Source organism: Colwellia sp. BRX10-9 (genome assembly GCF_014077405.1).
Classification (GTDB): Bacteria; Pseudomonadota; Gammaproteobacteria; order Enterobacterales; family Alteromonadaceae; genus Colwellia_A.
Genome location: NZ_JACGVV010000003.1, coordinates 57672 through 173014, shown reverse-complemented (window position 1 = coordinate 173014; position 115343 = coordinate 57672). Strand labels below are relative to the sequence as shown.

General features: G+C 37.5%; 107 protein-coding genes (2 of these 107 cut by a window edge). 59 read left to right on the top strand and 48 right to left on the bottom strand.

Annotated features, from left to right (window positions below; genetic code table 11):
• From H4J69_RS03360 to H4J69_RS03330, 7 genes are all read left to right on the top strand, one after another.
• A protein-coding gene (locus tag H4J69_RS03360) for a CBS domain-containing protein (RefSeq protein WP_182213838.1) crosses the window boundary here: on the top strand, positions 1 to 378 show its 3' portion. It extends 45 nt beyond the left edge of the window; 378 of the gene's 423 nt are visible here — the last part of the coding sequence; its start codon lies beyond the left edge, outside the window; its stop codon occupies positions 376 to 378.
• 323 nt (positions 379 to 701) lie between these two features.
• On the top strand, positions 702 to 2882 hold the full coding sequence (locus H4J69_RS03355; protein WP_182244024.1) for a TonB-dependent receptor: 2181 nt from the start codon (positions 702 to 704) through the stop codon (positions 2880 to 2882).
• A gap of 327 nt (positions 2883 to 3209) precedes the next feature.
• Positions 3210 to 3434 carry a FeoA family protein gene (locus H4J69_RS03350; protein ID WP_070375663.1) on the top strand — a complete coding sequence of 75 codons (225 nt, stop codon included), beginning with the start codon at positions 3210 to 3212 and terminating at the stop codon, positions 3432 to 3434.
• Positions 3434 to 5650 (top strand): ferrous iron transport protein B, encoded by a 2217-nt coding sequence (gene feoB, locus H4J69_RS03345; RefSeq protein ID WP_182213833.1) that lies wholly within the window; start codon positions 3434 to 3436, stop codon positions 5648 to 5650. The genes H4J69_RS03350 and feoB overlap by 1 nt, the downstream gene beginning before the upstream one ends.
• A 178-nt stretch (positions 5651 to 5828) precedes the next feature.
• The gene (locus H4J69_RS03340) at positions 5829 to 6224 is read left to right on the top strand and encodes an MmcQ/YjbR family DNA-binding protein (RefSeq protein WP_182213896.1); all 396 of its coding nucleotides are present in this window, start codon (positions 5829 to 5831) and stop codon (positions 6222 to 6224) included.
• Between the two features lie 410 nt (positions 6225 to 6634).
• The gene (locus H4J69_RS03335; RefSeq protein WP_259367701.1) at positions 6635 to 6916 is read left to right on the top strand and encodes a DUF6482 family protein; all 282 of its coding nucleotides are present in this window, start codon (positions 6635 to 6637) and stop codon (positions 6914 to 6916) included.
• Positions 6917 to 6919: 3 nt separating this feature from the next.
• A complete protein-coding gene (locus H4J69_RS03330) occupies positions 6920 to 7177 on the top strand; it encodes a DUF3081 family protein (RefSeq protein ID WP_182213831.1) in 258 nt (85 codons plus the stop codon).
• A 128-nt stretch (positions 7178 to 7305) separates the two neighbouring features.
• Here H4J69_RS03330 and H4J69_RS03325 read toward each other — a convergent pair whose 3' ends face one another.
• Genes H4J69_RS03325 through H4J69_RS03310 form a run of 4 tightly spaced genes read right to left on the bottom strand, consistent with a single transcriptional unit; the run spans position 7306 to position 9597 of the window.
• On the bottom strand, positions 7306 to 8052 hold the full coding sequence (locus tag H4J69_RS03325) for an SDR family NAD(P)-dependent oxidoreductase (RefSeq protein WP_182244025.1): 747 nt from the start codon (positions 8050 to 8052) through the stop codon (positions 7306 to 7308).
• The gene (locus tag H4J69_RS03320; RefSeq protein ID WP_182213827.1) at positions 8015 to 8440 is read right to left on the bottom strand and encodes a thiol-disulfide oxidoreductase DCC family protein; all 426 of its coding nucleotides are present in this window, start codon (positions 8438 to 8440) and stop codon (positions 8015 to 8017) included. Before H4J69_RS03320 ends, H4J69_RS03325 begins: the two co-directional genes overlap by 38 nt.
• A gap of 15 nt (positions 8441 to 8455) precedes the next feature.
• The gene (locus H4J69_RS03315; RefSeq protein ID WP_182244026.1) at positions 8456 to 8893 is read right to left on the bottom strand and encodes a DUF3429 domain-containing protein; all 438 of its coding nucleotides are present in this window, start codon (positions 8891 to 8893) and stop codon (positions 8456 to 8458) included.
• A gap of 29 nt (positions 8894 to 8922) precedes the next feature.
• Positions 8923 to 9597 (bottom strand): flavin reductase family protein, encoded by a 675-nt coding sequence (locus H4J69_RS03310; protein WP_182244027.1) that lies wholly within the window; start codon positions 9595 to 9597, stop codon positions 8923 to 8925.
• 300 nt (positions 9598 to 9897) lie between these two features.
• Here H4J69_RS03310 and H4J69_RS03305 point away from each other — a divergent pair, with 300 nt between their 5' ends.
• Complete coding sequence (locus H4J69_RS03305) at positions 9898 to 10671, top strand: MipA/OmpV family protein (RefSeq protein WP_182244028.1); 774 nt, start codon at positions 9898 to 9900, stop codon at positions 10669 to 10671.
• Between the two features lie 13 nt (positions 10672 to 10684).
• Here the strand turns inward: H4J69_RS03305 and H4J69_RS03300 are convergent, their stop codons facing one another.
• The 6 genes from H4J69_RS03300 to H4J69_RS03275 form a co-directional block, all read right to left on the bottom strand.
• Positions 10685 to 11119, bottom strand: coding sequence for a hypothetical protein (locus H4J69_RS03300; RefSeq protein ID WP_182222452.1), 435 nt, complete (start codon positions 11117 to 11119; stop codon positions 10685 to 10687).
• Between the two features lie 86 nt (positions 11120 to 11205).
• Positions 11206 to 12975, bottom strand: a complete 1770-nt coding sequence (locus H4J69_RS03295) for an alpha-amylase family glycosyl hydrolase (protein WP_182230224.1) — start codon at positions 12973 to 12975, stop codon at positions 11206 to 11208.
• A gap of 13 nt (positions 12976 to 12988) precedes the next feature.
• A complete protein-coding gene (locus H4J69_RS03290; protein WP_182242276.1) occupies positions 12989 to 14218 on the bottom strand; it encodes a glycosyl transferase in 1230 nt (409 codons plus the stop codon).
• A gap of 10 nt (positions 14219 to 14228) precedes the next feature.
• On the bottom strand, positions 14229 to 15077 hold the full coding sequence (locus H4J69_RS03285) for a mannosyl-3-phosphoglycerate phosphatase (protein WP_182244029.1): 849 nt from the start codon (positions 15075 to 15077) through the stop codon (positions 14229 to 14231).
• Complete coding sequence (locus H4J69_RS03280; RefSeq protein ID WP_182242278.1) at positions 15074 to 15955, bottom strand: kinase; 882 nt, start codon at positions 15953 to 15955, stop codon at positions 15074 to 15076. Before H4J69_RS03280 ends, H4J69_RS03285 begins: the two co-directional genes overlap by 4 nt.
• Before the next feature lie 386 nt (positions 15956 to 16341).
• On the bottom strand, positions 16342 to 16869 hold the full coding sequence (locus H4J69_RS03275; RefSeq protein WP_182213811.1) for a hypothetical protein: 528 nt from the start codon (positions 16867 to 16869) through the stop codon (positions 16342 to 16344).
• A gap of 151 nt (positions 16870 to 17020) precedes the next feature.
• On the opposite strand from H4J69_RS03275, the gene H4J69_RS03270 reads away from it, so the two are divergent.
• Positions 17021 to 17608, top strand: coding sequence for a CIA30 family protein (locus tag H4J69_RS03270; protein WP_259364801.1), 588 nt, complete (start codon positions 17021 to 17023; stop codon positions 17606 to 17608).
• Positions 17609 to 17627: 19 nt separating this feature from the next.
• Positions 17628 to 17843: a TIGR02450 family Trp-rich protein gene (locus tag H4J69_RS03265; protein ID WP_182213809.1), complete on the top strand. Its 216-nt coding sequence runs from the start codon at positions 17628 to 17630 to the stop codon at positions 17841 to 17843.
• Positions 17844 to 17929: 86 nt separating this feature from the next.
• Here H4J69_RS03265 and H4J69_RS03260 read toward each other — a convergent pair whose 3' ends face one another.
• Positions 17930 to 18802: a LysR family transcriptional regulator gene (locus H4J69_RS03260; protein ID WP_182242280.1), complete on the bottom strand. Its 873-nt coding sequence runs from the start codon at positions 18800 to 18802 to the stop codon at positions 17930 to 17932.
• A gap of 94 nt (positions 18803 to 18896) precedes the next feature.
• Between H4J69_RS03260 and H4J69_RS03255 the strand changes: the two genes are divergently transcribed.
• Both H4J69_RS03255 and H4J69_RS03250 read left to right on the top strand, forming a co-directional pair.
• Entirely contained in the window at positions 18897 to 19397 is a 501-nt protein-coding gene (locus tag H4J69_RS03255) for a lactoylglutathione lyase family protein (protein WP_070375692.1), read from the top strand.
• Positions 19398 to 19635: 238 nt separating this feature from the next.
• Positions 19636 to 20943 carry a GGDEF domain-containing protein gene (locus tag H4J69_RS03250; RefSeq protein WP_310733582.1) on the top strand — a complete coding sequence of 436 codons (1308 nt, stop codon included), beginning with the start codon at positions 19636 to 19638 and terminating at the stop codon, positions 20941 to 20943.
• Between the two features lie 32 nt (positions 20944 to 20975).
• Here the strand turns inward: H4J69_RS03250 and H4J69_RS03245 are convergent, their stop codons facing one another.
• Positions 20976 to 21329 (bottom strand): DUF3802 family protein, encoded by a 354-nt coding sequence (locus H4J69_RS03245; RefSeq protein WP_182213806.1) that lies wholly within the window; start codon positions 21327 to 21329, stop codon positions 20976 to 20978.
• Between the two features lie 370 nt (positions 21330 to 21699).
• On the opposite strand from H4J69_RS03245, the gene H4J69_RS03240 reads away from it, so the two are divergent.
• Positions 21700 to 24687 (top strand): TonB-dependent receptor, encoded by a 2988-nt coding sequence (locus H4J69_RS03240; protein ID WP_182213804.1) that lies wholly within the window; start codon positions 21700 to 21702, stop codon positions 24685 to 24687.
• A gap of 192 nt (positions 24688 to 24879) precedes the next feature.
• Here the strand turns inward: H4J69_RS03240 and H4J69_RS03235 are convergent, their stop codons facing one another.
• The gene (locus H4J69_RS03235) at positions 24880 to 25023 is read right to left on the bottom strand and encodes a hypothetical protein (protein ID WP_182230223.1); all 144 of its coding nucleotides are present in this window, start codon (positions 25021 to 25023) and stop codon (positions 24880 to 24882) included.
• Positions 25024 to 25391: 368 nt separating this feature from the next.
• Here H4J69_RS03235 and H4J69_RS03230 point away from each other — a divergent pair, with 368 nt between their 5' ends.
• Positions 25392 to 28358, top strand: a complete 2967-nt coding sequence (locus tag H4J69_RS03230; RefSeq protein WP_182213801.1) for a TonB-dependent receptor — start codon at positions 25392 to 25394, stop codon at positions 28356 to 28358.
• Positions 28359 to 28853: 495 nt separating this feature from the next.
• On the opposite strand, the gene H4J69_RS03225 is transcribed toward H4J69_RS03230, so the two are convergent.
• The 8 genes from H4J69_RS03225 to H4J69_RS20310 all read right to left on the bottom strand — a co-directional run bounded on the left by H4J69_RS03225 (position 28854) and on the right by H4J69_RS20310 (position 39099).
• A complete protein-coding gene (locus H4J69_RS03225; protein WP_182230222.1) occupies positions 28854 to 29675 on the bottom strand; it encodes a DUF1338 domain-containing protein in 822 nt (273 codons plus the stop codon).
• Between the two features lie 204 nt (positions 29676 to 29879).
• The gene (gene astD / locus H4J69_RS03220; RefSeq protein WP_182230221.1) at positions 29880 to 31349 is read right to left on the bottom strand and encodes a succinylglutamate-semialdehyde dehydrogenase; all 1470 of its coding nucleotides are present in this window, start codon (positions 31347 to 31349) and stop codon (positions 29880 to 29882) included.
• A gap of 124 nt (positions 31350 to 31473) precedes the next feature.
• Entirely contained in the window at positions 31474 to 32490 is a 1017-nt protein-coding gene (gene astA, locus H4J69_RS03215; protein ID WP_182213797.1) for an arginine N-succinyltransferase, read from the bottom strand.
• A 105-nt stretch (positions 32491 to 32595) separates the two neighbouring features.
• Positions 32596 to 33810 (bottom strand): aspartate aminotransferase family protein, encoded by a 1215-nt coding sequence (locus H4J69_RS03210; protein WP_070375700.1) that lies wholly within the window; start codon positions 33808 to 33810, stop codon positions 32596 to 32598.
• Between the two features lie 335 nt (positions 33811 to 34145).
• A complete protein-coding gene (locus H4J69_RS03205) occupies positions 34146 to 35291 on the bottom strand; it encodes an HDOD domain-containing protein (protein ID WP_182169190.1) in 1146 nt (381 codons plus the stop codon).
• A 115-nt stretch (positions 35292 to 35406) separates the two neighbouring features.
• Positions 35407 to 35991, bottom strand: coding sequence for an aminodeoxychorismate/anthranilate synthase component II (locus tag H4J69_RS03200; RefSeq protein ID WP_070375702.1), 585 nt, complete (start codon positions 35989 to 35991; stop codon positions 35407 to 35409).
• A 195-nt stretch (positions 35992 to 36186) separates the two neighbouring features.
• On the bottom strand, positions 36187 to 37422 hold the full coding sequence (locus H4J69_RS03195; protein ID WP_182213795.1) for an alginate export family protein: 1236 nt from the start codon (positions 37420 to 37422) through the stop codon (positions 36187 to 36189).
• A 498-nt stretch (positions 37423 to 37920) separates the two neighbouring features.
• Positions 37921 to 39099, bottom strand: a complete 1179-nt coding sequence (locus H4J69_RS20310) for an MOSC N-terminal beta barrel domain-containing protein (protein ID WP_182213793.1) — start codon at positions 39097 to 39099, stop codon at positions 37921 to 37923.
• 167 nt (positions 39100 to 39266) lie between these two features.
• On the opposite strand from H4J69_RS20310, the gene mpl reads away from it, so the two are divergent.
• Both mpl and H4J69_RS03180 read left to right on the top strand, forming a co-directional pair.
• Positions 39267 to 40658, top strand: coding sequence for a UDP-N-acetylmuramate:L-alanyl-gamma-D-glutamyl-meso-diaminopimelate ligase (gene mpl, locus H4J69_RS03185; RefSeq protein ID WP_182230220.1), 1392 nt, complete (start codon positions 39267 to 39269; stop codon positions 40656 to 40658).
• A gap of 2 nt (positions 40659 to 40660) precedes the next feature.
• A complete protein-coding gene (locus tag H4J69_RS03180) occupies positions 40661 to 41278 on the top strand; it encodes a flavin prenyltransferase UbiX (protein ID WP_182213789.1) in 618 nt (205 codons plus the stop codon).
• Here the strand turns inward: H4J69_RS03180 and H4J69_RS03175 are convergent.
• Positions 41250 to 41459: a hypothetical protein gene (locus tag H4J69_RS03175; RefSeq protein ID WP_182213787.1), complete on the bottom strand. Its 210-nt coding sequence runs from the start codon at positions 41457 to 41459 to the stop codon at positions 41250 to 41252. The genes H4J69_RS03180 and H4J69_RS03175 overlap by 29 nt on opposite strands.
• Positions 41460 to 41496: 37 nt before the next feature.
• Entirely contained in the window at positions 41497 to 41934 is a 438-nt protein-coding gene (locus tag H4J69_RS03170) for a hypothetical protein (protein WP_182169200.1), read from the bottom strand.
• Positions 41935 to 42153: 219 nt separating this feature from the next.
• On the opposite strand from H4J69_RS03170, the gene H4J69_RS20435 reads away from it, so the two are divergent.
• From H4J69_RS20435 to H4J69_RS03150, 4 genes are all read left to right on the top strand, one after another.
• Positions 42154 to 42642 carry a hypothetical protein gene (locus H4J69_RS20435; RefSeq protein WP_182230219.1) on the top strand — a complete coding sequence of 163 codons (489 nt, stop codon included), beginning with the start codon at positions 42154 to 42156 and terminating at the stop codon, positions 42640 to 42642.
• Between the two features lie 144 nt (positions 42643 to 42786).
• On the top strand, positions 42787 to 42996 hold the full coding sequence (locus H4J69_RS20430; RefSeq protein WP_182230218.1) for a hypothetical protein: 210 nt from the start codon (positions 42787 to 42789) through the stop codon (positions 42994 to 42996).
• Positions 42997 to 43063: 67 nt separating this feature from the next.
• A complete protein-coding gene (locus H4J69_RS03155) occupies positions 43064 to 44152 on the top strand; it encodes a hypothetical protein (protein ID WP_182169204.1) in 1089 nt (362 codons plus the stop codon).
• Between the two features lie 37 nt (positions 44153 to 44189).
• Positions 44190 to 45599: a hypothetical protein gene (locus tag H4J69_RS03150; protein ID WP_182244031.1), complete on the top strand. Its 1410-nt coding sequence runs from the start codon at positions 44190 to 44192 to the stop codon at positions 45597 to 45599.
• 227 nt (positions 45600 to 45826) lie between these two features.
• Here H4J69_RS03150 and H4J69_RS03145 read toward each other — a convergent pair whose 3' ends face one another.
• Positions 45827 to 46369, bottom strand: coding sequence for a DUF2780 domain-containing protein (locus H4J69_RS03145; RefSeq protein WP_182213778.1), 543 nt, complete (start codon positions 46367 to 46369; stop codon positions 45827 to 45829).
• Between the two features lie 541 nt (positions 46370 to 46910).
• Complete coding sequence (locus H4J69_RS03140) at positions 46911 to 50000, bottom strand: hypothetical protein (RefSeq protein ID WP_182231313.1); 3090 nt, start codon at positions 49998 to 50000, stop codon at positions 46911 to 46913.
• Between the two features lie 882 nt (positions 50001 to 50882).
• Between H4J69_RS03140 and hemE the strand changes: the two genes are divergently transcribed.
• The 6 genes from hemE (at position 50883) to H4J69_RS03110 (ending at position 60183) form a co-directional block, all read left to right on the top strand.
• A complete protein-coding gene (hemE, locus tag H4J69_RS03135) occupies positions 50883 to 51950 on the top strand; it encodes a uroporphyrinogen decarboxylase (RefSeq protein WP_182222449.1) in 1068 nt (355 codons plus the stop codon).
• Between the two features lie 159 nt (positions 51951 to 52109).
• Positions 52110 to 54677 (top strand): EAL domain-containing protein, encoded by a 2568-nt coding sequence (locus tag H4J69_RS03130; RefSeq protein ID WP_182230216.1) that lies wholly within the window; start codon positions 52110 to 52112, stop codon positions 54675 to 54677.
• Between the two features lie 195 nt (positions 54678 to 54872).
• On the top strand, positions 54873 to 56531 hold the full coding sequence (locus H4J69_RS03125) for a M28 family peptidase (protein WP_182230215.1): 1659 nt from the start codon (positions 54873 to 54875) through the stop codon (positions 56529 to 56531).
• Positions 56532 to 56651: 120 nt separating this feature from the next.
• Positions 56652 to 57494, top strand: a complete 843-nt coding sequence (locus tag H4J69_RS03120; protein ID WP_083278183.1) for an HDOD domain-containing protein — start codon at positions 56652 to 56654, stop codon at positions 57492 to 57494.
• A gap of 239 nt (positions 57495 to 57733) precedes the next feature.
• Complete coding sequence (locus H4J69_RS03115) at positions 57734 to 59158, top strand: sodium-dependent transporter (RefSeq protein ID WP_070375723.1); 1425 nt, start codon at positions 57734 to 57736, stop codon at positions 59156 to 59158.
• A 95-nt stretch (positions 59159 to 59253) separates the two neighbouring features.
• The gene (locus H4J69_RS03110) at positions 59254 to 60183 is read left to right on the top strand and encodes a class I SAM-dependent methyltransferase (RefSeq protein ID WP_182230214.1); all 930 of its coding nucleotides are present in this window, start codon (positions 59254 to 59256) and stop codon (positions 60181 to 60183) included.
• A gap of 10 nt (positions 60184 to 60193) precedes the next feature.
• On the opposite strand, the gene H4J69_RS03105 is transcribed toward H4J69_RS03110, so the two are convergent.
• Positions 60194 to 60808, bottom strand: a complete 615-nt coding sequence (locus H4J69_RS03105) for a LysE family translocator (RefSeq protein WP_182230213.1) — start codon at positions 60806 to 60808, stop codon at positions 60194 to 60196.
• Positions 60809 to 60856: 48 nt separating this feature from the next.
• A complete protein-coding gene (locus H4J69_RS03100; RefSeq protein WP_182213768.1) occupies positions 60857 to 61735 on the bottom strand; it encodes a DNA ligase in 879 nt (292 codons plus the stop codon).
• A 135-nt stretch (positions 61736 to 61870) separates the two neighbouring features.
• Here H4J69_RS03100 and H4J69_RS03095 point away from each other — a divergent pair, with 135 nt between their 5' ends.
• The gene (locus H4J69_RS03095; protein WP_182230212.1) at positions 61871 to 62398 is read left to right on the top strand and encodes a hypothetical protein; all 528 of its coding nucleotides are present in this window, start codon (positions 61871 to 61873) and stop codon (positions 62396 to 62398) included.
• A 22-nt stretch (positions 62399 to 62420) separates the two neighbouring features.
• On the opposite strand, the gene H4J69_RS03090 is transcribed toward H4J69_RS03095, so the two are convergent.
• Both H4J69_RS03090 and H4J69_RS03085 read right to left on the bottom strand, forming a co-directional pair.
• On the bottom strand, positions 62421 to 63128 hold the full coding sequence (locus H4J69_RS03090) for a DUF3581 family protein (protein WP_182230211.1): 708 nt from the start codon (positions 63126 to 63128) through the stop codon (positions 62421 to 62423).
• 111 nt (positions 63129 to 63239) lie between these two features.
• Positions 63240 to 63533: a GIY-YIG nuclease family protein gene (locus H4J69_RS03085; protein WP_182213763.1), complete on the bottom strand. Its 294-nt coding sequence runs from the start codon at positions 63531 to 63533 to the stop codon at positions 63240 to 63242.
• A gap of 146 nt (positions 63534 to 63679) precedes the next feature.
• Between H4J69_RS03085 and H4J69_RS03080 the strand changes: the two genes are divergently transcribed.
• From H4J69_RS03080 to H4J69_RS03060, 5 genes are all read left to right on the top strand, one after another.
• A complete protein-coding gene (locus tag H4J69_RS03080) occupies positions 63680 to 64516 on the top strand; it encodes a DUF2797 domain-containing protein (RefSeq protein ID WP_070375728.1) in 837 nt (278 codons plus the stop codon).
• Between the two features lie 192 nt (positions 64517 to 64708).
• The gene (locus tag H4J69_RS03075) at positions 64709 to 65554 is read left to right on the top strand and encodes an HDOD domain-containing protein (protein WP_070375729.1); all 846 of its coding nucleotides are present in this window, start codon (positions 64709 to 64711) and stop codon (positions 65552 to 65554) included.
• Between the two features lie 431 nt (positions 65555 to 65985).
• Positions 65986 to 66324, top strand: a complete 339-nt coding sequence (locus H4J69_RS03070; protein WP_070375731.1) for a P-II family nitrogen regulator — start codon at positions 65986 to 65988, stop codon at positions 66322 to 66324.
• A gap of 10 nt (positions 66325 to 66334) precedes the next feature.
• Positions 66335 to 67594 carry an ammonium transporter gene (locus H4J69_RS03065; RefSeq protein WP_182213761.1) on the top strand — a complete coding sequence of 420 codons (1260 nt, stop codon included), beginning with the start codon at positions 66335 to 66337 and terminating at the stop codon, positions 67592 to 67594.
• 262 nt (positions 67595 to 67856) lie between these two features.
• The gene (locus H4J69_RS03060; protein ID WP_182213759.1) at positions 67857 to 68780 is read left to right on the top strand and encodes a Dyp-type peroxidase; all 924 of its coding nucleotides are present in this window, start codon (positions 67857 to 67859) and stop codon (positions 68778 to 68780) included.
• Between the two features lie 51 nt (positions 68781 to 68831).
• Here the strand turns inward: H4J69_RS03060 and argR (H4J69_RS03055) are convergent, their stop codons facing one another.
• Positions 68832 to 69305, bottom strand: a complete 474-nt coding sequence (argR, locus tag H4J69_RS03055; protein WP_070375733.1) for a transcriptional regulator ArgR — start codon at positions 69303 to 69305, stop codon at positions 68832 to 68834.
• Positions 69306 to 69530: 225 nt separating this feature from the next.
• Between argR (H4J69_RS03055) and mdh the strand changes: the two genes are divergently transcribed.
• Complete coding sequence (gene mdh / locus H4J69_RS03050; RefSeq protein ID WP_182213758.1) at positions 69531 to 70466, top strand: malate dehydrogenase; 936 nt, start codon at positions 69531 to 69533, stop codon at positions 70464 to 70466.
• Between the two features lie 165 nt (positions 70467 to 70631).
• On the opposite strand, the gene H4J69_RS03045 is transcribed toward mdh, so the two are convergent.
• Both H4J69_RS03045 and ispB read right to left on the bottom strand, forming a co-directional pair.
• Positions 70632 to 71204, bottom strand: coding sequence for a paraquat-inducible protein A (locus H4J69_RS03045; protein ID WP_182221734.1), 573 nt, complete (start codon positions 71202 to 71204; stop codon positions 70632 to 70634).
• A 2-nt stretch (positions 71205 to 71206) separates the two neighbouring features.
• The gene (gene ispB, locus H4J69_RS03040) at positions 71207 to 72178 is read right to left on the bottom strand and encodes an octaprenyl diphosphate synthase (protein WP_182221735.1); all 972 of its coding nucleotides are present in this window, start codon (positions 72176 to 72178) and stop codon (positions 71207 to 71209) included.
• 227 nt (positions 72179 to 72405) lie between these two features.
• On the opposite strand from ispB, the gene rplU reads away from it, so the two are divergent.
• From rplU to folA, 4 genes are all read left to right on the top strand, one after another.
• Positions 72406 to 72717 (top strand): 50S ribosomal protein L21, encoded by a 312-nt coding sequence (gene rplU / locus H4J69_RS03035; protein WP_070375737.1) that lies wholly within the window; start codon positions 72406 to 72408, stop codon positions 72715 to 72717.
• Positions 72718 to 72733: 16 nt separating this feature from the next.
• Positions 72734 to 72988, top strand: coding sequence for a 50S ribosomal protein L27 (rpmA, locus tag H4J69_RS03030; protein WP_070375738.1), 255 nt, complete (start codon positions 72734 to 72736; stop codon positions 72986 to 72988).
• Between the two features lie 326 nt (positions 72989 to 73314).
• Entirely contained in the window at positions 73315 to 74472 is a 1158-nt protein-coding gene (gene cgtA / locus H4J69_RS03025; RefSeq protein ID WP_070375739.1) for an Obg family GTPase CgtA, read from the top strand.
• A gap of 182 nt (positions 74473 to 74654) precedes the next feature.
• Complete coding sequence (gene folA / locus H4J69_RS03020; protein ID WP_182221736.1) at positions 74655 to 75146, top strand: type 3 dihydrofolate reductase; 492 nt, start codon at positions 74655 to 74657, stop codon at positions 75144 to 75146.
• Positions 75147 to 75246: 100 nt separating this feature from the next.
• On the opposite strand, the gene djlA is transcribed toward folA, so the two are convergent.
• Genes djlA through H4J69_RS03005 form a run of 3 tightly spaced genes read right to left on the bottom strand, consistent with a single transcriptional unit; the run spans position 75247 to position 77778 of the window.
• Positions 75247 to 76038: a co-chaperone DjlA gene (gene djlA, locus H4J69_RS03015; protein WP_070375740.1), complete on the bottom strand. Its 792-nt coding sequence runs from the start codon at positions 76036 to 76038 to the stop codon at positions 75247 to 75249.
• Between the two features lie 37 nt (positions 76039 to 76075).
• On the bottom strand, positions 76076 to 76765 hold the full coding sequence (gene murU / locus H4J69_RS03010) for an N-acetylmuramate alpha-1-phosphate uridylyltransferase MurU (RefSeq protein ID WP_182221737.1): 690 nt from the start codon (positions 76763 to 76765) through the stop codon (positions 76076 to 76078).
• Positions 76762 to 77778, bottom strand: a complete 1017-nt coding sequence (locus H4J69_RS03005; protein WP_182221738.1) for an aminoglycoside phosphotransferase family protein — start codon at positions 77776 to 77778, stop codon at positions 76762 to 76764. The genes murU and H4J69_RS03005 overlap by 4 nt, the downstream gene beginning before the upstream one ends.
• Positions 77779 to 77970: 192 nt before the next feature.
• Here H4J69_RS03005 and H4J69_RS03000 point away from each other — a divergent pair, with 192 nt between their 5' ends.
• The 7 genes from H4J69_RS03000 to H4J69_RS02970 all read left to right on the top strand — a co-directional run bounded on the left by H4J69_RS03000 (position 77971) and on the right by H4J69_RS02970 (position 86834).
• Positions 77971 to 80229, top strand: coding sequence for an LPS-assembly protein LptD (locus H4J69_RS03000; RefSeq protein ID WP_182221739.1), 2259 nt, complete (start codon positions 77971 to 77973; stop codon positions 80227 to 80229).
• A 20-nt stretch (positions 80230 to 80249) separates the two neighbouring features.
• Entirely contained in the window at positions 80250 to 81551 is a 1302-nt protein-coding gene (gene surA / locus H4J69_RS02995) for a peptidylprolyl isomerase SurA (protein WP_182213745.1), read from the top strand.
• The gene (pdxA, locus tag H4J69_RS02990) at positions 81551 to 82534 is read left to right on the top strand and encodes a 4-hydroxythreonine-4-phosphate dehydrogenase PdxA (RefSeq protein ID WP_220465259.1); all 984 of its coding nucleotides are present in this window, start codon (positions 81551 to 81553) and stop codon (positions 82532 to 82534) included. The genes surA and pdxA overlap by 1 nt, the downstream gene beginning before the upstream one ends.
• On the top strand, positions 82531 to 83343 hold the full coding sequence (gene rsmA, locus H4J69_RS02985; protein ID WP_070375746.1) for a 16S rRNA (adenine(1518)-N(6)/adenine(1519)-N(6))-dimethyltransferase RsmA: 813 nt from the start codon (positions 82531 to 82533) through the stop codon (positions 83341 to 83343). The genes pdxA and rsmA overlap by 4 nt, the downstream gene beginning before the upstream one ends.
• Complete coding sequence (gene apaG / locus H4J69_RS02980) at positions 83340 to 83753, top strand: Co2+/Mg2+ efflux protein ApaG (protein ID WP_259364818.1); 414 nt, start codon at positions 83340 to 83342, stop codon at positions 83751 to 83753. The genes rsmA and apaG overlap by 4 nt, the downstream gene beginning before the upstream one ends.
• Before the next feature lie 16 nt (positions 83754 to 83769).
• Positions 83770 to 84591: a symmetrical bis(5'-nucleosyl)-tetraphosphatase gene (locus tag H4J69_RS02975; RefSeq protein WP_182213743.1), complete on the top strand. Its 822-nt coding sequence runs from the start codon at positions 83770 to 83772 to the stop codon at positions 84589 to 84591.
• 224 nt (positions 84592 to 84815) lie between these two features.
• Entirely contained in the window at positions 84816 to 86834 is a 2019-nt protein-coding gene (locus tag H4J69_RS02970) for a methyl-accepting chemotaxis protein (RefSeq protein WP_182230210.1), read from the top strand.
• 157 nt (positions 86835 to 86991) lie between these two features.
• Here the strand turns inward: H4J69_RS02970 and H4J69_RS02965 are convergent, their stop codons facing one another.
• The 3 genes from H4J69_RS02965 to rapA all read right to left on the bottom strand — a co-directional run bounded on the left by H4J69_RS02965 (position 86992) and on the right by rapA (position 91716).
• A complete protein-coding gene (locus H4J69_RS02965) occupies positions 86992 to 87939 on the bottom strand; it encodes a DUF3530 family protein (RefSeq protein ID WP_182213740.1) in 948 nt (315 codons plus the stop codon).
• Between the two features lie 106 nt (positions 87940 to 88045).
• Positions 88046 to 88729 carry a pseudouridine synthase gene (locus tag H4J69_RS02960; protein ID WP_182230235.1) on the bottom strand — a complete coding sequence of 228 codons (684 nt, stop codon included), beginning with the start codon at positions 88727 to 88729 and terminating at the stop codon, positions 88046 to 88048.
• A gap of 59 nt (positions 88730 to 88788) precedes the next feature.
• A complete protein-coding gene (rapA, locus tag H4J69_RS02955) occupies positions 88789 to 91716 on the bottom strand; it encodes an RNA polymerase-associated protein RapA (protein ID WP_182230209.1) in 2928 nt (975 codons plus the stop codon).
• A gap of 355 nt (positions 91717 to 92071) precedes the next feature.
• Here rapA and H4J69_RS02950 point away from each other — a divergent pair, with 355 nt between their 5' ends.
• Both H4J69_RS02950 and H4J69_RS20305 read left to right on the top strand, forming a co-directional pair.
• A complete protein-coding gene (locus H4J69_RS02950) occupies positions 92072 to 93451 on the top strand; it encodes a PhoH family protein (protein ID WP_182221744.1) in 1380 nt (459 codons plus the stop codon).
• Positions 93452 to 93613: 162 nt separating this feature from the next.
• Positions 93614 to 96898, top strand: a complete 3285-nt coding sequence (locus H4J69_RS20305) for an ATP-binding protein (RefSeq protein WP_182230208.1) — start codon at positions 93614 to 93616, stop codon at positions 96896 to 96898.
• Positions 96899 to 96940: 42 nt separating this feature from the next.
• On the opposite strand, the gene H4J69_RS02940 is transcribed toward H4J69_RS20305, so the two are convergent.
• Positions 96941 to 97909, bottom strand: coding sequence for a hypothetical protein (locus tag H4J69_RS02940; RefSeq protein ID WP_182230234.1), 969 nt, complete (start codon positions 97907 to 97909; stop codon positions 96941 to 96943).
• Positions 97910 to 98177: 268 nt separating this feature from the next.
• Here H4J69_RS02940 and H4J69_RS02935 point away from each other — a divergent pair, with 268 nt between their 5' ends.
• Positions 98178 to 99959: an acyl-CoA dehydrogenase C-terminal domain-containing protein gene (locus H4J69_RS02935; protein ID WP_182213733.1), complete on the top strand. Its 1782-nt coding sequence runs from the start codon at positions 98178 to 98180 to the stop codon at positions 99957 to 99959.
• A gap of 194 nt (positions 99960 to 100153) precedes the next feature.
• Here the strand turns inward: H4J69_RS02935 and H4J69_RS02930 are convergent, their stop codons facing one another.
• The gene (locus tag H4J69_RS02930; protein ID WP_182221746.1) at positions 100154 to 100816 is read right to left on the bottom strand and encodes a hypothetical protein; all 663 of its coding nucleotides are present in this window, start codon (positions 100814 to 100816) and stop codon (positions 100154 to 100156) included.
• Positions 100817 to 101055: 239 nt separating this feature from the next.
• On the opposite strand from H4J69_RS02930, the gene H4J69_RS02925 reads away from it, so the two are divergent.
• The 5 genes from H4J69_RS02925 (at position 101056) to H4J69_RS02905 (ending at position 103097) form a co-directional block, all read left to right on the top strand.
• Positions 101056 to 101229 carry a hypothetical protein gene (locus tag H4J69_RS02925; protein ID WP_182221747.1) on the top strand — a complete coding sequence of 58 codons (174 nt, stop codon included), beginning with the start codon at positions 101056 to 101058 and terminating at the stop codon, positions 101227 to 101229.
• Between the two features lie 20 nt (positions 101230 to 101249).
• Entirely contained in the window at positions 101250 to 101636 is a 387-nt protein-coding gene (locus H4J69_RS02920; protein ID WP_220465260.1) for an MlaA family lipoprotein, read from the top strand.
• A 158-nt stretch (positions 101637 to 101794) separates the two neighbouring features.
• The gene (locus H4J69_RS02915) at positions 101795 to 102535 is read left to right on the top strand and encodes a 1-acylglycerol-3-phosphate O-acyltransferase (protein ID WP_182213730.1); all 741 of its coding nucleotides are present in this window, start codon (positions 101795 to 101797) and stop codon (positions 102533 to 102535) included.
• Positions 102536 to 102546: 11 nt separating this feature from the next.
• On the top strand, positions 102547 to 102900 hold the full coding sequence (rraB, locus tag H4J69_RS02910; RefSeq protein WP_259364676.1) for a ribonuclease E inhibitor RraB: 354 nt from the start codon (positions 102547 to 102549) through the stop codon (positions 102898 to 102900).
• Between the two features lie 38 nt (positions 102901 to 102938).
• Positions 102939 to 103097, top strand: a complete 159-nt coding sequence (locus H4J69_RS02905) for a hypothetical protein (RefSeq protein ID WP_182213728.1) — start codon at positions 102939 to 102941, stop codon at positions 103095 to 103097.
• A gap of 124 nt (positions 103098 to 103221) precedes the next feature.
• Here the strand turns inward: H4J69_RS02905 and H4J69_RS02900 are convergent, their stop codons facing one another.
• From H4J69_RS02900 to H4J69_RS02875, 6 genes are all read right to left on the bottom strand, one after another.
• Positions 103222 to 104073 (bottom strand): FecR family protein, encoded by an 852-nt coding sequence (locus tag H4J69_RS02900; RefSeq protein ID WP_182230207.1) that lies wholly within the window; start codon positions 104071 to 104073, stop codon positions 103222 to 103224.
• A gap of 245 nt (positions 104074 to 104318) precedes the next feature.
• On the bottom strand, positions 104319 to 105419 hold the full coding sequence (locus tag H4J69_RS02895) for a phosphotransferase enzyme family protein (protein ID WP_182221750.1): 1101 nt from the start codon (positions 105417 to 105419) through the stop codon (positions 104319 to 104321).
• A 310-nt stretch (positions 105420 to 105729) separates the two neighbouring features.
• Positions 105730 to 107040 (bottom strand): ATP-binding protein, encoded by a 1311-nt coding sequence (locus H4J69_RS02890; RefSeq protein ID WP_182221751.1) that lies wholly within the window; start codon positions 107038 to 107040, stop codon positions 105730 to 105732.
• A 3-nt stretch (positions 107041 to 107043) separates the two neighbouring features.
• Positions 107044 to 107739: a response regulator transcription factor gene (locus H4J69_RS02885; RefSeq protein ID WP_182169277.1), complete on the bottom strand. Its 696-nt coding sequence runs from the start codon at positions 107737 to 107739 to the stop codon at positions 107044 to 107046.
• Positions 107740 to 107770: 31 nt separating this feature from the next.
• Positions 107771 to 108241 carry a DUF3019 domain-containing protein gene (locus H4J69_RS02880; protein ID WP_182213721.1) on the bottom strand — a complete coding sequence of 157 codons (471 nt, stop codon included), beginning with the start codon at positions 108239 to 108241 and terminating at the stop codon, positions 107771 to 107773.
• Positions 108231 to 109094, bottom strand: a complete 864-nt coding sequence (locus H4J69_RS02875) for a MipA/OmpV family protein (protein WP_182213719.1) — start codon at positions 109092 to 109094, stop codon at positions 108231 to 108233. Before H4J69_RS02875 ends, H4J69_RS02880 begins: the two co-directional genes overlap by 11 nt.
• Positions 109095 to 109586: 492 nt before the next feature.
• On the opposite strand from H4J69_RS02875, the gene argR (H4J69_RS02870) reads away from it, so the two are divergent.
• The 3 genes from argR (H4J69_RS02870) (at position 109587) to H4J69_RS02860 (ending at position 111066) form a co-directional block, all read left to right on the top strand.
• A complete protein-coding gene (argR, locus tag H4J69_RS02870) occupies positions 109587 to 110057 on the top strand; it encodes a transcriptional regulator ArgR (RefSeq protein WP_070375764.1) in 471 nt (156 codons plus the stop codon).
• A gap of 207 nt (positions 110058 to 110264) precedes the next feature.
• Positions 110265 to 110750, top strand: a complete 486-nt coding sequence (locus H4J69_RS02865; RefSeq protein WP_182213717.1) for a hypothetical protein — start codon at positions 110265 to 110267, stop codon at positions 110748 to 110750.
• Position 110751: 1 nt separating this feature from the next.
• Positions 110752 to 111066 (top strand): helix-turn-helix domain-containing protein, encoded by a 315-nt coding sequence (locus tag H4J69_RS02860; protein WP_182213715.1) that lies wholly within the window; start codon positions 110752 to 110754, stop codon positions 111064 to 111066.
• 51 nt (positions 111067 to 111117) lie between these two features.
• Here H4J69_RS02860 and H4J69_RS02855 read toward each other — a convergent pair whose 3' ends face one another.
• Both H4J69_RS02855 and H4J69_RS02850 read right to left on the bottom strand, forming a co-directional pair.
• Positions 111118 to 112221 (bottom strand): aldose epimerase family protein, encoded by a 1104-nt coding sequence (locus H4J69_RS02855; protein ID WP_182213713.1) that lies wholly within the window; start codon positions 112219 to 112221, stop codon positions 111118 to 111120.
• Positions 112222 to 112473: 252 nt separating this feature from the next.
• Positions 112474 to 113295 (bottom strand): AraC family transcriptional regulator, encoded by an 822-nt coding sequence (locus tag H4J69_RS02850; protein WP_182221754.1) that lies wholly within the window; start codon positions 113293 to 113295, stop codon positions 112474 to 112476.
• 163 nt (positions 113296 to 113458) lie between these two features.
• Between H4J69_RS02850 and H4J69_RS02845 the strand changes: the two genes are divergently transcribed.
• The 4 genes from H4J69_RS02845 to H4J69_RS02830 all read left to right on the top strand — a co-directional run.
• Complete coding sequence (locus tag H4J69_RS02845; protein WP_070375769.1) at positions 113459 to 113944, top strand: YHS domain-containing (seleno)protein; 486 nt, start codon at positions 113459 to 113461, stop codon at positions 113942 to 113944.
• A gap of 65 nt (positions 113945 to 114009) precedes the next feature.
• Positions 114010 to 114285, top strand: coding sequence for a co-chaperone YbbN (locus H4J69_RS02840; RefSeq protein ID WP_182244044.1), 276 nt, complete (start codon positions 114010 to 114012; stop codon positions 114283 to 114285).
• A 30-nt stretch (positions 114286 to 114315) separates the two neighbouring features.
• Positions 114316 to 114600 carry a DUF2282 domain-containing protein gene (locus tag H4J69_RS02835; RefSeq protein WP_070375771.1) on the top strand — a complete coding sequence of 95 codons (285 nt, stop codon included), beginning with the start codon at positions 114316 to 114318 and terminating at the stop codon, positions 114598 to 114600.
• 3 nt (positions 114601 to 114603) lie between these two features.
• Positions 114604 to 115343 carry the 5' portion of a DUF692 domain-containing protein gene (locus H4J69_RS02830; protein WP_259364678.1) on the top strand. It continues 139 nt past the right edge of the window, so the window shows 740 of its 879 coding nt (coding positions 1–740); the start codon lies at positions 114604 to 114606; its stop codon lies off the right edge, out of view.

The following is a 115343-nucleotide window of genomic DNA, read 5'->3' as shown; positions in this document are numbered from 1 at the left end:
TTGGACGATACGTTATTGACGATAAAAAATATTTTTGAACATGCTAATTTTCATCATTTACTGGTCGTTGATAATAAACAATTATCAGGGGTTATTTCAGACAGAGATCTTCTCAAAGCACTGAGTCCTAATATCGGCACTGCCGCAGAGCTCCCAAGAGATACAGCAACCTTAAACAAGAAAGCGCATCAAATACTGAATCGCAAATTGGTCACCTTAACGCCTAACGCTAATGTTTTTGATGCCATTGATATTTTCAATCAGACTAAAACGTCATGTATTCCTATTGTTGATGAAAATAGCATTCCCGTTGGCATATTAACTTGGCGAGATATCATGAAAACTTTAGGAGATAAAAATGCAGAGCGCCGTAATTAAGACAATAAGTTATTAACTATTGTCTAGGTTTAAAGCAATTATGTTGCTTAAAGTAACTGCCGTTAATAGGTTAAATTAGTCTGCTTTGAAAATAAGCTAGTTGTGCATTTTTTGCTTTTAACGTTAATCAGCTCTGTAGCTAAGGTTTTTAGTTAAATAACGATTACTCTTCTAAAATGTCTTGTTTGACTTAGGTCAAGTAAGTCATTTTTTATTGCGACATTATGTCGCAGTTCACTGTTTTTACTTTGTTTTTATTGATTATAGCTAACACAATAGTATTAATTCTATTTGGTATACTCAAACAAGTAAGTGAAACAACTATGACGTTTTCAATTAAACCCATTGCTTTAGCAATAAGCTCTTCATTAGTTTTTAGCAGTCTTTTGTCTATTAGTGCTTTTGCTAATAATACGTTTGATTCAACGGCTAACCTCGATGAGATTGAAGTGATCACTATCACTCATCAACGTCACCATATCGGCATTGAAAATAATGAAAGTTATGCCCAAGGGAAGACTACGGAGCCCGATTTAGCGAGTTGGTTAAAGTCGGTCCCTGGTGCAAATGTCAACAGTAATGGCCCGGTAACGGGTATTGCACAATATCGTGGCCTATATGGCGACCGAATTTCAACCACACTTGATGGACAAGCTGTCATTGGCGCTGGTCCTAATGCTATGGACACACCCTTAAGTTATTCTACGCCATTAATTGTTGAGTCTATGACTGTCTATCGTGGTATCGCCCCGGTTTCTGCCGGCATAAATACCTTGGGTGGTGCTATTGATGTAAAAATGCGTAAAGCAGAAGCCAATAATAGCGAGAAACTCGCGATAAATGGTGATTTACAAGCAGGTGTTCGAAGCAATAATGAAGCGCAAACATTATCATCGGTGGTTAATCTTACCAAAGGTGATATTGCTGGGCTTTTTTATGGCAATGTTCAAGAAGGTGAGAATATGGAAAGTGGCGATAGTAAAATTATATCGCCAACTGATTTTGCTAAACGACAATTTGGCACTGATTTACGTTATTTTGGCGAGAGTAGTGAAACAGGTTTTAGCTACCATTATACAGATACCCAAGATTCGGGTACGCCAGCATTACCTATGGATATAGAATATATTTATAGTCACCGAGCAAGTTTAGACGGTAACTTTACCTGGGCCGATTGGCAAGCAGACTGGTTATTAGGCTACACCGATGCCGATCATGGTATGACTAACTTTGAAAAGCGATTGAATAATAATCCAGAAAAACATCGTCGTAATAATGCTACGGGTATAACAACTAATTTTAATTTTTCGCTGGGTAAATCTTTTACTTTTGGTGAGTTAGAATTTGGCTTCGATGGTTATTTAGCCAAGCATGACTCTGTGATCACCAATCCAAATAACTCAAAGTTTGCCGTGGTAAACTTTAATGATATCAAAGATGATCGCTTTGGGCTATTTGCACAATGGCAGCAAACCTTTAACAATACCAAAGTTCAGTTAGGCGTCCGTTTAAAAAGAGCCGAATTAGATGCAGGTCAAGTGGCAACATCTATGGCAATGATGATTATGCCGATGGGCTCTGCAATGATGGATAATATGAATTCAGCTATGCCAACGATGGCTGATTTAGCCATAGACTTACGGGATAACTTTAATAACAGTGATCACAGTGTTAATGATACCAATATAGATATCGCATTAAGCACGGAAACTCAATTATCGAAAGATTTATCATTATATATAGGCGTAGGTTTAAAAAATAGAGCGCCTTCATATCAAGAGCTTTATCTCTGGACCCCGATGGAATCAACGGGTGGGCTGGCCGACGGTAACACTTATGTGGGTAATATGGATCTTAACAGTGAGACAGCTTATCAAGCGGATTTCGGTTTTACCTACCAAACTGAAAAAGTTATGATCACACCTCATTTCTTCTATCAAAATATTGATGACTATATTCAAGGTACTCCTTTAGGTATGTTGGATATGTCAGCAAAAATGATGGCCCAAATGATGGCGGGTGATGATAACCCTCTAAAGTTTACTAATGTAGATGCTAAGCTTTATGGTGCTGATGTAAATGGCTATTACACTATAAATGATCAAATACAATTATCAGCCGTGGTCAGTTACGTACGTGGCGAACGTCGTGATATTAATGATAACTTGTATCGTATTGCGCCATTGAATGGTCAGTTAAGTGCCAATTACTTTAGTGAGAATTGGTCTGTAAATATGGCTTTAGTGATGGCCGCCGCACAAAAAGATATTTCATTAACGAATCAGGAACAAACAAGTGCTGGTTATGGTGTGATGAATGTAGACGCTCAATATTACGTCAATAATCAATTAACGCTTCGTTTTGGCGTTGATAATCTACTCAATAAAGAATATCAAAATCACTTAGGTGGCTATAACCGAGTCAAAGGCAGTGATGTAACGTTTATGGACCGTTTACCTGAAGAAGGTACCAGTGCATGGGCAGAAATGACATATAGCTTTTAATCTATAAATCATACCGTCATTAAAATAGTAAATCGCTGACAAGCTATTTGGATTTGTCAGCGATGTTTCATTAGGTAATATTTAATTTTCATAATAACAATACCTCTCTTACCTTTTCGCTATTTTTACGTAAGCTGCGCAGATAAATCCAGTTATATTTTTAATATGATTATATTGAACGCTTGCTAAACTATTAAATTTTAAATCAAATTTATTAGTAGATTAATTTAAGCTGATTTAGATCAATTACGCTGTTATATACGCTTGCTGAAAAGTTAATAGTAAAGTAGAATCAAATGATAATCATTATTATTTGAGTTGTTGTTTATGACCCTTTCACAATTGACGCGTACCCAACGAGCGGTGATCCGCACGTTGCCAACAAATTTCGATTTGACTTCAAAGTTAATCGAGCAGGGTTTTGCGTTAAAAACTGAGATATCATTAGCCCATAAAGCACCATTTAATGGGCCACTTGCCTTTCATCTCCATGGTACTAAAATTTGCTTAGCACCGAGTATTGCTCAACAAATAGGTATAGAAATCGTCTAATGTCACAAGCTTTACATTTGGCTCTAGTTGGCTTTGCCAATTCAGGAAAAAGCACGTTTTTTAATGCTCTAACGGGCGCGAAACAACAAACAGGAAACTGGACTGGCGTCACTGTAGCGACAAAACAGCAGCGCTTCTCATTTAATAATGAGCAAGTTTTACTTTCAGACTTACCTGGCATTAGTTCTCTCGCCACTCGAACTGAACAAAGTAAAGACCTGACTATTACCCAAGATTTTCTTAAAAATAACGACATTGATTGTTTAATTAATGTCGTCGATGCGACGCAATTAAAGCGTCAGTTGTATTTAACGACTCAGCTACTTGAACTCGGTTTACCGGTATTATTGGTTATCAATAAATCTGATCGAAAAGAAGCGCAAACCGTTGATATAAATATTTTAGCCAAAGAACTTGGCTGTAAAGTTATCATTGCCAACAGCTTAGCTAAAGATACCTTAAAACAAGTTGAACAGGCTTTACTTGAATTACCTAAAGCAAGTGAACGTCCAAAGAAATTAATGTTATCAGCAGATATTGTCAATAAACTCGCGGACAAAAACTCAACTGAGGTGTTAATTGATCTTGAATGTGGCGCTTGTAATGATCAAGGTGGCTGTCAGCAAACCAATACCGATGCTATTAGTATTATGCAGGCGCGTTACGAGTTTATTCAGCAGTTATTGATCGATGTTAAAAAGGGTCTACCGGCTTCCAAAAAAGCACCGGCAATAAGTTTAAGTGACCGCCTTGACCATTTTATCCTTCATCCTTGGTTAGGTGTGCCCGTTTTTCTTAGCATGATGTACTTATTGTTTATGTTTGCAATCAATGTTGGTAGCGCTTTTATCGACTTTTTTGATATTTTAGCCGGCGCTATTTTTGTCGATTACCCGCAAAGATTCTTATCAAGTTATGATTTACCTCAGTGGTTGCTAACCTTAATTGAAGGAGCTGGCTTAGGTATTCAAACGGTCGCTACTTTTATTCCAATCATCGCTTGTTTATTTATTGGTTTATCGATTTTAGAAAGCAGTGGCTACTTAGCGCGTGCAGCGTTTGTGGTTGACAGTGCTATGCAAAAAATTGGTTTACCCGGCAAAGCTTTTGTCCCTTTAATTGTTGGTTTTGGTTGTACGGTTCCTGCTGTAATGTCGGCACGAATTCTTGATAGTGAGCGTGAACGTATCACCACCATAATGATGTCACCGTTTATGTCGTGTGGGGCACGTTTACCGGTATATGCTTTATTTGCTGCGGCATTTTTCCCGGATTCTGGGCAAAACTTAGTTTTCTTATTGTACTTAATCGGTATAGCGGCAGCACTATTCACTGGATTTTTATTAAAGCACACGGTATTAATGGGCAAAAATTCTGTCAATATTATGGAATTACCGCTTTATGAAATACCTAAGCTTTCTTATCTAGTGCATCGTGTTTGGCAACGTACTCGGTCTTTTATTTTGGGGGCAGGTAAAACGATTGTCTTAGTGGTTTGTGTACTCAACTTCTTTAACTCATTAGGTACTGATGGTCAGTTTGGTCATCAAGACTCTCAAGAGTCGGTATTAAGTAAAAGTGCTCAGGTTGTTACCCCTTTACTTGCACCTATGGGTATTAAGGAAGATAACTGGCAAGCAAGTGTTGGCATTATTACCGGCTTGTTTGCGAAAGAGGCTTTAGTGGCTACATTTAATAGTCTCTATACCGATGTGAATGCAGAGCCAGAAGCATTAAAGTCAATGGCTGAGTTGTGGACTGACGCGACGGATTCAATAAAAGAAAACTTATTAGGTATTCAAGCTGATGATCCTTTAGGGACTGATATCGGAGATGTTACCAACTTACATACCGCCGCAGAAGAACAAGGCGTTAATGAAGGAACATTCACCGTTATGCAGGCTGCATTTGCCGGTAAAATTGGCGCATTTAGTTACTTGTTATTTATTTTGCTTTATACACCTTGTGCAGCAGCTATGGGCGCAATAAAGAGTGAAGTTGGCAGTCGTTGGGCTGGATTTGCGGCTTTATGGAGCTTTTCATTGGCTTATTTAGCGGCGACATTTACTTATCAAGTGGCAACCTTTGCTACTAATCCGTTGTCAGCGGGAATTAGCATCATCATTGTCATTGCCATTTTTGCGGCGATATATTATTGGTTAAAGCGTTTTGGTAAAAGTATTTTAACAATCCCAACACAAGTTTCTTATTATTAATTTAAGCTCAGCTCAGTTTTGCTAAAAAATACCGATAGATTGTTTGTCGGTATTTTTTAGGTTGAAACTTCTGCCCATCTTGCTCATTAACCCAAAGTCACTCTTTACTGCTATGCTTAAATTCATTAGACCGTAAATTTAAGCTTTTAATGTATAGAGATAAACGTCAATGAAATCTATGAACCAACAAATGGCTGAGCACTATTTATTAGCTAAACCAGCAAGCTCACTTTATTATCCATTTGGCGATGACGTTAGCGTTTTCAAGGTCAAAAACAAACTGTTTGCAACGATTTCTCATGGTTCAAACGCTAAAAGTGCCAAGGTTGCAGAAGACGCTAAAGGCCACTTTTGGATGAACCTAAAATGTGACCCAGATGAGGCAGAGATATTACGTGATATTTTTCCAGGCATCATTCCCGGCTATCATATGAATAAATCTAATTGGAATACTATTATCTTAGATGGCTCAATTCCTCAGGGCGAGCTAGAGAGAATGATGGATAATTCTTATTTACTAGTGGTCAGTAAAATGACCAAGAAAGATCAGCAGTCAATTCTAATCCAGCTTTAGCCGCTATGGCAATATTGATCATAAACCTAGCAATTCGCTTAAAAGCGTTATCTGTTAATTTAACTGTTTGAACTAATCAATTTACTATGTGCAACCCTTAGCGGTGTGGTTACGCCATTTTGTATATACATACTCTGGGCTTTTTTGATATGAGCAAGGCTACCAGAGGATACACATCTCCACTCATCCATTACATGGAGATGGAGATACCAGACAGTTTTACTCTTCATAGATGTTCCTTAATGGCTGTAGCTGAATACTAGCTAAAGGATAATAGAGAGAAGCATCTTTTGACAAACGAGATATTTTAAGGTGATAGGTTAGTAAAATTCAACTATGAATTTTACTGAAGTTGATCTTTAATCTTCGTATCACCGTAATGATAGCTATACTCAAGTTGGAGAATTATTATGATGAATACATTAACTAACAGTAATCAAGCAAATATACCCACTATTATTGGTGTCGCTGAATCGACTCATTATTTGGTTGGCGCGGTTGATTCTCTCAATAACTTTATTGGTCTAACCCAATCTAGAGATGTTGCTGTGATGGGATCTTTAGTTGAAGCTAAAAATTATCTTCGAGATAATAATATATTTAACGCTGCACTAGAGTATCAAACAGCTTATGATGAAATGTGCGGCACCAGCAGTAGCAGTGGTCGATGCAGCCAAATGATTAAGTTTTAACTGATGAAGGATAGACAATTAACGCTAAGAGATTTTCTAGAAATCTATGACCATATCACCAAAGAGGGTACTAAACTCGATGGTGTTTATCAGTATTCTGGTATTAAAGCTTGGCATGACTTTGATGGATATACATGTTGGTTAGGTTATAAAGACTTAACAATAACCTTATTATTCCATGGCAGATTTTCGATTGAATATGATAATAAAGTGACGCTTGAATCTTTTCATAAAATAGCTGACGGTTTTACTAAAAAATAATCACCTTTAATGAATAGTCCCAATAAAAACTGCAAATCTCATTGCAGTTTTTTTTATTGTTTTTAACTTCAACAGTTAAATCAAAAAGTAACCTGGAATAGTTAACTTTTAACGGCCATTACTGTCAGCTACCAATGAATAGACTTGCCCTGCCAATCAAGATAACTCAAGGTATGATCAATAGGAGTATCAGCAACAATAGTTAGCAATTGTTTGGCAACAAATTCACTGGTAAAAAGTTTATCTGCAGGGACATTCTTTTGAAAAGGTTTAGACAACGGCGTATCTGTAGTGCCGGGATGAAAAGAAATTAGCTTTATATTCTTTGCTCTTCTTGCCAACTCAATAGATGCAGTTTTAAGCATCATATTTAATGCTGCTTTCGATGCCCTATAGCTATACCACCCGCCTAATTTGTTATCATTTATACTGCCGACCCGGGCACTAAAAACAATAAATTTACAGGGTGACTTCCTTGTCAGTATTGGTGTCAACTTCTGAACCCATAACATTGGGGTTAATGTATTTGCGCTAATAACTTGCTCAAATGCTTGTGCACCGAAGTCTTCTAGACGTTTTTCTGGTTGAAATTTATCACTATGCAGTATGCCGTTACAGACAAAGACTTGGCTTATGGGTAACTCACTATGTGCAACTAATTCTGCTATAGCATTGTCTATTGATTGCGGTTGGTAATCTTTAACCGTAATTTTTTTAGTTTTAAGGCTGTTTTGCTCCTCAACAGTGTCTTTCTCGTCAATGGCTTGTCGACTAATAAGAATAAGGCCAGTATCAGCCAAAGAAGCTACTTGGGTGGCAATTGCTTTGCCAATGTCGCTATTTGCGCCAATGATCAGTGTTAGTTGATTTATCATAACAAGTTCCTGAATTACAGTTTGCTGTTTTTATGCCAAAAACCTTGGCGAGAAGTGCTGAAATTTGATGACGGTATTTAGCCAGTCCTAAGTAAACCCAGTGGCTTAGTGTTTTAAATACTGGCCAATTAAGTGGAGCTACCCAAAAGCCTTTACCAACAAGTGTCCAAGCCCTATGTGTGACTTCTAAACCGAGCAGAACTTTACCATTATAAGTCGCGTGTAATATTTTCATAGCGGCTGAAAAATCAATTGCAGGGTATAGACTTGAAAAATTTTCTTGATGTATATCGACCAAAAGTATGATGTTGTCTTGATCATGCCTTTTTAGGTGGATCATTTCAGTTGCACACATTGGACAGTTGCCATCATAGAATATAGTTAGCATGAATTTTCCTAAAAGTTATTGGGTGGCTACATAAATGAACCACAAATAATAAGCACTGGTATGCAGTGAGAGAACAATAAAAGTTAGCCAAAAACGCATTCTCATGTAAGCCACATCAACATCGTTTATTTGTTCTACCATCGCTAATTTTTTTTCATATAAAAATAAAAACATAAAGCTGAACGACAATACTATCAAGGCCAAATCATCGGGCATCAGTAAAGTGGTAAAAGCGATCAAGCTTAATAAATTACTAATAATTTGCTGTGTTAGCCGAGTATTGTCTTCGGCTTTACGCCACAATGTGCCAGCAATAAAACTGACTATAATAGCGCTATAGGCTATAAAAGCTTGTTGTGCCCACACAGAAGAGTCTTCTAGCACAACACTTAAATATAAAAAACCTGCAAAAGGTAATAGACCAAGATAGCCAAGTAACTGCCAACTTTTCATTTTTGTCCCTAGAGTTCAGTGAAGCTTATTTAGATTTCAAATGAATTACCGTCAAGCGTATGGCCATCAAGTGAAATTTCTCCAGGTTGAGTTTCTGGCTTAGCATAACTCAATCGTGATAAGCGTTGACTGTTGTGGTAGCTATCTAGTCCTGATATGGCAACCGTACCCAATGATTCGATATCAATATAGCCATCGGCTTTAATAGCAACTTCATCACAAAGAATATCAGTGATTTCACCTATTACTAATTGGGTACCATTAAGTTCGATTGGCACTATCTCACGCAGTTTCAAGGCGTACTTTAAGTGACTTTCTTTAACAAAAGGGGCATTGATACCATCAACGTTATAAGGCGTTAAACCAGTTTGCTCAAATTCTGATTGGTCGGCATTATAACGTGCGGATGTTTGATGGGCCGCTTGCCAAAAACTTTCATTAACTTGATTTATGGTGAATTGTTTAGTCTGCAGAATGTTTTCTAAAGTATGACGTTCTACAATGTCTGGGCGAGTAATAAAACCAACTAGAGCAGGCGAAGCACCTAAATGGACAACAGAGCTAAATATCGCTAAATTGTTATGGTTTTGCTTGTTGCGTGTACCTATGAGGTTAGCACTTTTAAATCCGGATAAACTATTGATCAGTTGAGCCCGGTAGCGTGCATCCATCTTTAACAATTGGTCATGGCTCAAGTGTTTCATTTTAGGTTTACCCGATAATATAATTGATGCTTAACTATACGTAGTTTAGGCCAAGGTCGATCACCTCGCTGAGATATTTTAATTATTGTACCTAGCTAACAATAAAGACAAGGCTGCACTTTACTCTTTGTTATAATTAATATTATTTTTAATAACCGTATTATTAAATTAACACTGAATAAATAGAGTTATGATAAATGTATAACAAGCTGTTACTCGGTTAATTTCATCGGAGGTTTAAACTTCATTGCACTTTTAAACGTATACTCGGTATGATAAAAATCCAGTGAGAATCACCCAATGATACAAAGCATTTATAAAGCCTTAATATTAATTTTAGTTTTTCCAGCTTTTTACGTCTTTTCAGAGCAGGGGACAGTCGTATCTGTTGAGCGAAAAAAAACCGAAGGTTTTTTATACGGCGTAGGTATCAGTGTTAATAAAGAGATATATAAGGGATATAACACCCGAGTAATGCCTTTACCTTTATTGGGATATCAAGGAGAAAACTTATCGGTATTTGGACCATTTATTAATTATAAGTTAATAAATTCGAATCGATTAACTCTCTCCGCAAAATTATCCCCAAGATTCCAAGGGTTTGATGAATCTGATAGTGCTATTTTCGAAGGGATGAGAAAAAGAAAAAGTTCATTTGATGTCGGCTTTGGTGTTGATTATCAACAAAATGATTGGAAAATCGGCTTTTCTTCGATGTTTGATGCACTAAATCGCTCAAATGGTTTTGAGATAAAATCAACGATTGGTCATGTTTTTAGGTATGGGCCAATATTTTTCGAACCCTCAATTTCACTCAGTTTCTTAGATAAACATCATGTTGATTACTATTATGGTGTTTCTAAAGACGAAGTGAATCAAAATAGGGGGGCTTACCTTGGTCATAGTGGCGTTAATAAAAATCTTGGATTTTCAATCGCGACCCCTGTTTTTTTTGGCGGATATACCCGCTTAAATCTTGAATACACTTGGTTTGATAAAAGTATTACTGACAGTCCTCTAGTTGAAGATAAAAGCAGTTTACAGTTGCTTTTAGTGTTTACGAAAAACTTCTAGCAGCACCATCAAGCTATACTAACTCGTAAGCTTTTAATCCTTTTGTTGTAGTAAAACCATATTCACTGAGCCAGCTAATCGCTTTATCTTGATCAGAAAATATTCGCCTCTCAAAGTTACTGCGTGTTTCAATTGCCATTTTATCGAGGTACATTTTTTTCATCATTGATTCATTGGCGACTTGCGCTGATTTTTCTAAACCATTTAAAATACAAAAAGCGGCTAACTCATCAACAACAGGGACAATTTCAGGAACACTTATTTGCCAGTCATCTAAGAAGACTAAATGCGCCCATTTTTGTATTTTTAACAATTTCACTTGCGCTATAAATGCTTGTGAAAAATTTTCCGCACACTCTTTATTCCAGGATCCCGTTAAGCGCGCGATAATTATATTATTGCTCACGTGTAATTTGAATTCACCATGAGGTGCAAAATAATCATGCATTGATAATCCCCCCTGCTATTCCAAAGCTAATCTGCAGTTAATACCAAAATTATTTTTAGTATAGCGTTTATTTTTAACTTTTCACTTTATATATTTGATATCCATACTGTTTGATAAGGTGACAAAGTAAGCTCTTGGTTTAACTCTGTTATTTTTACTGCGGTAATAAGTTCAAACCATGATTCGGTAATAATTAAGTTCAGCTCACTCAAGGGTAATACTACCGGTTGATCAGAAATATTACTCACACAAAACATGCTTTGTTTTCGGTCTTTACTTTGTCGCCAAAAGCCAAACAATTGCAAACCTAAATGCAGGGTAAATTGCGTTGCGTTAGGATGAAAGGCGGGTTGTTTAATTCTTAACGCCAATAAAGATTTTAATGATGAAAGCACTTTTGCATGGTGTAAGTTACTGTCATTAAGCGCTTCTTCTAAAGCTTCCACATGCCAGCGACGCCTGTTAATTGCACGGTTATGATGGGTATTTGCTAATTTTTGATAATCATTTTGTGTGCCTAGCATGCTGTGAATGTAGATACCTGGTATGCCTTCGAGGGCAAACATAATGGCATGTGCACAAATAAAACGCTCAAAATTCCACTGATCTTTACCTCGCACTGTGCCTTGCATTGCATCATAAAGTGATATGTTCATTTCATAGGCTTTTTGTTGGCCGGTATCTGTAGTGCGCCAAGATATTTTTCCACCGAAATTTTCTACTGCCTGTACTAAATTATCCAGCTCAGCTTCATCTAATAATCCTTCTGCCGGGCGTAAACCAATACCGTCATGTGATGCAATAAAGTTAAAATACATAGTGCCATCTTGCGCAGGAGGCATACTCATTAGCCAGCGTTTAAGGTATAAACAGTTACCCGTTAGCAAGGTATTTAATAACAACGGCGGTAATGAAAAGTTATATATCCCATGGGCTTCATTGGCATTACCAAAATAAGTGAGGTTCTGCGTATTGGGGATATTGGTTTCAGTGATAATAACAGCATCTTGTTTAGCTGACTCAATAAGCGTCCTTAATAACCTGACCACCTCGTGAGTTTGCGGTAAGTTAATACTGGGTGTTCCTACTACTTTCCATAAAAACGCGATGGCATCTAGACGAAATATTTTTACACCCATATCAAGGTATTGTTTAATAATAGAAGCGAAAGCTTTTAAAACTTCAGGATTACGAAAGTCAAAATCAACTTGGTCATGACTGAATGTGCACCAAACAAATTGTTTGCCTTTGCCAGTTTCAATTTCCTTTAAGAGGGGCGATGTCCTTGGTCTCACAACGGCTGACAAGTCATCATCAGCAAGAGCCGTAAAAAAATAATCGCTGCCTTGTCCTTCACCTTTAATGAAGTTGTCAAACCATGCACTTCTGCTTGAACAATGATTGATGACGAGATCAGACATTAAACGATAATGTTCACTTATCTGGCCAATATCTTGCCAAGTACCTAACGACTCATTTACCGATGAATAATCGATAACTGAAAAACCATCATCAGAACTATAAGGAAAAAAAGGTAAAATATGCACGCTGTTAATCGTATTGCTAACGTTAGTGTCTAAAAAAGTCTTCAACGTTTTGAGTGGTGCTTCATCAGCCTTAACGATACTATCGCCATAGGTTATTAAGATAATATCTTCTTCTGACCAATGGTTTGAGAAAGGCTTCGCCGCCATTGTTTCTTTAGATAACCCCATAATATCAAGCAGAGATTGGGCAATATCACTTACTGGCTTTTCAAGCGGGACATCGTGATAGATAGTCGAAAGCTGCTGAACTAACTTTTCTTTTAAATTACCCTGCAATTTAGGTGTTAACTGATTATCTTGCGTTGGCATGTGGCACCTTTTTTTATAATGCTTGTCTGAATTCTTCGTTATCTAACTCTACCGCTTCTTTTAGTTGCGATAAAATATCAGGTATGGCGCTAACTACTCTATTCCAAGAAGGAATAAACGGTGTGTCCATGGGTTGATCTAAGAAGGTATTGCCCGCGGTTAATATATTCTGTGCGAACATCTCAACTGCTTTTTCTTCATTATGAATATCAAGTTTAAGGCCATTCATCATGGCATCATTTCGATAAGTTTCGACATAATCCAACGCAATACGATAGTAAGTAGCTTTCAATGTTCTGAATTTTTCTGCCGTGAACGTTTCGCCTTGGGTAGCAAGTTTACGAATAAAGGCTTTACTGATATCAATCGACATTTTTGATAAACCACCATCAGTATTATCCAAAGATAAATCTTGATGCTTATGATCGTAGGTCGCCGCAATATCAACTTGGCATAAACGGTTAGGCGAATAGTTGCGATACATTTCTGAGAGCACACCAATTTCAAGGCCCCAATCACTAGGAATACGAATATCGTTTAATACATCTCGACGGAAAGAAAATTCACCCGCTAAAGGATATAAAAAACTGTCCATGTATTCTAAATAGTCACAATGACCGACTGTTTTTTTCAACGCTTTAATTAGCGGTGTTACTAATAGACGAGATACACGGCCATTTATTTTTCCACCGGCAACTCGTGCATAAAAACCTTTAGCAAACTCGTAATTAAACATAGGGTTAGCAACAGGATAAAGTAGTCTATCTAGTAGTTCACGTTCGTAGGTCAAAATATCACAATCATGTAGGGCAATTGACTCCGCTTTACCCGAAGCTAAAATATAGCCCATGCAATACCAAACATTACGGCCTTTACCCAACTCTTTGGGGGCTAACCCTAGGGCATGTAATTTTGCATCTATCGCTTGTAATCTTGGACCGTCATTCCATAATACTCGGTGATGTTGCGGCAGTTGACCAAAGAAAGTTAAGGCGTGTTTATATTGTTTAAGATCGGCACGGTCAAGACCAATAACTATTTCTGATAAATATTCGACACCTTTAATTTTATTAATAATATCGGGTAAGGCTTTGCCTTCTAATTCAGAAAATAATGAAGGTAAAATAAGCCCTAAAGAGCGCTTTTTAGAGAAGGCTAGTATTTCAGCTGCCATATCTGCTGGTTCACGCTGTGCTAAGTTATGTAGCGTGGTTACTGTACCGTTTTGATAAAAATCAGCCATGGTTTACCTCTTATATAATAGTAGAAGATGAAAGTAGTTGCTTTGCAAGCAGGGTTTGTAGTGCTTGAGCCCAACCCTCAGGACCATAATCTTGCGTACGAGTCGTTTTAAATTGGCGATAGAGTTTGGGGAAGTTATGAACGGGTGAGCGAATTTGTACCGCGATATCTGCGGCTTCTAGCATTGGGCTATCATTTTCACCATCACCCAAGGCGATGGTCAGAATTGCAGGGTTATTAAAGTTTTCTCGATATTGCTCTGTTAGCCAAATTAGGGCTTGGCCTTTATCGCAGTAGCCACCGACATGAATGAACCGACCACCTTGAACAACATTGGCTCCTAGATCAATAAGATGCTCTATAAAGCTATTTTTGCTGACCTCATCACCGAACCATTGAATAGGTTCACCATATTGCCTTTGTTGAGCGCGCTTAGCTTCTGTTAACGACAGCCCTGTTATTTCGGTAAGGTCAGCTGCAGACATAGTGGAAAAACCTTGATAATACTTTTTAAATTCATCAGTTTGTTCAGCTAATAAAGTTAACCAATGCTGCCTAGGTAAACAGAAAGATTTTACCCAATAGTCACCAACAATTTCAGTGTCAGCAGGTTGTGCTGAAAAAGTAGCTATAGGTATATAAATAGCGGCACCATTTTCAATAATAAAGGGGGTATCTAGTTTGAGTTCACGATGAATAATGGCTAATTCAGCAAGGGTTTTACTGGTATTTAAAATAACCGGAATATTTGCACATTTTAATTGCGCAAGTGTTTTATCTGCGGGCCTTGATTGATAAGTGAAGTGATCGAGTAAGGTTCCATCTAAGTCACTAAAAACAAGTGTTCTTAATGAGCTCATCGTACTTCCTTTAGCGGCACATCTTTGATTTGGCGAGCATAATCTAAGTAAAATATTGCGTCGGCAGATTGTGCGATAGTCGTGCAGCTCTGTACGCTAAGTCTCTGAAAATATTGGGTGAAGTTTAATATTTCTTCAGGAGACATTACCTTTGAATTAGCTAAGTTGATGTTTCTAGCTTGTAATTTTTGTTCTTGCTCTAATCGCCATTTATAAACACAGTCAAATGATGGTGCTTGCAGTGCTAACCAAAAATCCATGTTTTTGTACAAGGGAACATAAGCCTCGCTCAGTTGTTGATTAACGTAATTTCGCCATTCACCTTTAGCGTCATACTGCAATTCAAGTTCATTAATAGCTGACCTTAGTTGTTCTTCAGTTTGAGGCTTTACCCCCCAACACCATCCTTCTAATAAAATAATATCTATTGGTTTATCAACCACAGTCCACTGCTCTTTTGGATAGGGTTCATCGGTAGCCTTATTGAATCTAGGGATAGAAAACCCCGTTTTTTTAGCTTTTAATTGCAAAAGTACGTGCTCAAGAGTCGCCATATCATGAGTGCCTGGCACACCTCTTGTCGCTAATAATGGGTGAATGTTTTCTGCAAGCTGCTGACGTTTTTCACCTGTTAGATAAAAATCATCTAAAGACATTACCACCACATTAAGAGGGTATTGTGTTGTTAAATATTCAGCGAGAAAATCTGTTAATGTTGACTTTCCACTACCTTGGCAGCCATTGATGCCGACAAAGTACGGTGTGTTGTGTTTTTTGAATTGCCCCAATATTCGCTCAGCAAGTGGTTGGTAATGCAGTCTAACGGTGTCGCTGAATTCATCAGGTAGTTTGTGTTGTTCAATAAAAGCAGAGAGCATAATTTTCACTGTAGATAATTATTCATTATCATTAGAGTTTCAAGTCTTATGCCAGATCATTAGTAAACAGTGCTTTGCTACTAATTCATTGTAATAAAGGGTTTTTATTTGAGGTTAGTGGGTTTTTGAAATGATGAGTAACCGAGAAAATTGCACTGATGTGATTAAGTGCCCCGTTTTGGTGCGGTAAAAATCAAGGGTGAAGTGGTGAGTTAATATGTCGTGCTTCATGTCGTGCTTCAAAATACTTTGACGACAACGTTGAAGGAAATAAAGAAGCATAGGTATATAAATAGATAAGACTAAACGTTGGGTAAATAGCTAAAATTGGCAAAAGACAGTAACGGTTAATTACTGTCTCTTGCACAAGTCTCAACAAAGTTACACTAGCTCGATGGCGTTAACTTATCTCTCAACTCATTAAGCGCTGCAACTGAAAAACCGTCATCATAAAAATAAACAATGATGCCATTTTTATCTAACAGTAATACTCGCGCGTTATTAGGGCTTTCATTTCCAGTGAAAGCTTGAACTTTATCACCGTCTTCATAAATTGTAATCACCCCTTTCCAAAGAGGTTTTGGAATACCAGCACGCATACCATTGTCGATAAAAGTACTAAACATTTTTGGGAACAATCCCTGAATAGTCGGGAGCTCATAGACATCGACTTTAGTTTCAGTCATATCTAAACCGATTAACCATCTATCGATATCGAACTGTGAATTCTGTTTGTAGCCTACTAATAATAAAGTAAATTCTTTGTTGAAATCGGCTGGAATATTGACTGTGTTTTCTTCTAATGTTTGTCCGGTAACCGCTGGAAAAGCTTTACCTGTGACTGATTGATTTGTATATTTTGTGCTACAACCTGAGGCAAGGCTGATAAACAATATCAATAAAAAAATGCGCATATATTTTTACTCGTTGGTTATTATTTTAAATTAAATCTAACACTACATACGTTAGAGTATTAATTTTAGCTCATTTTTAGTGATTTTGATCTTAACAAGTTTATTTTGCGTATTTAAAAGGCGATATAGAATACTTAAGTGGAATTTATTGATGCGATTTATTTTAATTTTATGTTTGTTTTTCAGTGCTTATGCCAGTGGTAACAATATTAATAACCAGGCCAATGATAATTCAAGTGGCAATAAGAAGGCTTATATGATTGATTTTTCAAAACAAGAAAACGGACGCTGGCGGATAACCAATGATGGCGTTATGGGCGGCTTATCAAACGGGGAAATGATATTTGCTCAAGATCATGGCATTTTTAGCGGTAGCATCTCTCTAGACAATAATGGCGGCTTTAGTTCGGTTTTTCGTGCTGTCGATAATCTTCCACAATCTTATAAGAAACTTGTTATTAACACCGAAGGTGACGGGCAAGCCTATCAATTAAGGCTAATTATTTATGTAAATGGCTACCGGTTAGCTTATAAACATGACTTTAAAACCGTCGCTAATAAGCGTGAAAATCATATCTTCGAGCTTGCAGACTTTAAAGCAACTTTTCGTGGAAGGGCTATACCAAATGCGCCTTTACTTAACTCAGAAGATATTAAAGAAGTCGGATTTTTAATGACTAAAAAAGTCCCTGGGCAATTTTCATTATCGATATTTACACTGTCTTTTTTGAAACAATAACTTATACACTAAGGTAAAGATGAATAAAATTAATCCCAAAGCCCTCATCAATAGTAAGTGGACTAAAGTTGATATTACCAATAAAGAAAAACACTTTATTATCACTAAGGTGGAGTTTGACGAAGAACAAAAAGTAATTGCCTGTGTTATCGAAGCGGTGATGACTCATAATGAATACACCATAGATTGGCGTGATCTAAAAGTCAGTGACCAATGGCGGGTCGGCTGGAAATAAATTTACAATTAAGTCACGATGAGCCGATTTGAGTGTTTGCTTATCGCTAAAAAATTAATAGGCTAAGTGAGTTTTTATAGTCAATGTTATAAAATAAATTTACGAATCGATTTTTTAATTAATTGACTCCTTTGAGTGTCAAACGAATGTTTGTTTTGGCAAAGATATAAAGTTTCACTGACCGGTATCTCCAATGTGTGTACTTTTATCAGGCTTTGCTCTGGGAAAGCGTTTACCGCATGCAGGGGTAATACGGTAAAACCTAATCCTTGGCTAACGGGCAATAAAATCAAACTTATTTGATTAGAAAATCCTTTGTGCTTAAATTGACTTGTATGTTCAAATTCAAGATAATTTTTACTCAATAATTGTTGTGCATGATGTTCTGAGTCAGGGTGGCTGATAAAACCTATAGAAGTAAGCACTTGCCAGTTGATACTTGTGATATCACTTGACGTTACTAAAACCAAAGGCTCAATGGCTATTTTTTTGTAGGCTAACTGTGGGCTCCTATTTAACTCAGTGAGTATCCCCAGGTCAATTTTTCGCTCAATTAAATTTTGCTCTATATTTTTATTGGGTGCAAAGGTGTAATCGATAATAAGCGCCGGATAGCGTTGCTGCATATCAAGCATCTTTGGGTATAGTTTTAAGCCGACACTGCCAGGTGTACTTATTTTAATGACACCGATAAAAGCATCATCTTGTTTAATTGAAGCTTCGATATCAGCAGATGTTTCTAATAAATCTTGTCCTTGTTGGCGTAATTTAATACCCGCATCGGTCAATGAGAAAGACTTACCCTCCCGCGTTAATAATAAAATGTCCAACTGCGCTTCAAGTTTTTTTATATGCTGGCTTACCCCTGATTGCGTCATAAAAAGAATTTCTGCTGTTTGGGTAAAATGTCCAACGTCAGCAAGCGTGCAAAATGTTTTTAACCAAATAAGATTTATCATAACAAAATGTACTCATTTATATTACAAATGATAATTTTATATACTTTATAAAGTTCACTATACTTTGTCTATCAAATTTAACGAGGTAATAAAAATGAGTAAAGCATATCCAAGAACTTTTTCCCATATCGGTATTTCAGTCCCTAATTTAGAGGCTGCTGTTGAATTTTATACTGGCGTTTTAGGTTGGTATGAAATAATGAAACCAACAGAAATCATTGAAGATGATAGCCCCATTGGCGCTATGTGTACCGACGTATTTGGCGCTAATTGGGGTAAATTTAAAATAGCCCACATGTCGACAGGTGACCGCATCGGCGTTGAGCTATTCGAATTTGCTAATCAAGAAAATCCAGAAGACAACTTTGAATACTGGAAAACAGGCGTGTTTCATTTTTGTGTGCAAGATCCTAATCTTGAAGAACTGGTGGAAAAAATTGTCGAAGCAGGTGGTAAAAAACGTATGGCAGAGCCGCGTTACTACTATCCCGGTGAAAAGCCCTATCGTATGATTTACATGGAAGACCCTTTTGGTAATATATTAGAAATATACAGCCACAGCTATGAATTAACCTATGCGGCCGGCGCTTACTAATTTAAAGTCATAGCTTATTAACACTGATGATTTAATAACCCAATAGAAAGTCATTTTCTCTTGGGTTATATCAAGATAACTTTAGCGCTTAATCCTCTCTCCAGTCTCTGCACTATGCAAGCTTACCCACTGAATAAATATTGGCTAAATAACGATTATGTCGCAAGCATAATGCCTATTATTAATTTTCAACTACAATTAAACTTTCTGTAATATCATCAACAGTTAAGGTTTATTAGTGAGTAAAAAGAAACCATTACCCGTTACTTCACCGTCAAAGGATAATTTATCCGTAGACGTTAAGATGTTAACGGAAGTGTTAAATAACGTTGGCACTTGTATATTCACTAAAGATATTCATGGTTGCTATACCTATGTAAACCAGGCTGTACTGGATTTATTTAATATTAACTTAACAGATATCATTGGCTTTGATGATAGTCATTTTTTTGATTTAGCGTTATCTCAGCAACTAAAAGAAAATGATCGAAAGGTTATTAAAGAGGCTATAACTGTAGAAAATGTAGAAACAAACTTCATCAAATCCCTACAAGAAACCCGGATATATAAAACAGTTAAAAAACCCTTGTTCGATGATGCTAACAATGTCATCGGTATTTGTGGTGTATCAACAGATATAACAGCAGAAAAAAAACTCCAAAAAATAATTAAAGCACAGAAAAAATTACTTCATACGGTACTTGATAATGTTGATGCTTATATTTACATGAAAGATAATGAGCGAACATTTAAATATGTAAACAGTAAAGTTGCTGAATTATTTGGTACGTCAGCAGAAAATATTATTGGTAAGAAAGACACTGAGGTTTTACCACTTGATGTTGCTGAGCATTTTAACCAATCTGATCAAAAAGTTTTTGATACGGGCGAAAAACAAACCATAGAAGAAACCTCAGCAGATGAACAAGGTAATGTACGTTACTATATTAGTACAAAAATTCCTTATCAACACCAAGGTGAACTTCCAACGTTAATTGGATTTTCTACCGACGTCAGTGAATTGTATGCGTTAAAAGAAGAATTTAGAAAACAAGCAAATACCGATTCATTAACTAAGCTGTATAACCGCCGCTATTTTATTGATCATGCTGAACGAGAGTTTCATCGTGCTAAAAGGCACCTTCGCATTCTATCCTTGATTGCTATTGATATTGACCACTTTAAAGATATCAATGATAGCTATGGCCATCCGATAGGGGATAAGGTGCTAATGTCAGTGGCTCAATGTTTACTTCCTTGTCTTCGACAAGAAGATATTTTAGCCCGTATTGGCGGTGAAGAATTTTCAATATTGCTCCCTGAAACTACATTGCAGTCAGCAAAGGTTGTCGCAGAGCGTATTCGACTTAATCAAAGTAATCTAATTATAAAAGGTGAGTGGCAGGGCGAAATTAAAGTAACTGTTAGTATCGGTGTTACTTGTATAAGATTTGCAGATGATAACTTTGATGATTTCTTTACCCGCGCTGACCGAGCATTATATCAAGCGAAAGACTTGGGTCGTGATCAGGTTTTTTGTGGGTAAATATTATTGCTCGAAATAATTCGTTCAACGCCTTAAGATAAAAACTGACTGTGAATTTCGCTATCAAATAAATTCTTAATCAGTAAGGCAAATTCTTTAATGAATGTTTTTTGCTCGTTAGTGACTTTGTTGTTAATAACGCCAGAGAGAATCTCTTCTAAATCATAAACAATAGCATCAACTTCTCGAATAATAGTATTGCGCTGATTAAAAGACAACGCTTCGTTCTGGCTGCAAATACTGATGATTTGTTCACTTAATTCTTGTTCAATAACGCTCATAACGGTATCTGAATCAGCACTTACTGAGGAGGAGTTTTCAAATAAACTGAAATGCTCAGTCAAGTATTCAATAATATGGATGTAACCTTCAGTATCTGTAACCATTAAAAATGTAACCTTTATAAAAAAATATACCATACCTCTTATGTAGGCGTTTGATCAAGGTTGGTCACTGCTATTTTTTCGTTATTTATAAAAAAAATTTAGATTGAAATATGTCTATTAATTAGTCTTTTTTTTTATTGAAAAAGATATATTGTTGCAAACATTACTGTACGAATAAATAGACATTTATATAAATATCAGGTGGTTAGCTTCGTCTGTAAAAGTTCAAAATAACTTTGACCTAAAGGCTTGTAATATCTCCATATTCAGGCAGTATCAAGGGGTTGTTAATTAAACGAACGATTTGTTTAAAAGTTAACCTCATGATTTTAAATAATTAAAATTATAAGTTCAGGGAGAAATACTAATAATGAAAAATTCTAATTTAAAGCGAAACTTTAAACGCTCAATTGCAGCTATCGCTGTAACGACTGTTCTAGGTATGAGTACAGCATTTGCAGATACCGGTGGTCTAAAATTCCAAGTAACTGATGCAGAGGGTAAACCTGTAGCGGGTGCCGTTGTAAATGTAAGCACTTCTGAAAGTTTAGTTAGCCGCAAAGGCGTAACTGATAAAAATGGTTACTTAAGATTATCAGGTTTAGACCCATCAACTAAATATGAAGTTGAAATAACAGGTAATGGTTTTGAACCTTTTTCACGTGATAAAGTGCGTGTAGTGTCAGGTAAAAGCTTTGATGTAAATTACATCTTATCTGGTATTGGGGATAATATCGAAGTGATTTCAGTGAGAGGCTCTGTTGCAACCATTGATACTAGCTCAACGACATCAGGTATTGATTTAACTTTAGAAATGCTTGAATCTTTGCCTACTGCGCGTAATTATCAAGCATACTTACAATTAGCACCAGGTACTAAACCTTCTACAGGTGGAAACCCTTCCTCTAAATCAGGTGTTAACTATAGTGATAGTGGTGGCAGTGTAGGGGTATCTACAGATAACGTTTATTATATTGATAATATTAATGTTACCGATAATAACACAGGTACATTTGGTGCAAACTTTAACTCCGAAATTATTCAAGAACAACAAATACTGACGGGTGGTATTCCTGCTGAGTTTGCCGGTGGTGCAGGTTTAGTCTCTCGCGTTATTACTAAGTCAGGTAGTAATGAATTTCATGGTTCTGTTAACTACTACCTGCAAAATGATGGCTTAGTTGCTGATAACAAAAATGAAGATGCAAATAGCTTTTCAACCTTTGATACGGCTTTTACGCTTGGTGGTCCAATCATCAAAGATGAATTATGGTTCTTTACTTCTTATCAAGTCAAAGACCTTGAAGAAGATGTTGCTGATCCAGAAACGGGTGCACTTCAACGCACGATTACTAATGAAGCTGATTTAGGTTTTGCTAAATTAACTTGGCAAGCAACTCAAAATGATCGTTTTGTTGTTTCGTACTTTAACGATCCAACAGAAATAAGTGGTTCAGCTGATGCGTCACTCTTTAATAATCGAGATAGAGCTCGAAAACAAGGTGGTGATAATCTGCATTTTGAATACTCTCATACATGGGATGATTTAATTGTTACTGCAGAATATGCTTCACATGAAGGAGAACTGTCTAGTTTAGCCGCAGACCAATCTTCAAGAAATGATGTGGCTTATTTAGGGGGTAACCCTACGGGTCGTGATCTTTCACTCGGTGGACTCGGTTCTGACTCTATTACCAGTCGTGATGGCACTGAAATGAAAATTACTGCCGAATATTATTTAGATACGAGTGATTTTGGCTCTCATGTTATTAAAACCGGTTACTCACAAACTAAAAGTACCTTTAAAACCAGCCTAGAATATACTGGTGACGGCGCGCAATACACATCAATTCCAGGTCAAAATTCAGGTGCAACTTTTGGTAGCTATGTTAGCGATAGCTGGACAGGAACTACCGATATTTCTGATTCAGACAGTGACGTAGATGGCATTCTAGATGCGATGGTAGCAACTGATAGCGCATACTATTTAGGCCTGTTAGATTCTGATAATGATGGTGCAATTAGTCGTGCAGAATTAGATGAGATGACTTTTAATAGTTCTACGGGTAATCCAAATGGTTTAAATAATGTTTATCGCATTAATATGACCCAAACAGCTCCGGTTGAAATGTCAATTGAAGGTCAAGTATTCTTCATTCAAGATGAATGGAGCAATGATGATGGTATTTCGGTGAATATTGGCATACGTTCGGAAAAATATGAGCATATTTCATCTGCAGGCGATACGATTCAAACGTTCGACTGGGAAATTGCTCCTCGCTTAAGTGCTGCATGGGACATTAATAACGATGGGGAAAGTAAAGTCTTTGCTTTTGTTGGTCGCTACTATGATCCGATTCGTACCGACATGACAAGTTTTGCGGGTAATCTGACGGGCCCTGTTCGTGAAGAGCAAGTTTTTGCTGGTGACCGCTGGCTAACATTCCGTACACGTGGTGGTCAAAAGGGTGGTCAAGATGCCTTTTTCGCTCCCAGTATTAAAACGCCCTACACGGACGAGTTATTAATTGGTTATACGCAAGCCTTATCTGACGATATGAGTATTGATCTTACTTACACTAAGCGTGTAACCAAAGATATCATGGAAGATTATGACCTAGGAACTTTCTCAGATCCAAATAATGAAGCATTAGTAAATTCACCCTTTTACTTACCTTATTCATACTTTGGATATTCAGAAGCTCCTGAATCAAACTTTGTTATCGGCACACTGTCTGGTGCAAAACGTGAATATCAAGGCCTTGAGGCAACTTTCCGTAAACGCCGTACAGACAATTGGTCAATGCTTGCGTCCTTTACTTATAACGATGCGCAAGGTAATTCAAACTCAGATGGCAACGCTGATTACCAAGGTGATGTATTAGAGTTAGATCCAGCCGCACCTAATATGTGGGGTGATCAACCGGGTAATATTAAATACTTAGCGAAACTGGCAGGTAGTTATTATTTTGACAATGGCATTGAAGTTGGTGCTGTTTACAACTGGAACTCGGGGACACTTTATAGTACTAACTACGCTCGCGGTAGTCGTCACTTCCCGTTACGTGAAGATAATGCTTATGATTTTGGCGGTATTTCTTCACGTTGGGTTCAAGATGGTGTGGTCGCAGCTAACACTAGTGCTTCCTATGGTACTTTAGATCTTCGTGTTAAATATGTTTATGATTTTGATGAATACAAAGCAGAATTTTTTGTAGATATGTTTAATGTCTTGGATGATCAAGCAGGTGTACGTGAACAAGATCTTAAAGCGGGTGACGGTATTTATGCCTTTGGTGAAGCTATTGAATGGGTTCAACCTAGAAGACTATACTTAGGTGCGCGTCTTTCTTTCTAATTAAATGATAACTTAATAAAAATGCCAGCATCTTGCTGGCATTTTTTTTTATATATCTAGATACCTCAGTTATTAACTAGGTTTATTTCATGCGTTAACTGTCGTCGCGTAGAACCTTGGCTGCTTGCTCATCTAAACTGATCATTATTTTTCTACTCAACACTTTACCTAAACATTAACGAAAATTACCCCTTAATCTTTTAATGGGTCATATAAATATGGGAATGAATCAAACATTGGCATTATTTCTGGGCGAGGCGAATCGTTATGTTTTTTAAATCGCTCAGCTACATAGCTGCAGTTAAATTGAATTGTATTATATAAAGTAGAACTCATTGTTGCTCCCTCAAGTGATTTATAGCTTAATTTGATTACTGATATTTGGAATATTTCAATTAATACGGATATTTTGTATAAAATATTTTTACAAAAAAGTTACAAAAAGGCTTTTTTTTTGTTTGTAGCGTCTATAAATCGATACATATTTGGATATGGTTTGGTTAATAGGTTGATTATTTCATTGGTAAACAGTTGGTTAGGTACTAATAAAAAAGTTCAAAAACATTTTTGTAATAGGGGTTGTAATATTTCTATATTCAGGCAGAATTAATGGATATTGTTACCTAATGTAACAATTTGTTGAAATATTCAAAGAATTTAAAACAATAAATATTTAAACTATAAGTCCAGAGAGAAACACTAATATGAAAAATTCTAATTTAAAGCGTAGCTTTAAACAATCAATTACTGCTGTAGCAGTAGCGATGTCATTGAGTGCAGCAATGCCTGCAATGGCAAATAACACAACAGGTTATATTACTGGTAGTTCTATTAGCCAAAGTGGTCAAGTTCTTGGTTCAGTTACAATTAAAATTGTAAACAAAGAAACTGGTTTAACCCGCTCTGTTGTTTCTGATAGCGAAGGTTCTTTCCGCTTCCCGCTTCTTCCTCCTGGAATGTATGACATTACAGCAATGAAAGATGGCTTCCAAATCACAGCTCAAAAAGATGTTAAAGTTGGTATGGGCGGTAAAGTTAGCCTTAACATGACTCTAGCTGCTGATGATATTGAGCGTATTGAAGTTACTGGTTCAGCTATTGCTATGGTTGATATCACAAGTTCAAGCACAGGTATCGTTGTTGATACTTTAACTCTTGATAGAGTACCTGTTGCACGTGATTTCACTGGTGTTGCTTTATTAGCACCGGGTACAACTAAAGGTGATTCTGCTTTTGGTAACAACCCATCTATTGGTGGTGCATCTGTAGCTGAAAATGCTTACTATGTGAATGGTCTTAACATTACTAACTTCCGTACAGGTGTTGGTTCTAGTCAACCACCATTTGAAATGTATGATACATTTGAAGTTAAAACTGGTGGTTACTCGGCTGAATTTGGTCGTGCTACTGGTGGCGTAATTAACGCAAAAACTAAAAGTGGTTCAAACGAATTTAAAGCTGGCGTAAATGTTTACTACGAACCAGATGCTTTAAGAGAAGATAAGCAATCACAAAAACGTGATGACGGTACTTTACGTATTGATAACACTGGCGATGAGAATGACTTCTACGAAGTTAACTTATGGGCAAGTGGCGCTATCATCGAAGATACTCTTTTCTATTACGCACTATACAGCCCGCGTAGCGATGAATTTGAATACAACGGTGGACAAGCTTCTACTCCAGATGGTATTGCACAAAGTTTATACTCACAAAAAGATGATGATTCTTTCTGGGGTGCAAAAGTAGATTGGTATATTACTGAAAACAATATCCTTGAAATCTCAGCTTTCTCTGATCAAAGTACTACAACTACATTGAGAACTGATTATATTGGTTCTACTGGTGCTGAACCAAAAGAAAGTTTTGAAGACAATGGTGGTTTGAACTACACAGCTAAATTAACGTCTATTATTACTGACGATTTTTCAGTATCAGTTCAATACGGTATCAATGAAACAGACCGTACAGCTGGTAGTGTTTTAGATGCTAACCCAGCTATTTACCGTAACTTCACTAGAACAGGAGCGTTTGTTCCTGGTGGTAACTTTGCTAACTTTAGCATTGGTGAAGGTGATGATCAGCGTCAAGTTGTTCGTATCGATGCTGATTGGTACTTAGGTGATCATGAAATACGTTTTGGTGTTGATAAAGAATCACTAACGGCAAACCAACAAACAATTAACTCTGGTGGCGCTTACTACTTATACGTAATCGGTGAAGATGATACTACGATTGATTATGTACGTCACCGTACATACAGCAGCGGTGGTTCTTTTGAATCAGAAAACTTTGCATACTACATTCAAGATCAATGGCAAGCTACAGACGATCTAGTTATTAATGCTGGTATTCGTAACGATTCATTTGAAAACAAGAATGGTATTGGTGAATCTTTCATTAAACTTGAAAACCAATGGGCATTACGTTTAGGCGCTGTATACGATGTTATGGGCGATGGCGAGTCTAAAATATGGGCAAGCTACGGTCGTTACTATCTTCCAATCGCTGCTAACACTAACATTCGTTTAGCCGGTGCTGAAACTTATGTTCAAGATTACTACAACTACGACGGAATGAGCAGCGATGGGTTAGAAGTTCCTAACCTAACTGGTGGTACTTACACTGGTCGTCCTCAAGATGTATTCTCAAACGGTGATGTTCCAGAAGCAGGCGCAATCGTTGATTCAAGCATCGACCCTATGTATTCAGATGAATTCATTGCCGGTTACCAGTTCCAGTTAAATGACGAATGGAGCATGGCAGTTCAAGGTACTTACCGTGAACTAGCAACAACTATTGAAGATGTTGCAATCGATTTTGGTTTTAATGAATATGTTAATCGTGAATTCGGTTCAGCTTGTACTGAATGTACAGGTTTCCATTACTATGTACTAACTAACCCAGGTACAGACATTACTGTAACGACTGACCCTGATGGTGATGCTGGTCCTTTAGCTAATCAAGAATACACTATTCCTGCATCTGACTTAAACTACCCTGAAGCTATCCGTAAATATGCTGCTGTTGACGTAACTGTTAACAAAGAGTGGGATGGCAAATGGATGTTAACTGGTACTTACACTTGGTCACATAGCTGGGGTAACAACGAAGGTTTAGTTCGTTCAGACAACGGTCAAGATGACGCTGGTTTAACAACTAACTTTGACCAACCTGGTTTATTAGATGGTGGTGATGGTAACTTACCAAATGACCGTCGTCATTCAGTTAAAGTATTTGGTTCTTACCAAGTTACTGATGACTTGAATATTGGTGCAAACTTCTCATGGCAAGCAGGTAAGCCAAGAAGTGCATTTGGTATTCACCCAACTGATATATTTGCTCAGGCATATGGTTCAGAGTCTTTCTACAAAGGCGGTCAATTAGCTAAACGTGGTTCAGAAGGTACAACAGATTCTCTTTGGAACCTTGATTTAACGGCTAGTTACGACATTGAATTTGAAGACTTTGACTTAAATCTTCGTGCAGATGTTTTCAACGTATTTAACAATGATACAGCATCTGAATTCGACGAGATTTATGATGATGAATCTAGAACTGATTTCAATGAAGACGGTTCAGGTAACTACTTTGTTAGCCCAACTTACGGCTTAGCACAGAACTGGCAGACTCCACGTTATGTTCGTTTAAGCGCTTCAATCCGCTTCTAAAAATTGTTTAAACAATAATTTAGTTGTTAAAAAACCCGCTACTTAGCGGGTTTTTTTATGGTTAATATTTAACAAGCGATATTTATTGTTCACTGAACTTTAACGTTTGCTGTATTTATATAAGGGTAAATGCCAGACATTAAAAATTAGAGGGCGTTAAATGAAACGCTTACCTATAAATAGCAGAGAATAAATAGTAAGGGTTAATCCCTTTCAGTCGTCAGCGATGCTTTAAATACTAGTTCAGGAAAAACTAATCATAATATAGGAAAAGGATAAGTTCTTATTCGAACCAAAGGATCCGATTTCAGTGCCAAAATAGAAAGGCTGAGCACCAATGAAAGGTGTTTGATATTTGTAATCGGTAATGTGACTAATGTCATGGAGTAAAAGGGAGGACTATGCAAAGTAATGTTATTGTTGTAAAAATTTAGCGAGCAGGGCTTTATTTCTGCTCGCTATAACCTAGCCCATTGATGGGTTGTTGAACAACAATTAGGCTGCTACGTTGGTACTTTCAAATATCTTATCTGCAGAAGCCGCAACAAAACCAGCATATAGCTCGCCAGAATCTAATGGGTATCGCTTAGCAAATTCATAAAAACAGCTAGGGATTTCTGCTTCTCCATCTGAGAATTTAACAATAGCTTTATCTGCCATGGTTGACGATTGTTCAAGTTTAACGATTGAGTCGCCTTTGATTTCACCGCCGGTCGTGTTTAATAAAAACCCACCTGCTTTAACGGCGATATTTACCTCTTCAATAGTCGAAAAGTTATCTAGGTGATTGATACTGACAGTAAAGTGGTTTGCACGGTATCCCCAAGCAGCCACCCAAGCGGCATATTCACTCTCTGCTAACAAAGTTTGGTACTCTGCTTTGCTTACTTGCCAATGTGTACCAGAATACAAGAAACTACTCTGTGCAACCTTCTCATCGTCTATAGCACTAACCATTTTTTCGATAATGTTTTGAACATTAACTGAGAATTCTTTGACGCGTAATTCACTGATAAAAACTTTTGGCAAGCTCGCATCACTGTGTTCAAAATGTTTTGCATTAAGTTTTTTGCTTGAAAAGTCATATTCACCAGAATATTTATAACCTAGCGCTATTAAGATCGTGGCTAATTTATCTAAATTTACCTTCGCACTATCAAAGGTTCGATAAGCAACATGATCGTTGATTAAATCGCCTCCTGAGCTGAGTAAATGATGAATTTTATCGGCAGAAGGCGTAACTTCAATATAGTTTTGCCAAATGTTAGTAAACAAGTCAGTAACTTGCTGGTGTTGAATTGAATTAATATTTGTCATGTAAATATCCGTAGTAGGAGTAGGTAAAATTAGTGACTAATGAATAGTTAAAGAGAGGCGTTCATTTTAAAAGGATTTATGAGAATGCGTGTCACTGCTAACTATTCAGGCTGAATGGCTAGATTTGATCTATATTCTTAAAAAAGCTGGGACGAAGCCCAGCTTTGATTATTAACTTATTAGCGTACATTACTGTAAGTGTGCCTAAATACTCAAGCCTGGGCTTAATGTTGCTGGTAATGACACTTTAGGTGCTTCAACAGAGGCTACTGGGTAAGCACAGTAATCAGCTGCATAGAATGCACTTGCTCTATGGTTACCACTTGCGCCAATACCACCAAATGGAGCCGCACTACTTGCGCCTGTAATTGGTTTATTCCAATTAACAATACCTGCACGTATTCTACGGAAGAAGTGGTTGTATAAATCTTCGCTGTCACTTAATAGGCCAGCAGACAAACCAAATGAAGTGTTGTTTGCTTCATTGATCGCCGCGTCGAAATCTGTGTAACGGTATACTTTTAATAATGGACCAAAATGCTCATCATCAGGCATAGCTTTAATCGATGTTACATCAACAATACCCGGAGAAATAAAACCAGTACCTGCTTCTAAATGCTTCATTTCAACTAATGATTGTGCACCTAAATCTAGTAACTGTTGCTGTGCAGCAACAAGACTTAACGCTGCTTTTTCAGAAATCATTGAACCGATAAAAGGTTGTTCTTCATCGTCAAAATAACCTATTTTAATCGCTTTTGTCGCTTCAATAAGCTTAGCGATAATAGCATCACCTTGTTCGCCTGCTTCAATAAATAAGCGTCTTGAACAGGTACAACGCTGTCCTGTAGTAACAAAGGCTGATTGAATAATATCATGTACTACCGCTTTAACATCGCTAATATCTTTAACGATTAGTGGGTTATTTCCACCCATTTCTAAAGCTAAAATCTTACCCGGTTGGCCGCCAAATTGTTCATGTAATAAATGGCCAGTATTTGAACTACCGGTAAAAAACAAACCATCGATTTGTGGATGTGAAGCAAGCGCTTTGCCTGTTTCAACTTCACCTTGTACGAGATTTATGACACCGTTTGGTAAACCCGCCTGTAACCAAAGTTTTAAGGTTTCTTCAGCAACTTTTGGTGTTAATTCACTTGGTTTAAATACAACTGTGTTACCCGCTATTAATGCAGGAACAATATGTCCGTTAGGTAAATGACCAGGGAAGTTGTAAGGACCGAAAATGGCAACAACACCATGAGGCTTATGACGTATCATTGCTTTTGCGCCAGGCATTGGGTTTTCAACAGTACCCGTTCGCTCATTGTTTGCTTTGACAGAAATCGCTATTTTACCCATCATGGCGCCAACTTCTGTACGGGTTTCCCAAAGAGGCTTACCTGTTTCTTCTGCAATAGTTATTGCCAGATTTTCTTTGTTCTCACCAAGAAGCACAGCAAAGTTTTCAGCAATAGCAATACGAGCTTCAAGACTCATGTCTGCCCATGACTCAAACGCCGCTCTCGCACTTTTTACCGCAATATCAACTTGTTCTTTAGAAGCAGACTTTCCCTGCCAAATAACTGTGTTTCTTGCGGGGTTTAACGAGCTAACATCGTGACCTAAACCTGCTTGCCACTGACCATTAATTAATTGTATTGCTTTTGACATTTTTCTGTCCTTATACTTTACGACGTTACCAGGTGACATAAAAACCCACCTAATGAACTAATTATTATTTCACTGCGCGCTGCTCAGTGAAATAAAATGATTGCTTAGAGAATCAAGGTTTACGTTAATTGCGAACTAAGCGTACAAAATCACCTTCATTTACATGCAGTGCTTTAGCGATATCGTCTGACATCAACACCTGTTCAGCAGTTGCTCTTAGCGATACCTTTGCTTGAACAGCTCTAAAACCTGCAACTTTCGTGTTACAAATAATAAAATTAGCTTTATCATCTGTCTCACCAATAATGACTTGATACTTGCCACTATTTCGAATTGTTTTTACTTTGGCTGTTTGTGCTTCAACCGTGGGGCCACCATCAAAGATGTCAACGTATCCTCGGCGGGCAAAACCTTCGGCTTCTAATAATCGCAAGGCAGGTAATGTCTTAGGATGAACTTCGTTAATCACTTTTTGTGCATCTTTGCTTAATAAACTGACATAGATAGGATGCTTTGGCATTAACTCAGCGATAAAGACTTTTTTACCAATACCGGTTAAGTAATCGGCTGTTGGAAAGTCCATCGAAAAGAAATGCTCTTCTAACCAATTCCAAAAAGGAGATCGTCCTTCTTCATCAGATATACCACGCATCTCAGCGATAACTGTGTCTGCAAAGCGCTCGTGATGTTCAGCCATAAACAAAAAGCGACAACGAGACAAAAAACGGCCATTTTTATTTTTTCGGTGACTCTCACCCAAAAACAAAGTACAAATTTCAGATGCACCCGTGTAGTCATTACACAGTGACAATGTTTCTACGGTATTATAAATGCCTAACTCACGAGAATTATGGACGACTTTACCTAAATGATAATGGTAAAAAGCATCTTCTAAACCTACAGCGGCTTCAATACCACTTGTACCAACAACCTGACCCGTGTCAGTATCTTCCATTACAAACAGATAACCTTCGCTAGACGGGTGCGACACATCTTTATCGAAAGAATACTCAGAATGAGCGATACGTTGCTTTAATAAGCCTTCATTGACAGGTAGTGATGTAAAACCGTGTCCTGATTCTATCGCAATACGATGTAAAGAGTCATAATCGCTCGCTTGAATAGGGCGTATAATAATCATAGAAAGATCTCATTTTTTACAAAGAAAAATGAAATTGCAGTCATTTTAGAAAAATAACTACAATTTCAACGGTGTAATTGTTTTATTAAGGTAATTTAACAATGACTATTTTGCTAGTTTAGCAACAGCTTTTTCAAAACGAGCTAAGCCTTCATCGATATCAGCATCTGGAATAACTAATGAAGGAGCAAAACGAATAATGTTTGCGCCAGCAACTAAGGTCATAACACCTTCTTCTAAAGCAGCGTTTAAAAAGTCTTTTGCTTTGCCATGATACTGCTCGGTTAGTACCGCACCAATTAACAAGCCTTTACCACGAATTTCTTTAAATACTTTATGCTTAGCATTAATTGCGTTTAAACCTGCAACGTAGCGTTTTGCTTTTTCTTTTACACCATTTAAAATTTCTGGCGTATTAACCGTATCAAATGCAGCTTCAGCTACAGCACAGGCTAATGGGTTACCACCATAAGTACTACCGTGAGTACCTATTTTAAGGTGTTTAGCAAGTTCGGTTGTTGTTATCATCGCGCCGATTGGAAAACCACCACCTAATGCTTTTGCGGTTGTTAAAATATCAGGTACAACATTTAGACCCATATAAGCATATAAGTCGCCAGTACGGCCAACACCTGTCTGTACTTCATCAAAGATTAGTAAAGCGTTATGTTGATCACAAAGTTCACGCACACCTTCAATGAACTCTTGTGTAGGAGAAACTAAACCGCCTTCACCTTGTAATGGTTCAATCATTATGGCACAAGTTTTATCAGACATAATTGCTTTTAGTGCTTCTAGGTCGTTGTAGTCAACGTGATCTATATCACCAGGCTTAGGGCCAAAACCATCTGAATAAGCTTTTTGTCCACCGACAGTAACGGTAAAGAAAGTACGGCCGTGAAAACCTTGATTAAATGCAATAATTTGTGTTTTGCCTGCGCCATGAACATCAAGTGCCCAGCGACGAGCTAATTTAAGGGCTGCTTCATTTGCTTCAGCGCCCGAGTTGGCAAAGTAAACTTTATCTGCAAAAGTATGATCAACCATTTTTTTAGCTAAACGTAAAGCGGGTTCATTCGTCATTACGTTAGATAAGTGCCAAATTTTATCAGCTTGGTCTTTTAATGCGCCAACCAATGCTGGGTGACAATGGCCTAAACAGTTAACCGCAATACCGCCAGCAAAATCAATAAATTCACGGTCTTGTTGATCCCAAACACGAGAGCCTTTACCACGTACAGGGATTACCGTTGACGGCGCATAGTTAGGTACCATTACGTCATCAAATAATTTACGGTCTACAGGAAAATGGTTAGTCATTGTTCACACCTCAAGTTATTAAACACTGCTGTGCAGTGTATCTTGGCATTACCGCAAAATAGCTCAGCAGGTAAAAACCTTATATTAGTTTATTTTTCAGCAGACATAAAAATGATGAAGCTAAAAATTAGGCGCTAAGTATGACAGAGAAAACAAGTACTGTCTTGCTCAAAATGACTGCAGACCTTATAAAACAAAGGCTTGCCATGTTTTATTCAGTATAGATGCATAACTATATAAAGAGAGTTTTATAGGCTTACTAACGGAATTGCTCGTGAGGTAACGAACACAGTGGGTTATTAACAATAGGTAAACTTTTCATAATTAATCAAAAATTATTTAAAATTTAATTTTATGTGATCAATGTCGCTTTTCTTTAATAAATTGATCTCTTGTGGTGTGATTCGTACTGTTGTTAACAGTAACTTAGCTTCATCATTACTGATTAAATCATCTTTAGCTAAGCTTCTAAAAGCAACATACGCTTTTGCTTTGGTGACTATTTGCGCTAGTGGGCACATTTTTTCTAATGTTTCTGTGTAGGCAAGATCAAATATAGCTTCGGTAATTTGCAAGCGGTCTAGACGCATCAACTCCACTAAATCTGCTGATATCTTGCTACTGCGTGTTATTAGCTGTTCGATTAATAAGTCTGGTGAAGCGTCAAAGGCAACTAATGTATCATGAAGTTTTTTATCTTTATTCTCGTAAGCAGCTTTTAATTCTGCGGTATGTAACTCACTGTAAGTGGTTAAAAAGCAGCGAGAAACAGCGATTAGTCCTAGGTGACTAAACATGCCAGCAGCAAAAGCCGAAAATTCATCCATACCTGCTTTTTTAGCCAATACTGAGGAAGACATGGCAACAGCCAAACTGTCATTCCAAAGTTTTCTTTTCATTAACGTGTAAGGAGCCGTGCTATTAGGTAACCAATGTTTGAGCATAAAGGTTGGCATGACTAACTTTAAATTGTCTAAGCCGATATAACTTAATGCTAAACTTGCGTCAGTAACTTGGACATCGGCCCGTTTACGATACTGTGGTTTATTGACCAGATTAATTAGCTCATTTGCTAACCAAGGTAATGATTTAGCTAAAGGAATAATACGATTAATCGAAGCGGCGCGCACTGACAGTATTTCCATAATACTGGGAATGGCATCTTCAATTTTTAATATTTTGTTGTAGAGGTTTTCTTTGTTATCAAATTTTTTGTTTACTTCAGTTGTCACATGGGTAAAAAATTTAGCCATGACTTGCTCAGTAAAGAAACTTTCTCCGTGGGCCTGAATGATTTTATTTTTATTTGCTTCTTCTTCAACCGCAAGTAATTCTCTGCGGCGATTAGCTTGTTCGCTGTTTTGATGGACAGCAACAGACACTTTTCCACTTTGCTTTTCAGCAAAGCCTTTACTGATCATTAAGCTCATCGCTCTTTTATATATTGGGGCGACTAGGTCGTTGTTTTCAAATATCTGCATGAGCTAATAGGGTGTTTTCCAATAAAGTTGAACTTGAATAGTCTTTATCGGCGACATACACAAAAGTATGAATGATGACAAATGAGAGTGATCGCCTGACGCTAATTTTTTTGTTTTATTTGCAGTGAGTAATAAAGTTCTTCAGTAACATCATGCCTTGTTCCGTTAAAATCGATTCAGGATGAAATTGTACACCTACAATAGGCAATGTTTTATGGGCTAAGGCCATAATTTCATTGTTTTTACCCTGTTCATCTTTGCTCCAAGCCGTTACTTCAAGGCAATCAGGCAAAGTGTCTTTATTAACAATTAATGAATGATAGCGTGTCACAGTTAAAGGGTTATTTAATTGATGGAATAAGCCACTTTCGTTATGTTTTATTCTACTTGTTTTCCCATGCATCACGACAAGTGCTTTTTCAATACTTGCACCAAAGTGTTGTGCAATGCACTGATGACCTAAACAAACACCTAAAATTGGCACTTTACCGGCAAAGTGTTTAACTATCTCTAATGATAATCCCGCTTCATTTGGAGAACATGGACCTGGAGAAATAACAATATACTGGGGTGATAGTACCCTAATTTCAGCTAAAGTTATTCGGTCATTTCGTGCAACGACGACCTCTTGCCCTAATGCTTGGAAGTAATGTACTAAATTAAAAGTAAAAGAGTCGTAATTGTCGAGCATTAATAACAAAATAGTCCCTTGGGTAGGAAGATAATAAACGCGGCTATTCTAATCGCTCATCATTGACAATTCATTATATATTTCTACTTTGCTGCTTTGTTGTTGTTTTTGTTGGTTTTTTAATAACATAACAGACACCCCACATAAAAAAGGCTGATACTTACGTAACAGCCTTTAATTAAGATGATGTTCAAGCGTAAGTTTCTAGAACTTAGTTGCAACTTGTATCCATAGTTTGCTGGTATCCGTACTCAATTCATCAGCACTGTAACGGGCAAATTTTACCAGTAAGTCGTAATCCTTTTTAAAGGTATAGGCGGCGACAAGATCTAATTCTGTACCATAGTCTATATTGCCTTCATTTGCCGCTAGGTCATGGAATGTTGCCGCTAACTTAACTCCAGCCAATTTTGTTTTAACGGTAATGTATGTATCTTCAACACCATTTGGCATACCAGTACTGCTACCCGTATTTAAGAATTTATCTGAAAAACCTTGGAATTTATGTAAGGTCGCAAAAGGTGTACTAAATGCTGCTTTAGCGTTATCACTGCCTAAAACCTCAATGCCTGCTAATAATGTAACTTGACCTAAGTCAGTGGCTATCTCAGCATTGTAGTAGTTAGCATCGTAATTTACGGGGTTATCACCAACGTCGCTTTGCATTGCTGCACTTAAGTTAACACTTACCGCGCCAAATTTACCATTGTAAAGAGCGCCGAAGGTGCTTGAAGACATTGCATGTGCTCTATCAAAGTCTAATACATAGGCAAATGCTGATATTTTGTGTTCGGTATTAATTTTGTAGGCAGCATTCGCAAAATGAAAAGCACCTGAAAGATCGTCACCTTTTTTGTCATCGCCAAAAATGCGGTTTGCGTTATAGATGTAGCTGTAATCGAGGGAAAGTGCAGCGCTTGCGGTATATTCAATACGGTAACCGTCATAGGTTTGTTCATTTTGACGCCAGCCAACACCACCAATAAAACGCTGATTATTATGTAAAATACGTTGGCGACCTGCTGTTAATTTAACTTTTTCGCTATTGTATTGTAAAAAAGCCTGGTTAACGTCGGTTATTTCAGGGTCAGCAACGACAGCATCACTGCCAGAGTAATCAAAGGTTAAGTCATTATAATCATCAACAATGGCGGTTACATTATCAACCTCAAGGCCTAACGACCATTTTTTATAATTGCCTGTTTGTAGGGTTAGACGAGACTTTATTGTTAACGCTGTTGCATCTTTATCTGTGGTGCCATTTGCACCGTCTTCATCGACACCTTCATAGCGGGCGCGTAAGCTCACATTTACTTTACTGTCTGTTAGTGCTTTTTTAATACCTGAATTGAATGCCGCATCGTCTGCCATTGCAAAAGGCGCAGAAATAATAGAACCGGTAATTAAAGCCAGTGATAATTTTGTTTTCGTAAATTTCATCGTGTATATCCTATCTATTTTATGTATGTATCTTTCGGCTCGACACACGTTATTGCGACCAAACAAGGAGGTCACACACAGTGGCGTTATTTAATATGGTTTAATGTTTATTTCTTGAGAACTAATTAATGGGCTGATTTTGTCACTTTGCCAAAATGCAAAGTTTGATTTAAATCAAGTTGTGATTTTGTCTAATGATGCAGCTGTTTTATTGTTGATTTACATCAAACATTAGCTTGATACTGTTAGAGCGGATTAAAAGTAGAATGATAAAATGCTAAATACATAGCAGATAAAATATAGTAAAGAGGATTGAATTATCTCAGCGCTAAAGTAAAGCATATCTGCTTATCAACGCTTGTTCATACAAGGTGAGTTATAAAAAAATGGATAGTCGTTAAAAAGAGAACGGTATCAATTGCCGTTCACTTTAGTCACGTTACGATATATGTATCAAAGGTTTATCGGGAATTATTTTTCAATAAAAGCGGTTGCTTATTATCTTTTTGCTAACACTAAGTCTGATTGTGGCACTGAGCTACAAGCTAAAACAAAGCCTTGTTCTTTCTCATCGTCACTTAAACCGTCGTTAGCTAATTGTTTAACATCACCATCTATTAGTTTTATTTTACAACGACCACACATGCCACCACGACATGAATAGGGAAGTAGCATTCCTGCTGATTCACCTTGTTCTAAAATAGAGTCTTTTGTGTTGCCAATAACGTTTTTGTTCCATGACTCAAAGTTTAAATTAACTTTTCCTTTACGCATTTTTTTTGGCTCCTTGTTAACACTGGCTTGTGCAGTCGTTTTTTTGTTAGCTGTTTTTTTTGTTGGTTTGGCAATAAATATAGGTGGATTTTGCTTCTTTAAAATAACAATTTCATCACCTTGCTGAATACTTCCTTGATTAAGCGCAATTAAATTTTGCCCAAACATCACATCTCCACTGGCCACTTGTCGGTAGTTTATTAAGGTTGTTAGCGGTTCTTGCTGTGGATGATTTTCGGCATTGTTAGGGTTCACTGTAGTGAAAATACAACGTGAACAAGGCTTAGTTACTTCAAATTCAACCTCGCCAATACGAATATGCTGCCAAGTGTCTTCGGCGTAGGCATCGCAGAGGTTAGCCACAATATTAGGTCTGAATTGTTTCATGGTAATCGCAGGGATTGATTGTTGAGTTAGCCGGTTATTTAAATCATCGAGTGAGGCTTGAGAGGTAAGCAATAGTGGATAACCGTCAGCAAAGGCAATTTTTTTATGACTTTTGCTAACTAAACGCTGTGATTTTTTACCAAAATAAAGAAGCTGGCAAGGTTTTTTTAGGAATTGGCTGAACCATAAATCAAAATTTTCATGGCCATACTGTGCTTGTATTTCATCTTGCCATACCGTTACTTTTTTATAAATGGGTGACAATTCTTGATAAAGTAGATGCAGCGCTGGCATATCTGGAGCGGTTAATATTAAGCCCTGTGCAGATAAATTAACCTTAATAAGGCAAAGTGTTGGTTCAGTGCGAGCGGTTATAAATTGGCCATTTTTATCTGTTATGACAAAACGGCGGTCAAGGCTCAAGCCCAAGTCATCAACCCAACTAGTCGATAATGAAATACCAGCAGCCGATTTAATCGGGTAAATATGAAGTGATTGTAGTGAAGGTGATCGCACGTCGCATCCTTTAATTTAGTATGGCTATGCATACTTACTAAATTAACAAGGCATTGCAATGCCTTTTTACTATCTTATCAGGTATATTATCAGAGATTATTTTGATCTTATTTTTATTACTGGTTACCACAGCATTGCCAAGGTAACCAAGCTTTAACGGACATAACATGCATATTCACATTTTAGGTATTTGCGGCACATTTATGGGCGGTATCGCCGCTATTGCAAAACAGCTGGGGCATCGTGTTTCAGGTTGCGATGCTAATGTTTATCCGCCAATGAGCACACAACTTGAACAATTAGGTATTGAGTTAAAACAAGGCTACTTAACAGAACATTTAAAAGATGAGCCTGATTTAGTGATTGTTGGCAACGCCATGTCACGCGGCAATGTTATGGTTGAATACGTACTCGATAGAAATATCGCCTACACGTCTGGCCCGCAGTGGTTATTAGATAATGTTTTAAAAGACCGTTGGGTCATCGCTATTTCGGGTACTCATGGCAAAACTACCACTAGCTCTATGGTTGCCTGGATCCTAGAGTATGCTCATATGAAACCGGGTTTCTTAATTGGTGGTGTACCACAAAATTTTGATTGTTCGGCACGTTTAGGTGACGCCCCCTTTTTTATCATTGAAGCCGATGAATACGATACCGCCTTTTTTGATAAGCGCTCTAAGTTTGTTCATTATCGTCCGCGCACATTAGTGATTAATAACATGGAGTTTGATCACGCTGATATTTTTAATGACTTATCTGATATACAACGCCAATTTCATCATCTTATTCGTATGGTGCCAAGTAACGGCCTAGTGTTGTCACCCAAAAATGAATCAGCCATCACTGAAACTTTAGCGCAAGGTTGTTGGACACCCACAGAATTTAGTGTCGAGAATGAATTTAGTAAATCTGGCTGGTATGCAGAAAAGCTTACTGGCGATGGTAGTGAGTTTATTGTCTACTTTAAGGATGAAATACAAGGCACAGTAAAATGGAACTTAATTGGTGATTTTAATATCGATAACGGTTTAATGGCTATTGCCGCTGCTCGACATGCCGGCGTTCCTAGCCATGTTGCTATTGATGCACTGGCTGAGTTTATTAATACCAAAAGGCGTTTAGAGCTGCGCGGTGAAGTAGGGAAGGTACGTGTATTTGATGACTTTGCCCATCATCCTACCGCTATTGCTAAAACGTTAGCCGGTGTTCGAGCGAATGTAAGTGCTAACGGTGAAGGCGATCAATCATGTCGAGTAATCGCGGTATTAGAACCAAGATCAAACACCATGAAATCAGGTGTTCATAAAGACACCCTTCCAGCATCATTAGCGCAAGCAGACGTTGTCTATTTATTTCAAGACGAGCAAGTGCAATGGTCAGTAAATACACTGATTAAAGAATGCCGACAGCCGTGTTTTGTTGAGACAGATATCGATGTTTTAGTGAGTCATATCGTTAACAACTCACAAGCAGACGATACTATCGTTGTGATGAGTAATGGTGGATTTGGCAATATTCACCAAAAAATATTAGATCAATTAGCAAAGAAAGGATAGTTATGAACGAGTTTCGAGAAAAAATTACTGTCGCAATTACCGGCGCATCTGGTGCTCCCTATGCATTAAGATTAATCGAATGTTTAGTTGCTGCGAATGTACAAATTTATGTTTTATGTTCAAGCGCAGCACGAGTTGTTCTTGACACAGAAGTTGGCATTAAAATACCGGGTTCACCTGACGGCGCCACTCAATTTCTCAGTGAAAAATTTAAGGCAAAACCTTCACAAATCACAGTCTTTGGCAAAGAACAATGGTTCTCTCCCGTGGCTTCTGGCTCTGCTGCCCCTAAAAAAATGATTGTCTGTCCTTGTTCAACGGGCACATTAGCCGCTATTACCTTAGGTATGAGTGACAACTTGATTGAGCGTGCTGCCGATGTTGTTATTAAAGAAAGAGGGCAGTTGATTTTAGTGGTACGAGAATCACCTTTTTCTACCATACACTTACAAAATATGCTGACACTTTCACAAATGGGCGTTACTGTCATGCCAGCGGCACCTGGCTTTTATCATCACCCCAAGTCGATTAATGATTTAATTGATTTTATGGTGGGCAGAATGTTGGATCATTTAGGTATTGAACAAGCGATTATTCCGCGCTGGGGTTATCAGCTTTAATATTTACTTGTGGTGTTTGGCTTTTATTCTCTGTTTTACAATTGGGATCGATCTCTTTGCGGTGAATATCGCAAGGAGTTGATTGACCATTAATTATAATTTTTTGTCGACCATTGCTCATTGACACAGAGCCACAAGAAAATAAAAAAAGTATCAGTAAAGTAGATAATAACTTTTGCATATTTTTGCTCTAGAATCCTATGTAAAATCAGTATAAGTTATTTAAATAAGTTAGAACAGTTTTCAGGTGAGGCTGCCATTAACGTAACCGTTTTACCACTTCGCACTTTTACACAACTTACTGATTCAGGAATTTTTTGCTTTTGAATGACATCAAATTCACCTTGGATGGCGGAATTTAGATGGTACTGAAAAGCATCATTACTCCCTTCAAATAAAGCGGTAAATAACCCAAAAACTAATGCCCCAGCGATGGTCCCTGCAATCATATCTTTATGGTTACCGTCAAGTTCGCCTAATAAGCCAATGCCAGCACCGGTAATAATACCTGTTTTGACCTCTGAAGATAAAGTTACCGGAGTAACCGACGCAATAGTCGCATAAAATTCTTTAATTATTTGGTGTTGCTCTGCTCGGTCAACCCCATGGCTTGCACATCCGGCAAATAGTAAAGCGCTAAGTAATAATCTTTTCATGGTGTTTTCTCAATAATTTATTGTGCATATAAAAAGGAGGGCACAAGGAGTATGAAAAGATGTTACCGAGAGTTACAAGCCAAAAATATTTAAAAATTGTATGTTAATTGTTTACGGTGGCTTACATAATTTTACGTTTTCAAAAAATTATAGGTAAGGCGTTAATAGGATATTGCTTATGCCAAGTTTTGGGGTAATAGGCCTGAAAAATTCTCTGGCTTGATTAGAGTACCCCAAACGGTATTGAGTTCGCCTGGGGATTTAAACCATAGTGAACTTATTGATAAAATACTCAAATGGGATGAATGGCATTATAGTTTAAATACCTCACCTAAAATCGTTGTATTAGATACACGCACCCAGCGATGGTACTCTGAAAGTAATGCCGGCAAACCTTCTGGCTTAATGGACTGGCAGTCATTATCAGCCCTACAGCAAGCGTTAATTAATGAGCCTAATATTATCATGGTCTCTGCTGCACCTATTTATGGGGTTAAGTTGATTGAAACTATTCAGCGTATTTTTACTTTTTGGGGAAAGCCTTTAGCAGTAGATGCTGAAAACTGGATGGCACACTCTGGCACAGCTAATGTGATGTTAAATATTTTTAGACACAATAAAACACCGCCTAATTTTATTATTCTTACAGGTGATGTGCACTATTCTTTTGTTTATAAAGTGACTTACCGTTTTCGTCGTGACAGCTAAAAAATATTACAAGTCACCTGTAGCGGTTTAAAAAATGAATTTCCGGCCGCTTTATTACATACCTTAGAAAGGCTAAATAAATATTTGTATGCGACTTATTCACCGCTTAACTGGTTTACAAAAAGAAGGCGGATGAAGGTCCGTGTGAGAAGGCCTAATTACATTGACTCAGCTAACGATGTAACTTCATTTAATGGCAGTGGTATTGGCTTGTTGACCTTAAGCGAAGATAACCAAACCATCACCACAGAAATCATACAACAAAAGGAAAAGTTGTTCGCTTTGAGCAACTCTTGTAATACGGCAAAAAGCGACAAGCAACTTGAACTCAATATTGAACAACTATTTGATTAGTTATTGATTAGTTGATACTTTATATTCAGTTTAGACATAAACGTTAATGTAAAATGGAATTTATCTAATGGCTATTTATCAAAGAATTTTTATAGTAGGATTACTTTTTTTACTCGTATCGTGTAGTCCAACGAAACATAGCGAAGCCTTGCAGGCATATCAGCAAGCTAAGCAAGAACTCAACCTCACTCACTCAATCACCGCATTAAAAAAACTGGTTCAACTAAAACCCTCACAATACCAAGCTGAATTAACGCTTGCCGAAAAAGCGCAAGATAAATTAATAGCGGCACAAGTTCACCTTGCTCAGGGCGATTACTATTTAGCTTATCTGTTAAGTCATGATTCTCATCAGCACTTCCCCAGTACCGAAAATAAAAAAGTATTAATACAAGCAGCTAAAAAGTTAGTGCCGATAATAAAAATAATGCAATTTATTAGCGAATCATTTACTAGTCGGCCAACAGATCTACCTGAAATTTATCAGGAATGTCTTAATCGACCTGTCGATGACTGGGACTTAATAAAGATTAATAGCGTGATCAACCAGTTAACGCAAAGTAAAGCCAAATTAACCAAAGCGCTAAGTCGAATAAACAGCAGTGACCTCGAGTCAATACTACCAACAGGGTTTGCATTACAGCGTGGAATTAAAGCCCAACTAACGCTCATTGAGCGCGAGAGAGATTATCTACCTAAGCTCGCTAAGCACCTAAGTGCAAAGTTACTGATAGATTTAAATAAATCATTAACAGATAACACCATCGAACTGTTATCTATGTTTGACTCTGAAACGGCAAAAAGTAATAGCCAAGCCACTTTTATTGGCGCTAGAACAAATTACTCGTCCTATAAAAACCTAGTGGTTAACCTGTCTTTAGCGACAAACTTAGCTTCCGGTGATCGCCATGCAAGTTGGTATCAAGCATGGCAAACTATGGAGAGTGAGGTCCTTGATCCACAAGGTTTATTTTTAAATTATCCTCTTCAAGCAGAGCGAAGAAGTAAAAATATAAACCGCCACATCAATGTTAACGTTACTGAACCTTTACAAGCAAAGGTTGAAGATATTGATATTAATGATTTTTATTTACGCTACCCAGCCATCAATGCACTGACCAAAAAGTTAGTAATTGATAAAGCTATTTTATTATAAATATAAGTTATTCATCAATTATAGCGGAGTTACCTTAATGCACATTTTTCTAAAAATAGTTACCTTTAGTTGTTTTTTACTCTTTTCCTTGTTTGCTTTTTCAGCCGTTGAGGAAGTCGTACTGCCACCTATTCTTGACTACTACCCTAATTGTGAATACCAAGTCATTAAAGAAACGAGTGTTATTGGTATGGCTAAAGCGCAGCAAATGGCTAAAACTACCAAGAGATTATTAAATCAATTACAACAAAAAGCGATAGATGCTGGCGCCAATGGTGTCATTATCATCGATAAAAAAATAGAAGATATTAACGTTTTAGATGAAAAGGGTGGGCAACAACAAATACGTTTTTTTGCTAAGCTAATTGTGCAGTGTCAACAGAAAAAAGTAGCCCATGAAATGGGCACTCCAAATGTCATCCATCAAAGATTTACCGCTTATAATCATGACGGTGTTAAAGCAAGAAGTATGATGACCTTCAAATTGACTTCTGCTGACTCTAGAGTTGGCCGGCCTGAAGTTATCAATACTGAGGTATCTTTGGCTAACGGTCTTTATGGCGTAAAGTTGGGCGATAGCTATCAACAAGTCATCAAAAAATTTGGTGAGCCTAATGTGCAATTAACCTTGCTGGCTGATGAGTTGATTATAGGTTACGGAAGACACCATTGGTTGCATTTTCAATTGGATAAATTAGTAAAGGTACAAAGTACTTTGCCATATTTATCAGCCAGTATTTTGAATAAAATTCCTTTACTTGATTTTTTTGATGCCAATGCTTGGAAGATCAACAATAAGGTCGGTCGAAAAGCACTTTTAAAGGACGTTTATCCTGCGTTAGCGTTAGATAAACCTTTAAATGAAAAGAATCAATTAGTCTTAAATAGCCAAAACAAGGTGCTAACACTAAATTTTATTGCCAGTAAAAATTCTCATACCAATGAAAAGAAATATACGTTGGGTGGCTTCTCTATGGAGCAAAGCAACTATAAAGAAAGTCGTATGCTGCCTTTTGATGATCAAGTGATTCAAAACGAGGCAATTACACAAGCGTATTTAGCCCTAGTATCAAACAAAGAGATAAATGTTAATAACCTTGCAGAGCAGCTTGGTGAAGCTAAAGGGCGGATAGTATTGCCAAGAGGGATCACTATCAATCTTTATAACCAACATTTAATGTTAAAGCTAAACGCTACTGAACTTGTTGAAATTCACTTGTTGGAAGAAGTCTTTATAAACGATAACGCTAATTCAAAAGCTATTTGGGCTTTGGGGGATTTTATTCAAGGGGGATCATTTGAACAACTTCAAAAGTCTTTTCCTGACGATGCCTATGAAAGTAATTATGGTATCGAAATACCGTCGGTAGGGTATTCGTTATTTTTGCTCTTTGATGATTATAATAAGGGAAAACCCTTATATGAAGCGGTAATTAGCATATATTAATTACAGTCTAGCGTCGGTAGGGTATTCGTTATTTTTGCTCTTTGATGATTATAATAAGGAAAGCCGTTATATGAAGCGGTAATTAGCGTATATTAATTACAGTCTATAATGAGTCGTTAAAGATCAATATTGAGTCGTTAAAAATCAATATTTGCTAATTTCACTGAAGTTATTTTTTAGTAAACTCAGTGAAATTAGCTGCAGCGATTAATCGCTAATAGATCAAGTTACCCGAGTAACTTGCCTAAACCTTGCGTTAATACTTGTTTTGCGTCTTGCCCTTGTGGAGTGTCTAAGTAGCTTTGTGCACTAGATACAAAGCTGCTTATCATTTCTGGATTTAAACCTAATGCTTCAAATTGCTTTTTTATATCATTAATAGACTTTAATGAATCGCTGTATTGTGAAGCTTTGTCAAGTAAACCGCTTAAGCCTTTGCCAGAGCTAAGTTCGCTAATATCAGGCATTTGACTAACAAGTCCATCGACACCCGGTAATGATTTAGCTAACTGACTAAACTGTTCTGTTGAAACATTACTTTTTACGTAATTAAAAATAGCACCCATACCGCCAGCTGCTTGTTCAGTATTAACATTTAATGAATTTGTTAATTGTTCAACTAAACCTTCAGTGCTTGGCAATTTTACACTTTGCTCTTCAACTTCGCCCATTCCAACAAAGCTTTTTAAGCTATCAAACCAGCTAGTTTCCTGTGCCATAGCCGAACTGCTTAATGTTGAAATAGTTAATAAAATGATAATTTTTTTCATGGGGGATTTCCGTAATGATTAAAAGTTATTAATAAATTAAGGTAATTGTACGACATTTTACAGCTTAATAGGAGCAAATATATCGGTTAAATTGTTAGAAATTCACAACCAAAGAATAAGTTTTGAAGAGAGTTTAACTATTTATACAAGCGTGTTTATTCTTTACAGGACTTAACCATTACCTATGTTCATAATACCTATTGACGCGATATTTTTTTTGGCAATGTAGCAGTAGCACGACCAAACTTTTTATTGATATCAACGAATTTCAATCGTGCTTTTTTAGCGCCTTTTTCAGTACCGTCTTTGGCAAAACGGTAATCATGAAATATTTGTTTTATCTGTTGGCTATATTTTGGGGTTAATATGAATTTTATTACTGGGGATGTAAACGGGTGTAGTGGTGTGATTATACCTTGTAGTAGCTATAAGGTATTTTTATAAGAGGATAATACTTGCACATTGCAACGGTTTATAATGTAAAAAGCCCCTTGAAACATTAATTATTATAAGGGGCTGGTCAAATTTTTAAAGTTTTATTTTACTCTTTAAAACGTCGGCGTAATCTAAGTATCAGTAGTACATAGGTAACTATATAATAGTGAATAACTCCACCACTACTTTTACTTTTTGTGGTGGCTTCATCACTAGCTCCATTATCAACAATTATATTATTAGCACTACGTGTCGAGTCTGTAGGATATGAATCAAACCAGTCATTTACTCCGTCATTATCATCATCTGTATCGGCTATGTCACCGATACCATCGTCATCTTTATCAGCCCATTCTGTAGCATCTAAAGAAAATAAATCTAACGAATCCTCGATACCATCATTGTCGTCATCATTATCAAAGTTATCACCAACATTATCATTGTCGGTATCAATGTATTCATCTAAATGGAGAGGAAACATATCTTCATCATCTGATATTCCGTCATTATCGAAATCGTCTCCTTTTAGTTTTGCCGTTACATAAGGGCCTCCAAAACCTGGGCCGTAGTAGAAGATGATTTCACTTTCTTGACCAATAAATATACGATTTTGAGCTTCAACTATTTTTGCTGGAAAATTCTCACTAGAGCCAGCAAGTTCTTGCCTTATTAATTCAACAGTATCTCCTTCCAAAGAAATTCGCTTTAAGTCTTGATAATAATCTTCTAAATATACTCCCGAAAAGTCAGTGATATAAAAATCATCACCCGTAAATGCATTAACTGTAAAGTCATTATCATTAATGATGGGACCTTTTGTTTTAGTTCCTAACATTGTCCCATCAGAAACCCATAATCTATTATTTCCTTGTGAATCGATAGAACCATAAATTATTTTTTCATAATCAGGTGTTGAGTGAAGGGTAGACATGTAATTACTTTTACCTTCAAATTCTTCCAATACAATCATTGGCAAAGTGCCATCTACAGTACCGTCACTACCCCAAATAGTCTTACCATATACAAATGATACCCCCTCTTTGAATCGTATTAATGTATCAATATAAAAATCACTTGCCTTTTTTATAACCTGACTTATTCCATTTGGCTGCCAATACCATAAATTTGTGAAGTCAGAATTGGTTGCTATAAAAATCCCTTGAGAGGTTGCTATCATGTTTTCTATATAATAGTTCGCTTCTTCACCGCTTGCAGACAGTCTAAATACTTCGCCAGTACCAGCTATTGTTCCATCAGTTTTAAATATTGCGGTACGTAAAGGTAAATACTCTTTAACCAGAATAATTAAACTAAAATAAACCTCATCTTGAAAGGTGACTATATTTCCGATTATTTCAGGATGTACAGAAGTTTTAGGTAAATTAGTTATGGGCATTGTTCCATCAACAGTCCCATCACTTACCCATAATTGACAACTCCATAAGTCACCGTTAACAACAGGGGCTTGGAAAAAGTATTTATTACCAGCAATGGCCATTTTTCTATTAGATAAATCATAATTAGCACATTGTCCCAATATATCTGTAATTACTGGGGTAACTTTCTCGCTTTGATAGTCATAAAAATCTAAGTGATATTCGCCTGCTCTGAATTCATGCTCCCTCCACCAATATTGACCTCCGTCAACAGTAATTATTTTTGCTAACCTGTTCTTTGGATATTCCCATTGAGGAACTTTAGAGCTACGCATAGTCACAGGGTCTGTCTTCCAAAGCTCTTGCTCAGTATGCTCACTGATTATTCCATCAAACTCTCCGTACCATGTCTTTTTCATAGAATAAAAAACATCACTGCCGTTACTTACTATGGGTCCTTTTTGTACCTTAGTTTGGCCATAACCTATATCTTTTGCTATTAATGTTCCTCTAATCGTTCCATCAGTACGCCATAGCTCACTTCCATGTTCTTCAGTAAAAGAAGGAAAGTAAAAGTCGTTATTTAAGAAGTGCGAAGAATTAAGATCCCATAGACTTTTTTCAATCCCAGGGGATTTAAGCTTAATAGTTCCTACTGTCGTACCATCACTTACCCAAATTTCATTTCTAGGTTCTCCAGTTATGGGATCGTTCACCAATAGAATTACTTTGTTACCTTTGCCACCAATAATTTTGTATGTAGCGTAAGGAGAACCTCCAAAATCAAAAATTTTACGAGGTGTATCAACTTTAATATCAACGGCTATTAATTTATGATCGCTTATAAAATAGATCGTATCATTCAATACAATTAGGTTAGTATTTATAAAGTAGGAACCTAAATCTATTGTGGTTTTAGTACCCTTCCCCTTGTTCTCAATAATCGAAATATCTGATGGGCTAGTTACAATAATAGAATCACCAAAACCGATACTGTCTAATGCCGTTGGTGCTATCGGATAAGTACCTTCATTTGTACCATCACTAAACCATATTTTATCGGCGGCATTAAATTGAATTCCACTTGGACTGATAAAAATGTCATATGCATTTAGTTGGGTTGTTGCAGACGAAATAATGGATACTTTATTATTACTAATAGACCATATTCTTGTATCTTTTTCAGATGATTCAGCAATTAGAAACAGTCTATTGTTCGATACAACAAATTTTCGAGGTAAGTGATAACATATGTTTCCTTCACACAATTCAACTTTAGACGTTCCTTCAACAGTTCCGTTAGAGCGCCAAAGGTCGCTTTTGGAATTTTTATTGTCTATTAGAGGAAAGTAGACGTAACCATCATAACTTGCCATTTGATTGCCAAAATTATCAAGCCTACTATGCCTAAATGAATTAAGTTTAATTTTGTTTAAACCAAAGAAATCTACAGAAAAAAGGCCTTCAAAAGTAAAGTATATAATGCGATCATCTAGAATTGCATACGGTTGAGTTTTCTCAAAGGCACTATTTGTAATGCCATTAATGACTAGATTTACACTATTGTCCCTTGAGTCTAGTCGCCAGAGAGTATTGTAGCCATATGCTGGTAATGCGGTTTGGCTTTTATTGTTTAAAAAAGGTTGATTAAGAAAAAACAAATAAGGTCCATGTTCCTTAAAAAAAGTAGGTACACTTGATTCGCTTCTTGAAAGTTCTCGGGTTGTGTCAACTTCAAAAACTTGTTGCGGTGCAGCAAATGTTTCAATTGAAATCAGTATCGCAATAACTCCCAACATGTGAGAAAGAAATTTTTTCATTAATTAATCCTTTAAAATCTTGTTTTTATTTGTGTGTCAGAGCCCAAATAAAGGTAGACCCGCAATTGAATTAGCTTCGTTTATGATTTCTACGTTTTAAAAACGAAACGAGTAAACATAAAATATTACTAAAAAGTTACATGGATGTAATAAAAGTGATAAATCAAAATAACATGAATGATTCATTAAACAAATAAAAGGAACATTTATATGACAATAATGAATGTAAATTTAGGCTTTAGGTCATCGTAAAGAACCTTTACTTTTTGAACTCTATTAATGTTTTCCTAATTTATTTTAGTTTTTTATATAGTCACGAAAAAATTTAGAAAATTCTTTTAAATGCCAAATATAAATCCCTTTTTTTACTCTGGAGATGCCAGCTAGGGATACTTTTTTTGGGAAGGGATCCTGTTTTATTAAGTCCGCATAAAGTGATAGTTCCATATCGTAACTCTAAATGTAGTGTTTCTTTAAAGCCTGCTAATCTTAATGTTTTTCTTTAGGCAATAAAAAAGCCTTACAAAGTGTAAGGCTTGAATTGCTCGCTGTAGGTCTAGTTTATACTAGCTTCTTTTTAGTTATTTCTTTTATTATTATTATTTTTATTTGTGTACTTCCTTAACGCGGGGCAATTTATAACAAAGCGAAAAAGCTAACGCAACAACTTTAATAGAGCATTTATACCACGATTTTTTTCGTATAAAGTAACTTTTGTTACAATTAATTATATTTATTGAAATTAAGTGACTGATTACTAATCGCTTATTGTTTTTATATCATAAATAGATCTAATTATTACAGCAACGAATTGATTTAGAACATAGACCCAAAAAATTGCTAATGGTAGAATGCGCGCATATAAAAATGGGAAGATACTTCATGACTGAATTAAAAAACGATACTTACTTACGCGCGCTTTTGCGTCAGCCTGTAGATTACACACCAGTATGGATGATGAGACAAGCAGGGCGTTACTTACCTGAATACCGTGAAGTTCGCAAAAACGCTGGCGATTTTATGTCGGTATGCCGCGATGCTGATCTTGCATGTGAGGTTACCATTCAGCCGTTACGTCGTTTTCCGCTTGATGCCGCCATTTTATTTAGCGATATTTTAACTATTCCTGACGCTATGGGCTTAGGCTTGTATTTCGAAACAGGGGAAGGGCCGAAATTTGAGCGTCCTATTACCTGTAAAGCTGATGTAGAAAAAATAGGCATACCCGATCCAGAAGTAGAATTACAATATGTAATGAATGCGGTACGTACTATTCGTAAAGAATTAAAGGGCGAAGTACCTCTGATTGGTTTTTCAGGTAGTCCATGGACATTAGCGACTTATATGATTGAAGGAGGTAGTTCAAAAGCCTTTACCAAAATCAAAAAAATGATGTTTGCTGAGCCAAAAACATTACACATGCTATTAGATAAGTTAGCGGATTCAGTGATTTCTTATTTGAATGCACAAATTGCTGCCGGCGCGCAATCTGTTATGGTCTTTGATACATGGGGTGGTGTGTTATCACCACGTGATTATAACGAATTTTCATTACAGTACATGGCTAAAATTGTTGATGGTTTAACTCGTCACAATGAGGGGCGTAAAGTACCGGTAACCTTATTTACTAAAAATGGCGGTATGTGGTTAGAGTCTATTGCGGCAACTGGTTGTGATGCAGTAGCGCTTGATTGGACCATAGATATTGAAAATGCTAAAGCCCGTATTGGCGACAAAGTTGCTTTACAAGGTAATATGGATCCTTCAATGCTTTACGCGCCATTACCTCGTATTGAGCAAGAAGTTGACAAAATTCTTGCCGGCTTTGGTGACGGTGGTACTGGACATGTCTTTAATTTAGGTCATGGTATACATCCTGATGTGAATCCAGAACATGCGGGCCACTTTATAGAATCAGTACATCGTTTAAGTAAGCCTTACCATAAGTAATATATTAATAGTTAGGCAATAAATTATAAAGGAGCCTTGTGCTCCTTTATAATAATGAGCTAACTCATTGCTAGTATTTTATTTCATCTAGTGGATATTTTGCTTAAATATCGTCATTATATAGAGTAAATTTATTACTCTCACCCCAAGTTGTAATGTATGACAGACCCTTTAAATAACGAACTTGATAAGCTGAACGAGAGCGATAGCTTGCTAGCAAAGGAAGCCATTTCTTTGCTAGACAAATACCGTAAGCTCGAAGATCGTTATACTGCACTTTTTAAGTTAAACCAGTTATCTCATGACTGTGCAGATTTAAGTATGTTTTATGGTCAAGTTCACCAATCCATTGCATCAGTGATGAGAGCTGAAAATTTTTATATTGCCCTTTATGACCAAACCCTTTCAACGTTAGAGTTCGTTTATGATGTGGATGAAAAAGATGATTATCCTCTAGGTAAGTCACCCCTTGAAGCATTTGAAGGTTCTATGACTTGCTATGTTATTGAAACGGCTAAACCACTCTTGGCGACCCCTGAAATTGTGACTGAATTAGAAATTAATAATTCAATCAAACGTCTTGGCTCCGATAGCACTGACTGGCTTGGTGTACCATTACTTAATGATGGTGTTGTTATTGGCGTTATGGCCGTACAAAGTTATTCCGAAGCACTCCGTTACCAAGTAGATGACCTTGAGCTAATGGAATTTACCGCTCAGCATATAGTTACCGCTATGACCCGTTTACACGACCATGAGCGTTTACAAAATGCGGTAAATTCTCGCACTCGCGAATTAATGAAGCAAATTAGAGAACGAGAAAAATCAGAACTATTGCAAGAGTCACTTTTCAAAATATCAGAGTTAACCAATGATGCTACGCTCCATATTGATGAATTTTATTCGATGGTTCATAATATTGTTGGTCAGTTAATTAACGCACAAAACTTTTATATTACTAAATATGATCAACATTCAAAAACACTAACTTTTGTTTATTATTTAGATCAAAACTCCACAAATGCAGCCGTCGACTCGCAGCCTAGGGTATTAGGGAATGGCTTTACCGAATATATTATTCGTACCGGTGAAACTCAATTACTTAATTACCCGAAAATGTATGCCTTGTATCAAGAAGGTGAGACAAAAGAGCCACAAAAAGAAACTAAATCTTGGCTGGGCGTGCCATTAATACATTCAGGTGTTGTGTTGGGAGCAATGGTTTTACAAAGTTATAATTTAGCAACAACCTTTACCGAACAAGATGCCGAGCTATTGAAATTTGTTTCTCAGCATGTTGCATCAGCGATCCAAAGGCGCGACATATTAGAAGTTGAACGACAGTCTCATATCCTTCTAGAGCAGCAAGTTAAGCTGCGAACTGTGGCATTAGAAGATGAAATCAAGCAAAGAAAACAAGCTGAAGAGAAGTTACAACATACGGCGTCGCACGATATTCTAACCGGTTTACCTAACCGTACTTTATTTATTAATTTATTAAACCACGCTATCGCCTGTCATAAACGAAAAGCAGATCTTAAATTTGCTGTGTTGTTTTTAGATCTTGACCGTTTCAAAGTCGTTAATGATAGCTTAGGCCACCATGCCGGTGACTTACTTTTACAAGAAATAGCCAAAGAGTTAAAAGTACTGGTCAGAGACAAAGACACTGTTGCTCGATTAGGTGGTGATGAATTTGTTATCTTGATTGAAGACCTCGAATCTAATCATGAAGCTTATGATATTGCGCAACGTATCACTGATTTTTTAGCGACGCCCTTTACTATTGAAAATCAAAGTATTTTTATTGGCACAAGTATTGGCGTGTTGTTTAATAATGAACGTTATGACAGTGCTGATATTATGCTCAGAGATGCTGATACCGCCATGTATCATGCAAAAGATAAAGGTAAGGGACGTTATGAAGTGTTTGATTCTAGCATGCAGAAAAAAGTGCAACATGCCCTGGAATTAGAAGCCGATATTCGTGATGGAATAGCCAATAGTGAATTTTCTCCTTACTTTCAACCTATCGTTGATTTAAAAACTGAAACTGTTGTTGGTTTTGAAGCACTGGCGCGTTGGCAGAGCAATAAGCGTGGTTTTGTTTATCCCGATGATTTTATCCCGTTAGCTGAAGAAACGAATTTAGTCATGGCGATTGATTTTCTTATTCTGGAAAAGTCTTGTCTACAGTTAAAACAGTGGGAAGCAATCTGTGGTCGTAACGATTTATATGTGAGCTGTAACCTCTATGGTAATCACTTTTTTAGTGCAACTCTGCCCGCAGATATTGAAGAAATAATTCAACGTGTGGGCATTAAACCTAGCCAACTAAGAGTCGAATTAACTGAGCGTGCTTTATTAGAAAATAGTGATTTAGTGCTAGAGAATATGAATACTTTAAAAGTGCTAGGCGTTAAAATTCTGCTTGACGATTTTGGTACCGGTTATTCAAGTCTTAGCTACTTACATCGTTTTCCTATTGATGTGCTGAAAATTGATCGCTCATTTATTAACAACGCTCATGAACATGATAATCATCAAGCAATCATAAAAACAATTATAGATTTAGCTACTAATTTGAATATGGGCACGGTTGGAGAAGGTATTGAAAACTTAGCCGATGCCGAACTACTAACGGCTATGGCGTGTCGGTATGGCCAAGGCTATTATTATGCTAAGCCTATGGCTGCGGCTGATTCTGAAAAATATTTACTCAAGTAGTTTATCTAAATAATACCACCACACCTTATTGGTATTAACAGTACTTTTCCCTTTGACCTGTCAGCTTTAATTGCCATTAGTGTTAACCAATAACTTTGTCACTATACTAGCGTTTTATTTTTACAATCATTATAGTGACGGTCGATATAAATCTACCGATCTTAAAAAAAATTAAGTCATAATATGAAAAAACCAATGAAATTTAAATTAATAGCCAGCGTAAGTTTATTAACTATCGCATTCTTATCTGCGTGTGGACAAAGCGAAAAAGCAACGACAACTGTTGCCGAAAAAGCACCACAAGTTAATGAAAACAATATTCGAGCTCACATAGAGTTTTTAGCCGACGATACATTGTTAGGCAGAGATACCGGCAGCGATGGTTACCAAATTGCGGCTAATTACGTAAAGTCATACTTCAAGCAATTAGGTTTAACGCCTATGGGTGAGCAAGCAGGATTTGAGCAGCAAGTTACTTTTCGTAAAGCGTTTCTTGAAGAAAATAGTGCTAAGTTATCGGTAATCAATAGCGATGGTGAAGTTGCGCTCACATTTAAAGATGCGTTTATTATGTCGGGCGACAGTACATCGACAGAATCGGCTATATCAGCGGAAACTGTTTTCATTGGTTACGGCGTTGTTTCTGAAGATTTTGGTTATAACGACTATAAAGATATTGATGTTGAAGGAAAAGTTGTTGTCGTCTTAACAGGCCGTCCAGACGATTTACCTTCAGAAGAAGGCGCTCATATTGGCTCGGGTAGTGAAAAATTAAAAAATGCTGTTAAAAATGGTGCTGTTGGTTTTATCACGATTCATACGCCAAAACGCGATGCAGTACGCACCTTTACTAAAACGGCTAGTTATGCCGATGCACCAAGGCTTAACTGGTTAGATAAAGACGGAATACCTTTTGGTAAACATCCCCAGTTGAAAGGCGGAGCTTATATCAGTGCCGAGTCTGCAGCGGTTTTATTTGTTGGTGCTGAGCGAACCTTAGCGGATATACTTAGCGACGATACAAACAATGTTGCCATTAAAGGTTTTGCATTAAAATCAACCGTTGAAATGGCCAGTAAAAGTCGTCATGAAGAGATCACTAGCCCTAATATCATTGCTGCTATTGAAGGAAGCGATCCAAGTCTAAAAGATGAGTATGTTGTTTTTAGTGCGCATCTTGATCATATCGGTCTTAGTAGTCATGGTGATGAAGAAGATAAAATCAATAATGGTGCGCTTGATAACGCTTCAGGCGTTGCAATACTATTAGAAACTGCGCGTTTGTTATCGGCTATGCCTGAAAAGCCAAAGCGTTCTATTTTGTTCGTGGTGGTAACGGCTGAAGAAAAAGGCTTATTAGGATCTAGTTATTTTGCAACAAACCCAACGGTACCTACATCAAAAATGGTCGCCAATGTTAATTTAGATATGCCATTAATTTTGTATCCGTTCGCCGATATTATTGCTTTCGGTTCTACACACTCAAGTTTAGGGCCTATTGTTGCGAGTGCTGCCGAAAAAATTAATTTATCGTTAAGTGATGATCCTATGCCAGAGCAGGCGTTATTTACTCGCAGCGATCATTACAGCTTTGTAAAAGCTGGTATTCCATCTGTATTCTTAATGACGGGCTTTAAATCTAAAGATCCTGAAATAGATGGTGGTGCGGTATTTGGTGATTTTCTTAAAAATCATTATCATCAGCACAGTGATGAAATAACCTTACCTATTCGTTACGATGCCGCGGCAAGTTTTGCCGAAGTGAATATGATGATAGGTTTAGAAATTGCTAATGGTGATAAGCGTCCAACATGGAACCAAGGTGATTTTTTTGGAAAAACTTTCGCTCAGTAAAACACCTCAATAGAAAATATAAAAACGCAGTGATGAAGATCACTGCGTTTTTTTGTTTTCTGTTTTAAAGCAACAAGCTACACTATTAATATTATTCTATAAAAAATGATTGATAACCCAATGGATGCTCACCAATATGCGCTTCAAGCCAATGGCTCTTTTGCGCTTCCCGATGCCTGCTTTAAAATTAAAGCCTTAATGGACAATGAAGATTCAAGCATTGAAGACTTTGCTAATGTGATCAGTGTCGATCCTTCGATGACTTCGCGTTTATTACAAATAGCAAATAGTGCGATTTATAGTTTTCCTGGCGAAATAAGTACTATTTCACGTGCCATTACCATTATAGGTACGCAAGCTATTTATAACATGATGTTAGTGGATGTTGCGGCAACCGCTTTTAAGCATTTTTCAAATCAGGCTATCGATTTAAAACGCTTCTGGCGAATGAGTATCTTTTGTGGCTTAGCGACTAAAAACTTAGCCATTAAAGCAGGTATACGAGATATTGAACGGCTTTTTGTTGCCGGACTCTTGCAAAATTTTGGTGAATTGATTGTCGCAAAGATAACCCCTGAGATTGCAAAAAAATGTGAAAAATATTCAGCAGAACAATTGCCTTGGGTATTACAAAAGCAAGCCTTGGGTTTTACTTATACTGATATTTCTGCCGAACTGTTAAAGATATGGCAAATACCTGAAAAAATCATTTTACCGATCCGTCACTTTAATGAAGCGAAAACTATTCAAATTAATAAAGATGTCAAGGTACTCTATTTAGCATCTCGCTTAGCTTTAGTTGATAGTCACCCTGATCAGTTTGATTATGATGATAGTGTTGATGAAAGCTTATGCGCGAATTTAAATATTTCAAGTGATGATTTAGCTCAGGCAATAGTGTTTGCGGCAGAAGAAGCGGAAAATATTCTTACTATTATGAATGGTGGGCTCTTCTCAAAATAGCAAAACGGGGCTGTACAGAAGCGTATCTTGCTAAATATATTATTTTTATTGTCTGTTTTTCAATGGTTTGGCTGGTTGTTGTCTAAGTGCAACTATATTTATACACTTAATTACTAATACCTTCGTTCTAAAAGAAGACATTAATTATAAAGCCTGCTAGCATCAGGCAATTCTTTTTTTCGTATAGTTAATAAACTATACAAAATATGCCCTACAAATAATTATAATTAAGGACATTTATGAGCGCATCGAGAGAGCAGTTTAGCTCTAAACTTGGATTTATTTTGGCAGCAGCAGGTTCTGCTGTTGGTATTGGTAATTTAGTTGGCTTTCCAGTAAACGCAGCTAAAAATGGGGGTGGCGCATTTTTAATCATGTATGCAATATTCGTATTTTTAATTTGTTTACCGGTAATGATTGCAGAAATGGCCGTTGGTCGAAAAACCCAAAAAGAACCTGTTGGCGCCTACAAAGCGTTAAGTGGCGGCAGTAGAGGTTGGGGTATCGCTGGTATATTCGGTGTCTTAACTCCCTTTATGATTGCGGTTTTTTATATGGTGCTAACGGTCTGGATTTTTGGCTATGTTGCATTAACACTCGCGGGTAAATTAGATTACTTAGCCAGTGGCAATGGTTTTGGTGAGTTCATCAACAGTCCCTATTTATTTGTTGCTATGTTTGCCGTAGCGGCTATTGTCAACTTCATCTTAGTGGCAGGTGTCAAAGAGGGCATAGAAAAAGCGGCAAAAGTTTTAATGCCAACATTATTTGTGATGTTGATAATTATGGTGGTTTACGTCTTAACACTAGAAAATGCTTTTGCTGGTGTGAAATTCTTTATTGTTCCTGATTTTGATAAAATTACTCCTTCAGTCATTAATGGCGCATTGTCACAAGCCTTTTTCTCGCTATCACTCGGTATGGGGATTTTAATTACTTACGGTTCATATATTAATAATAAAACCGACATAGTTAATTCTGCAAAACTGGTTGCACTAACCGACACCGCTGTTGCCTTTACTGCGGGTTTAATGATTTTACCTGCAGTGTTTTCATTCAACCCGAATGTTAACCCAGCGGAATTAAGTGACAGCTCAGTCTCATTGATCTTTACTTTTTTACCTAAAATATTTTTAGCATTACAAGTGTCGCTTGGTTATATTGGTGCGAGTGCTGTTGCGGCATTTTTCTTCCTGTTGGTCTTTTTTGCTGCAATAACATCACTGGTATCTATTATTGAAGTACCCGTTTCTTACTTAGTGACTGAAAAGAAACATAGCCGCAGAAAAGCTTTATCAATTTTAATGATTGTTGGTGGCGCGCTAACAGTCTTTGCTATGGTCTCTTTTGGTATGGTGTCATTCTTTACTGAATTTACCAGTTATGCTGGGGGCACACGTTCATTCTTTGACGTGGTTTATGATATTTTCTACGATACTATTTTACCGTTAAACGGCTTTTTATTATGTGTTTTCGTTAGCTATCGTTGGAAAAAGCATAACTTGTCAGAAGAGCTGGCTATTGGTAACGATACCTATAAAGGCTCTTGGGTAGAAAAGTACGTTAACTTTTCATTAGGCACTTTTATTCCAGTCATTGTCTTGGGTATTTTCTTGAATACGGTGACACAAAAATTCTTTGCTTTTAGTATTTTTGGATTTTAGTTTATTAATCTAGACTAAACAGGCAAACGATTTGAACGTAAAGCCGCATAATTTGTTATTATGCGGCTTTATTTTTGGCCATAAAAAATTAAGTTATGAATTCAACGCTTCAAACACATCTTCAACCTATTTTAGTCCATCTTCAAAATGAAAATAAGCTCGTCGATTGTCAGCGATTATTTCACGGTCGTGGTCATGCTTACCCTGGCTTAACCCATGTTAATGTTGATTGGTTCTCACCCGTTGTGCTTATTACGCTTTACCAAGAGGTTGAAGAGGCTTGGTTAAGTGAACAAGTTATCGTGATCCAACAGTTGCTACCACAATGTCTATCTATCCAAGTGCAGTATCGCAGCCGAAAATTTTCGCCAAGTGAAGTACTCTGGGGAGAAGAGATTACCGCATTAAAGGCACAAGAACATGGTTTGCAATATCACCTTAGTTTGGGGAAGGCACAAAATTCTGGACTGTTTCTTGATATGAGTAATGGCCGCCAGTGGGTCAAAGATAACAGTGAAGGTAAAAAAGTGTTAAACCTTTTTGCCTACACCTGTGCTTTCTCTATTGCTGCCATCGCCGGTGGTGCAGAGCAAGTCGTTAATATTGATATGAGTAAAGGCGCTTTATCAACAGGACGTGAAAACCATAAACTTAATAAGCAAGAAGCGAGTAAGGTAAAATATGAAGGTGTCGATATATTTAAGTCTTACGGCAAGTTAAAAAAATATGGTCCTTATGATTTATTAATTTGCGATCCACCTTCATTCCAAAAAGGGAGTGTCAATATCGAGCGAGATTACCAGAAAATAATTAAACGTTTGCCGGTATTAATGGCAAATAATAGTGATGTTATACTCTGTTTAAACTCCCCTGATTTAAGTGAAGACTTTTTGTTAGCTGAAGTTGCTAGAGAGTGCCCTCAGTGTCAATTTCAGCATCGTATTGATAACCCTGAGGTGTTTGTTGAGGCTGAAGCAGGTAAGGGCTTGAAAGTACTTTATTTTCGCTATATTGAAATGTCTTAATAAGCCAGACTTAGCTAATCACTATTCGTGCTGCAAGTAATATCAAAAAGCTGCCGGTTACCTTGTCAACAATATGGCTGTTTTCACGTAACTTACTAATGATATTACCGCGCGATAGTGTAAAAGTTACTAGGCAATACCATAAAGCATCAATGCCACCTACGGTGGCGGTCATTATTACTTTTTGTTCACTGCTGGCATCTCCTGCTAAAAACTGGCTAAATAATGCGAGAAAGAAAATAGCAAGTTTAGGATTTAAAAAGGCAATTAAAAAGCCATCTCGCCAGCCATTTACCTGTGTTTTTGCCGCGGAGTCATCTTGAGAAAATACTTGGTTATTTTTTTTACTTAATAATGATTTTACCCCCAAGTAAAGTAAAAAAGCAGCGCCTGCATATTGAATAATACTAAATATTAAAGGCGATTTAACGATAATTACCGCTATGCCTGTTGCTGTAATGGCCGCGTAAAGTGCAACGCCTAAACCGTGACTAATCGCCGTCGCATAACCTTGTGGTGTTCCGCCAGCGAGGGTGTTTTTGATGACTAATGCTAAACTCGGGCCTGGTGATAAAGCGCCCATCATACAAATAACCACAAAAGATAACCATAAGTGAAATTCCATTAATTATTATTCTCTTTTTTAAAGGATTGAATCGTAATTTTGTCTATTTTACTGGCTCAACGCTAAGGTACGCACACGTAAAAAGCTAGCAAATTTTGGCACACCTCGCGCTGTTTTACCAATGTATTTAAAGGTAATTGTGCTACCAATCTTTGGTGGGTTTTTACGTTGTTCGTCAGTAAAACCACTACCAATTTTAAAGAGTAAGCCTGACTTCATTTTTACTCTTATCGATCCCATCATATTTTTGTACTTGCCTTTACCTGCGATATAAGCAACAACGATCGCTTCACTATCATCATATTGTTTTAATTTTATCAGGTCTTGGCTTCTCCCTATTTTATAATAGGCGGCTTGATGATGTAGCATCAGTCCTTCCCCGCCTTTTTCGACCACGTCTGCTAATCGTTGATTCAATATCGCAATTGAGTTTACTTTCTCTTGTTTTATGATTTGCCAATAGTGATTGTCAGTTGTTGCCATCTCAGCTTTCATTTGCTTAATACGCTCACTAAAAGTACCTGAATGCTTGGGTAAATCAAAAACCATAAAGCGTATTTTCTGCCAACAACTTATCGTGATTTGCTGTTGGGGGGCATGCTTTCTAACACAGCTGCTGATCTTTTCAAATTCAGCGCGCTTGCTCCATAGTTCGCCATCAAGATAGGTTAATGGCCAACCTTGAGTAAACCATTTTGGCGCATGGATAAGATTACCGCCACGGGTTAATAAGTTTTTACCGTTCCAATAACCTCGAATACCGTCAAGTTTTTCACTAACAAAATATTCGCTGATCTTTATCGGGGTTTTACTCTCTGCTTTATAAGGCGTAGCCAGCTGAATTTTTGGTAACTCTGAGGTGTAGCCTTGTGGCCAAAGGATAAAACTGGTGAATATGGCAAAATATTTTAAGGTGAATATTTTCAAAATTGAACATCCTTGCTCATTTCTCGATAGGTTTTAGTATAGAAGTTTTTTTTGTGATTGCTAATGTAATGTTAATTAAATGTACTAAGCTGTTAATGCTAGTTGTTGTTTTATTGCGAAGTTCAAGGAGGAGCTATGTATAAAGTACATTTTAAACTTTTTTTTATAAGTATGACTTTAATTTTTTCTCAGCAAAGCTTTGCTGGGAAAAAACACTGTCAGCGCTATGAAGATAAGTTAGCTAATATTCAGTCTCAGCAAAGACAAGGTCATAGTGTAAAACGAAGTGAACGTTTGAAAAAACAAGAAGAAAGTGCTCGAACAAAATGGTGGCAATGTCAACAAAGTCGATTAAAAAAGCCCATAGTAAATAAGCAAAATAAACAGAAAAAAAAGCCGATAAAAATATCTGTTAAAGGTCAGCAGTTATCGAGAAGTTCAGCTAGTGATATTAAAGAAAACCGTATAGATCCCTTCGAAACCTCAGCTGCGCTGGTCTTAAAATCTCGCTATCAAGGAGAAAAGTTGCGAGCATGGCTGGAGTACTATCAACAGCCAAAGCAATGCTCGCGACCTAAAACAATTAAAAAGTTTGCTTTTTGTGTGGAAAACAGAAGAACACAACAGCTAGCGTTTGATAAAATGATGTTAATAAAATTTTAACTCGCATCATCTTATTAAGGGGTTATTTTAAGTACTGCGCTTTTTTATCATTGTAATGATTAACGAGACTATCAATAGTGGTTTGGTCATAATCTCTTAAGCCACTGAGTAACATGTGCTTTTTACCATGACCAATCACTTTGCCATCAGCGACTAAGTCAAAAGGCAAGGTTGCTTTACCCCGTTTACCGTCAATGAGTAAGCTAGGCGTTGTTAATTGCAATTGCACGTCGGCAAAATCAACTTCATCTAAATGAATAAACATATTCTCGTACATCACCATTGGACGTGTTGGGTTGATCATGACATTTTTTTCATACATCAATTTCACTAAAATATGTGGAAAAGTATGGCCAGAGAACTCAACGTAGGCGCGGATCAAAGCATCGATCGATTGACGGTTAGTTGTACACTGTCCTGAAGCCTCTATTTTCATATATTCTTTTGCATTATCATCAAGAATACTTGCTGATTCGACAATTTTTTCAGGAAAATTGAGTTTAATGCCATCGGTCACCATACCTGAAAAAGTAAAGCCCATATTTTGTGATAAACCTGACTTTTCTAGCACTAATGAAAAAAGTAAATCACCTGGCACGCAAAAACGTTTTGCATCGGCATCGTGCAGCGGATTGAAATCATCGGCAACTATTTTAGCGAAATCGCTACCTTGCTGACGAGAAAAACTAATTTGATTGTTTGTAATATTACAGTAACGTTCTAGAAACATTTTGCATACATCTATTATGTGAAAACCGCCGTATACTAGCAGTTACTTGTCGACAAATGGAAATTATCTAATAAAAGTAATACTAAGCAGACCAGTACTATCAGGGCTTTTCTAAAAAATTATTGGCTTAAAGTTTTTCACTAAGGTCTCTTTTTTAAGCTTAGTAAACTTCTTTAGTTGATATTCGCGCTTGCAAGCGAGTTGACGATTTTCTTGGGGCTCAGCGTAAACTAATTCGACCGGCCGCCGAACCCGCGTATATTTAGCCCCTGTTTTATTACAAGTATTATGCTCACCTAAACGGCGAATTAGGTCGGTAGTAATACCCGCGTATAAACTGTTGTCTGCACAACGTAAATAATAAACAAACCAAGTTGGCTTGGCGGTTGGTTCTTTTTTTTGCATACAAGTTGGCTTGGCTGTAAAGGTTTTGCTGATATAACAATAGTATCGCAATTTTTGTTGCCGAAATCGATAAAAAGCTGGCTGTCATTTACAGAGTTTTATACCATGCCCTTTAAATTTCTCCATCAAACATATCGAGACAATAAATGACCCATTACGATGCAGGTGCTTTGAGTAAAATGACTGCTCAGTTAGATGAAAACGGACTCGTTCATTACCAATTACCTATAGGCGATCAGCTCATTGATATGAATGCGTTAATTGGGAAAAATATTACTTTAGATTACCAAGGTAAAATAGCGTGTCGTCATTGTGCAAGAGTAACCAAGAAAAGTTATTCGCAAGGTTTTTGTTATCCGTGTATGCAAAAGCTCGCTCAATGCGATATGTGTATTATGAAACCAGAAACTTGCCATCATGCTCAGGGGACTTGTCGTGAGCCTGAATGGGGCGTAAAAAATTGCATGGTTAATCATTATGTTTATTTAGCGAATACCTCTGGCATTAAAGTTGGCATTACTCGCCATACTCAAATACCCACCCGCTGGATTGACCAAGGTGCAACACAAGCTTTAAAACTATTCAGAGTAAGTACACGCTTACAATCGGGTTTAGTTGAAATAGCACTGGCTAAGTTTATTGCCGATAAAACAAACTGGCGAGCTATGTTAAAAGGTGCGGGTGAAATGGTTGATTTAAAAGCGAAAGCACAAGCATTACTACCTGAAATTGCAGCACAGTTAGACGATATTAAATTACGCTTTGGTGCAGACGCCGTTGAATTACTTGACGAACCAGTAGTCAATTTGAACTTTCCTGTTGAACAGTACTTAGAAAAGATCGGCTCTTTTAACTTTGATAAAACCCCCCAAGTTTCAGGATTATTACAAGGGATAAAAGGCCAATATCTTATTTTTGATAAGGGGGTTATTAATATTAGAAAATTTGGCTCTTACCAAGTTGCCTTAACCGTTGAAGACTAATTAGACTTTTTCTGAAAATAAGTCACTTATTATTAATATAGTGTCTATACTTGAGTAAAATTTAGGTCATTGCTAATACCTTGTATATTATTGAAAAACTGAGCCATCAGCGGGTGTTAGCTTTCAATTTATTTGCTGAGTGTTTTATTTTTATATAAAAACAACCCTATATTTCTTGTTAGGATTTTTGTTATGAATGCTGTTGAATACGCCGAACAGGCGAGTGAAATATTTGTATTGTCGGATTCTTTTATCCGCATTAAAGAGTTAATTGATAACGAATCATCAACTATTGATGATATAGCGGATGTCATTTTACTTGATCCCGCCTTGTCAGCGACTATTTTAAAGCTCTCAAATAGCTCTTTTTTTAACTATCCTGGTAAAATAGACACTATTTCTAAAGCGGTTTTAATCTTGGGTATTACCGAAGTTTACAACTTAGTTATTGCTTATTTTACCACTGATGCCTTTAGAAAACTAAAAGCCAGTCCCGAATATTTAGATGACTTTTGGGAGCGTAGTGTTGACTGTGCATTAACGGTTAAATTTTTAGGCACTAAACTAAACGTACCTAATGCGGAACGATTATTTATTTTAGGTTTGCTGCATAATTTAGGCGAATTAGTCATACATCAATTTATGCCTGAAAAAGTAGAACAATGTAAGCATATTAATTCAGATGAATTGCCTTGGACTAAACAACTACAAACACTGGGTTTTTCCTACGCTGACATTACCGCTGAATTATTAAAACAATGGCAACTTCCTTACAGCTTGATTGAACCTATACGTTATCAAGATGAAGAGGAGTTTCAACATAGTACCGACGAAACTAAGTTACTTTATATTGCTAAACGAATAATGACACTGAACCACCAATGCAAAAGTCATTGCCAAGCCGATGTCATTAGTGATGAAAAACTCGATGCGTTATCAGTGCAACAAGAGCTGTTGCGTGATGCCAGCGACTTCTGTGATATGGAACGTTTAAGTATCCTTGCTGTACTTAACCCAAGTGCCTCTATGCTTTATTAACCGCTATATCTTTTGATATAATAACTGTGGGTGAGGGCAGTGATCTATTTAGCAATAGCTTTTCTTTGCTGAGCTAACCTCATCTCAATTTTTATTGCACTTACCTTGTCTGCGCAGCTAATACACTCATTAATCATGAGTTGTCACCGAGTAATAAACCTCTCAGATAGCAGAACTGTCTTTGCCATCCTTGCTAATTAACCTTTCCTTGCCTAACACCGCTAATAGTTTTATTTAACAAACGGGACTTCCTTGCATGCTAATTAAATCATGCACCAATTACTGTCATTGATAAAATTTCATGCACCAACGAAGTGCTTTTAAATAGCCTTTTTTTTATTGTTAATCTTAACCTTATGAATATTAGGTATTTTAGTCTTTGGCATAACATTTGTATTGTTATGTACAAATCATAAATAAGGCTAAACATAATGAAAATGGTTAACGCAATAATAAAACCTTTCAAACTGGATGATGTCAGAGAAGCAATTTCTGAAATTGGTGTTGAAGGACTAACCGTCAGTGAAGTAAAAGGTTTTGGACGACAAAAAGGTCATACCGAACTGTATCGTGGTGCTGAGTATCAAGTGGACTTTTTACCGAAAGTGAAACTTGAAATTGCTGTCAATGATGATGTTGTTGAACGCTTAGTCAAAGCAATTACCGAGTCGGCGCACACAGGTAAAATTGGCGATGGTAAAATATTTGTCTATGACTTACAGCAAGCTGTACGTATTCGTACTGGTGAGCAAGATGTTGAAGCTATTTAAGGGGTAAATCATGGAACAAAATATTTTTCAATTACAGTATGCAATGGACACTTTCTATTTCTTGATATGTGGTGCTCTTGTTATGTGGATGGCCGCGGGTTTCTCTATGTTAGAAGCCGGTTTAGTGCGTGCAAAAAATACCACAGAAATTTTGACTAAAAACGTCGCGCTTTATGCTATTGCTTGCATGATGTATTTGGCCTGCGGTTACGAAATTATGTACGGTGGTGGTTTCTTCTTATCTGGCATCGAAACAATCGATGCTGATGCGGTATTAAAAGAATTTTCTGGCCGTGAAGATGGTTTTAATGGCGGAGCTATATACTCCAAAGCGTCTGATTTCTTCTTTCAAGTGGTCTTTGTTGCAACAGCGATGTCGATTGTTTCTGGTGCCGTCGCTGAACGCATGAAATTATGGGCATTCCTTATTTTTACCGTTGTGTTAACTGCCGTTATTTATCCACTTGAAGGTAGCTGGACTTGGGGCGGTAATGCTGTCTTTGGTTTGTACACCCTAGGTGACTTAGGCTTTTCTGATTTTGCTGGCTCGGGTATTGTCCACATGGCAGGTGCATCAGCAGCATTAGCGGGTGTCTTGTTACTTGGCGCACGTAAGGGTAAATATGGAGCAGATGGTCGTATTAATGCCATTCCAGGTGCTAACTTACCTATGGCGACATTAGGCACATTTATTTTATGGATGGGTTGGTTTGGCTTTAACGGTGGTTCAGTTTTAAAGCTTGCCGATATCAACAGTTCACATTCAGTTGCTATGGTCTTTTTAAATACCAATGCAGCGGCCGCTGGTGGCGCTATCGCCGCGTTAATTTTTGCGAAATTACTATTTAAAAAAGCAGATTTAACCATGACATTAAACGGGGCATTAGCGGGATTAGTCGCTATTACTGCTGAGCCTTCAACACCCACGGCATTGCAAGCAACCTTGTTTGGTATGGTCGCTGGTGTCATCGTTGTCTTGTCAGTGGTTGGTTTAGATAAACTGAAAATAGATGATCCAGTCGGTGCTATCTCAGTACATGGTGTCGTTGGTTTGTTTGGTTTACTGCTTGTTCCTCTTACTAACCCTGCTTCAAGCTTTAGTGGACAATTAATCGGTGCAGCAACCATCTTTGTCTGGGTATTTAGTGCAAGTTTTGTGGTCTGGTATGTACTTAAGAAAGTTATGGGTATTCGTGTAACTGAAGAAGAAGAGTATCAAGGTATGGATAAATCAGATTGTGGTATGGAAGCTTACCCTGAGTTTACTTAATACCAACTAGTGTTATCTATATTAACAAGATAAATCATAAAACAGCCTCAGGGCTGTTTTTTTATGTACAAGATAAAGGCTAATACTTTTAGCTGCACAGAAATTATCAGTACTTGCGCCCATACTAATAAAAGTGCGTTGGCATAGCTGTAAAAAGCAACACGGTTTTATCTTATTTTATTATCGTAAATGATTTACTGTGAATTTTAAGAAACTGTGTAAAATTGAAATATTAATATACATTACATTTTTGGGAATTTTGATGGCAAGAGAACAATTCGGTATTTGCGCAGAACCTAGTTTGCACGGTTATTATCTGATGTTTAATGTTTTAGATGATAAAAATGCTCATGTTCGTCACGCACTTTCTCGATTACCTGCCTTATTCGATCATTACGCAGATCGTTTTTCAGAATCTAACTTAGCTGGTGTTATTGCTATCGGTGCTAACTATTGGGATGAGTTGTATCCACAAGGAAGACCTAAAAATTTAAAGCCTTTTTCCGCGCTTGAATGTGATGATCGCGCAGCTCCGGCTGATAGTTATGATCTTTATATCGAAATAAGAAGCGACCGTGCAGACGTTAATCATATTGTTAGTACCAAGGTTTGTGCTTTATTAGCCAACAGCGTTGAACTGGCTGAGCAAGTGCGTGCCTTTAGGTTTCTTGATGGTCGTGATTTAACGGGTTTTGTCGATGGCACAGAAAACCCACAAGGTTCACACCGCCGCAAAGTTGCGCTAATTGCGAATGAAGAGAGTGAAGAGTTTGCAGCAGGCAGTTATTTACATATTCAACGTTATCGCCATAACTTGAACTTATGGGATAACTTAAAGGTTAAAGACCAAGAAGATATTTTTGGACGAACAAAACTGGATAATGAAGAATATTCCAATGAAAATAAACCAGCGACCGCGCATACTAAGCGAGTAAACCTTAAAGACGAAGACGGTAACGCTATCGAAATAGTACGACAAAGTATGCCGTATGGTGATATGAAGTTACAGGGCTTGTTTTTTGTTTCTTATTGCCGCTCGCCTGAGCCATTTGAGATGATGTTAAAAGCCATGATTCAAAGTGATGCTCATGGTCATTTTGATCATCTACTTAAATATACCCAAGCAGAAACTGGCGCATCTTTTTTTGCACCAAGTTTGAATTTTTTAGCTAAGTTGGCACTTTAATAAACCGGTAAAATCGCGATGTTACTATGGCTCACTGTCTTCGAACTCAGCTTAATTTAAGTTTCTTGAAAAAAGTAACTCTAATTTAGCAATGGTTTCTTTTATTTGTCCAACATGGGTTGGGGCAATAAAAATAGTATCATCACCGGCAATCGTACCCAGTACTCCATCGCTTTTACTTAAGCTATCAAGTAAGCGAGCGATTAACTGGGCAGCGCCGGGGCTTGTTCTAACAATAATCATGACTTCATTGTATTCAATATCTATCACTAGTTGGCGTAAAGGGCTTTTCGCTGTGGGAACGCCTAGTTCAGCTGGTAAACAATAAACCATTTCTTGGCGAGCGTTGCGGGTGCGAACTGCGCCATATTTACTGAGCATACGTGAAACCTTTGACTGGCTGATATTATCGAAACCTTGTTTCTTCAACGCATCAACTATATCGCCTTGAGAACCAAACTGCTCTTGCTTTAATAAATCTTTAAAAGCTTGTGTTAATGCTTCTTGTTTTTGTGAAACTGTCATAATTTAACGGTACTCTTTGTTATTTTTCTACTACACTTTTTTTAATCTTAAATTCTTAATGATGAGGAAGTAAGACCTAAGTATTATTTCATTAAAAGTATTATACGGTATCCTAATGCCATATATAGTTTAATATTAATTGTTTTTTAGTGGCCGATGCTATATCTTTTGGGCACGAAAATTTACGTATTTACTCAAATATTCTTTAACTACCGGAGACATCAAATGAAAGTTGCTGTTTTAGGCGCTGCTGGCGGAATTGGCCAAGCGTTATCATTATTATTAAAAACTCAATTACCAGCGGGTTCTGAGCTATCTTTGTATGACGTAGCACCAGTTGTTCCAGGTGTTGCTGTTGATTTATCACACATACCTACAGCTGTTACCGTTGAAGGTTTTGGTGCTGACGCATTAGGCGACGCATTAACAGGCGCTGATATCGTTTTAATTCCAGCAGGCATGCCACGTAAGCCAGGTATGGATCGTGCTGATTTGTTCGCGGTTAATGCGGGCATTATTAAAACATTAGCAGAAGGCATTGTTGCTAACTGTCCTAAAGCGTTAGTCGGTATTATTACTAACCCAGTTAACGGCACGGTTCCTATCGTTGCTGAAGTCTTCAAAAAAGCAGGTACTTACGACGCGGCTCGTGTCTTTGGTATTACTACGCTAGATGTTATTCGTAGTGAAGCGTTCGTTGCTGAATTAAAAGGCTTAAACGTTGCTGAAGTTAAAGTTCCAGTAATTGGTGGCCACTCAGGTACCACTATTTTACCACTTCTTTCACAAGTTGAAGGTGTTACTTTTACTGATGAAGAAATTGCTGCTTTAACACCTCGCATTCAAAACGCAGGTACTGAAGTTGTTAACGCTAAAGCCGGTGGTGGTTCTGCTACTTTATCTATGGGCGCTGCTGCAGCTCGTTTTTGTATGTCTTTAGTTAAAGGTTTACAAGGCGAAGACGTGGTTGATTACGCTTACGTTGAAGGCGCAGGTGAAGATGCACAATTTTTCGCACAACCGGTACGTTTAGGCGTAAATGGCGTTAGCGAAATTTTATCTTACGGTAAACTAAGTGCTTTTGAAGAAAAAGCGAAAGTTGATATGTTAGACACATTGAAAGCTGACATTACTGAAGGTATTAACTTCATCAAAGGTTAATTTGTTGAACGTTAGCATTAGCTTCATTCAGTAAATTTATATTTATTGGCTGATGTTTTTGCAATAAAAAAAACCGCTGCTCTGTAAAGACTAGCGGTTTTTTTATTTCTAAAAATAATCAATGATAATGCTGTTACAGATAATATCGATGAACAGATTATAGGACTAGTCGTTAAGCTGGCTTTTGTTTAGACCACTTTGACTCAGCTGCGTACCAACTAATGACAGTAAACAATAAGCACAAAAGAAATAAAAACCAGGGCCGACAGCCGACAGTGTTTCACTGCTGATCATTAAATTGAGTTTAAAGCCCATAATACTTAACGTTTGTTGGCTTGCTGTTTCTGCATGGTTAGTAGACAAAACAGCTAAAAATATTGCCACAACAAAAACGTCAGCCATTGACCATTTTCCAATCGCACCAACAAAGCTAATAATTTTTCTTTCTAGCTGAGTCTTCCTCTTAAAATAGGACCAAGCCACTAAAGCCGTTTTCAACAAAGGAATGCAAATAGAGAAAATAAAAATGAGCACAGACACTAATAAACGATCGTTCTGCCACAGCTCTTGAATTGTAGTTAACAGGGAAAGCTCTTTGTTAATTAACTCTGAGGTCAGCGCAGGTCCGGCAATAGTGGCGCTAACATCCATGCTCAAAGAGAACATCGGTAATAATATCCCTGGAATAAATAACAAAATAGCAAGAAGATTAAGATAAAAGCCGAAATGGGTCTTCATGATTATACGCTTCTATTTGCAGCAATATGGGCCAGAGATATCAGCGCTTGCTTATGTTCAGACTCGGGTAATATTTTTAACGCATCAATGGCTTTATCCGCTTCTCGCTCTGCTTGCTTTTGTGTGTACACGAGAGAGCCTGTTTGCTCCATTGCAGCGAGTATCTCGTCTAAATGCTCCATACCATTGCAATGTTCAATAGCGTCGCTTATTAGCTGCTTTTGCTGCGCATTACCGTGCTTCATGGCATAAAGTAATGGTAAAGTCGGCTTGCCTTCAGCTAAATCATCACCAATATTCTTCCCCATCGCTTTAGCATCGGCGGTGTAGTCCATAATATCGTCAACCAATTGAAAAGCCGTGCCTAAGTATTTACCGTATTCTTGCATCGCTTTTTCAATTTTTTCATCTTGCCCGGCAATAACTGCTGCTAAACGTGTTGCGGCCTCAAATAGTTTCGCTGTTTTGCAGTAGATAACCTGAAAATAACTTTCTTCGGTGGTGCTAGGGTCATTACAGTTCATTAACTGCAAGACTTCACCTTCGGCAACAATGTTAGTGGTATCAGACAATATATCCATTATTCTCATATTGCCTAACTTGGTCATCATCTGAAAAGAGCGAGTATAAAGAAAATCACCAACGAGTACGCTGGCGCTATTGCCAAATAGGGCATTAGCGGTTTCTCGACCACGACGCATGTTTGATTCATCAACAACATCATCATGTAATAAGGTCGCGGTGTGAATAAACTCAATAATGGCGGCAATAGAGATATGATCATTACCTTGATAACCAAAAGCACGTGCGGCGAGAACCGTTAGCATGGGACGCATGCGTTTTCCACCGGCATTGACAATATAAACGCCAAGCTGATTAATTAACGCAACATCAGAATTTATTTGCGAATAAATAACATTATTTACCGCTGTCATATCTTTTTGAGCGAGGGCTTGTATGTGTTTGATATCCATAGAAGGCTATAGCTACCTTTGTTGTTGTATTTGAGAGATTTTATGAAGCATGAGTTTACACGAAAATATTTAGCAATAAAGGGCTGTAGCGGAATAGTTTATCGATAAGTAAATTAAATAGAAATAGATGCGAATTAGACTTGCCTGAATAAAAATCTTCGCGTAGAATTCGCGCCCTATATTTTAAAATCTAGCGTCTAAATAAAATGACGCTTTACGGAGTAGGTATGTACGCTGTATTCCAAAGTGGCGGTAAACAACACCGCGTAACTGAAGGACAAACAGTTCGCCTTGAAAAGCTTGAGCTTGAAATTGGTGCAACAGTAGAATTCGATAACGTTTTAATGATCGCTGACGGCGAAGCAGTTAATGTAGGCGCGCCTTACATTGCTGGCGGTAAAGTAGTAGCTGAGATTGTAAATCAAGGCCGTGCTGATAAAGTTAAAATTGTTAAATTTAAACGTCGTAAGCATTCACGTAAAGAAGCGGGCCATCGTCAATGGTTCACTGAAGTGAAAATTACTGGCATTAACGGCTAATTAGGAGCGATTTAAGATGGCACATAAGAAAGCTGCAGGTAGTACACGAAATGGTCGCGATTCAGAAGCTAAACGCCTTGGTGTTAAGCGTTTTGGTGGCGAAGCTGTATTAGCTGGAAACATTATTGTTCGTCAACGTGGTACTAAATTCCACGCTGGAACAAACATGGGTATTGGTAAAGACCACACATTATTTGCTTTAACTGATGGTAAAGTACAATTTGATGTTAAAGGTCCTAAAAACCGTAAGTTTGTAAGTATTGTTGCTTAGTAACGTTACTCAAACTTAATAAAGACCCTGCTTTAAGCAGGGTTTTTTTTTGATACTTAATTACTTGAGTATCTAATACTTATTGCACTAATTAATGGCTCATTTTTAAATGACCTAAATAGTCAATAACTTCGTTGCTTCAATCCCAATAGTCAGCTATTGCTTAACCAAGCGCCTCGTTGTTGAAAATTTATTTACTTTTAATGATGTAACTTTAATTAGTTTAAAGGGTATTCATTTTGTATAAAAAATAACTTTGTTTTCGTAAGTGCAAAAAATAACTTATAATAAGGCAATAGTTTAATCTTGGAGTGTTTCAAAGCACCATGAAATTCGTTGATGAAGTTGAAATTAGAGTTGAGGCCGGAGACGGCGGCAACGGTTGTGTAAGTTTTCGAAAAGAAAAGTACATTGAATACGGCGGACCTAATGGTGGTGACGGCGGTGACGGCGGTGACGTTTATTTAATGGCTGACGAAAGCCTGAATACCTTAATTGATTACCGCTTCGAGCGTTTTCATCGTGCTAAGCGCGGTCAAAATGGTCAAAGTCGTGATTGTACGGGTAAAGGTTCAGAAGATTTAATTTTGAAAGTACCTGTTGGTACACGTGCTATGGATGTAGACACCGGTGAACAATTAGGTGACTTAACCCGCAATGAACAAAAAATGTTAGTGGCTAAAGGCGGCTGGCATGGTTTAGGCAATACGCGTTTTAAAAGTAGTACTAACCGCGCTCCTCGTCAAAAAACCGATGGCACACCGGGCGAAATACGTAGTCTCAAGCTTGAGCTATTGTTACTCGCCGATGTAGGTTTGTTAGGTTTACCTAATGCAGGTAAGTCTACTTTGATACGCAGTGTTTCAGCGGCTCGACCTAAAGTAGCAGATTATCCATTTACTACGTTGGCGCCTAACTTAGGTGTAGTTCGCCTAGATACGCAACGTAGTTTTGTTATTGCTGATATTCCTGGTTTGATTGAAGGCGCAGCAGAAGGCGCAGGCTTAGGTACACAGTTTCTTAAGCATCTAGAGCGTTGTCGAATTTTATTACATCTTGTTGATGTAATGCCTGCCGATGGCTCTGATCCGCTTGAAAACGCTAAAACTATTATCAGTGAATTAGAGCGTCATTCAGCAAAACTTTTTGCTAAACCGCGCTGGTTAGTGTTTAACAAGCTTGATTTAATGTTAGAAGATGAAGCGAAAGCGCTAACAGATAGTATTGTTGCTGGCTTAAATTGGACTGGCGAAGTACGAAGTGTCTCTGCTATCAATAAATTTGGTACCGCTGACCTAACGCAAGGCGTGATGACTTTTATCGAAGGGCTTCCTCCAGAAATCGAAGAAACACCAGAAGATAAAACGGTTGAGTTCAAGTGGGATACTTACCACGAAGAAGCGGTATCCGGCGTTGAAGACGAATTAGGTGACGAAGACTGGGATGAAGATGAATACGATGTAGAAGTTGAATATCGTAAGTAATTATTCACTGTTCATTTAGTTAGTTGTTATAAAAAAGCCCAAGTATAATTTACTTGAGCTTTTTTTTTAGGGGGTAAATCGCTATTATCCCCTGATGAGTGATGTTAAATAAGCCCGTGAAACAATAATGAGTTATTTCATTAAGCACATAGTGAATTATTCCCTTTAGAGAGACCATGTTAATGACCCTACTTTCGATGATTGTCGCCCATGCTGATAACCGTATTATTGGCAAAGATAATAATATGCCGTGGCACTTACCGGCTGATTTAGCCTATTTTAAAAAAACGACGTTAGGTAAGCCGATTATTATGGGGCGAAAGACCTATGAATCTATTGGTCGTCCTTTACCAGGTAGACAAAATATTGTTATTTCACGTGACCAAAACTACCGCGCTGATGGTGTAGACAGTGCTACGTCAGTCGAGCAAGCTTTACTGCTAGCGGGTGAAGTAGACGAAGTGATGGTCATTGGTGGTGGTGCTATTTACAGCCATTGTTTACCCCTCGCTAACCGTCTTTACATTACTCATATCAAAGCCGATATCGATGGCGATACTCAGTTTCCTGAATATAATACGGTGGAAGATTGGCAACTAACCAGTAGCGTTAAACTCAGTGCCGATGACAAAAATAGTTTTGATGTGGATTTTTGTGTTTATCAACGAAAATAAACACCTTAAAGAAAAAAAACGCATACGCTAGTATGCGTTTTTCATTGAGCGGCTAGCAAGCTAGGCACTAATATCTGCTGGTAATAACAGGCATTAGCGGTTATTTGTTTTTAGTGATTAACTCGTATGCCCCTTGAATATCTTGTGCTTTTTGTTTGGCAATTTCCATCATTTCTGGTGGTAAACCTTTAGCAACCAACTTATCAGGATGATGTTGCGACATTAACTTTCGATAAGCTTTCTTAATATCCTTTTCAGGTGTGTCTGCTGCAACACCTAACACTTTGTAGGCATTCTCTAATTGAGATTGAGAGCTTTTACCTGATTGACCTTGATGAAATTGTGCACCAGCGATAATCATTTCTAAGAGTCTATCAAGCTCTTTACTTGAAAAGCCTAATTGCTGCGCTATGGTGTGTAAGGCTTGGCGTTCATCACTGTCTAGGTGACCATCAGCAAAAGCGACTTGAATTTGAATCTCTAAAAAGAGTAATAATAAATCATGACGATTTCCGCAAACTTGTTTAAATTTTGCAAGGTTATCGTTCAGTGGAAAACCCGCCATTTTACCTTCTCTAAAGGCATCTTGCGCTTGTTGTCTTGACTCTCCCTGCAACGATAATTTGTCCATATAAGCATTGGCGAATTCAATTTCATGCTTTGACACTAAGCCATTCGCTTTTGCCATGTAGCCCATCACTGAAAAAGAAGTGTAAAAGAATGCGCTCTGGCGTTCACTTTCTGAGCTTTTCGAGCCTGAAAGATTATTGAAATTAAGGCCTCTGCCTTTATCAAAGTTATGACCAATAAACATGCCTATTAATGCACCTAGTAGGTTTTTACTCAGCATAAAACCAAATATAAAGCCTAAAAGTTTTCCCCATATTCTCATTATCAATATTACCTGTTTGTGTTATTAATTGATTAACTTATCTATTTAGATACGCTAAACGTTCTGGCGTACCAACATCGGTCCATGCACAATCGAGTATGCTTGCTGAAACCGTACCGTCGCTAACCGCACTTTTGAGCATCGGACCAAGCTTTAATGCTGGCATGGCATTTTTATCTTTAAAAAAATCAGCGCGAAATAAACTAATACCACTAAAGGTGTAAGTATTTTTCTGTGTTGATTCTGACTGATTTACAATATTGGTGAGTTGATTGTTATCAAAAATAAAATCACCTTTTATATTATGATCAGGATTGTTAACTAAGCAGATATGCGCTAACCGGTCTTTGGCTAATGTCGGTAAGTTAGCAAAGTTAACATCAGTAAATATATCGCCATTTATCAGCATAAAGGCTTCATTATCGTTATTATTGCTTAATAAAGGTAGCGCTTGAATAATACCGCCAGCCGTTTCAAGTGCACCACTATTTTCTGGACTGTAGCTTATATTAACCCCGAATTTTTTACCATCACCTAAATAGTCAACGATCATCTCTCCTAACCAGGCATAGTTAATAACAATATCTGTGATGCCACACTGGGCGAGTTTATTAATATGGTATTCGATTAGCGGGATCCCAGCTACTCTGAGTAAAGGTTTTGGGCAATGATCCGTTAAGGGGCGCATACGTTCACCACGACCAGCGGCTAAAATCATCGCTTTCATGTTAATGTACCCGCTTTAAGATTTTGCATCGCAGGCAGTACTTTTACTAATAAAAGCTGATGTAAAGAGGCTAATTCAGGGTATTTTTCACTGATCTCAACAAGGTAGCTAAGTGTTAGCGGAATATCTTTTAAGTAGCCGCTTTTATTATCGCGATGATGTAAACGGGCAAAGATACCACTCGCTTTAATGTGGCGTTGTAAGCCAGTTAAATCAAACCAGCGCTGCCATTGCTGGCGAGTGATATCGTTTAATGAATAGTGCTCTGTCATTATATCTATATAGCGGTTTAGTAACAATGAAACAGACTCGTTCGGCCATTTCAGGTAGCAGTCACGGAGTAACGAGACGATATCGTAAGTGATAGGACCAATGACCGCGTCTTGAAAGTCAATAATGCCGAAATTATTATCCTCGAGGATCATAATATTTCTACTATGGTAATCTCGGTGCACTAAGACTTGCGGTTGGCTCAGCATATTTTCTGTTAATATTGAAAAGCAATCTATTAACTGCTGTTGCTCTTCAGTAGTTAATATAATTGATAGGTGCTCAGTTAATAACCATTGTGAGAAAATATTCAGTTCAAGCTCAACAAATGCTTGATCATAATGCGGTAATTCTTGAGTATTCTTGGGCAATGCAGACTGAATTTTTGGTAAAATATCGATAGCTTTTTGATAGGTGATAATGATATTTTCAGTCGATAAAATATCAGCTAATAGCGTTTCACCAAAATCAGCTAAGCAAAGAAAACCTAGTGATAAATCAGCCGCAATAATTTCAGGCACTAAGACATTATTATCCTTAAGACTCTTTTGCATAAAAACAAAAGCCGCGTTATTAGATTTATCTTTAGGGGCATCAACGGCGATAAATGAACGACCCTTTATCGAAAAACGATAATAGCAGCGAAAGCCAGCATCGCCAGTTAAGGGGGTCAATTGAATATGTTCGCCTGAAAATTGTTTATCCAACCATAGGTGTAACGCTTGAATTCGAGAGCTTGGCAAGTTTTCTATTCCTCAAGTAAATGGTACTAATAGTTATCTTAGGTGAGGGCATAAATGAGTAATGCCAACCCGTATTACCAATATACCGAATTAGCACCCTAAAGAAAATTGCTATATTATCTAAGTGTTTGAGTATAAAATGTGGCTCGCTTTCATCTTTGTTGCTTTAATCATTCATCTATCGGACTTTTAATGTCATTTCCGCGCTATTTAATTTTAATAATTACTTGTTTATCAATGGCTAAATATAGTGTTGCTCAACAAGTTACCGATATTCTCGATGGTATGGCTCAATGCCCTATACCGACTTACCCACAGTTAACCGCTACTCAATCTACTGAAAAGAGTAAAGCGATCACTATTTTAGCTGATAAATCGGGTATTAATAAAAATAAAGTCGCTAAATTTACCGGCAATGTAATGTTGATTAACAGTCAGCAGACAATTCTTGCTAATGAGATTGAGCTTAATAGAGAAAGTTCATCGGTTAAGGCCACGGGCGATATTCACTTTCAAAATAAAGGCATTGATATTTTTGCCGACCAATTGAACATAAGTGAATCGCTCGGCGCGACTACCTTGAAAAATACTCAGTATCAACTCGCGGGAATAGCAGGACACGGTGGTGCTGGTATTATTTCTGTGTCTAGAGAAGGTACCTTGTCATTAATTGACTCTTCTTTTACTACTTGTTATGGCGCTTCACCTGATTGGCAAATGAATGCCAGCGAAATTAATATTTCTAAAGATGAACGTTATTTAGAAGCTTATAATGCAAGGTTTTCAGTTTTTAATGTGCCGGTCTTGTACCTACCTTATTTTACGATTCCTATTGGTGATGATAGACAATCGGGTTTTTTATATCCTGAAATTGGTAATTCAGGTAAATCAGGTTTTACCACGTCAATTCCTTATTACTGGAATATTGCCCCTAATATTGATGCGACGATTACCCCAAAATACATGTTGAAGCGTGGCAGTCAATTAATGACAGAATTTCGTTATTTGCATGATGAACAACAAGGACAATTTGATCTCGAATATCTAGATCAAGACAATGAACAAGAAAATAGCACCGATGCACGATATTTAGTGCGTATGCAACATGTTGGCACCTTTTCAGAGCGCTTTCGCGCTTTCGTTGACTACACAACAATTAGTGATGATAACTATTTAGTTGATATTGGTAGTAAGCACTACAATGATAATGATGCTTACTTATATCAAACAGGTGAATTAGCTTATTTTGCGGATAGTTGGCAAGCCAAGGTAAAATTACAAGACTTTGAAGTACTCGGCGATAATAAAACAAACTATAAAGCGCTTGCTCAACTCGAACTTGCCAGCCATCAAAAAATTGATGTTTTAGACGGGTTATTCGATGTCTATTCTGAAGTCACCAATTTTGACAATGCCGATAAAACTCAAGTAACCGCACAGCGCTATCATGTTGAAGCGGGTTTAACCTTCCCTTTGGTTACGCCAGCTTGGTTTTTGAATTCAGAATTTAAAATACTACAAACCCATTACCAACAAGACAATATTCCTTTGGAAAGTGAGCTTGAAGAAAGTGTAAGCAGAACATTACCTAAAGTCCGTTTTCATGGTGGGGTTAATTTTGATAGGCAAAGTCATTTTTGGGGAAATAGTTTTACACAAACCTTAGAGCCGCAACTGCAATATCTTTATATTCCTGAAAAAGATCAAAGTAATATAGGGCTATATGATACAACCACACTACAAGATGACTATAACGGTCTATTTCGTGATAAACGTTTTAGTGGTTTAGATAGGATAGCTCAAGCTAATCAATATTCTTGGGGAATAACGAGTCGTTTACTCGACAGTGCCAATCAAGAACAACTTAGGGTCAGCTTAGGACGAATTGTTTATCTTAATGACAGTAATTTTACCTTTGAAGAAAACCAAGGAATTGTAGCCGATGCTTCGGCATTAGCGGCAGAAGTCTACGCTCGTATAAATAGTAGTTGGCAGTTCAGTAGCGACATTCAATATAATACAGAAGATGATGTTACCAACAAGAGTCAAACCAGTATTGATTATCTTTTTGGTGAAAATCAAACAATACAATTGAACCATCGATACACTCGTGATGTCTCAGGTATAACATTAGAGCAACTATCTTTAGCGGGGAATGTCAGCATAAATAAAAATTGGCAAGTTATTAGCCGAGTAACTCAAGATTTACAGCAAAATCGAAGCATAGAAACTTATGCGGGTTTACAGTACCAAAGTTGCTGTTGGTCACTGAGTTTTGCTTATCATCGTTATATTACAGCAAACTTTGATGAACCATCGAGTAATAATAAAAATCGCGATGAATTCAACAATGGTTTTATGCTAAGATTTAGCATGAGAACAAAAGACATTACAGATATGTTCAACTCAAGTATATTTGGCTACAAACGCCCTTACTTTCTCAATAATTAAATATAAGAAATAGACGATACATGAAAAAATCATTGAAATTTTTACTTTTAACAAGCGCTTTGACGGTAACATCTTTTTTTCCAGTACAAGCACAACAAGTTGAACTTGATCGAGTATCAGCCATTGTAAATGGTGGTGTTGTTTTGGAATCTGAAATAAAAGACCTAATCGCAACCATAAAAAAACAAGCACTAAAAAATGATCAAAGTTTACCATCAGATAAAGCGTTAAGAACGCAGGTCACTGAAAAGTTGATCAACGATGCGTTGATCACTCAATTAGGCGAACGTATGGGTGTGCAAGTGAGTGATGCACAACTTGATGAAACGCTAACGAATATGGCGAAAGAAGAAAAATTAACGTTAGACCAGTTTCGTCAGAATCTTGTTAAAGATGGCACAGATTACGATAAGTATCGTGAACTAGTCAGAACTGAACTTATTTCTGGCGAGGTACGCCGCAATAGTGTTAGTCGCCGTATTTATGTTTCACCACAAGACGTGGCTAATTTGATTTCTTCTATGGAAGAAAAAATTAATACTGATGTTGAATATCGTCTGGGACACATACTGATTGAGTTCCCAGCGAATCCAACACAAGATGATATGAATGCCGCTAAAGTTCGCGCTGAAAAAGTAATTGAATTGCTTAATAACGGCAGTGACTTTGCAAAAATTGCTATTGCTTCTTCAGGCGGGTCAAATGCCTTAGAAGGTGGTGATTTAGGTTGGAAAAATATCAATGAATTACCGACATTATTCTCATCAATTGTTGATGGTGAGAAAAAAGAATCAATTTTAGGACCTATCCGTACCGGTTTAGGTTTTAGTATTGTAAAAATTATAGATATTCGTGGTTTGCAAATCGTTGAAGTAGAAGAAGTGAAAGCACGGCACATATTGATTGAACCTTCTGTTATCTTGAGTGAAGCCAAAGCTGAAAGTATTCTGCTAGGCCTTATGGACAGAGTTAACGCAGGTGAAGCTGATTTTGGCGACTTAGCTAAAGAGTATTCAGACGGACCTACTTCAGTGCGAGGTGGTGATCTAGGTTGGTCAGACCCTGATGTTTACGATCCTACTTTTAAGGCGGCCTTAGCGCGATTAAAAGTTGATGAAATGCATAAGCCTTTTAGAACTTCATTTGGTTGGCATTTAGCGCAATTAACGGGTCGAAGAACACTTGATGCGACAGAACAAATGAATGAAAGTAAAGCTCGTCGCATTTTATTCAATAGAAAGTTTGGTTTAGAAAGTGCGCGTTGGATTAAAGAGCTTCGTGATGAAGCCTATGTAGAGATTTTTAGTCGAGATACAAAATAATGACAAAGCGTATAGCTATCACGCCAGGCGAACCTGCAGGAATTGGCCCAGACTTAACCATTTTCATTGCTCAGCAAGATTGGCCCGTTGAGCTTGTGGTAATTGCTTGTAAAAAGTTAATGCAAGAGCGCGCTGAAGTTTTAGGTTTACCACTCACATTTATTGATTATGATGTTTCGAAAGCCGCTAAACCTCAAAAAGCCGGGACACTAACGATATTGTCTGTCGATATGGCTGAGGCTTGTATTCCTGGTGAGCTTAATGCTGAAAATGGTAGTTATGTCATTGAAACATTAAGAATTGCCAGTGAAAAAAATATCTCTGGTGAAATCGATGCTATTGTCACTGGCCCCGTGCATAAAGGGTTAATTAATAAAGCGGGTATCGCTTTCAGTGGTCATACAGAATATTTTGCTAGCCAAGCTAACTGTGCCGATGTCGTGATGATGTTGGCGACAGAAGGCTTAAGAGTTGCATTAGTGACAACGCATATTCCTTTAGCTTATGTTTCTAAAGCGATCACCGCAGAACGTTTACAAAAAGTCACTCGTATTTTAAATACCGATCTTATTAATAAATTTGGTATTAAAGAGCCTAAAATCTACGTATGTGGCATAAACCCTCATGCGGGAGAAGATGGGCATCTAGGTCGAGAAGAAATCGATGTGATGATCCCAGCCTTAAATGTACTCAGAGATGAAGGCATCAAGCTTATTGGGCCATTACCTGCTGATACTATCTTCCAGGAGAAGTACTTAAGTGATGCTGATGCCATTTTAACTATGTATCATGATCAAGGCTTGCCAGTCTTGAAATATAAAGGCTTTGGCGCTTCGGTTAATATTACCTTAGGCTTACCTTTTGTTCGAACCTCGGTAGATCACGGTACCGCACTTGAATTAGCGGGTACCAACTTAGCTGACCCAGGAAGCTTTATTGAAGCAATCACCACAGCCATTAAATTAGCAAATAATCAATCATGAATAATAAAACTCATCTAGGCCACCAGGCCAAAAAACGCTTTGGACAAAACTTTTTACATGACGAAGGTGTGATCAGTAAAATTGTTGATGCTATCGACCCTGAGCCGGGAGAAAATCTTATCGAGATTGGTCCTGGATTAGGCGCATTAACCGAACCGGTTATTGACCGAGCCGGTGCTATTTCTGTTGTCGAACTTGACAGAGATCTTGCCCATCGTTTACGTCATCATCCTTTTATTGCTGATAAAATTACTATTTACGAAGCGGATGCCCTTAAATTTGATTTTAGTGAAATAGCGACCGCAGAACGACCTTTAAGAATTTTTGGCAACTTACCTTACAACATTTCTACGCCACTTATTTTTCATCTTTTAACGTTTAAAGATAGCGTGAAAGATATGCACTTTATGCTGCAAAAAGAAGTTGTTCAACGCATGGCTGCTAGTGAAAATTGTAAAGCCTACGGTCGGCTTTCAATCATGACGCAATATCAGTGTCAGGTTATCCCTGTTATGCAAATAGGCCCAGAAGCTTTTAAGCCAGCGCCTAAGGTTGATTCTGCTATCGTGAGATTAATTCCTCATGGTGAGATTAAAAATCCAGTAAAAGATATTAAATCGCTTAACCAAGTTTGTTTGGCGGCATTTAACCAACGTAGAAAAACGATACGCAATAGTTTTAAAAAATTGTTTACGGTTGAACAATTAGCGGCTTTAGGTATCGATGCAAGACTTCGTGCAGAGAACTTACCGATCACAGATTATATCAAACTGGCAAATTTCTTAACTGATAACCCGGTTGAGTTATGAAGGACGATTCAACATTAACTACAGTCGAATCGATTTCTATGGGATATGATATTTCGGTCAGTGTTAAAACTGAGTATATTGCCTCACAATTGATTGAAAACGAAAAGAACTATGTATTTAGTTATACGATTAGTATTGCCAATAATAGTAATAAACCGGTTAAATTATTGTCTCGTTATTGGTTGATTACCGATGGCGACAATAAGACCTCTACCGTTGCCGGTGAAGGTGTTATCGGTAAGCAGCCTATCATAGCGCCAGACAACACGTACACTTATACCAGCGGTTGTATCTTAAAAACCCCAGTCGGTACTATGCAGGGCCATTACCAAATGCTAAGTGATGATAATGACTTGCAACAAGTTGAGATACCTGTTTTTGGTTTAGCTCAGCCACACATTCTTAACTAACTGCGACGCTTCGTTTATGGCTATCTATTTTGTCGGAGATATTCAAGGCTGTTACCACGAACTACGCGCCTTACTAGACCAAGTTGCCTTTTCGCCTGAAACTGACCAGCTTTGGCTAGCGGGTGATCTGGTTGCTAGAGGTCCAGACTCCTTAAAAACGCTGAGATATATAAAAGCACTGGGTAATAGTGCTCGAGTGGTTTTAGGTAATCATGACCTGCACTTATTAGCTATTTATGGTGGCTTGAAAAAAGCAAAAGCTAGCGATTGTTTCGATGAATTATTAGCTGCTGCAGACGTTGATGAGTTAATGGGTTGGCTTGCTAGTCAACCGCTTATCCAAAAGTTACCCAATGAAAATGTTTATATGAGTCATGCAGGTTTGCCACCCTTTTGGACACCTGCAGAAGCTATGGAACAAGCAAACGATGTTAATATCAAGCTAGCATCAGCGCTAAGAAATGATTGGTTAGCCATAATGTATGGTGAAGAACCTAATCTATGGTCTTTGGCAAAATCTGCTGATGAAAAATTTCGAGTGACCGTTAACTCACTGACCAGAATGCGTTATTGCCAACTCGATTATGGCTTAGAGTTTTCATGTAAGCTTGCAGTTGAGCAAGCACCTGCCCATATAAAACCTTGGTTTGAGTTTACACAAAAACAAACAAATTATAGTTGGATATTTGGTCATTGGGCTTCATTAATGGGGCACTGTCCTGTTGACAATATTTATGCATTAGATACAGGGTGCGTCTGGGGCGGACATCTAACGTTATTACGATGGTCTGACAAGCAGTTGTTTACTGAGCCTTGCCACAGTGCAAAACAAAAATAAAAAAACTTATGATAAAGCAATAACTAAAGGTGAAAAATAGCTTAAGCTTGTTATAATAAAATTAACGGTTAAGTTTTTAACAATATTAACCGATAATCTAATCGACAATAATGACAAATAAGCTATGATTATTGGCTTTGAAAATATAGGCCTGCATTCAAGGAAGTAGCAATTAATTTAGTTTACACTCGTACTCAATACTATCTATTTACACGGTGACATTTATGAATTTAACGGTAGCAATGAAAATAATGGGTGGTTTTGCCATTATTGCAGTCTTACTAGTAATAACTAGTGCTATATCTCTATGGAATTTGAACATAATTAAAGGCTCTACTGTACAACAAAGTGAGTTGGCGATCCCTACATTAAAAGGGAGTAACAAGCTTGCTAACACCTTAACCCAAATAGGTAACCTTACTTTACGTGCATATTATCAAACCGAATTAACGCCACTTAATAATAATCTTACGGCATATAATCAAGATAAAGATGACTTTACTACTGAGCTGAAGAAATTAAAGCAAGTGGTGCGAAATGAAAATTCTTTATTAACTAATCTAGGTCAAGTCGATTCAGTTTATGCAGAACTCGAAAAAGAAATAGGATTGGTTTTTAGTAATAGGCAAGCCAGTATTAATCAAGCGCTTATTTTAAGAGAAAAAATAGCTAACCTTGAAGAAAAAGCTGATGATGCAGCTACGATGTTACTAGACCTTGCCGACCACGACTTAGCTGACACTAAGCTTCAGCGAGCTGTTAGTTTAGGTGAAAGTATTGAAACCTTACTTAATGGGCTAGTAAGCTCAGCACTTGAATATCGAGGTTTAATCGACAGGTCGTCAACAGATTTAGTCGGTAACCAAATATCCAATAGCTTTGTTGATGTAAATAAATCATTTACCGATATTATATCCGAGCTATCTAATCAAGGCGCCGAAGATGTAGCTGATGATTTGTCTGTTGCTTTGAGTGAATTAACTGAATTAATTAACTCTAACAATGATATTTTTTCTCACAAAGATAAACAACTGATTGCCCTTAAAGTCGCAACAGAAAACTTAGATGCTGCAGAACGTGACATCAAAAAAGCCAATGCCATTTTAGAAAAACAAGTCGATTTAGCGAATCAAACTGCGATGACGGCGGGTAAACTTGTTCAAGAAAAAGTGGCCGATGGTAACTCACAAACTATAGGTATTATGATTTTTTCAATTGTTGCCGCAATTGGTATTGCTTGGTTTACACTGCTTAGTATTACCCGACCACTGTCTTTGGTTAATAAAATGCTTAACATCGTTGCTTCTGGTGATTTATCTCATAAGTTAGATGAAACGGGTAAAGATGAATTTGCTGAATTATCACGTAACTGTAATTTATTAATTGATAGTTTGCGTACGCTTATTCAAGGTATTGTTAGTCGCTCTACACAACTAGCAACTGCCGCAGAAGAAACTTCAGCGGTAACCGCACAAGGTACCATTGCTATTGCAGAGCAACGTTCACAAGTTGAACAAGCCGCTTCTGCGACTACGCAAATGAGCAGTACTTCTCAAAGTGTACTATCTAGTGCTAATGATACACTAGGTGAAATAAAGCAAGCTGATGACGAAGCCAAGCGTATAAAAATTATTTCTGAACGTAATCGCCAAACTATCGGCTTACTTGCTGACGAAGTTGAAGAAGCAGCACAAGTTATCAATAAACTACAGCAAGACAGTGCTTCTATCGGTGGTATTCTTGATGTCATTCGCGGCATAGCTGAGCAAACTAACTTACTGGCATTAAACGCAGCTATTGAAGCCGCTCGTGCCGGAGAGCAAGGTCGTGGTTTTGCCGTAGTTGCTGATGAAGTAAGAACGCTAGCTAGTAGAACGCAAGTGTCTACACAAGAAATACAAAACATGATTGAGGTACTGCAAACCGGTGCTCAACGAGCTGTTGGCGTTATGGATACGGGTAAGAAGCAAGCCGCAAATTGTGTAGAGCAGAGCGAAGAAGCTGAGAAAGCGCTGCAAACTATTACTCATTCGGTTCACGAGGCATTTGATAAAAGTACTCAAATTGCCGCGGCTGCTGAAGAACAAAGTGTCGTCGCTCATGAGATTAGCGTTAATTTAGAATCTATTGTTGCCATTGCTGAACAAACAACGGCAGGTGCACAGCAAACGGCACAATCAAGTAATGAAGTCGCTAAGTTAGCTGAAGAATTACAACAGTCAGTGCAAGAGTTTAAGCTATAAGTGCTAATCGCTCTGCTGATAATGGTTAGCTAATGAATTAACTTGTATTAACGATTAAAAAGCCCCCGCTGAGGATAACTTCAGCGGGGGCTTTTTGTTGATTGTAGCTAACGGGGTAGTAACTTATTGAGATCAGCGTTTGAGTTTATAGCAGATGTTACCAACCAATAGATTTAAGCCAGCCATTTATTGACCTTAACAACGCTTTTTCAGGGTAATAGCCAATTTGATTATTGTGCAGTTCAGTTTGTCGATAATAGACTTTCATTTCTTTAACTGCTTGTGCTTTACGAATTTTAGCGGCAGAGGTCGCTAATTGCTGCTCTCTTGACAGATAGATATCTAAGAGAGGAAACTCACTGGTCGCCAGTACTTTAGCAAATGAGAGGCTTTGCTCTGTAGTATTCATATAACCACTAAGCATGACCATAGCACTTGGCGATTGTAGTTTACCGGTACTGTATAAATTGGCCAGTAATATGGCATGACTGCCTTTTGATACCACGACAAATATACCAGGATAATCTTTAGCTTTTTCCATCACCGCCGTCATTAGTTCGGTCAAATGTTCTTTGTGTGCCAGTAAGGTTTTATCATCGTCTTCGAGTTGAATCGATCGCTTTAATGCGCGAGAAGGGTAACCTAAAGGGATACTTGGTGGCTGAATAGCTATGGTTGTCCAACCTTGGCTAGGCAGTACTTTTTGTAGATAATTTAAAGCGTTGCTACTTTTTGCACTCATTCCCCAGTCAGGGAGCAGTATCATTACCCCTTTTTGATTACTGGCGGTATTTTCATTGATAATGGTAATAAAGTCTTGAGCGCCAGCTAACATAGGCGTTATTTTTTCAGCCGTTAGGTAATGAGTCAGATCTTGTTCTTGTTGCAGTAGCGAATTAATAGGGGCGAAAATTTCTGGACGTTTTTTAGGAGCTACTTTACTGGCATCACCGGATTCATCCGCTGTTTTTGTCGCCTCTTGCTGCTCTGGAACTTTTGGCTTTTCGGTTTTATTTTCTTCTTGGTATAACAATGCATAACTGTTAATAGTAACAAGGCTAAATAGACAGAAAATGATTAATGAAGCTAAAACACGTAAAGACATATGTTCCTTAAAATTATAGGCGGTGAGTACTTACCGAAAATTGTTTAATGGACGTATGATCAATTATCGGCAAATACTTTATTTTCTTAACCAGAAAAAATGCTTATCAAAGAAACGGGCAAGGAACTTTGAAAGTGAGTGTCTTTTCTATACATGGATGTGCGAGCTCTAACATTTGCGCATGCAATAATAACCGTGCACTTGCCGTAACCGCTGACTCATGTGAGTATAATCTGTCACCCAAAATAGGGTGGCCTAAAAATAACATATGGACACGTAGTTGATGAGAACGCCCTGTTATCGGGGTTAATTCAACTAAGGTACTTGGCACCGAGTTAGCATCAGTATCGCGTGATAATACTCGGTAATGGGTCAACGACTGTTTACCACGTTCATGGTCAACCATTTGTCGTGGACGATTTGGCCAGTCACAAATAAGCGGTTGATCGACCGAACCATTATCATCTTTCATATGACCATAGACACGGGCAATATAGCTTTTTTTCGTTTCGCGTTGCTGAAACATTCGACTAATTGCGACATGTGCAGGTTTATGTAACGCCATGATCAATATACCAGATGTTGCCATATCTAATCGATGAACTACCGTTGCGGTTGGCAGCACTTTATTCACTCGACTTTGTAAACAATCTTTATGAGCGGGTAAGCGACCTGACACGGTTAATAAACCACTTTGCTTGTTGATCACCACAATATCATTATCGCGATAAATTATATCAAGGTAAGGCGACATAGGCGGGCAATAAACAAACTCTGGGTTTGGCGCCATAGGCACAACTTTTTGTTGTGCCTGCTGATCGTTTGGAGTTTCGTGTTGGCTTGACATCGTTAGTTACTCACCACTATTAAACGTATCGCTTCAAATTTCAACTGTGCTTTACCTATGTAGTGGCTTAATTCACTTTGCTGTACTTTGATAAAGTCGAGCTCTTGCTGGCGAACACTTGGGTTGATAGTTTTTAGTGCTGTTAAGCGTTGAAATTCTGCATCTAGCGTTTTATGCATATTGGCTAGGGCTTTTTCTTGAATGCTCAAAACCTGTGGCTTAGCATGTGCTTCAGCTTTTGCTACTAAAGGTGTTACTTGATCTTTCAAGGCTTTAACCAATTGTAGCGCTACTTGTTTTTTAACGGGTGCAAGCTGTTGATCTAGAACATTTTCACCCACTTTATCTGCCAAGTCAGTGCCATTCTTATCAACCAAAACACGTATGGGTGTCGTCGGTAAATAACGACCCAGCTGTAAGTGATTGGGAGCGGTTGCTTCGATAGTAAAAATACATTCAATAAAAAATGTTCCTGCCGGCAATGCTTGGTTTTTCAATAAACCTATGCTCGAGTTACCCGTTTGATCACTGAGCACTAAATCCATTGCTCCGCGCACCATAGGGTGGTCCCAAGTTAATAAGTGATAATCTTCACAAGCTAGCGCAGTATCTCGGTTAAAAGTAATGGTTGTACCATCATCAGGCAGGCAAGGGAAATTACCACAAAGCATGTGCTCACTAGGCTGTAAAGCGATGGCATTATCTGACTTGTCGTCTTGAGTGATACCAAAAACATCAAGTACTTGAAACATAAATTGTGGTAATTCAATTTGTTGGTCCAGTGCTGAAATTTCTTTAACTAGTTGGTGAGAGCGGCCTTGACCAGAAGAACGTAATTCTAGTAACTTATCCCGTCCTGACTCTAATTCCGCTTTAAGGGTTAAGTGCTCATCATGGCTTTCATTGATTAACTTTTCTGCGGCTGTCGACTGCCACTGCGCCGTTAAGGCTAAATCAAACAGTTCGTCACCAAACTTATCAAAAATTGCTCGGCCAGTGATACAAGTATGTTCAAAAGCGTTTAAACCATTTTGATACCAGTCAAAAAGTAATCCTTGTGCAGAGTCAGTAAAATAGGGAACATGCAAACGAATGGTTTGTGTTTGTCCAATACGGTCTAAACGACCAATACGCTGTTCTAAAAGATCAGGGTTGCTCGGTAAGTCAAATAACACTAGGTGATGGGCGAATTGGAAGTTTCGACCTTCACTGCCTATTTCAGAACAGAGTAAACATTGTGCACTGTCTTCGTCTTGGGCAAAATAAGCAGCGGCTTTGTCGCGTTCGAATATACTCAAACCTTCATGAAAGACCGCTGCACGAATACCTTCTTTTACGCGTAACGCCGCTTCTAAGTCAATCGCAGTTTGTGCATGCGCACAAATGACCAATAACTTTTCTTTTTTCAATGTTTGTAAAAGTTCGATTAAGTAGTCAACACGAGGGTCGATATCAGTCCAATTTTCATGGCTGTTTAACGAAAACAAAATTTCAGGCGTAAAAACTTGTTTAGCTTGAGCCAAGGTTTTTAAATTTTCACTAGTGTCCGATAATAAAAACTCATTGATTTGCTCTTGATAAGCCTCTGGTAAAGCTAAAGGCGTAGAATGCAATTCACGCTCAGGGAAACCTTTTATGGTATTTCTGCTGTTTCTAAAAAGAATACGGCCAGTGCCATGACGGTCGAGTAGTTGTGTTAGCACTTGTTCTCTTGATGCATCTTGCGCGAGTATTTCATTATCGCTGGGCAATGCTATATTGATGTTTATTAAATGTTGACTGATATCAGTTTCTTTTAATAGCTTAGTCAATGTTGCTTGTTGTGCTGGCGACAAAGCATCTTTAGCAACCAAAGCATTGGCGGCATTGGCGACTTCAGTATAATGGCTTTCTTCTTCTGTAAATTTTTGATAATCAAAGAAACGGTCAGGGTCAAGCAAGCGTAAACGTGCAAAGTGGCTTTCATGACCAAGTTGATCTGGTGTTGCTGTTAATAACAAAACCCCAGGGATAGTCTGGGCTAGTTGCTCAATACATAAATATTCAATGCTAGGGTTGTCTTGATGCCAATTTAAGTGGTGAGCTTCATCAACTACCATTAAATCCCAGTCCTCAGCAATGAGCTCTTCATACCACTCTGGATTTTTGGTAACAAAATCTAAATTAACCAAAACAAGTTGTTCAGTACTAAATGGATTTTCTTGTTCACCTGAGTTTTTTATTTCTTGGCAACGTTCACTATCAAAAATACTAAAATGTAAGTTAAAACGGCGTAACATTTCTACCAACCACTGATGCATAAGTGATTCAGGCACAATAATTAAAATACGTTGTGCACGACCGGTAACAAGCTGCTGGTGAATAATGAGGCCAGCTTCAATGGTTTTACCTAAACCAACTTCATCGGCAAGTAACACGCGAGGTGCAAATCTACAGCCAACTTCTTCAGCGATATAAAGTTGATGAGGAATTAAACTGACTCTGCCACCACTTAAACCCATTAATGGCGATTGCTGCTGAGTATGCTGGTGTTTTAAGCTATCTTTGCGTAAACGAAACCAGTCGAGACGGTCAACTTGACCATTAAGCAATCGATCGTGCGGTTTATTAAATTTGATAAAGTGGTCAATCATCACTTCTTTTAGTGACGTTTCTTCACCGGTATCTTGGCGCTTACCATGGTAAGTGAGTAAGTTGTCAATATCTTCAACCTCTTCAACGATAAGCATCCAGCCTTCGTGGCTAGGAATACTATCCCCTTGGTTGAAAATAACACGTGTTAATGGTGCATTTGCTATGGCATATTGGCGCGATTCACCGGTAGCGGTAAATAAAATAGAAACAAAACGGTGTTCAACCGTTAGTACCGTGCCTAATCCTTGATCCGACTCTCCGTCACTTATCCATCGTTGACCAGGGTAAAAAACCATATAAAAACTCCAAAAATTAAAACCTTGCACGATTTTTAAAAACTTGTGCAACAGAACACGCCAATACGGCATTAAAAAAGGGCGCTATAGTAACGTTAATCATAGTTAGGATCACCAAAAAATGCCGAGAATTTACAAAAGGCGGCAATAAAGTTTGTCTGAGGACAAATAATCTTTCGATGCCACTTGCCAGTGATAAATTTAGCTGGCAAAGTAAAGTTATCATTCACGTAATAAGGTGATCGGTAAAGGTATAGTTACTGTTTTTGGTTTTTTAGTCGCAGTTGAAGACTAAGTGATTAAGCTTACTTAACGATTCTTCTGTGTCACGTTAACTTAGATAGGAGATCTTTGTATGAATGATGAAAAAATTCTTTACGTATTAGACACAAATATTTTATTACACGAACCTTTCGCTTTTCTCTCTTTTAAAGAGCACGACGTGGTCGTCCCCATGACTGTGCTTGAAGAATTAGACTCCATTAAAGACCGCCGCAAAGATGTTAGTCGAGATGCCCGTGTTGCGATACGTGCACTTGAAGATATGCTTGTCGATGCCACTCCTGAAGAAGTACTTGCGGGTGTTAAATTACCTCAAAATGATGACGAACATCCCAGTGGTTGTTTATCAATCTTTAATGATTATACCTTAGAGCAAAAAGCTGGCCGGTTATCTTTTAATGAAAATGACAATCGTATTATTAACGCGGCTTTATACCTACAGGAAAAAAAGGCGCCCAATAAAGTTGTCTTGGTCACTAAAGATATTAATATGCGCTTAAAAGCTAAAGGCGCAGGTTTGGCTTATGTTGAGGATTACCGTACAGATCAGCTTATCGATGATATTAAATTTTTAACGAAAGGCTATCACAAGTTTGAAGGTGACTTTTGGCAACATGTTAATGAGTGTGAGAGTGAAACTGAAGGCCGAAATACCACCCACTATGTTAAGCGTGATGTCCTTCCTAATACTTACATGAATGAATATCTTATTGATGATAGTGAGAACTTTGCCGGCAAAGTTACTGGTTGGGATGACGAAAAATTGTCGATAATGGATTTAAGCCGAGACCGTTTAATGGCAAAACAAGCGTGGGGGATCCATCCAAAAAACATCTACCAGGGGATGGCATTGGATGCTTTACTTGACCCAAGCATAGATTTAGTGATTCTTACTGGGCCAGCAGGTTGTGGGAAAACACTGCTAGCGCTGGCGTCAGCGCTTGAACAAGTAATAGAACGTGGCCTCTATGATAAAGTCATCGTTACGCGCAGTACTCCAGAAATTGCTGAGTCTATTGGCTTTTTACCCGGAACAGAAGAAGAAAAAATGGCGCCTTGGCTCGCGGCTATTACCGATTCATTAGAAGTGTTGCATAAACAAGATGAAAATATGAATGGTAGCCTTGATTACATTATGGAAAAAGCCAATATTCAGTTTAAGTCAGTGAATTTTATGCGCGGCAGAAGTATTCAAAACTCTTTGGTTTTGCTCGACGAATGTCAAAACTTAACGGCATCGCAATTAAAAACAATTATCACTCGTTGCGGTGAGGGTACTAAGCTGGTTTGTTCAGGTAATCTTGCTCAAATTGATAGTAATTATTTAACGGCGGTTACGTCAGGGCTAACCTATATTGTTGAACGTTTTAAAGACTTTTCAGGCAGCTCAACTATTAATCTAAATGGTGTGGTGAGAAGTCGATTAGCTTCTTTTGCCGAGGAAAATTTATAGGGTCAGCTGATTTTATAGGTGATATTTAAAGGCTCATTTTTGAGCCTTTAGTTTTGATAATTGACCGACTTAGCCGTGCGACTAGTTATCAAAGACTATTTTAAGTAAGATGTATTAATTGTTATAAATTAAAATTATCTGAATAAATATAAGGTTGCAACAGTGTTTGATAAGTCCTCCAAAGAACAGGTGTTTAGTCGTTACAATCGTTCTGTTTTGGCTGTATTTATCGTAATAACATTGATTGCTATGTCGATAGCGTCTTACCGATATTTTATTGAGTTAGATTCATATCAGGCACGAGAACTTCGCACCTTAACTACACGTGCTAAGCAGTTAGAAAACACCTTGATTTTGGGGTTGAAAAGTATTGCTGGCATTAAAAAATTTGCTAATTATCATCTTTCTTTCCCCGAAGAGTTACTTGCTACAACCCCGCCACTTGAACAAGACGGTAATGAATTCTATTTAAAGAAAAATAGCCGAGATTCTTTTGCTCATCGAAAAAATTACCGAGGAAGTATAACGGGTATCGGGCAGGTTGCTGATTTTGATGAGTTACAAAAGCAAGAGCTGGCAATGGCAAATGCGTTAACGCCAGCATTTATTATTGCCAAAAATTCAATTAAAGAATCTAATTGGTTTTATTACATCTCTTTAAATCAATTTGTTAGCCTATATCCTTGGATAGGGCGTGATAGTTGGCGGTTCTCAGAACATAACTTAAATAATGACAATATCAATAGCATTAAAACGCTATTGCCTGGCGACGACAATTTCTTTTGGTCACCACCTTATTTAGATTCAGCAGGTAAAGGCTTGAGTGCTTCGTTAGGCACCGCTGTCTATCGTAATCGATCACTCGCTGGCGCGGTGCTAATGGACTTTAGTTTATCAAGTTTGAGTGATGGTTTGCCTGATATTAGTAAACCTAATCAAGCGTTAATATTGCTTGATGAAAAGAACAATATTCTCATCCACAAAACGGCTGATAATCAAGCCTTATCAACCAAGCTGACTTGGCAAGATATTGCACCAAAGCAATTAGAAAGTTATTCCTATCAGCGCATTAATCAATTACCCGACAGTCACAAAGAGGGCACTTGGCTCATTCAAAAATATCAACTACCTATTAATGGTTGGGTTCTCCTTAAGTACCAACCTTATCAAGAATTTACTGCCTCTATTTTTAATCGATTTATCTTGATGCTGGTTTTGTTTTTTGTCGGGCTATTTGCCTTTATGAGTATCATCTATATCGTAACGCGCAAAACCTTTATGAAGCCCACTAAAGAATTTATTAATCATATTGAACATTGCTCGCATGGTGATCCAGGTAAAGTAAAACCTCCAGCGGACTGGTCATATTGGTTTAAAATTGTTGAAGATATTTTTGGACAAAATCGTACTTTATTGCAGCAAATGAAAGATCAAAATGTGATTCTTGATACGCGTGTTAACGAAAAAACCCAAGCGTTACGCCTTAAGAGTGAACAACACCAACGTGACTATGCTTTGCTGCGTTCGGTGATGGATGCTATTCCTGATTACATCATTTTTAACGACTTAGATGGCACCATGATGGGGTATAACAAAGCGTTTGAAAACTTTGTTCAAGCAGGCTCACTAGATTTAATTGGTAAGTGTAGTAATGAAGTAGTCAGTGTCGAGTTAGGTCAGTCATTAGTCGCTATGTCTGAAGCGTCATTAACACGGTCAACAGAACAAGGATTAGCAGAGGTTGTTGAAACACCGGCTAATACTTATGAGGTGTTTAGTAACCAGTTATATAGTCAAACCGCTGAAATTGTTGGCACTATCAATTTAGTACGTGATGTTACCGCGCAGTATTCGGCGAATGTCGCTTTGGAACAAGCAAAAAACCAAGCTGAATATGCTAACCAAGCAAAAAGTCAGTTTTTAGCTAATATGAGCCATGAAATACGCACGCCGATTAATGCGATTAAAGGTATGCTATTTTTATTAGCCAGAACACGTTTAACGAATGAACAGCAGCAACATATATTAAATGCTGAAGGTGCATCTGTGTCCCTTTTACATTTGGTTGATGAAGTGCTTGATTTAGCCAAAATAGAATCTGGCAATATGTCTGTTATAAAAATGCCCGCCAGTATTGACAAAATAGTCGACCAAGCCGTTAAACTTAATATCGGTATGATCAGTGAAAAACAATTATCTCTAAAGATAAATATTGCGGTTGATGTGCCAGATATTGTCTTAACTGATGATATGAGATTGGTGCAAGTACTAACAAACTTACTTAATAATGCGATGAAGTTCACCCACCAAGGTGAAATTTCACTAACAGTTGAAAAAGTTAATACGGGCAATGATGCTGCAGGCACCACCTTTGATGACTCACCGGTATTAGTACGCTTTATCGTTGCTGATACAGGTATAGGTATAGCTCAAGAAAAACAAGGTCACTTATTCGAAGCATTTCGTCAAGCAGATGAATCGATGACCCGCGAATATGGTGGTTCAGGATTAGGGTTATCTATTTGTCAGCAAATTATCAATCTTTTATCGGGTGACATTTCCTTGAAAAGTGACTTAGGTAAAGGCACTAGCTTTACTTTTGTTTTACCTTTTAACGTTGTTGAAAATAAAGCATCAAGCAAAAAATCAGCACTGACCTTGTGCAGTTATTCTCAAGAATTATCTGAATCGTTAATAGGTCATCTAGCGGGTTCTCAAATAAGCCATGTTAATATCACGGCGTTATCGGAACTCGACAAATATAAGAACAATGAAAATGTAGTGCTGATTATTGACGAACAAAGCATTAATAAATATCCAGAAAAAATATATCAAAGCTGTCTTGATAACCAGATTTTATTAGCGATAAGTCATCCAATGGCTAAAGGTATTTCCAGTGAAATCATTGAACGTATTGAGGCATTAAAACTTTCTTATATCTTGCTAGAAAAACCACTTTATCGAAGCTTTATCAGTAAGCTATTTTCAGTCATAACAGCTAGAGAGCTTGCGGCTGAAGCAGCTATTGACGAATCGATTCCTTTGCAAAGCCTGTCGCAAGATATTGATAATTTAAAAGGTATTAATGTTTTATTGGTTGAGGATAATTTAGTTAATCAGTTGGTGGCAAAAGAGCTATTAAAAACGATGCAAGCCAATGTCATTATTGCGGGTCATGGTAAAGAAGCGTTGGAAATATTGACCGATAAGCAGCACCATATTGATGTTGTGCTTATGGATATTCAAATGCCGATCATGGATGGTTTAACAGCGACTAGGCAAATACGCCAACAAAAAGAATTTCATAACTTACCCATTATCGCGATGACGGCGCACGCCCGTGAAGAAGACAAGCAGAGAAGCTTAGCAGCGGGTATGAATAAGCATATGGCAAAACCTATCAGTGCTGAATTACTACTTTCGAGTATTTTAGACGTGCTTAATTAATTGCAATAACTCATCGTTATTCACATTAATAACAGCTCGGTGTTATGGTTCCTTACCCACTACAGTCGTATTATTAAGGTCTGTTTTTAATGCTCGCTTTACCTTTTTATGGAACCGCTCTGCTGTGTAATGCCCGTTACCTACCGCTAACTCTGAAGCGGGAGCTATTTCTCCTAAAGGTAAAAGCCTAGGCCCTGTTGGCTCTGCTAGCACATACGATATGCCATCAATAACAACTGTTTGATCATTTGCTTGCACAGGCATTTGAATACCGAGTAAAGCGTGATTATCAATAAAGACTAGAATCATTTTTATACGTGGCATTAGGCTACGTAAAATTGCCGCTGTTAACGTGACTTTACTGTCGCAATCACCTTGGTTTTCCCATAATAACTTTAATGGTGGATTAAAACCTGCTCCAGAGGCGGTTACTCTTGATTCTAAAGTTGCATAGGGAATACTTTGTATAAATCCTAAAACATAGTCGGTAACTTTTCGAATGTTTTTTATTGAAAACTTTTTAAGAATAATAGGCTTTACCGGCTTTAAATCAATGCTGGCAATATTTGCAAATCGTCCATGGTCTGGTTTTACCGCGTTAATTTGATCATGAGTTATAAATTGATGATAGTAATTATCTGCTAAATATTGATCACTTAACGCTTGCTTTAACTCATAAACTCTAGCGTAGGCGGCATTGATTGTTTGGTTGTTTCGTCCTTTTATGACAATTTCATCATTTGTGGAATTTTTATTAAAATCAATCATTACCCCACGGATAGGCTCTGCACGTAATTTCTTTTGTAGGGCATTATTAATTGAATATTTTGCCATATCAGCTTTAAATACTTTGAAGTTTCTAAAACGATCGAATATTGCTTTTTTAGCCAGTAAAAATTGTAGGCTTTGTGTTTCACCCTGATAATCAAGCCATTGATAATTAAATTGGTAATTATCTCCTTTTTCTACTTTTGAAAAGGCGAGTTGCTCGGCTAAGGCCAAAGAGGGCATTAAACAGCAAAGCGTTATGCATAAAAATTTAGTTAACATAGGAGAAGTCATCGAAAATAATCAAACCACTAGCAAAGATATTACCTATGCTAACATTAACGCATTTTTACTTTTCATACCAATCAACAAAAGATGACTTAATATTTATCGTTGACGCTTTACTTTTAAGCAGATTTTGCTATATTCAAACGCATGTTTGAAATGATTGTTTCAAAAGTTAAATTACAATGTTATTTGTCGTAACATTTAAAAATATTAGGGGAATACCGTGGCTGATTATCAAGCACCATTAAAAGATATGAATTTTTTGTTATATGATGTTTTTTCAATGGAAGCAATGTGGCAGTCAATGCCTACCTTATCAGAGCATGTCGATCGCGAGACCGCGCAAGCCATCTTACAAGAATGTGCAAAAATAGCTGAGCAAGAAATTGCCCCGCTTTCACGCCAAGGTGATGAAATTGGTGTAAGTTTCAATGAAGGTAAAGTAACAACCGCTCCAGGTTATAAAGAAGCATTTAAAACTTACGCTGATGGTGGTTGGACAGGCTTAGGTGGCGAACCTGACTTTGGTGGTATGGGTATGCCTAAAGTGATCACGGCATTACACGAAGAAATGCTCTGTTCAGCAGATATCGCCTTTTCATTATATCCAGGGCTAACCGCTGGCGCTGGCTTGTCGATTGCTAAGCATGCGACAGACGAATTGAAAGAGCGCTATTTAACACGTTTGTATGCAGGCGACTGGATGGCAACCATGTGTTTAACTGAGCCTCATTCTGGTACTGATTTAGGATTGATTTACACTAAAGCTGTTCCTGAAGACGATGGTAGCTTTGCCATTAGTGGTACAAAAATATTTATTACTGCTGGCGAACACGATATCACTGAAAATATTGTCCATTTAGTATTGGCGAAATTACCCGGTGCGCCAGCCGGCCCTCGTGGTATTTCATTATTTTTAGTCCCTAAATATCAAGTCAATGACGATGAGTCATTAGGTGATTTTAATAATGTGAGCTGTGGTTCCATTGAACATAAAATGGGTATTCACGCTTCAGCAACTTGTGTAATGAATTTTGATAGCTCAAAAGGTTACTTAGTTGGCGAAGAGAATAAAGGCTTAGCCTGCATGTTCACTATGATGAATTTTGAACGTATTGGTGTTGGTATTCAAGGTATTGGTGCGGCAGAACGTTCTTACCAGAATGCTTTAGAATATGCAAAAGAACGCTTACAAGGTCGTTCATTGTCAGGCGCTAAGTATCCAGAGAAAGCAGCTGATCCTATCATTGTTCATGGTGATGTACGTCGTATGTTACTTAACATGAAGGCATTAACTGAAGGTTCACGCGCATTGTCTACGTACATTTCAATGACACTGGATATGGCAACCTATGGCGAAGGCGAATTAAAAACTAAGGGTGAGAGTTTATCAGCTTTAATGACTCCTTTAGCGAAAGCCTTTTTTACCGATTTAGGTCTTGATAATACCGTTGCAGGTCAACAAGTCTTAGGTGGTCATGGTTATATCCGTGAATGGGGACAAGAGCAGCTGGTTCGTGATGTTCGTATCGCGCAAATATACGAAGGCACTAATGGCATTCAAGCGATGGACTTATTAGCAAGAAAAGTAGCCGCTAGTAAGGGCGAGTTAATGCAGACTTTTATCAATGAAGTGAACACTTACATTGAACAAACTTCTGCCGATAACATGCAAGAATTTATTCAACCTTTAAAAGATGCCAATATTGATTTAGCTGAATTAACTCAGCATATCCTTAAAGCAGCGCAAGGGAATATTGAAGAGTTAGGTACATCGGCTAACGATTACCTGCATGTATTTGGTTACACAGCAATGGCATTTGTTTGGGCTAAAATGGCTGAATCCGCTTTGGCTAAAGAAAGTTCAAGCGATGAATTTTATGAAAGTAAAATAAAAACAGCACGCTACTACTTCGCACGTTTGTTACCACGTCGTTTGTCATTGACTGCGTCGATAAAAGCGGGTTGTGATACTTTGTTTGATATTGATGAAAGCTTATTCTAGTCAGCTAAAGTAACATTAAATAGCATGATAAAAAAAGCGCTACCATTTTATGGTAGCGCTTTTTTATTGATCTCACAGCGACCCTTTTTGATTACGTCATTCTATTGATCTTATAGTGACCTTTGCCATTCTAATGATGTTTTAGCGCCTCTTTTGTGGTGACGAAATTCTATTGATCTTACTGCGACCAAAGATTAAAAAATATAGGTGGTACCAAATATCGCTACTTGTTCTTTTTGAATATTATTAATAGGTAAATTGTTTGTAGAATCTTCATGAGCTGTTGATGTTAACCCTCCGCTCACATACCAGTTATTGTTTATTGAATATTGACCTAGAATACCAAACCTAGCATAGGATTTTGCGCCGTTAATATCTCTGGAAGATACTTCGCTTGAAACAAAGTCATTACTGTAAAACTGGTAGATTGAGTGATCACTTAAAGACTCTATTTTTGCAGTAACAAGTAAGGCAAAATTTTCTTGTTGTAGTACTCGGTAACTGCCTTGAATAAAAAAAGTCTGTTCATTAATTTGATCAAGCCCCTGGTGTGAAAAACCACTTTGGGCACTAAAAGCTTTATTATCAAAAACGATCGCTATTTGGTGAGTTTCAGATTTGTTGATTAATCGTGTCTCAGATGGGGCAGTGGCTTTGCTTGTCAGAGGGAACCCTATGGCTTCTAAATCATAACCTTTATCTAAAGCCTCAAAAATTACCGCCGAATTGGCCCAGTCACTAATTAAGGATCCCTCTATAGGGCTTGGTACTATTTTTTCATCGTCGTAGGCTTGTGCATTAGGTAATACACTTAAGGTAAATAGTAGTGATAGCATCCATTTTATCAATATTTTCATGAGATAACCTATTCCAAAAAATTAATGTTTTTATTATTTTAATTAACTTTTACTAGATGTTAACTATAGGCAAGTATTGAAAAAAAGGCGTTATATTTAGCTTAAATACCACTTTATATTGCTTAATATTTGATTAGTCGAAGAATTAACCTTGTTCAACACAGTACAAAAAACAACGAGAGTATTTAGCTTAATAAAATATTGAGTGTGAAATAATTGGCTTTAATGACCCTATTTATTTGTCTTTTATTGAAGGTAATGTCGAAGCGCCTCGAGTGAAGTTGTCTTTAGCCTATCAAAAAATAGCGGTTACTAATCGATATGACGATCCTTGGCAAGGGTTCAATCGACGTATGTATGACTTTATGCAAAAACAGACGAATACATACTTTACCTGTTGTTGCTGGTTATAAAGCGATAACACCTGACTTTGTTGAAAGAGCGGTTAGTATTTTTTTACAAACGTAGGAGAGCTTTCTGTTTTTATCAACGCACTTTTACAAGTAAACCTAGTGTTGGCGTTGAAACTCTTGGTCGTTTTGCGGTAAATACCACTCTTGGTATTTTTGGTGTATTTGATGTAGTAACGAAAATAGGTCTAGATAAACAAAATGAAGACTTTGGTCAAACACTGGGTTTATGGGGCATTGCCCCAGGACCTTATTTAGTTTTGCCTATACTAGGCCCATCTTCGTTACGTGATGCTTTTGGGGTAGGAATTGATATGCTTGCCTTGCAAATCGTTATTGATGAATTAGATGCCAGTGGTGATAAAGAGATATTACTGACTTTTTTACGCAGTATTGATATGAGCGTTTAAAAGTTCTTTATATGAAATATAGAGAAATTCAAATAGCCCGATAATTTCCATTAGATAAATAATAGCTGTTTACCCCCATTTTAGTTAATAAAAAGGAATTTTGTTGTCGAACATCTATAAGGTATACTGCGCCGATATATAATAATTAGGATGTAAATTTGTTAGCCATAATTCGCTTTATTGTCATGACACTAGCTTTAGTCTTTATTTGTTGTGCTGCTTGTATTTATAGTATTTTACGACCCTTTCATCGTAATAATGTCTATCATACCTCACATTATCTGAGTAAGGTCTCTACACTTTTAGGCCTAACTATTGAGGTTAGAATACCAGAAAGTATTAAAGATATTGGACCAGCAGTTTATATATGTAACCACCAAAATAGCTACGATATTTTTACTGTTAGTGCAGCTGTTCAGCCTTCTACTGTTAGTGTTGGCAAAAAAAGTTTAAAGTGGATCCCTTTTTTCGGCCAAATGTATTGGTTAACGGGTAACATTTTAATTGATCGTTCAAATTCAAGTAAAGCCATTAATACCATAGCGTTAACTGCAAAAAAGATTACTGAGAAAGAGTTGTCTGTGTGGTTATTTCCAGAAGGAACTAGAAGTAATGGTAAAGGTTTACTGCCTTTTAAAACTGGCGCATTTCGAACAGCGCAACAAGCAAATGTACCTATTATTCCTGTTTGTGTTAGTAATTTACACGGCAAGATAAAATTAGGTCGTTGGAACAACGGTAAATTGATTATTGAGCTATTAGAGCCTATATATTTTAATAACCAAGCTAAAGAAAGTATTAGAGAAGTCGCTAACACCGCCCATAAAAGTATGCTTGTGAAAATTGCTGAGCTCAGTAAAGAGTCTGGAAACGAGCTAATCCTAAAAAATAAAGTTTAAAAATAGAGATCATGATGATAGATGAAGATTTGCAACAATGGCAAGATCACACCAATAATTTAGTGAATGCCCTTATCGAAGATGGTACCAACGAAGAGGTACATCACACTATTGAGCATCATTTTTCTAGTACAGATTTTGATCTGCTAGAAAAAGCGGCTATTACCGCTTTTAAAATGGGTTTAGAAATAGAAGACCCTGAAGAAGCCGAGCTAGAAAATGGTGATAAAGTTTTTGCTTTTGATATTATTACTGAACAACCGCTCGATGAAGAGATTATTTTCGAAGAGACTAAAAAAATGTTTGAGTTAGCCAGCCTTTGTAAAGTTGATTATGATGGTTGGGGGACTTATTTCGAAGAATAACCGTTAAAGCTTAATTAATAATTTTAAAGGACTTACTGATGGGATGGTTAGAAACACTACTTAATCCGGCAACACTCGCATTATTAATACCCATTATTGCTATTGTTGGCGCCTTTTCTGTTAATGCATTGAAAGCGCATCATAGGCACCAAGAGCGAATAGAAAAAATTAAGCAGGGTCTTGACCCTGATAGCTAATATTAATAATTTAATATGCTCAACCTTAAAACCTAAAAAAGCAAAGTCTTAGCACTTTGCTTTTTTAGTAAATGAGATAATACTTTTAAAAACGGTATTCGGCGCCAGCTTAGCAATAAATGCTTTAGTGATTTTCTTCGGTGTTTAGGCTTAAGCGAATGATGTTATTATTTACTTTTTCGAATTGAACATTAAAGTTGTTTTTTAAAGATTCAAGTAGCCCATCGATATCGTTAGCTTTAAAGTAGCCTGATACTTTTGTTTGGTTGAGTTTACTATCAATGATTTCAAACTTTATGGTGGTATAGCGACTAACTTCAGTTAAAGCTTCATCTAAGGGTTGACCATTAAAAACTAACATACCTTGTTGCCAAGCGAGTACTCGCTGAATTTGTTCAAAAGACGTGCTTTTATTTGCAGTGAAGGCACTATTTTCTATGGTGGCAATTTCACCTGACGCAATCACTACCCCAGGCAAATTTTCTGTTGTTAACCTTGTTTGTTGTTTAACTAATTTATCGATGGGCTGGTATGACTCGGTAATTAAAACACGGCCTTTGGTCACAACAAGCTCGATATTTTTGTTTGATTTTTTTTCTATATTAAAAATGGTCCCTAAGGCGGTAAATGATCTTTCACCCACCATGACCATAAAGGGTCGACTTTTATCTTTAGTAACATCAAAGCTCGCTTCGCCTTTTATAAGCGTTAATAAGCGCATTTTTTTTGAAAAATTGACTTCGATTAGGCTATTGGTGTTGAGCTTAACTCTTGAACCATCAGAGAGCGAGAATCGAGTCTGCTGACCAATGCCAGTTTGCAATGTGCTTACTTCCACAAATTGTTGTTCATTATCGTTTTTAGTAAATGTTGTGATGTTATTAACTAAGTTACTGGCAATTATCAATATAAATGCAATGCTTGCTAACATGGCGTATTTAACAAACCTTGGGGTGACGTTATTATAGCGAGCCATTATTATTCTTATTATTATATTTTGAAAATAATGTAGGTTAAAAAACAAACAATAACAACAAGGTCAAACTCGTCAAATATAAGATACTTTATTGGATTCTTCACTCATTATAACTTGTGTCTCTAATCGCAAAAGTGGCAAAGTAACACTCAATAAAGAAGGTAGAATTGATTGATTAGCAGGTCGTGTCGCCTTTAATATAACTTTACTCCGTTTATAAGTCTGAACAAAGGCAACAGCAGGGGTTAACTTATGGCGAGGGCACAATCAGTGGTTATTTTATTCAATTTTTCACGATCCTTATGTAACAACTGATAAAGGTTAAGCTGATTTTTAGCACGTTCTACATTATGACTTCGATGCTTAACATGAAAGTAATTATCTCCATCTAGATAATCAGTTAAGAATCGAACGCCGAGCATAAAAGGTAATAATTGTGCGCCAATTGTTAAGCTTTGTCGTTCAAGTGCCGACATTTTGTCACCAAAAGCTTCTATGTAGCCTTGCGCTAGCGCGCTGTAAATATCAAATCTAACGGCCATCTTTGTTAAATTTTTGCCATCTTCAGGTAAATTTGAACAGCAAGTTCTTACCATGTCACCAAAGTCATGCATAAGATATCCTTGCATGCAGGTATCTAAATCAATGACAGCAAGTGGTTGGTTGGATTTAGTACAAAATAATAAATTATTAATTTTAGTATCGTTATGGGTAACTTGCAGCGGAAGTTGTTGGGTAAGGCTAGCGACTTCATCAATAAAAACTTGCTGTGCAAAACAAAAATCAACGAGTGCTTGGCATGAAGATAAACGCTGCTTAGCATTGGTATTGACTACCGTTTTTAAATCATCCATTCGTTTAGATAAATTATGAAAGTCAGGAATGGTTTCGGTTAATGATGTTGCAGAAAAATCACTTAATGCTGCTGTAAATTGCGCAAAAGCTGAGCCAACCTGCCGTGCTTGTACGGGGTTTTCAACTTCTTCAACAGTAAAACAGTTCGGTATGTAGCCAATAGCACGCCAGTACTCTTTGTGTTCATCAATAACAAAAGGTTGTTTATCGATAGTTGGTATTTGCCATATTGGCGATAGCGAATATAAATTCTGCTGCTTTTTTGCTAATAAATGTTGGTTAATCAATTCCGCATTATTAATGACGTCTTCTGGCTTTTTGAAAACGTTTTTGTTTATTCGTTGTAAAACAAAATTATCGTTAATATTCCGCACTAAGTAAGTGCTATTAATTAAGCCATTCCCTAAAGGAGATACGCTACATTGATCAACAGAACATCGATAGTTCGTTAGCACTTGTTTTAGGGAGGTGTTATTAACAACTTTACTCATAGTTATTTACTGCTAGTGTTTAGTTTTGAAAAATAAAAAACAAAATAGTCCTTTATTTTAAAAGGCTTTAGTTAATTTTATCAAGATGAAATCAGGCGGTATACTAATAGAAAGTTATAAATATGGGAAGTTAAAGCTTTAGCATTACTCATATTTACCGTAAGTAGGGGGTGGCAACTAACTTAATAGGGTACTAATGCAAAATAGCAGTCACCAATTGGCCATTCTTTCTGTAAATGATAACGATAATAGCACACTTATCTTATTATCATCACAAGTTGTCTTGGTAGCAAACTATTGTAAATGTTTATTATTTTTCAATTTGACTCTGCGCTGGAAAGAGTAAAATAAATCGTGCACCTGATAAATGAAGACCTGCAATGACTTTAATGGTGCCTTGATGCCAGTCCATCACTTTAGCGCTAATAGCAAGCCCTAAACCAAAGTGTCCTTGCTCTCGTGAACGTGAACTATCAAGTTTTATAAAAGGTGAAAAAATGACGTCTCGTTTATCTTTTGGAATACCCTTTCCGTCATCTTCTACCGCAATGAAAAACCCTTGCTGGGTTAGCTCTACCGATAATATGACTTGTGAATTGGCATGCTGAATAGCATTACTCACTAAGTTTAATGCGGCGCGATAACACCAATGAAAGTCTAAAGAATAGAATTTCTCTATGTTTAATGACTTGCAAGTTAATTTAATATTATGTTGTTCTGCTAATGATTGACAGTCGCTGGTCACCAGTTCAATGAGATTATTGACATCAATTAATTCGGTATTTAAATGAAAGCTTTGTCGTTCCATACCCGCATAGTCAAGAAAAGCAGTTGTCATATCTTCCATGCGGGTCAATTCGTTTTCCATACGCAAAAGATAGTTGTTTTTTTTGTTTAAATCATCACAGTCTAATGCGGCTTCAACGCCAAATCGCAGGCATGACATAGGTGTGCGAATATCATGGGAAATACTGCGGGCAAGAATTTTATTGTCAGCAACCAATTTCTCTATGCGCGCCGCCATATTATTAAAGCTGCTTTCTAAGGTATTTATATAAGATAAACGGTTATAAGGAACACGTATTGATAGATCGCCAGCGCCAATTTTAGCAGCGGCAAATGTCAGTAAATAAAGGCGACGAGTTAATGGCAACAGCCAGAGCAGTAAAATACCACAAATGCCTAGATAGAGGATCAAGGTGAAAAGTAGATTTTCTTGTTCATTTTCTGGCACCATCGGTGGTAATTGTAAATGTATCAGCGTTTGTGGATACAAGGATATCTTTCTTAATAAATAAGCATCATCTTGAGAAGCGAGTAATAAACCACCTGATTCTGAGAGTTGTGCCAGTAAAGAGGGTGGCAGAGCAATGTTATCGGTACTTTCAAGTGAAACATTGACTTTAAAGTTCTTTGCTAATTGATTGGTTTTTTCTAATAATTCATCAGCTTTTATGCTTGATAACTGTTGCTCAAAACCATCAATGAGTTTCTGGTAAACCACTAACTCTGTATTTTCATGTTCATTACCTTGTTTAGCGACCAGTTTATCTAGTCCCCAACTTATAATGAATAATGCCCCCAACACGGCAACTACCATACTGATATACAAGCGTTTCATTTTTTATTCAGCCCACGCATCGGCCACAAATAAATAGCCTTTACCCCAAACAGTTTTAAATTTTTGTGGTTTTTGTGGATCGTCTTTAAATATTTTCCGTAGTGTTGAAAGCATCACATCAAAACGGCGATCTTGTCCGTCATATTCGCGACTTTTTAACGCTTTAAATACGGTGTCTCTGTCAACAACTTCGCCAGCATGGCTAGCAAGAAAAGTTAAAAAGGCAAATAAACTGGTCGATAATTCCACCTCTTCATTTTTATAGGTGACTCGCTTAGCTTCACCATTAATAATGAGTGAACCGAAGGTTATTATTTGCGTAGATGATTCGGTTGGAGCGCTATGCTTAAGCGCACCCGTTATTCTCGCTAGTAGGGCACGTGGACGAACAGGTTTTATTACGTAGTCATTAGCGCCGGCCTCTAAGCCTATAACTTCATCAAACTCATCCGCTCTAGCGGTGAGCATTATTATCGGTAACTGACTTTCCTGGCGAATCAATCGGCATACTTCAATACCATTCAAGCCAGGTAACATAATATCGAGCAATACCAATTGTGGTTGAAATTTTGCCATGGCGGCCATGACTAAGTCACCACGAGCGACATGATCAACAATAAAGTTTTGTTCGCGAAGATACTCACAAACCCAATCAGCTAAGGTTAAATCATCTTCTACTAATAAGATTCGACTGGTCATTTTTTTATCCTTATTACATCTGACGTTAGCATTAAAATATACGCCAGCGACGTTTTCTTGGGGTTGCTTCGTGCACCCAGCTTACTTCTACTGCGGTTTCTGCAATAACTTGCTTGTCTTTAGAGGACATCAGCTGGAATTCAATTTTCTTATTTGATTCAAAATTAAAAATAATTTCGTTGCCATTGCTACTTTTCCAGCATTTTATGTTTTGCTGAACTGTTCGTGCTGTTTTTTCTTGTTTAATCAATAGACAATAATCTTGCTTAATATCGCTAGTCCAATTTATTTTTACGTTAGCGTAGCAGGTTCTACCATATCGCAAAGCAATACAGTTAGCTGGCTGTGCTGAAAAGCTTACGTGATTTTCTGGCGATTTTTCCAGCTGTTGATCTTGTTTCTCCTGCGTTATTTCTGCGGCGACACTAGACGTCAAACCCGCGAATAAACAGCTTAATAATAACCACTTTTTAGCATGTCCTTTGCTAAATTTAAAAGACATAAAGTACCCCTAACATCACTTGTGTTAAGTGTTGCTGGCCAATCAGAGGGCTGTCATTATAAGAAGCAGAATAATAACTTTGAGTTACACCGCCATTAAACGACCACTTTTGAGATATAGGGTAGCGAGCAAATACTTCTAATTGTGCTTTATAACTGCTACCGGGTTTATAAAATGAACGCATATCTGAAACTTCATTTTTATTAACACCGACAAAGTAATCAGTCACTTGTGCTGAATAGTGGGTAAGACCTGCGCCAAGATAAATGTCCCAATTTCTATAGGGAAGCAACTTGCTATAAAAGATATCAGCCACCCAGCCATCGGTGATAAGTGCGGCGACATCGACCGATAAAATAGCATCGTCATAAAAGTGGGAATAACGAAAACCTAACCCTTCACCCGAGTCTCTTTCTTGTAAACCGAGTAAGGTGGCGATACCAGAGTCGCTATTTTTTATTAATTCTTTAGGCTGATAACCCTGTACATAAGTTTTGGTGATAATATCGAGTTCCCAATTGTCTTCAACAATGAGTTCGTAGCCTATTTCACCTCCTAGCGTGACAGCATCAGAGCGACGATGATTTGATTGGATAAAAAAACCTTTGTAATAAACATCAAGTAACAGTGAAATATTAAGGTAATCTTCAAATTCTGATGGCTCAACCCCCATTAATTGACTCTGTTGGTAAATACCTGAGATCCCACCCATAGCTTGCCAGCTGAATGTTTTATCAAAGACCGTAGTTTCATTTTCATGTTGTGGATCAGCAGCTAAAGCGGGTACTGATATAAATGTCAGTAATAAAAAAAAGAGTTGATAGGTACTTTTTATTAAGTTTTTACTCAACATAATTTGCAGCCTATTAAGCGATCGGTCTTTGGAAGATGATTGTTCATGATTCTTCGATAAATTCTTATTATTTTTTATATAACTAAATGTTAACAAATGTAAGCAAGTTTTGTCAGACATATGCGTTTGAAAAATGTTTAAAAATTGTAAGCAAGTAAATATGTATAACTATCGAGTAAAGTAAAATTGCTACTTAGCGTCTCAGCAGTAAATCAAAAGCAACGAAGGGTAAATCCGTATACTAATGGAATGAAAGAACGGTACATCCTCGCGCAGAACTGTCATAAAAGTCTTTATATTCAGATGTTTATTACCCACTTTTTACTTTTTTTTGTTTTAGGCTAAGGCTTTATTTATGTAGCCTTGTATCCTTAGGTGTTATTTCTTTAGTGAAAATACAAAGTTAACACTACTTTTTATAAATTTGTCTAGGTGAATATAGTGTTAATCGCTTAAAATAAAAAATAATATAACCACTGTACCAGCGAAGATATGATTTCTAGCCGTAAAAAAAATGAAGCAGAATTAGTTTTAGCATTCAAATCCTTATTAAAAGATCAATGCTACGGTTCACAAAGTCAGCTCGCTGAAGCTTTAGATAAGCAAGGTTTTAAAAACATGTCACAAGCGAAAATATCTCGTTTGTTGTCAAAACTTGGCGCAGTTAAAATGCGTAACGCCAATACTGAAGTTGTTTATATTTTACCTGATGAGCTTGCAGTACCTAAATCAAAGCAATCTATTCAGTCAGTTGTGGTCAGTGTTAAGCATAATAATATGCAAATAATTTTGAAAACCGGTATTGGTGGTGCGCCATTGATTTCGAGAATGCTAGACAGTTTAGGTGAACCCGCCGGAATTTTAGGCACATTAGCTGGCGATGATACTATCTTTATTGCCCCGATAGATATTAATAGAATCGATGAAATCACCCAACAAATTAAAGATTTATTAGATGTATAGTTAACTAGGTTGACTTAGCATAAAAGAGGGCAACAATTATGTTGCCCTCTTTTATTTTGTGTTGTTTAATATTTTCAATACGTTAGTTTATGTGACACTGATGTTGTCATATGACATTTAGGGGTACTGTCACCTCAATGACGCAGACTTTATTACCGAAAAAAGTTTTACTGGCCTCACACCAATAAGACTAACTAAGGCAACATCATGGAAAATAATGCAGAAAACACGACAAAGAAAAACTCAGAAAAAAATATACCACCGAATATGACAACGGCTAAACGAGATTTGGAAGGTACGATAAGTTTTCGCAAGGGTTTCAACTATAGCTTTATTGAAGGTGACCATACGGTTTACTTAAATTGCTCAGCGGTTAATGGTAAAGAGCGACTTTATGTTGATGATGTATTAGTCTCTGGAAAATGGTCGTTTAGACGTAAATCAATTCATTATTTTTCTATTGGTGGAGACTCTTATGAAGTTGAATTACATGTTGTTAATATGTTTACCGGTGAAACTCACTGTACGTTAATCAAAAATGATGTCCATGTAAAAACACTTAAAAAAGCGCTAAAGAAAAGTCTTCAACTCAGTAAAGATAAACTCTGGTGGTTCATCCCAAGTTGCTTTGTAGCCGGTGCACTTTGTGGTTTTTTAGCCGTTAACGTTTTATTTATGTTGTTTGGTGAATAAGATGGATGTTAATGCCAAAAAAATTAAAGAGCTTCGCACGGCCAATGGCTGGACCCAACAACATTTAGCTGATGCCTGCGCTATTAGCTTAAGAACGGTGAAACGCGTAGAACGTTACGGTAATGCTTCTCAAGATACCGTACTTGGACTCGCGTCGGTTTTTGAAATAGCACAAACTGAGATAGTTTTACTTGAAGCGCTTGATGAAGCGTTTTCAGATGAAGAAGACAATAGTTTTAACCCAAATATGCAAATATTATTTGCGGCGTTATTTGGCGCAATGGCTGGTGCACTCATCATGTTTTTCGTTAAGTAATTACCAGCAGATAAAAAGGATCACCGATCCTTTTTATCTGTGATCTTCATTTTAAAGACAAGAAAAAATCCAGCGAGTCTTACTATAAAAATCTGCTTCAGGGGTCAATAGTACATTGTCGATAGAGCAACCCTTGTGAAAACTATTAGCGCGTTGGGTTTCTAAACAAAGTGCAGCGCGTGGCTGGTAACGGCAATGGTCTTTACCTATTTGGCTACCGTCAATATAATTGGCGGTATATAAAATTAAGCTAGGTTGGTCTGAATAAATACTTAGGCAACGGCCAGAGGATTTTTCGACAGCTTGTGCTGCAAGCACTTCTCCCCCTAAAGACTCTTTATTTAAAAGCCAATAATTGTCATAACCCAAGCCAATTTTTATTTGTTCATCTTCACCGTTAATTTCATCGCCCAAAGTGCGTAGGTCTGCAGCGTTGGTAAAATCATGAACCGTTCCAGCAACGGGGCTTTTTTCACCTGTCGGATAGACACGTTCACACATAGGTAAGAAATGGTTAGCATTAATATAAACTTGATGATCTAAAATATTACCACTGTCATGGCCAGCCAAGTTGAAATAACTGTGTTGCGTTAAATTGACTATAGTAGTTTTATCGGTGTGGGCAAAATATTCAAGGGTGAATTGGTTATCGTCATCTAAAGTATAAATTACTTTAAAAGTAACGGTGCCGGGAAAACCTTCTTCGCCATCGGGGCTAGTATAAGTGAGCACTACACTTGCCGAGCTGTTATTTTGAAATGTATTGGCTTGCCATAATTGCTTGTTAAGGGCTTTTTTTCCTCCATGAAGTTGGCTGTCAGGAGCATTTAAGGTCAGCTGAAAAGTTTCATCAGCAATACTGAAAGTCCCTTGCTCAATTCTACCGGCGTAGCGACCAATAATGGCACCTAGATAATAAGGGTCGTGTTCGTAGCTTTCAATGTTATCGTAACCTAAAACGATATCAGCAAAAATACCTTTGCTATCTTGTGTGTTAATGGCGGTGATTATGCCGCCAAAGTTAGTGATACTGATCTGAGTCCCACGGTTGTTTTGCAGGGTAAAAAGTTGTGTCGATTCACCACTTGATAATTGACCGAAATCAGCGCTTGTTAGTCGCCTAACGTTACTTTTATTGACTAAATGTTCTTTCACCAAAAATCTCCCTGCATATACCGCTATATTCTCATCAATAGATCATATTGAAGCTAAGTGTTTAAGCAAATAAAAATTGTAATGTTTTTCGTTCGCGGTTTGGCGGTTAAATAAAAATATATCAGTATTGCATAAATTTTTATTTATAATTTATTTTTCAATAGCTGGTTTTATTATTAAAGATAACTTCATTAATAGCAGCCAATTTTGGCTGCGTTGAAAAGGTAAGTCATGTCACATAGTCAAATTAAGTTAGCGTGTTTGTTCAAGCCACTGCTTTGGGGATATTCCCAATTTTTTTCTAAACACCCGTGCTAATGCCGAGCCATTTTCATAACCAACTGCATTAGCCACTAATGCCACAGATTTATCTTGTTTTAATAAGCCTTTAGCCACAACAATACGCCAATCAATTAAATAATCTCCAGGGCTTTGACCAACAGTACATTTAAAAATATCTGCAAATTTTGAACGGGACATCATTGCAAGCTCAGACATTTCTTCTAAGCTCCACTGATGCTGTGGCGCATCATGAACAGCTAATAATACCCTCGATACTTGAGGGTGGGCTAATCCTGCGAGTAATCCGTGCTGCATAATATTGTTATCGAGTACATGGCGAAGTACATGAATAAGAAAGATATTGGTTAACGAATTAATCATAGGAAGTCGTCCACATCGTTCGTGAAACGCTTCTTCGAATAACCAATCTGCAGTTTGTTTCAGTTTTTCGTCTTCGCCAAGTGTAAAGGACATTCTCGTAGGCAGAGCATTAGCAATGGGATTAGAGGAACTTTCGTTATAGATGATGTTAGCGCAAACTAATTCAGGAGGATTATGCTCACTACCAATAATACGATGAGCATGAGGTGTTGGGAAAAATAACACGGTCGGTTCATTAATTAATTGAGGTTTACCCCGCTCATCAATCAGCGTTAACTCTCCACTGCGAAGTAAGTGCAAGTGTCCCTGATTTTGCTCGCGATTAAAATTACTAATACCACATAAATTTCCGGTAAAGAAAACCTCAGTATTCATCGAAAAGCGTTGCAAGATGACTGAAAGTTGATCCATTTTATCTCTCTTTATACCTATTCTGGACGATAGGGTTCAAAGTTAGGACTATCTCATTCCTTTTAGGTAATTGAAAGGCCTATATTATCAACCAAGGAAACATCCTTATTAATAAACAAACTTTGAACATGACAGAGTAAAAATTAATTACTGGAGCAACAAAATGAAAATTTCAACATTGATAAAATCTACCTTTGCGACTTCTGCCTTATTAGTTAGCAGTTTAAGTTTTGCAGCGAATATTGAAGTAAATGCCAATGGCAATGATTTAGCGATTAAAGGCTATGATACGGTATCTTATTTTACTAAAGGCTCACCAACGAAAGGCTCAGATCAATTCACTGCAGCTTACAACGGCGCTATTTACCAGTTTTCTACGGCAGATAACCGTGACCTTTTTAAATCTGAGCCAAGTAAATATGCACCACAGTACGGTGGTTTCTGTGCCTTTGGCGTTACGATGAATAAAAAATTTGATACCGATCCGATGGCCTGGCATATCCGTGGTGACAAATTATATTTAAACCTCAATAAAGACGTGCAAAAAAAATGGGTAACAGATATTCCGGGTTATATTGAAACCGCTCAGACTAATTGGACCGATATTAAAGGGTTAACAGAAGCGCAAATTGAAAAAATTTACGACTAATACTCACCCATTAGGTAAGGCTTGATGATGAAACAACTAACATTAGATGACTCAATTGATGATCTATTATCTCAGCATCAATATCACTGTTATATTTTACTGCTTCATGGTGTGGACCTTGTAAAACAATGTCTCCTATTGTTGAAGGAGCCTCTGATCTGATGAAAAATAGATTTAACACGATTAAAATTGATGTCGATAGTATGGCAAGTGTAGCTGCTGATTATGGTATACGTAGTGTACCCACGCTGATGTTGGTGAATAATAGTGCAATTATTGACCAGCGTGTAGGTGGCTTACCACAACAACAATTAATACAATGGTTAGAGCAACGGATCTAGTTGCTCATTTAAACAATAATAGGATAAATGATGAATAATAAATTATTAGTAAGTGCAGCACTAGCTGCAGTAATTTCGACAGGTATTGTTGCACCAGCAGAAGCAGCAGATAAGAAAGAAAAATGTTATGGCGTAGCAAAAGCGGCACAAAACGATTGTGCAAATTTAGCGGGTACCCATTCATGTGCCGGTCAGTCAAAGGTTGATAACGATAAAGGTGAATGGAAGCTAGTAACTAAAGGTACTTGCTCAACACTTGGCGGACTATCAAAAGCAGATGCTAAAAAGCTTTATAAAGCAACGAAAGGCGCTTAAATAATGAGTATGTCGGTATTCAACAGTAATGTAATGATAGGCGTTGGTCTAAGGCACCCTCATTTTACCGACATACTAACTCAGCCCAAACAGGTTGATTTTATTGAAGTACATTCGGAGAACTTTTTTGGTCAAGGCGGCGCTGCGTTATCTGTACTTAAACAAGTTAGAGAGAAATACCCAGTTAGTTTGCATTCAACGTCAATGGGGCTTGGCTCTGCACAGAACATTCCGCAGCATTACTTGGATCGTTTGAAAAAATTAACGGAAAATATTGACCCATTTCTTATGTCTGAACATGCCTGTTTTACTTGGGGACAGCAACAAGGGCAAGTTATTCACAGTGGTGATCTGTTACCGATTGCCCATACTCAGCAGACGTTAGCCTCGATGTGTGAACAAGTTGAAAAAGTACAAGATTTTTTAGGGCGAGAACTTATCATTGAAAATGTTTCTGCTTATATAAAGTTTGATGAAAGCCATCTTTCAGAGGCTGAATTTTTAACACAGCTCTATCAACGTACGGGGGCAAAAATATTATTAGATATTAATAATATTGCCGTTAATAGTGTAAATTTTGATAACGGCGATATTCAGCAATCTATAGCTGATTATATTAATGAATTACCCGTGGCGAGTGTGGCACAAATTCACTTAGCCGGTTGTAGCATACCTTTGGTGGGAGAGTTAACCATTGATGATCATGCTTGCCCCGTTTCTGATGAAGTTTGGTTAGGCTATAA

Coding starts and splice junctions, on each gene's coding strand:
- H4J69_RS03145 (WP_182213778.1), bottom strand. CDS start 46,369: ATGAAAAAAATTATCATTTTATTAACTATTTCAACATTAAGCAGTTCG.
- H4J69_RS02950 (WP_182221744.1), top strand. CDS start 92,072: ATGAATGATGAAAAAATTCTTTACGTATTAGACACAAATATTTTATTA.
- H4J69_RS03335 (WP_259367701.1), top strand. CDS start 6,635: ATGATGAATACATTAACTAACAGTAATCAAGCAAATATACCCACTATT.
- H4J69_RS02845 (WP_070375769.1), top strand. CDS start 113,459: ATGAAAATTTCAACATTGATAAAATCTACCTTTGCGACTTCTGCCTTA.
- H4J69_RS03105 (WP_182230213.1), bottom strand. CDS start 60,808: ATGGAATTTCACTTATGGTTATCTTTTGTGGTTATTTGTATGATGGGC.
- H4J69_RS03110 (WP_182230214.1), top strand. CDS start 59,254: ATGAATTCAACGCTTCAAACACATCTTCAACCTATTTTAGTCCATCTT.
- apaG (WP_259364818.1), top strand. CDS start 83,340: ATGAAGGACGATTCAACATTAACTACAGTCGAATCGATTTCTATGGGA.
- H4J69_RS02895 (WP_182221750.1), bottom strand. CDS start 105,419: ATGAGTAAAGTTGTTAATAACACCTCCCTAAAACAAGTGCTAACGAAC.
- H4J69_RS02835 (WP_070375771.1), top strand. CDS start 114,316: ATGAATAATAAATTATTAGTAAGTGCAGCACTAGCTGCAGTAATTTCG.
- pdxA (WP_220465259.1), top strand. CDS start 81,551: ATGACAAAGCGTATAGCTATCACGCCAGGCGAACCTGCAGGAATTGGC.
- H4J69_RS03270 (WP_259364801.1), top strand. CDS start 17,021: ATGCGATTTATTTTAATTTTATGTTTGTTTTTCAGTGCTTATGCCAGT.
- rsmA (WP_070375746.1), top strand. CDS start 82,531: ATGAATAATAAAACTCATCTAGGCCACCAGGCCAAAAAACGCTTTGGA.
- H4J69_RS03155 (WP_182169204.1), top strand. CDS start 43,064: ATGGCTATTTATCAAAGAATTTTTATAGTAGGATTACTTTTTTTACTC.
- H4J69_RS03080 (WP_070375728.1), top strand. CDS start 63,680: ATGACCCATTACGATGCAGGTGCTTTGAGTAAAATGACTGCTCAGTTA.
- H4J69_RS03330 (WP_182213831.1), top strand. CDS start 6,920: ATGAAGGATAGACAATTAACGCTAAGAGATTTTCTAGAAATCTATGAC.
- H4J69_RS03195 (WP_182213795.1), bottom strand. CDS start 37,422: ATGAAATTTACGAAAACAAAATTATCACTGGCTTTAATTACCGGTTCT.
- argR (WP_070375764.1), top strand. CDS start 109,587: ATGATTTCTAGCCGTAAAAAAAATGAAGCAGAATTAGTTTTAGCATTC.
- astD (WP_182230221.1), bottom strand. CDS start 31,349: ATGTCAAAAGCAATACAATTAATTAATGGTCAGTGGCAAGCAGGTTTA.
- H4J69_RS02970 (WP_182230210.1), top strand. CDS start 84,816: ATGAATTTAACGGTAGCAATGAAAATAATGGGTGGTTTTGCCATTATT.
- hemE (WP_182222449.1), top strand. CDS start 50,883: ATGACTGAATTAAAAAACGATACTTACTTACGCGCGCTTTTGCGTCAG.
- H4J69_RS03235 (WP_182230223.1), bottom strand. CDS start 25,023: ATGAGTTCTACTTTATATAATACAATTCAATTTAACTGCAGCTATGTA.
- H4J69_RS03280 (WP_182242278.1), bottom strand. CDS start 15,955: ATGCTCTCTGCTTTTATTGAACAACACAAACTACCTGATGAATTCAGC.
- H4J69_RS03175 (WP_182213787.1), bottom strand. CDS start 41,459: ATGCAAAAGTTATTATCTACTTTACTGATACTTTTTTTATTTTCTTGT.
- H4J69_RS03170 (WP_182169200.1), bottom strand. CDS start 41,934: ATGAAAAGATTATTACTTAGCGCTTTACTATTTGCCGGATGTGCAAGC.
- H4J69_RS02900 (WP_182230207.1), bottom strand. CDS start 104,073: ATGGCTCGCTATAATAACGTCACCCCAAGGTTTGTTAAATACGCCATG.
- H4J69_RS03225 (WP_182230222.1), bottom strand. CDS start 29,675: ATGACAAATATTAATTCAATTCAACACCAGCAAGTTACTGACTTGTTT.
- H4J69_RS03120 (WP_083278183.1), top strand. CDS start 56,652: ATGGATGCTCACCAATATGCGCTTCAAGCCAATGGCTCTTTTGCGCTT.
- rraB (WP_259364676.1), top strand. CDS start 102,547: ATGATGATAGATGAAGATTTGCAACAATGGCAAGATCACACCAATAAT.
- mpl (WP_182230220.1), top strand. CDS start 39,267: ATGCATATTCACATTTTAGGTATTTGCGGCACATTTATGGGCGGTATC.
- H4J69_RS03095 (WP_182230212.1), top strand. CDS start 61,871: ATGTATAAAGTACATTTTAAACTTTTTTTTATAAGTATGACTTTAATT.
- surA (WP_182213745.1), top strand. CDS start 80,250: ATGAAAAAATCATTGAAATTTTTACTTTTAACAAGCGCTTTGACGGTA.
- murU (WP_182221737.1), bottom strand. CDS start 76,765: ATGAAAGCGATGATTTTAGCCGCTGGTCGTGGTGAACGTATGCGCCCC.
- H4J69_RS02875 (WP_182213719.1), bottom strand. CDS start 109,094: ATGTTGAGTAAAAACTTAATAAAAAGTACCTATCAACTCTTTTTTTTA.
- H4J69_RS03060 (WP_182213759.1), top strand. CDS start 67,857: ATGGCAAGAGAACAATTCGGTATTTGCGCAGAACCTAGTTTGCACGGT.
- H4J69_RS03245 (WP_182213806.1), bottom strand. CDS start 21,329: ATGGTTACAGATACTGAAGGTTACATCCATATTATTGAATACTTGACT.
- H4J69_RS02885 (WP_182169277.1), bottom strand. CDS start 107,739: ATGACCAGTCGAATCTTATTAGTAGAAGATGATTTAACCTTAGCTGAT.
- H4J69_RS03150 (WP_182244031.1), top strand. CDS start 44,190: ATGCACATTTTTCTAAAAATAGTTACCTTTAGTTGTTTTTTACTCTTT.
- H4J69_RS03320 (WP_182213827.1), bottom strand. CDS start 8,440: ATGCTAACTATATTCTATGATGGCAACTGTCCAATGTGTGCAACTGAA.
- H4J69_RS02890 (WP_182221751.1), bottom strand. CDS start 107,040: ATGAAACGCTTGTATATCAGTATGGTAGTTGCCGTGTTGGGGGCATTA.
- H4J69_RS03000 (WP_182221739.1), top strand. CDS start 77,971: ATGTCATTTCCGCGCTATTTAATTTTAATAATTACTTGTTTATCAATG.
- H4J69_RS03285 (WP_182244029.1), bottom strand. CDS start 15,077: ATGAGCTCATTAAGAACACTTGTTTTTAGTGACTTAGATGGAACCTTA.
- H4J69_RS02850 (WP_182221754.1), bottom strand. CDS start 113,295: ATGGATCAACTTTCAGTCATCTTGCAACGCTTTTCGATGAATACTGAG.
- rpmA (WP_070375738.1), top strand. CDS start 72,734: ATGGCACATAAGAAAGCTGCAGGTAGTACACGAAATGGTCGCGATTCA.
- H4J69_RS03300 (WP_182222452.1), bottom strand. CDS start 11,119: ATGCATGATTATTTTGCACCTCATGGTGAATTCAAATTACACGTGAGC.
- H4J69_RS03090 (WP_182230211.1), bottom strand. CDS start 63,128: ATGTTTCTAGAACGTTACTGTAATATTACAAACAATCAAATTAGTTTT.
- H4J69_RS03295 (WP_182230224.1), bottom strand. CDS start 12,975: ATGCCAACGCAAGATAATCAGTTAACACCTAAATTGCAGGGTAATTTA.
- rplU (WP_070375737.1), top strand. CDS start 72,406: ATGTACGCTGTATTCCAAAGTGGCGGTAAACAACACCGCGTAACTGAA.
- H4J69_RS03325 (WP_182244025.1), bottom strand. CDS start 8,052: ATGATAAATCAACTAACACTGATCATTGGCGCAAATAGCGACATTGGC.
- H4J69_RS02860 (WP_182213715.1), top strand. CDS start 110,752: ATGGATGTTAATGCCAAAAAAATTAAAGAGCTTCGCACGGCCAATGGC.
- mdh (WP_182213758.1), top strand. CDS start 69,531: ATGAAAGTTGCTGTTTTAGGCGCTGCTGGCGGAATTGGCCAAGCGTTA.
- H4J69_RS03045 (WP_182221734.1), bottom strand. CDS start 71,204: ATGAAGACCCATTTCGGCTTTTATCTTAATCTTCTTGCTATTTTGTTA.
- H4J69_RS03355 (WP_182244024.1), top strand. CDS start 702: ATGACGTTTTCAATTAAACCCATTGCTTTAGCAATAAGCTCTTCATTA.
- H4J69_RS02880 (WP_182213721.1), bottom strand. CDS start 108,241: ATGTCTTTTAAATTTAGCAAAGGACATGCTAAAAAGTGGTTATTATTA.
- H4J69_RS03275 (WP_182213811.1), bottom strand. CDS start 16,869: ATGCGCATTTTTTTATTGATATTGTTTATCAGCCTTGCCTCAGGTTGT.
- H4J69_RS03290 (WP_182242276.1), bottom strand. CDS start 14,218: ATGGCTGATTTTTATCAAAACGGTACAGTAACCACGCTACATAACTTA.
- djlA (WP_070375740.1), bottom strand. CDS start 76,038: ATGAGAATATGGGGAAAACTTTTAGGCTTTATATTTGGTTTTATGCTG.
- rapA (WP_182230209.1), bottom strand. CDS start 91,716: ATGGTTTTTTACCCTGGTCAACGATGGATAAGTGACGGAGAGTCGGAT.
- H4J69_RS02930 (WP_182221746.1), bottom strand. CDS start 100,816: ATGAAAATATTGATAAAATGGATGCTATCACTACTATTTACCTTAAGT.
- H4J69_RS03140 (WP_182231313.1), bottom strand. CDS start 50,000: ATGAAAAAATTTCTTTCTCACATGTTGGGAGTTATTGCGATACTGATT.
- feoB (WP_182213833.1), top strand. CDS start 3,434: ATGTCACAAGCTTTACATTTGGCTCTAGTTGGCTTTGCCAATTCAGGA.
- argR (WP_070375733.1), bottom strand. CDS start 69,305: ATGACAGTTTCACAAAAACAAGAAGCATTAACACAAGCTTTTAAAGAT.
- H4J69_RS03180 (WP_182213789.1), top strand. CDS start 40,661: ATGAACGAGTTTCGAGAAAAAATTACTGTCGCAATTACCGGCGCATCT.
- H4J69_RS02960 (WP_182230235.1), bottom strand. CDS start 88,729: ATGGCGCCAAACCCAGAGTTTGTTTATTGCCCGCCTATGTCGCCTTAC.
- H4J69_RS03240 (WP_182213804.1), top strand. CDS start 21,700: ATGAAAAATTCTAATTTAAAGCGAAACTTTAAACGCTCAATTGCAGCT.
- ispB (WP_182221735.1), bottom strand. CDS start 72,178: ATGGATATCAAACACATACAAGCCCTCGCTCAAAAAGATATGACAGCG.
- H4J69_RS03255 (WP_070375692.1), top strand. CDS start 18,897: ATGAGTAAAGCATATCCAAGAACTTTTTCCCATATCGGTATTTCAGTC.
- H4J69_RS03125 (WP_182230215.1), top strand. CDS start 54,873: ATGAAATTTAAATTAATAGCCAGCGTAAGTTTATTAACTATCGCATTC.
- H4J69_RS02905 (WP_182213728.1), top strand. CDS start 102,939: ATGGGATGGTTAGAAACACTACTTAATCCGGCAACACTCGCATTATTA.
- H4J69_RS02865 (WP_182213717.1), top strand. CDS start 110,265: ATGGAAAATAATGCAGAAAACACGACAAAGAAAAACTCAGAAAAAAAT.
- H4J69_RS03070 (WP_070375731.1), top strand. CDS start 65,986: ATGAAAATGGTTAACGCAATAATAAAACCTTTCAAACTGGATGATGTC.
- H4J69_RS03310 (WP_182244027.1), bottom strand. CDS start 9,597: ATGAAACACTTGAGCCATGACCAATTGTTAAAGATGGATGCACGCTAC.
- cgtA (WP_070375739.1), top strand. CDS start 73,315: ATGAAATTCGTTGATGAAGTTGAAATTAGAGTTGAGGCCGGAGACGGC.
- H4J69_RS02965 (WP_182213740.1), bottom strand. CDS start 87,939: ATGTCTTTACGTGTTTTAGCTTCATTAATCATTTTCTGTCTATTTAGC.
- astA (WP_182213797.1), bottom strand. CDS start 32,490: ATGATTATTATACGCCCTATTCAAGCGAGCGATTATGACTCTTTACAT.
- H4J69_RS02975 (WP_182213743.1), top strand. CDS start 83,770: ATGGCTATCTATTTTGTCGGAGATATTCAAGGCTGTTACCACGAACTA.
- H4J69_RS03130 (WP_182230216.1), top strand. CDS start 52,110: ATGACAGACCCTTTAAATAACGAACTTGATAAGCTGAACGAGAGCGAT.
- H4J69_RS03260 (WP_182242280.1), bottom strand. CDS start 18,802: ATGATAAATCTTATTTGGTTAAAAACATTTTGCACGCTTGCTGACGTT.
- H4J69_RS03065 (WP_182213761.1), top strand. CDS start 66,335: ATGGAACAAAATATTTTTCAATTACAGTATGCAATGGACACTTTCTAT.
- H4J69_RS03340 (WP_182213896.1), top strand. CDS start 5,829: ATGAACCAACAAATGGCTGAGCACTATTTATTAGCTAAACCAGCAAGC.
- H4J69_RS03315 (WP_182244026.1), bottom strand. CDS start 8,893: ATGAAAAGTTGGCAGTTACTTGGCTATCTTGGTCTATTACCTTTTGCA.
- H4J69_RS03085 (WP_182213763.1), bottom strand. CDS start 63,533: ATGCAAAAAAAAGAACCAACCGCCAAGCCAACTTGGTTTGTTTATTAT.
- H4J69_RS03305 (WP_182244028.1), top strand. CDS start 9,898: ATGATACAAAGCATTTATAAAGCCTTAATATTAATTTTAGTTTTTCCA.
- folA (WP_182221736.1), top strand. CDS start 74,655: ATGACCCTACTTTCGATGATTGTCGCCCATGCTGATAACCGTATTATT.
- H4J69_RS03210 (WP_070375700.1), bottom strand. CDS start 33,810: ATGACTAACCATTTTCCTGTAGACCGTAAATTATTTGATGACGTAATG.
- H4J69_RS03205 (WP_182169190.1), bottom strand. CDS start 35,291: ATGCAGATATTTGAAAACAACGACCTAGTCGCCCCAATATATAAAAGA.
- H4J69_RS02940 (WP_182230234.1), bottom strand. CDS start 97,909: ATGCCCTCTTTGGCCTTAGCCGAGCAACTCGCCTTTTCAAAAGTAGAA.
- H4J69_RS03075 (WP_070375729.1), top strand. CDS start 64,709: ATGAATGCTGTTGAATACGCCGAACAGGCGAGTGAAATATTTGTATTG.
- H4J69_RS03115 (WP_070375723.1), top strand. CDS start 57,734: ATGAGCGCATCGAGAGAGCAGTTTAGCTCTAAACTTGGATTTATTTTG.
- H4J69_RS03350 (WP_070375663.1), top strand. CDS start 3,210: ATGACCCTTTCACAATTGACGCGTACCCAACGAGCGGTGATCCGCACG.
- H4J69_RS03230 (WP_182213801.1), top strand. CDS start 25,392: ATGAAAAATTCTAATTTAAAGCGTAGCTTTAAACAATCAATTACTGCT.
- H4J69_RS03265 (WP_182213809.1), top strand. CDS start 17,628: ATGAATAAAATTAATCCCAAAGCCCTCATCAATAGTAAGTGGACTAAA.